The organism is Candidatus Poriferisodalis sp., from assembly GCF_965208555.1.
Taxonomy (GTDB): Bacteria; Actinomycetota; Acidimicrobiia; order Acidimicrobiales; family Poriferisodalaceae; genus Poriferisodalis.
This window is the reverse complement of sequence record NZ_OZ242342.1, coordinates 2,857,703-2,973,045: the sequence shown is the minus strand read 5'-3', so window position 1 is coordinate 2,973,045 and position 115,343 is coordinate 2,857,703. Positions and strand designations below refer to the sequence as shown.

At 67.4% G+C, this 115,343-nt stretch carries 95 protein-coding genes, 3 tRNA genes and 1 riboswitch (2 of these 99 running past the window's edge); of the genes, 43 read left to right on the top strand and 55 right to left on the bottom strand.

From position 1 onward, the window contains the following. The 6 genes in view from ACOGXE_RS13660 to ACOGXE_RS13635 are tightly spaced (at most 49 nt apart) and all read left to right on the top strand, a layout consistent with a single transcriptional unit that may run on beyond the window. A protein-coding gene (locus tag ACOGXE_RS13660; RefSeq protein WP_419931453.1) for a hypothetical protein crosses the window boundary here: on the top strand, positions 1-1,167 show its final stretch. Its footprint begins 2,181 nt before the window's first position; the window shows 1,167 of its 3,348 coding nt (coding positions 2,182-3,348); its start codon lies off the left edge, out of view; its stop codon occupies positions 1,165-1,167. After that, a complete protein-coding gene (locus tag ACOGXE_RS13655) occupies positions 1,164-2,768 on the top strand; it encodes a hypothetical protein (RefSeq protein ID WP_419931452.1) in 1,605 nt (534 codons plus the stop codon). The genes ACOGXE_RS13660 and ACOGXE_RS13655 overlap by 4 nt, the downstream gene beginning before the upstream one ends. Next, a complete protein-coding gene (locus ACOGXE_RS13650; RefSeq protein ID WP_419931451.1) occupies positions 2,765-3,859 on the top strand; it encodes a hypothetical protein in 1,095 nt (364 codons plus the stop codon). The genes ACOGXE_RS13655 and ACOGXE_RS13650 overlap by 4 nt, the downstream gene beginning before the upstream one ends. Positions 3,860-3,861: 2 nt before the next feature. Continuing rightward, complete coding sequence (locus ACOGXE_RS13645; RefSeq protein ID WP_419931450.1) at positions 3,862-4,716, top strand: ABC transporter permease; 855 nt, start codon at positions 3,862-3,864, stop codon at positions 4,714-4,716. After that, positions 4,713-5,600, top strand: a complete 888-nt coding sequence (locus ACOGXE_RS13640; protein WP_419864279.1) for an ABC transporter permease — start codon at positions 4,713-4,715, stop codon at positions 5,598-5,600. The genes ACOGXE_RS13645 and ACOGXE_RS13640 overlap by 4 nt, the downstream gene beginning before the upstream one ends. A 49-nt stretch (positions 5,601-5,649) precedes the next feature. Next, positions 5,650-6,417, top strand: a complete 768-nt coding sequence (locus tag ACOGXE_RS13635) for an ABC transporter ATP-binding protein (RefSeq protein WP_419864278.1) — start codon at positions 5,650-5,652, stop codon at positions 6,415-6,417. Between the two features lie 23 nt (positions 6,418-6,440). On the opposite strand, the gene ACOGXE_RS13630 is transcribed toward ACOGXE_RS13635, so the two are convergent. From ACOGXE_RS13630 to ACOGXE_RS13615, 4 genes are all read right to left on the bottom strand, one after another. Then, positions 6,441-8,993: a hypothetical protein gene (locus ACOGXE_RS13630; RefSeq protein ID WP_419931449.1), complete on the bottom strand. Its 2,553-nt coding sequence runs from the start codon at positions 8,991-8,993 to the stop codon at positions 6,441-6,443. Between the two features lie 77 nt (positions 8,994-9,070). Beyond that, positions 9,071-9,976, bottom strand: a complete 906-nt coding sequence (locus ACOGXE_RS13625; protein ID WP_419931448.1) for a hypothetical protein — start codon at positions 9,974-9,976, stop codon at positions 9,071-9,073. Between the two features lie 313 nt (positions 9,977-10,289). Then, entirely contained in the window at positions 10,290-10,820 is a 531-nt protein-coding gene (locus ACOGXE_RS13620) for a hypothetical protein (protein WP_419864276.1), read from the bottom strand. Positions 10,821-10,993: 173 nt separating this feature from the next. Next, positions 10,994-11,590: a hypothetical protein gene (locus ACOGXE_RS13615; protein ID WP_419864275.1), complete on the bottom strand. Its 597-nt coding sequence runs from the start codon at positions 11,588-11,590 to the stop codon at positions 10,994-10,996. Between the two features lie 276 nt (positions 11,591-11,866). Here ACOGXE_RS13615 and ACOGXE_RS13610 point away from each other — a divergent pair, with 276 nt between their 5' ends. The 3 genes from ACOGXE_RS13610 to ACOGXE_RS13600 all read left to right on the top strand — a co-directional run bounded on the left by ACOGXE_RS13610 (position 11,867) and on the right by ACOGXE_RS13600 (position 13,529). After that, a complete protein-coding gene (locus tag ACOGXE_RS13610) occupies positions 11,867-12,202 on the top strand; it encodes an antitoxin Xre/MbcA/ParS toxin-binding domain-containing protein (protein ID WP_419931447.1) in 336 nt (111 codons plus the stop codon). Between the two features lies 1 nt (position 12,203). After that, positions 12,204-12,731, top strand: a complete 528-nt coding sequence (locus ACOGXE_RS13605; RefSeq protein ID WP_419864272.1) for an RES family NAD+ phosphorylase — start codon at positions 12,204-12,206, stop codon at positions 12,729-12,731. 150 nt (positions 12,732-12,881) lie between these two features. Continuing rightward, positions 12,882-13,529 carry a TetR/AcrR family transcriptional regulator gene (locus tag ACOGXE_RS13600; RefSeq protein WP_419931446.1) on the top strand — a complete coding sequence of 216 codons (648 nt, stop codon included), beginning with the start codon at positions 12,882-12,884 and terminating at the stop codon, positions 13,527-13,529. Positions 13,530-13,661: 132 nt separating this feature from the next. Here the strand turns inward: ACOGXE_RS13600 and ACOGXE_RS13595 are convergent, their stop codons facing one another. Continuing rightward, on the bottom strand, positions 13,662-13,898 hold the full coding sequence (locus ACOGXE_RS13595; protein ID WP_419931445.1) for a hypothetical protein: 237 nt from the start codon (positions 13,896-13,898) through the stop codon (positions 13,662-13,664). A gap of 154 nt (positions 13,899-14,052) precedes the next feature. On the opposite strand from ACOGXE_RS13595, the gene ACOGXE_RS13590 reads away from it, so the two are divergent. Beyond that, positions 14,053-14,394: a hypothetical protein gene (locus tag ACOGXE_RS13590; protein ID WP_419931444.1), complete on the top strand. Its 342-nt coding sequence runs from the start codon at positions 14,053-14,055 to the stop codon at positions 14,392-14,394. Between the two features lie 33 nt (positions 14,395-14,427). On the opposite strand, the gene ACOGXE_RS13585 is transcribed toward ACOGXE_RS13590, so the two are convergent. The 11 genes from ACOGXE_RS13585 to npdG all read right to left on the bottom strand — a co-directional run bounded on the left by ACOGXE_RS13585 (position 14,428) and on the right by npdG (position 23,300). Further along, positions 14,428-14,946, bottom strand: a complete 519-nt coding sequence (locus tag ACOGXE_RS13585; RefSeq protein ID WP_419931443.1) for a GNAT family N-acetyltransferase — start codon at positions 14,944-14,946, stop codon at positions 14,428-14,430. Continuing rightward, positions 14,943-15,230 (bottom strand): DUF1778 domain-containing protein, encoded by a 288-nt coding sequence (locus tag ACOGXE_RS13580; protein WP_419931442.1) that lies wholly within the window; start codon positions 15,228-15,230, stop codon positions 14,943-14,945. Before ACOGXE_RS13580 ends, ACOGXE_RS13585 begins: the two co-directional genes overlap by 4 nt. Positions 15,231-15,360: 130 nt before the next feature. Beyond that, on the bottom strand, positions 15,361-15,996 hold the full coding sequence (gene pdxT, locus ACOGXE_RS13575) for a pyridoxal 5'-phosphate synthase glutaminase subunit PdxT (protein ID WP_419933525.1): 636 nt from the start codon (positions 15,994-15,996) through the stop codon (positions 15,361-15,363). Positions 15,997-16,035: 39 nt separating this feature from the next. Further along, a complete protein-coding gene (pdxS, locus tag ACOGXE_RS13570) occupies positions 16,036-16,998 on the bottom strand; it encodes a pyridoxal 5'-phosphate synthase lyase subunit PdxS (RefSeq protein WP_419931441.1) in 963 nt (320 codons plus the stop codon). Between the two features lie 34 nt (positions 16,999-17,032). Continuing rightward, on the bottom strand, positions 17,033-17,839 hold the full coding sequence (locus ACOGXE_RS13565; protein ID WP_419931440.1) for a hypothetical protein: 807 nt from the start codon (positions 17,837-17,839) through the stop codon (positions 17,033-17,035). A 60-nt stretch (positions 17,840-17,899) separates the two neighbouring features. Further along, complete coding sequence (locus ACOGXE_RS13560; RefSeq protein ID WP_419931439.1) at positions 17,900-18,985, bottom strand: glycosyltransferase family 4 protein; 1,086 nt, start codon at positions 18,983-18,985, stop codon at positions 17,900-17,902. Positions 18,986-19,094: 109 nt separating this feature from the next. Then, a complete protein-coding gene (locus ACOGXE_RS13555) occupies positions 19,095-20,015 on the bottom strand; it encodes a phosphatidylinositol mannoside acyltransferase (RefSeq protein WP_419931438.1) in 921 nt (306 codons plus the stop codon). 41 nt (positions 20,016-20,056) lie between these two features. Then, the gene (locus ACOGXE_RS13550) at positions 20,057-20,650 is read right to left on the bottom strand and encodes a CDP-alcohol phosphatidyltransferase family protein (protein ID WP_419931437.1); all 594 of its coding nucleotides are present in this window, start codon (positions 20,648-20,650) and stop codon (positions 20,057-20,059) included. Positions 20,651-20,652: 2 nt separating this feature from the next. Next, entirely contained in the window at positions 20,653-21,168 is a 516-nt protein-coding gene (locus ACOGXE_RS13545) for a hypothetical protein (RefSeq protein ID WP_419931436.1), read from the bottom strand. Between the two features lie 162 nt (positions 21,169-21,330). Then, the gene (locus tag ACOGXE_RS13540) at positions 21,331-22,449 is read right to left on the bottom strand and encodes a cysteine--tRNA ligase (RefSeq protein ID WP_419931435.1); all 1,119 of its coding nucleotides are present in this window, start codon (positions 22,447-22,449) and stop codon (positions 21,331-21,333) included. 44 nt (positions 22,450-22,493) lie between these two features. Further along, a complete protein-coding gene (gene npdG, locus ACOGXE_RS13535) occupies positions 22,494-23,300 on the bottom strand; it encodes an NADPH-dependent F420 reductase (protein ID WP_419931434.1) in 807 nt (268 codons plus the stop codon). Between the two features lie 125 nt (positions 23,301-23,425). Between npdG and fabI the strand changes: the two genes are divergently transcribed. After that, entirely contained in the window at positions 23,426-24,205 is a 780-nt protein-coding gene (fabI, locus tag ACOGXE_RS13530) for an enoyl-ACP reductase FabI (protein ID WP_419931433.1), read from the top strand. Positions 24,206-24,211: 6 nt separating this feature from the next. On the opposite strand, the gene lysS is transcribed toward fabI, so the two are convergent. Genes lysS through ACOGXE_RS13515 form a run of 3 tightly spaced genes read right to left on the bottom strand, consistent with a single transcriptional unit; the run spans position 24,212 to position 28,374 of the window. Continuing rightward, entirely contained in the window at positions 24,212-25,822 is a 1,611-nt protein-coding gene (gene lysS, locus ACOGXE_RS13525; RefSeq protein ID WP_419931432.1) for a lysine--tRNA ligase, read from the bottom strand. 60 nt (positions 25,823-25,882) lie between these two features. Continuing rightward, the gene (locus ACOGXE_RS13520; RefSeq protein ID WP_419931431.1) at positions 25,883-27,001 is read right to left on the bottom strand and encodes a hemolysin family protein; all 1,119 of its coding nucleotides are present in this window, start codon (positions 26,999-27,001) and stop codon (positions 25,883-25,885) included. Continuing rightward, the gene (locus ACOGXE_RS13515) at positions 26,998-28,374 is read right to left on the bottom strand and encodes a hemolysin family protein (RefSeq protein WP_419931430.1); all 1,377 of its coding nucleotides are present in this window, start codon (positions 28,372-28,374) and stop codon (positions 26,998-27,000) included. The genes ACOGXE_RS13520 and ACOGXE_RS13515 overlap by 4 nt, the downstream gene beginning before the upstream one ends. A gap of 80 nt (positions 28,375-28,454) precedes the next feature. On the opposite strand from ACOGXE_RS13515, the gene ACOGXE_RS13510 reads away from it, so the two are divergent. Genes ACOGXE_RS13510 through ACOGXE_RS13490 form a run of 5 tightly spaced genes read left to right on the top strand, consistent with a single transcriptional unit; the run spans position 28,455 to position 34,661 of the window. Further along, complete coding sequence (locus ACOGXE_RS13510; RefSeq protein ID WP_419931429.1) at positions 28,455-30,395, top strand: ABC transporter ATP-binding protein; 1,941 nt, start codon at positions 28,455-28,457, stop codon at positions 30,393-30,395. Further along, the gene (locus tag ACOGXE_RS13505) at positions 30,389-32,593 is read left to right on the top strand and encodes an ABC transporter ATP-binding protein (RefSeq protein ID WP_419931428.1); all 2,205 of its coding nucleotides are present in this window, start codon (positions 30,389-30,391) and stop codon (positions 32,591-32,593) included. The genes ACOGXE_RS13510 and ACOGXE_RS13505 overlap by 7 nt, the downstream gene beginning before the upstream one ends. A 6-nt stretch (positions 32,594-32,599) precedes the next feature. After that, positions 32,600-33,400: an ABC transporter ATP-binding protein gene (locus tag ACOGXE_RS13500; protein WP_419931427.1), complete on the top strand. Its 801-nt coding sequence runs from the start codon at positions 32,600-32,602 to the stop codon at positions 33,398-33,400. Positions 33,401-33,431: 31 nt separating this feature from the next. Beyond that, entirely contained in the window at positions 33,432-33,962 is a 531-nt protein-coding gene (locus ACOGXE_RS13495; RefSeq protein ID WP_419931426.1) for a nuclear transport factor 2 family protein, read from the top strand. Positions 33,963-33,980: 18 nt separating this feature from the next. Beyond that, on the top strand, positions 33,981-34,661 hold the full coding sequence (locus ACOGXE_RS13490; RefSeq protein ID WP_419931425.1) for a PaaI family thioesterase: 681 nt from the start codon (positions 33,981-33,983) through the stop codon (positions 34,659-34,661). Between the two features lie 3 nt (positions 34,662-34,664). Here ACOGXE_RS13490 and ACOGXE_RS13485 read toward each other — a convergent pair whose 3' ends face one another. The 7 genes from ACOGXE_RS13485 to ACOGXE_RS13455 form a co-directional block, all read right to left on the bottom strand. Next, entirely contained in the window at positions 34,665-36,059 is a 1,395-nt protein-coding gene (locus ACOGXE_RS13485; protein WP_419931424.1) for a hypothetical protein, read from the bottom strand. Positions 36,060-36,117: 58 nt separating this feature from the next. Then, the gene (locus tag ACOGXE_RS13480) at positions 36,118-37,374 is read right to left on the bottom strand and encodes an acyl-CoA dehydrogenase family protein (RefSeq protein WP_419931423.1); all 1,257 of its coding nucleotides are present in this window, start codon (positions 37,372-37,374) and stop codon (positions 36,118-36,120) included. Positions 37,375-37,507: 133 nt separating this feature from the next. After that, positions 37,508-38,014, bottom strand: a complete 507-nt coding sequence (locus tag ACOGXE_RS13475; RefSeq protein WP_419931422.1) for a hypothetical protein — start codon at positions 38,012-38,014, stop codon at positions 37,508-37,510. Beyond that, positions 38,011-38,865 carry an HAD family hydrolase gene (locus ACOGXE_RS13470; protein WP_419931421.1) on the bottom strand — a complete coding sequence of 285 codons (855 nt, stop codon included), beginning with the start codon at positions 38,863-38,865 and terminating at the stop codon, positions 38,011-38,013. The genes ACOGXE_RS13475 and ACOGXE_RS13470 overlap by 4 nt, the downstream gene beginning before the upstream one ends. Positions 38,866-38,965: 100 nt before the next feature. After that, on the bottom strand, positions 38,966-39,835 hold the full coding sequence (locus tag ACOGXE_RS13465) for a PaaI family thioesterase (protein WP_419931420.1): 870 nt from the start codon (positions 39,833-39,835) through the stop codon (positions 38,966-38,968). Next, complete coding sequence (gene coaE, locus ACOGXE_RS13460) at positions 39,832-40,458, bottom strand: dephospho-CoA kinase (RefSeq protein ID WP_419931419.1); 627 nt, start codon at positions 40,456-40,458, stop codon at positions 39,832-39,834. The genes ACOGXE_RS13465 and coaE overlap by 4 nt, the downstream gene beginning before the upstream one ends. A gap of 31 nt (positions 40,459-40,489) precedes the next feature. Continuing rightward, a complete protein-coding gene (locus ACOGXE_RS13455) occupies positions 40,490-41,269 on the bottom strand; it encodes a TIGR03084 family metal-binding protein (protein ID WP_419931418.1) in 780 nt (259 codons plus the stop codon). A 98-nt stretch (positions 41,270-41,367) separates the two neighbouring features. Between ACOGXE_RS13455 and ACOGXE_RS13450 the strand changes: the two genes are divergently transcribed. Continuing rightward, positions 41,368-43,458 (top strand): acetoacetate--CoA ligase, encoded by a 2,091-nt coding sequence (locus tag ACOGXE_RS13450; RefSeq protein WP_419931417.1) that lies wholly within the window; start codon positions 41,368-41,370, stop codon positions 43,456-43,458. A 53-nt stretch (positions 43,459-43,511) separates the two neighbouring features. Further along, entirely contained in the window at positions 43,512-43,901 is a 390-nt protein-coding gene (locus ACOGXE_RS13445; RefSeq protein WP_419931416.1) for a hypothetical protein, read from the top strand. Between the two features lie 127 nt (positions 43,902-44,028). On the opposite strand, the gene ACOGXE_RS13440 is transcribed toward ACOGXE_RS13445, so the two are convergent. The 7 genes from ACOGXE_RS13440 to ACOGXE_RS13410 all read right to left on the bottom strand — a co-directional run bounded on the left by ACOGXE_RS13440 (position 44,029) and on the right by ACOGXE_RS13410 (position 61,049). Beyond that, entirely contained in the window at positions 44,029-45,651 is a 1,623-nt protein-coding gene (locus tag ACOGXE_RS13440; protein ID WP_419931415.1) for a hypothetical protein, read from the bottom strand. 258 nt (positions 45,652-45,909) lie between these two features. Continuing rightward, a complete protein-coding gene (locus tag ACOGXE_RS13435) occupies positions 45,910-47,523 on the bottom strand; it encodes an ABC transporter permease (protein WP_419933524.1) in 1,614 nt (537 codons plus the stop codon). Positions 47,524-47,602: 79 nt separating this feature from the next. Next, positions 47,603-48,733, bottom strand: a complete 1,131-nt coding sequence (locus ACOGXE_RS13430) for a thiamine ABC transporter substrate-binding protein (RefSeq protein ID WP_419931414.1) — start codon at positions 48,731-48,733, stop codon at positions 47,603-47,605. After that, a riboswitch (TPP riboswitch) is annotated at positions 48,719-48,829 on the bottom strand. Its footprint overlaps the gene before it by 15 nt. A 50-nt stretch (positions 48,830-48,879) precedes the next feature. Beyond that, entirely contained in the window at positions 48,880-49,947 is a 1,068-nt protein-coding gene (locus tag ACOGXE_RS13425) for a 6-phosphofructokinase (RefSeq protein ID WP_419931412.1), read from the bottom strand. A gap of 73 nt (positions 49,948-50,020) precedes the next feature. Further along, the gene (locus ACOGXE_RS13420; protein ID WP_419931411.1) at positions 50,021-51,223 is read right to left on the bottom strand and encodes a CaiB/BaiF CoA transferase family protein; all 1,203 of its coding nucleotides are present in this window, start codon (positions 51,221-51,223) and stop codon (positions 50,021-50,023) included. Positions 51,224-51,310: 87 nt separating this feature from the next. Beyond that, positions 51,311-57,979: a cadherin-like beta sandwich domain-containing protein gene (locus ACOGXE_RS13415; RefSeq protein ID WP_419931410.1), complete on the bottom strand. Its 6,669-nt coding sequence runs from the start codon at positions 57,977-57,979 to the stop codon at positions 51,311-51,313. 415 nt (positions 57,980-58,394) lie between these two features. Continuing rightward, positions 58,395-61,049, bottom strand: a complete 2,655-nt coding sequence (locus ACOGXE_RS13410; RefSeq protein ID WP_419931409.1) for a M48 family metalloprotease — start codon at positions 61,047-61,049, stop codon at positions 58,395-58,397. A 385-nt stretch (positions 61,050-61,434) separates the two neighbouring features. Here ACOGXE_RS13410 and ACOGXE_RS13405 point away from each other — a divergent pair, with 385 nt between their 5' ends. Further along, positions 61,435-63,387, top strand: coding sequence for a hypothetical protein (locus ACOGXE_RS13405; RefSeq protein ID WP_419931407.1), 1,953 nt, complete (start codon positions 61,435-61,437; stop codon positions 63,385-63,387). A 228-nt stretch (positions 63,388-63,615) separates the two neighbouring features. On the opposite strand, the gene ACOGXE_RS13400 is transcribed toward ACOGXE_RS13405, so the two are convergent. Both ACOGXE_RS13400 and ACOGXE_RS13395 read right to left on the bottom strand, forming a co-directional pair. Continuing rightward, a tRNA-Val gene (locus tag ACOGXE_RS13400) sits at positions 63,616-63,689 on the bottom strand. A gap of 79 nt (positions 63,690-63,768) precedes the next feature. Further along, positions 63,769-63,839, bottom strand: a tRNA-Cys gene (locus tag ACOGXE_RS13395). A 204-nt stretch (positions 63,840-64,043) separates the two neighbouring features. On the opposite strand from ACOGXE_RS13395, the gene ACOGXE_RS13390 reads away from it, so the two are divergent. From ACOGXE_RS13390 to hflX, 8 genes are all read left to right on the top strand, one after another. Continuing rightward, complete coding sequence (locus ACOGXE_RS13390; protein WP_419931406.1) at positions 64,044-65,228, top strand: DEAD/DEAH box helicase; 1,185 nt, start codon at positions 64,044-64,046, stop codon at positions 65,226-65,228. Between the two features lie 108 nt (positions 65,229-65,336). Then, positions 65,337-66,575, top strand: coding sequence for a homoserine O-acetyltransferase MetX (gene metX / locus ACOGXE_RS13385; protein WP_419931405.1), 1,239 nt, complete (start codon positions 65,337-65,339; stop codon positions 66,573-66,575). Next, positions 66,572-66,781, top strand: coding sequence for a hypothetical protein (locus ACOGXE_RS13380; RefSeq protein ID WP_419931404.1), 210 nt, complete (start codon positions 66,572-66,574; stop codon positions 66,779-66,781). The genes metX and ACOGXE_RS13380 overlap by 4 nt, the downstream gene beginning before the upstream one ends. 13 nt (positions 66,782-66,794) lie before the next feature. Next, positions 66,795-67,019: a hypothetical protein gene (locus ACOGXE_RS13375; RefSeq protein WP_419931403.1), complete on the top strand. Its 225-nt coding sequence runs from the start codon at positions 66,795-66,797 to the stop codon at positions 67,017-67,019. 86 nt (positions 67,020-67,105) lie between these two features. Further along, positions 67,106-67,182 (top strand) — tRNA-Gly (locus tag ACOGXE_RS13370). 25 nt (positions 67,183-67,207) lie between these two features. After that, positions 67,208-68,167 carry an SDR family oxidoreductase gene (locus ACOGXE_RS13365; protein WP_419931402.1) on the top strand — a complete coding sequence of 320 codons (960 nt, stop codon included), beginning with the start codon at positions 67,208-67,210 and terminating at the stop codon, positions 68,165-68,167. A gap of 218 nt (positions 68,168-68,385) precedes the next feature. After that, a complete protein-coding gene (gene dapF / locus ACOGXE_RS13360; protein ID WP_419931401.1) occupies positions 68,386-69,393 on the top strand; it encodes a diaminopimelate epimerase in 1,008 nt (335 codons plus the stop codon). Then, positions 69,393-70,811, top strand: a complete 1,419-nt coding sequence (gene hflX, locus ACOGXE_RS13355; protein ID WP_419931400.1) for a GTPase HflX — start codon at positions 69,393-69,395, stop codon at positions 70,809-70,811. The genes dapF and hflX overlap by 1 nt, the downstream gene beginning before the upstream one ends. Here hflX and ACOGXE_RS13350 read toward each other — a convergent pair. Then, complete coding sequence (locus ACOGXE_RS13350) at positions 70,808-71,506, bottom strand: DUF4328 domain-containing protein (RefSeq protein WP_419931399.1); 699 nt, start codon at positions 71,504-71,506, stop codon at positions 70,808-70,810. The two genes, hflX and ACOGXE_RS13350, sit on opposite strands and share 4 nt — an antisense overlap. A gap of 91 nt (positions 71,507-71,597) precedes the next feature. On the opposite strand from ACOGXE_RS13350, the gene ACOGXE_RS13345 reads away from it, so the two are divergent. Then, the gene (locus ACOGXE_RS13345) at positions 71,598-72,758 is read left to right on the top strand and encodes an aminotransferase class I/II-fold pyridoxal phosphate-dependent enzyme (RefSeq protein WP_419931398.1); all 1,161 of its coding nucleotides are present in this window, start codon (positions 71,598-71,600) and stop codon (positions 72,756-72,758) included. Between the two features lie 41 nt (positions 72,759-72,799). On the opposite strand, the gene miaA is transcribed toward ACOGXE_RS13345, so the two are convergent. From miaA to recA, 4 genes are all read right to left on the bottom strand, one after another. Further along, positions 72,800-73,762 carry a tRNA (adenosine(37)-N6)-dimethylallyltransferase MiaA gene (gene miaA, locus ACOGXE_RS13340; protein ID WP_419931397.1) on the bottom strand — a complete coding sequence of 321 codons (963 nt, stop codon included), beginning with the start codon at positions 73,760-73,762 and terminating at the stop codon, positions 72,800-72,802. Between the two features lie 22 nt (positions 73,763-73,784). Beyond that, entirely contained in the window at positions 73,785-75,269 is a 1,485-nt protein-coding gene (locus tag ACOGXE_RS13335; protein ID WP_419931396.1) for a MiaB/RimO family radical SAM methylthiotransferase, read from the bottom strand. Between the two features lie 41 nt (positions 75,270-75,310). Beyond that, complete coding sequence (locus ACOGXE_RS13330; RefSeq protein ID WP_419931395.1) at positions 75,311-77,083, bottom strand: flavin-containing monooxygenase; 1,773 nt, start codon at positions 77,081-77,083, stop codon at positions 75,311-75,313. A 76-nt stretch (positions 77,084-77,159) separates the two neighbouring features. Then, positions 77,160-78,245, bottom strand: coding sequence for a recombinase RecA (gene recA, locus ACOGXE_RS13325; RefSeq protein ID WP_419931394.1), 1,086 nt, complete (start codon positions 78,243-78,245; stop codon positions 77,160-77,162). Positions 78,246-78,436: 191 nt separating this feature from the next. Between recA and ACOGXE_RS13320 the strand changes: the two genes are divergently transcribed. Genes ACOGXE_RS13320 through ACOGXE_RS13310 form a run of 3 tightly spaced genes read left to right on the top strand, consistent with a single transcriptional unit; the run spans position 78,437 to position 81,926 of the window. Further along, the gene (locus tag ACOGXE_RS13320; protein ID WP_419931393.1) at positions 78,437-79,324 is read left to right on the top strand and encodes an enoyl-CoA hydratase/isomerase family protein; all 888 of its coding nucleotides are present in this window, start codon (positions 78,437-78,439) and stop codon (positions 79,322-79,324) included. Positions 79,325-79,335: 11 nt separating this feature from the next. Further along, positions 79,336-80,640 carry an MFS transporter gene (locus ACOGXE_RS13315; protein WP_419931392.1) on the top strand — a complete coding sequence of 435 codons (1,305 nt, stop codon included), beginning with the start codon at positions 79,336-79,338 and terminating at the stop codon, positions 80,638-80,640. 41 nt (positions 80,641-80,681) lie between these two features. Next, positions 80,682-81,926 (top strand): CaiB/BaiF CoA transferase family protein, encoded by a 1,245-nt coding sequence (locus ACOGXE_RS13310; protein WP_419931391.1) that lies wholly within the window; start codon positions 80,682-80,684, stop codon positions 81,924-81,926. A gap of 42 nt (positions 81,927-81,968) precedes the next feature. Here ACOGXE_RS13310 and ACOGXE_RS13305 read toward each other — a convergent pair whose 3' ends face one another. The 4 genes from ACOGXE_RS13305 to pgsA all read right to left on the bottom strand — a co-directional run bounded on the left by ACOGXE_RS13305 (position 81,969) and on the right by pgsA (position 85,980). Continuing rightward, entirely contained in the window at positions 81,969-82,820 is an 852-nt protein-coding gene (locus tag ACOGXE_RS13305) for a TIGR03619 family F420-dependent LLM class oxidoreductase (RefSeq protein WP_419931390.1), read from the bottom strand. 59 nt (positions 82,821-82,879) lie between these two features. Then, on the bottom strand, positions 82,880-83,782 hold the full coding sequence (locus tag ACOGXE_RS13300) for a TIGR03560 family F420-dependent LLM class oxidoreductase (RefSeq protein WP_419931389.1): 903 nt from the start codon (positions 83,780-83,782) through the stop codon (positions 82,880-82,882). Between the two features lie 86 nt (positions 83,783-83,868). Then, positions 83,869-85,347, bottom strand: coding sequence for a molybdopterin-binding protein (locus ACOGXE_RS13295; RefSeq protein ID WP_419931388.1), 1,479 nt, complete (start codon positions 85,345-85,347; stop codon positions 83,869-83,871). A gap of 33 nt (positions 85,348-85,380) precedes the next feature. Next, positions 85,381-85,980: a CDP-diacylglycerol--glycerol-3-phosphate 3-phosphatidyltransferase gene (pgsA, locus tag ACOGXE_RS13290; RefSeq protein WP_419931387.1), complete on the bottom strand. Its 600-nt coding sequence runs from the start codon at positions 85,978-85,980 to the stop codon at positions 85,381-85,383. Positions 85,981-86,102: 122 nt separating this feature from the next. Here pgsA and ACOGXE_RS13285 point away from each other — a divergent pair, with 122 nt between their 5' ends. Further along, positions 86,103-87,200, top strand: coding sequence for an aminotransferase class IV (locus tag ACOGXE_RS13285; protein ID WP_419931386.1), 1,098 nt, complete (start codon positions 86,103-86,105; stop codon positions 87,198-87,200). Positions 87,201-87,255: 55 nt separating this feature from the next. On the opposite strand, the gene ACOGXE_RS13280 is transcribed toward ACOGXE_RS13285, so the two are convergent. Then, complete coding sequence (locus ACOGXE_RS13280; protein WP_419931385.1) at positions 87,256-87,567, bottom strand: HigA family addiction module antitoxin; 312 nt, start codon at positions 87,565-87,567, stop codon at positions 87,256-87,258. 121 nt (positions 87,568-87,688) lie between these two features. Here ACOGXE_RS13280 and ACOGXE_RS13275 point away from each other — a divergent pair, with 121 nt between their 5' ends. Further along, a complete protein-coding gene (locus ACOGXE_RS13275) occupies positions 87,689-90,235 on the top strand; it encodes a DNA polymerase (RefSeq protein ID WP_419931384.1) in 2,547 nt (848 codons plus the stop codon). A gap of 5 nt (positions 90,236-90,240) precedes the next feature. Here the strand turns inward: ACOGXE_RS13275 and ACOGXE_RS13270 are convergent, their stop codons facing one another. Then, the gene (locus ACOGXE_RS13270; protein WP_419931383.1) at positions 90,241-91,485 is read right to left on the bottom strand and encodes an MFS transporter; all 1,245 of its coding nucleotides are present in this window, start codon (positions 91,483-91,485) and stop codon (positions 90,241-90,243) included. Between the two features lie 74 nt (positions 91,486-91,559). On the opposite strand from ACOGXE_RS13270, the gene ACOGXE_RS13265 reads away from it, so the two are divergent. Then, positions 91,560-92,339 (top strand): SDR family NAD(P)-dependent oxidoreductase, encoded by a 780-nt coding sequence (locus tag ACOGXE_RS13265; protein ID WP_419931382.1) that lies wholly within the window; start codon positions 91,560-91,562, stop codon positions 92,337-92,339. Positions 92,340-92,369: 30 nt separating this feature from the next. Here the strand turns inward: ACOGXE_RS13265 and ACOGXE_RS13260 are convergent, their stop codons facing one another. From ACOGXE_RS13260 to ACOGXE_RS13250, 3 genes are all read right to left on the bottom strand, one after another. After that, a complete protein-coding gene (locus tag ACOGXE_RS13260; protein ID WP_419931381.1) occupies positions 92,370-93,158 on the bottom strand; it encodes an alpha/beta fold hydrolase in 789 nt (262 codons plus the stop codon). 11 nt (positions 93,159-93,169) lie between these two features. Beyond that, the gene (locus ACOGXE_RS13255) at positions 93,170-94,027 is read right to left on the bottom strand and encodes an SMP-30/gluconolactonase/LRE family protein (protein WP_419931380.1); all 858 of its coding nucleotides are present in this window, start codon (positions 94,025-94,027) and stop codon (positions 93,170-93,172) included. Between the two features lie 133 nt (positions 94,028-94,160). Continuing rightward, positions 94,161-94,796, bottom strand: coding sequence for an NUDIX hydrolase (locus ACOGXE_RS13250; protein WP_419931379.1), 636 nt, complete (start codon positions 94,794-94,796; stop codon positions 94,161-94,163). Positions 94,797-94,870: 74 nt separating this feature from the next. Here ACOGXE_RS13250 and ACOGXE_RS13245 point away from each other — a divergent pair, with 74 nt between their 5' ends. Next, positions 94,871-96,094 carry an acyl-CoA dehydrogenase family protein gene (locus ACOGXE_RS13245; RefSeq protein WP_419931378.1) on the top strand — a complete coding sequence of 408 codons (1,224 nt, stop codon included), beginning with the start codon at positions 94,871-94,873 and terminating at the stop codon, positions 96,092-96,094. Positions 96,095-96,133: 39 nt separating this feature from the next. Here ACOGXE_RS13245 and ACOGXE_RS13240 read toward each other — a convergent pair whose 3' ends face one another. Further along, the gene (locus ACOGXE_RS13240; RefSeq protein WP_419931377.1) at positions 96,134-97,321 is read right to left on the bottom strand and encodes a CaiB/BaiF CoA transferase family protein; all 1,188 of its coding nucleotides are present in this window, start codon (positions 97,319-97,321) and stop codon (positions 96,134-96,136) included. Between the two features lie 89 nt (positions 97,322-97,410). Here ACOGXE_RS13240 and ACOGXE_RS13235 point away from each other — a divergent pair, with 89 nt between their 5' ends. The 4 genes from ACOGXE_RS13235 to ACOGXE_RS13220 all read left to right on the top strand — a co-directional run bounded on the left by ACOGXE_RS13235 (position 97,411) and on the right by ACOGXE_RS13220 (position 102,136). Beyond that, entirely contained in the window at positions 97,411-98,634 is a 1,224-nt protein-coding gene (locus ACOGXE_RS13235) for an aminotransferase class III-fold pyridoxal phosphate-dependent enzyme (RefSeq protein WP_419931376.1), read from the top strand. A 410-nt stretch (positions 98,635-99,044) separates the two neighbouring features. Further along, positions 99,045-100,025, top strand: coding sequence for a hypothetical protein (locus ACOGXE_RS13230; protein ID WP_419931375.1), 981 nt, complete (start codon positions 99,045-99,047; stop codon positions 100,023-100,025). A gap of 37 nt (positions 100,026-100,062) precedes the next feature. Further along, positions 100,063-101,217: a DNA methyltransferase gene (locus tag ACOGXE_RS13225; RefSeq protein WP_419931374.1), complete on the top strand. Its 1,155-nt coding sequence runs from the start codon at positions 100,063-100,065 to the stop codon at positions 101,215-101,217. 52 nt (positions 101,218-101,269) lie between these two features. Beyond that, positions 101,270-102,136: an LLM class F420-dependent oxidoreductase gene (locus ACOGXE_RS13220; protein ID WP_419931373.1), complete on the top strand. Its 867-nt coding sequence runs from the start codon at positions 101,270-101,272 to the stop codon at positions 102,134-102,136. Between the two features lie 45 nt (positions 102,137-102,181). On the opposite strand, the gene ACOGXE_RS13215 is transcribed toward ACOGXE_RS13220, so the two are convergent. From ACOGXE_RS13215 to ACOGXE_RS13205, 3 genes are all read right to left on the bottom strand, one after another. Beyond that, positions 102,182-105,847, bottom strand: coding sequence for a leucine-rich repeat domain-containing protein (locus ACOGXE_RS13215; protein ID WP_419931372.1), 3,666 nt, complete (start codon positions 105,845-105,847; stop codon positions 102,182-102,184). 672 nt (positions 105,848-106,519) lie between these two features. Continuing rightward, positions 106,520-107,350: a DUF6159 family protein gene (locus ACOGXE_RS13210; protein WP_419931371.1), complete on the bottom strand. Its 831-nt coding sequence runs from the start codon at positions 107,348-107,350 to the stop codon at positions 106,520-106,522. A 102-nt stretch (positions 107,351-107,452) separates the two neighbouring features. Beyond that, positions 107,453-108,556 (bottom strand): DMT family transporter, encoded by a 1,104-nt coding sequence (locus ACOGXE_RS13205; RefSeq protein WP_419864178.1) that lies wholly within the window; start codon positions 108,554-108,556, stop codon positions 107,453-107,455. 78 nt (positions 108,557-108,634) lie between these two features. On the opposite strand from ACOGXE_RS13205, the gene ACOGXE_RS13200 reads away from it, so the two are divergent. The 4 genes from ACOGXE_RS13200 to ACOGXE_RS13185 all read left to right on the top strand — a co-directional run bounded on the left by ACOGXE_RS13200 (position 108,635) and on the right by ACOGXE_RS13185 (position 112,558). Then, positions 108,635-109,432 (top strand): SDR family NAD(P)-dependent oxidoreductase, encoded by a 798-nt coding sequence (locus tag ACOGXE_RS13200; protein WP_419864177.1) that lies wholly within the window; start codon positions 108,635-108,637, stop codon positions 109,430-109,432. Between the two features lie 4 nt (positions 109,433-109,436). Then, a complete protein-coding gene (locus ACOGXE_RS13195) occupies positions 109,437-110,420 on the top strand; it encodes a hypothetical protein (protein WP_419931370.1) in 984 nt (327 codons plus the stop codon). Between the two features lie 61 nt (positions 110,421-110,481). Next, positions 110,482-111,405: an SMP-30/gluconolactonase/LRE family protein gene (locus tag ACOGXE_RS13190; protein WP_419931369.1), complete on the top strand. Its 924-nt coding sequence runs from the start codon at positions 110,482-110,484 to the stop codon at positions 111,403-111,405. 121 nt (positions 111,406-111,526) lie between these two features. Beyond that, a complete protein-coding gene (locus tag ACOGXE_RS13185; RefSeq protein ID WP_419931368.1) occupies positions 111,527-112,558 on the top strand; it encodes a LacI family DNA-binding transcriptional regulator in 1,032 nt (343 codons plus the stop codon). 50 nt (positions 112,559-112,608) lie between these two features. On the opposite strand, the gene iolG is transcribed toward ACOGXE_RS13185, so the two are convergent. Beyond that, complete coding sequence (gene iolG, locus ACOGXE_RS13180) at positions 112,609-113,613, bottom strand: inositol 2-dehydrogenase (protein WP_419931367.1); 1,005 nt, start codon at positions 113,611-113,613, stop codon at positions 112,609-112,611. Beyond that, on the bottom strand, positions 113,610-115,343 hold the 3' portion of the coding sequence (iolD, locus tag ACOGXE_RS13175; protein WP_419931366.1) for a 3D-(3,5/4)-trihydroxycyclohexane-1,2-dione acylhydrolase (decyclizing). It continues 204 nt past the right edge of the window; only the last 1,734 of its 1,938 coding nucleotides appear in the window; the start codon falls outside the window, past its right edge; the stop codon is at positions 113,610-113,612. Before iolD ends, iolG begins: the two co-directional genes overlap by 4 nt.

Sequence of the window (115,343 nt, the reverse complement as noted above, 5' to 3'; positions counted from 1 at the left end):
CCGCCCCCCACCTTCGAAGAGTGGGTCGACGAGCCACCGGCGATGCCCCCGCCCCTCGATCCATCGGCGCCGTACGCAGGCATGCCCGGCGCCAGCACAGCCGAGGCGCCCCCGCGGCCGCCGGAGGCAGAGGCGCCCCGGGTGCCTCACTTCCTTCCTTCGGTGACCGGCACCACTCCCGGCGGGCTCACGACTGCGGCCCAAACCTCTCCGGTGGGCCGCAGTCTCGCCGGGACCGCGGTCGGCGACGCGATGCTTCTGTGGCAGCTCGCACGCCGCCGCAGGCAGAGTCAGCGTGCCGCGGGGGCGCCCGACGCCATCGAGCAGTCGCTGCTGCAGTCCGCCGGCAGCGAATCGCTCGAGCTCATCGAGGCTGCCATGCGGCACCTGTACGCCGTCACGGTCGGCCAGCAGCGTCCCAGGCCGAACGTGCTGGCGGTGCGGTCGGGCACCTACGGCTTCGAAGTGCTGCTGGACCGGCCCATCCCCACGCCGCCGGGCTGGCGGTCGGCCTCGGGCGGCTTCGTGCTGGAGCTGCCCCAAGGGGTCACCGCACGAGACCTCGGCGCCATCGGGCAGGGGCCGTCGCTGTGCCCTGCGCTGGTGCCGGTGGGCAACACCTTCGAGGGCCCGCTGCTGCTCAACCTCGAGCAGCTCGGCTGCCTCGCCGTCTCGGGGCCCAGCGCGCCCGCGGCCAGCCTGCTCGGCGCCATCGTCGGCACGCTCGGCTCCTCGCCGATGGCAGACCACCTGCGCATCACCGCCGTGGGATTCGAGAACGCGTCCGGCATGATCGGCTGGGAGGCCGTCAGCTTCGCCAGCTACGACTCGCCCGAGCTCGAAACCCTGCTGGCCAACGCATACGGCCCGGGCGACGGCATGATCGAGCTGCTGGTCATCGGCCCCGGCAACGATCTGCTCATCCAGCGTGCCGGCCAGGTCGCCACTGCGCCCGAGTCGCGGCTCTCGCTGGTGGGCGCCACATCGGCAGTGAGCGCACGCTGGCCGTGGCGCATCCACGTCGACGACACCGGCACCGCGGTCGTGCATCCCATCTCGATCACCATGACCGCTGCCCGGGCCGTGCCGCCCGAGACGCTGGCTCAGCTCGGCGGCACCCAGTTCGGGTCCGCAGCGGGCGGCATCGATCCCGCAGGGCTCCGATGAACCTCACGCCGCTGCGCCGCCGGCACCGGCGTTGCGGCAACCAGCGCGGGCGGACACGGCGGCTGCTCGCCGGCGTGGTCGCCGTGGCACTCACCACGGCGGCGTGCGGGGGCGGCGCCGACCAGCCGGTGGCCGAGCCCGGCAGTGCTGCCGCAAACGAGCCTCAAGCGGTCACCGATGTGCTGGCGACACGGACCGGCACGGGCATCGCCTCCGCCGGCGGCGACCTCTCGGCATTCAGCCCCGACCAGTGCAGCGTCGCCAGGGCGGTGCGCATCGCCTACCTCGGTCCTGACCTGGGCGAATTCGAAGAGGTGGGTCTCGGGTCGCTCGTCATCGAGGACCCGTGGAGAGGCATCTCGGCCTACCTCACCGAGGTGAACGCCAACGGCGGCATTCACGGCCGCTGCGTGCAGGTCAGCGTCCACCAGTGGAGCTGGACCGACCCCGAGTCGTCGTTCGACAAGGTGTGCCGGGCAGTGCCCGTGGTGGAGCCGATCGTCGTGATCAACCTCTTCGGCGATGCGCGAGGCGTGGAGTGCCTCGCCGTCGAAGCCGAGCTGCCGATGCTGGGCCTGTATGCATCGGTGCCCGCCAGCCTGCAGCGGCGCAGCAGGGGCCGGCTCTTCCTCGACGACGGCACCGCCGGCTATCTGCTGGCCAACAGCATCGAGGTGGCTCGACGGTCCGCGATCTTCGCCGAAGGCGACAAGACAGGCCTGCTCTACGGCCCGCCGGTGGGGGCGCCTCCCTCATGGCAGGACAACATCGGCCGCGACTTCGACCAGGTGGAGATGGTCACGGGCAGCTCCCTGTTCATCCCGGGCACCATCACCCACGTCCCGCGCAAGTTCGGCCAACTCGATCTGCTGGGCGCCGAGGACCGTGTACGGCTGCTCGAGAGCGACCTGACGACTGCCGAGCAGGCCGCCGCGGCGAACGAGCTGTCGGGGCTCTCGGCCTCGGAGCGGTCGGTGCTGGGCGAGATCGAGCAGTTCTACCTAGACGCAGCAGTCGAGCACCGCGACAGCGGCGTCGTGGCGGTCTTCGCCACAGCGCCCTGGTTCGAGCTGCGGCGCATGATGCGCGCCGCAGAGCGCATCGGCTGGCGTCCCCGCTGGATCGCGAGCGACATCCAAGGCGCCACGCTCACGCTCACCGGCGCGCCGCCCGCGCAGGCAGACAACTTCTTCCTGGTCAGCGCCCGCCGGGCCGCCGGCGACCCGCAGACCGAGCTGGACCGCGGCTGCGTCGGGCTGCGCAATGCCGCTCCGGACGAGGAATCGTTCGAGCACCGCCACCACACCGACGCATGGAGCGTGCTGGTCGCCACGTGCGACTCGCTCGACGTGACGCTGAGCGCGCTGTCGCGCATCTCGGGCCCGCCGTCGACCGAGGCGTTCGTCACCCAGCTCGCCGCCACGAGCTACGAGGCCGGTTTCGGCGGCCGCCTGGGCTTCGGGCCCGACGACTTCTCCGGCGCGGACCGGTTCCGGGTGCTGCAGGCCGATCCCGGCTGCGTGCTCGACGAGTGGGGATGCATGCGCGCCGTGACCGACTGGCTGGAGCCTTCCGCCGACGTGCCCCGGGAGGACGGATGAAGCAGAACCTCACCTCCAAGCGCGTCGTTCGCAGCGCGGCGACGCTGCTGCTCGCCGCGTCGGCGATGGCGGCTGCGGCCTGCGGGGCCGATGCCGGCAATCAGCCCCCCGCGGGCGAGGTGCCGCCCGAAACGCAGACGCCGGCTGCCGACGCCGACACGATCCGCTTCGCGCTGCCCTCCGAGCCGCTGTGGCAGTGGCTGGTGGACTCAGGGACGCTCGCCGAGTGGGAAGCCGAGCACGGGCTGCGCATCGAGGCCAGCCACCCGTTCCGGCCGTTCACCGCACTGGTCAGCGGCCATGCCGACATCATCCTCATCGACGCGCTCGACGTGCCGGTGTTCTCCGAGGGTCTCGGCAGCGACCCGGTCATCATCGGCAAGTACGCCAGCGACCGCTCGATCGCCGCCATCAAGCGCACGTCGCAGGCCACCGACTTCGCCGGGGTGGTCGAGGGCCAGATCGCCATGGAGAGCCAGCTCGGCTCGACGCTGCTGTGGTCGCTGATCGTCGAGCAGGCCCACTCGCTCGATCTCAGCGAGGAAAGCCCCGACTTCGACTTCATCCTGGCCACCTCCGGCGTCGGCGACACCGTCGAGCGCGGCGGCGCCGACGCCTGCATCTGCCTGCCCGACGCCAGCGTCGCCAACCTCAGCAGCGGGATGCTGCGGCCTCTCTACGACGGCAAGTCGGCGTCGCAGATCTACGCCGAGCTGTCCGGGCAGCCAAACGACCGGCTGCTGGGCGAGGTCTTCCTCACCGAGCGCGAATGGTTCCGCGCCCACCCCAACGAGATCGGCGCCTTCCTGGAGCTGTGGGAGACGGCCGTGGGCCACTGGCATGCCCACTACCCCGAGCTGATCGCCGCCTATCCCGAGCTGCTGTCAGTGCAGACCCAGCAAGACGTCGACTGGCTGACGCACCACATCACCGGCCACAACTGGATCACCCCCTCGGTGTATCTCACCGGCGGCGATGCCCGGGCCTACGCCGATGCCGTCAAGCGTCTCACCGAACGCGGCCAGCTTCCCGCCGACGCCATAGCGCCGTCGGTCATCACAAACCGCCCGACTCCGGCAGGAGGTGAGTAGCCGTGGCATTCGACACCTCGGTCACGCCTGATGCCGTCACCGATCTCTCCGCTCGCGAGATGCGCCGCTCGGTCATGGGCCGATGGGGCCTGCGCCTCGGCGTGATCATCGGATGGCTGGCATTCATCGGCGTGTGGTACCTGTTCTCGCAGTTCGTGCTGGGCACCCAGCAGCTGCCGCCGCCGCACACCGTGGGGCAGGAGGCGTGGCAGGTGGTCACCGGCGCCGGCTTCGGCTCGACGCTGTGGGCGAGCCTGTTCCGGGTGATCGCCGGCTGCCTGCTGGCGCTGGTGGCCAGCATCGTGCTGGGCACGGTGATCGCCTACAGCGCCTGGTGGCGGGGCCTGCTGGGCAGCCTCACACGGTTCTTCGTCAGCATCCCCACGGTGGCGCTGGCGATCCTGGCGCTGATTCTGTTCGGGGTCTCGGGACTGGGGCCGATGCTCACCGCAGCGCTGGTGGCCACGCCCTATGTGATGTCCAGCGTCGCCCAGGGCCTCACCGGGGTGGACCGCCGGCTCATCGTGATGAGCGAGTCGTTCGCCCGCACACGGGCGCAGATCATCACCGGGGTGCTGCTGCCGTCGTCGGTGCTGGCCGTGATCGGCGGCGCACGGCAGGCATTCGCACTGGCCTGGCGCATCACGCTGCTCACCGAGGTCTTCGCATCCTCTGACGGCGTCGGCTTCCAGATCAGGCGCAGCTTCGAGAGTTACGACGTGCGCGGGATGCTGGCGTGGACGGCGCTGTTCATCGGCCTGATGTTCATCTTCGAGAACTTCGTGTTCCGCCAGCTCGAACGCCGGGCGTTCGGCGGGGCGCATGTCTCGCTCGCGACAGCGGAGCCGGCCCAATGAGCTACGCAACCGATTTCCCGGTCATGCCCGGCGGCGGCCAGTCGCCGGGCGTCCCGCCGAGGCCGTCCGACCGTGCGACCCACTGGACACGGCGGACCTGGTTCATCAACGCGCTGGCGGTGGCGATCCTGCTCGGCATCTGGCAGTACCTCACCACGATCAACGACCGGGTGCCCGGCGTCGACGAGGTGGTCCAGTTCCTCGGGGTGGAGATGGGCGGCGGCTCGCACGGCGGCATGATCCGGGGAGAGTTCTGGGCGCCGCTGGTCATCAGCCTGCAGCGCTACGGCATCGGCCTGGCCGTCGGCATTCCGCTGGGTGCCCTGCTGGGCCTGCTGATCGGCGGCTCGCGGCGGTTCCGATCGGTGCTGAACGACACCGTGCTGGTGTTGCTGGTGCTGCCGTCGGTGGTGTGGGCGTTCGCCGCCTCGCTGTGGTTCGGCTTCGGCTCGACGGCGCCGATCGTTGCGGTGGTGCTGACGGCGGTGCCGTTCATGGCGTTCAACCTCAGCTCGGGCATCCGGGCGCTCGACCCGGGCCTCAGCCTGATGTCCGACGCGTTCCGGGTGCCGCGGATGCGCCGTGCCACGCACCTGCTCGTGGGCGGGGCGCTGTCGAGCGCGGTGACCGGCGTGCGGCTCGCGTTCATGACGAGCTGGAACAGCCTGCTCATCGTCGAGTGGTTCGGCGCCACCTCGGGTGTGGGGTGGCGCGCCAGGTTCTGGTACGACGCGCTGCGCTTCCCGGGCTTCGTGGCCTGGATTCTGCTGTTCGTCGTGTTCATCACGCTGCTCGACTGGCTGGTCCTGCGGCGGCTCGAGCGCATCTCGGCTCGCTGGCAGCAGCAGCCGACGCTGACCTTCGCCGAGGGCGAGGGCACATGAGGGCTCGCACCTGCGCGCTCGCTGACGCCTCTGACGGAGGAAGGACGAGATGGCCACCATCCTGATCGAGAATCTCACCAAGGTGTACCCGCCGACGCCGACGTACCCCCAGCAGGTGCAGGCGCTGGGCGGCGTGTCCATGTCGGTCACCGGCAACGTGTTCGTGGCGGTGCTGGGCCCGTCGGGCAGCGGCAAGACGACGCTGCTCAACATCGTTGCGGGCGTGGAGGAGCCGACTGCGGGAGCGGTGCGGGTCGTGCAGGACGGCGTGCCCGCACAGGTCGGCTACGTGTTCCAAGAGCCGCGCCTGCTGCCGTGGCGCAGCGTGCTCGACAACATGCTGTACGTCCAGAACCGCAAGTCGGACCGGTCCAAACGCGAGGCCGAGTTCTACCTGTCGATGGTGGGCCTCAGCGAGGTCGCGCACCTGTACCCGGCGCAGCTCTCCGCGGGCATGCAGCAGCGTGTGGGCATTGCGCGGGCGTTCCTGGTGAACCCCGACGTGCTGCTGATGGACGAGCCGTTCAGCCACATGGACGCGCTGACGGGGCGGTCGCTGCGCGACTACCTGCAGCGCATCTGGCTGCACACCCGCAAGACGGCGCTGTTCGTGACCCACGATGTGGGCGAGGCAGTGGAGCTGGCCGACCGCATCCTCATGCTGCGCCCCGGCGGTGTGGTGTTCGACGACATCCCGGTGAACTTGCAGCGACCTCGGCGGCCTGACGACCCGGCGGTGCGAGCCGTCGAGTCGGAAGTGCTGCGCCGCTTCGACTCGATGGAAGCAGCGGTGCGCTTCGGAGACCAGCGGAACTAGGTCGACACGGTCGGAGGCGGTCGTCAGTCGCTCGGCGGCCGAGTGACCGTCCGCACCTCATACACCGCAATCCCGATCGGCGCCGACTCCGTGTAGTTGTACGCGGGAGAGTGCACGCCGCAGGTGGCGCGAGGGTCGCGAGGCGGACACGCGTAGATGTCCTCGTCGGCTGCCAGTGAGTACAGCCATTCCCTGGGTAAGCCGATCGGTTGTAGTTGGATAGTGGCCAATCTGTTCATGCTGTTGAAGCTGATATCAATGCCAATATCCGCAAAGTGCTGTTGTATGTCCACAAGCGGCTGACCGAGCACTCCCAAATGGGCAATGACACAGTCGTAATCCGTCGCGCTATTCCCTAAACAATCTCCGTCGTCGCTCCCGAGCATCGCTTGTAGCGCGGTGCCAATCGGAGTTATGCCTGCGATGCTCTGGCGCACATCGTTGCTTCCGGGACGCCATCGTCGCAGCAGCCCTTGGCGAAATGCCGCCATATTCCAAGTACCTTCTGCCGTCAAACGGAAATAACCCGCGCGCTTCGGTTCCCAACGACACCAGACATCATCACCTAGATTGCAGGGAATCTCCTCGCCGGTGCGACTGACGCGCTCATGCCGCTCCAATTCCGCGTCTGAGCTATTGGGATGCAAACCGCCCGTGACGCCGATGTACTCATAGCCTTGTGCCTCGGTGACAGACCGCCTCGCGTCGTCGTCCGGCAGCTCGTCCCACCAATTGACTGCATCCAATCCAAACAACTCAATGATGTCCGAGCGATTGTCGTCCGGCCACAGTTCTTCGATTCGGATCCAGATGCGCGGGTACGCTGTGGCAACACACTCACCCTGACCCAAGAGGTCCATAAGGCTGGTCCTCTGCATACCAGCCTGCTCATTTCGTGGCAAGAGACGCGTGCGAAGGACGGAACCGTCGGCATAACGCATTTCATTGATCGTGCTCAAGGACAGTGCTGCTGCTAGCGATCCAAGGGTGCTGGCTCTGATGTACCTCCGAGTGTCCATCACGGTCAAATCGTCGACACGAATCGTCAGCGTGGATCCCACCCGTGCCATTCCATTAGAAGTGCTCGATGTCCACGCAAGCTGCCCTCCTGGCGGGTCTTCGCAACGCCGCGTCCAATCGCAACCAGGCGCGCCCGCGTTCCCGACACATCTTCTTTCGTTTCGAAAGTTCATCCAGTCGAACTTGTGGAGGCGCGTATCTGCGTGATGCCTGTCGTCGACTGGATTGCTCGAAGGTTCAGCAAGCACTGTTCTCAGTGTCTGCGGACAATTCTCGGGAGCACCGAGGAACGGCAGCACCACGCACGGCACACATCCGGCGTCGTACACGATCTCGGCTTCAATCGCAGCCGTAGATGCGGCTGTGGCAGCTGCAGCTGCAGCTGCAGCTGCAGCCTGCTGCAAAGCGACGTTGCTACGGTCAGCCCTCGCGGCCGCCTCGGCCTCAGCCCTGGTTGCCGCGGCCGAATTGGCAGCCTGCTGGACAGGGCGGTATTGGGCCTGTAGATCTCTACAGTTCAGCGCCGCTGCGATACCGTCGCATCCCGTTCCGCTGATTTCTCTCTTGAGGCAATAGGCGTTGCTACCGGAGCGGCACCTCGTCGTGTCATCGTGGCAGTCGGCTTCGAGGTGACTTGGGTTGTATTGGCACCAGTGCGGATGACGCGCGAAGTCGCGAAACGACTGAAGTACGCCGGCCAGTTCATAGGTGAATCCGGGGCAGGACTGCGACGCAGGAGAGTCGATGAAGTTCCCGCCGACATAGTCGCGGCATGACACGAGAGGAATCGGGGGCGGATTGCCGTCGCAGGCAGCGTGAGGATCGGACGGTGACAACGAGCCGCGCTTGAGGTAGCACTTGCCGAAATGATTCGTTTGAACGCCGTCGAGTCCATCTATTCCATTGATGTTTGTGCAACTCCATGTACGACGCTGGACTGCGAGACAAGCGTCACCGGCGGATCGGTTCAACTGAGCTGAGTCCGATAGCGGACAGCGCGCGGGCACGATCATCTGGCACTCTTGGAGACTCAGATCGACGACTCTGACCCACGCTAGGAGCCTGGCCTTTACCGGGTTCAACGAACCTGGCGGCACGACGTCCAACTCTTCGTCCAGCAAGTCGCAATCTTCGTAATGGGTTCCCGGGTCGCTGTCCCTTGCAATGGCTTCGCAGAACGCCGGAAAAGTAGTCAGCGCCCTCTCGAAAGTCAACGAGTCGAAGGACATGCTCTCTCTACCATCTGGCAATCTGTAAGTGCCGATGTGACTGCCGTTCAGTGTTCGGTATTGCAACTTGATGACCAAGGGATCGGGGCAGGCAAGAGTTTCCAGCACGCAAAGGGAACCAACGTCATCAGGATCTGGGGTCGTTGCGGGATCCGTCAGGTCTTCGTTGCGCTCTGCCCAGTCGGCGCCGTAAGTCGCAGCGCAGTTTTCAGGCGTGCCGTCCACGATGCCTCGGGTCTGTGCGTATGCCGGTGGGGTACCGAGGAGGTCGTCGGCTGGTCCCGCCAGGCGGGCGGCGTCTACTGGTGCAAGCACCGCTGTGAACATCAAGAAGACGCCGACGGCCCAGCGGGTCGTGCCACGGCTGCGGGCACTCCGTCGGCGCGGCTGATGCAGCCGGCGGCTCATGCGGGCCAATCCTGAGGGCACTCGTCGGGGCCCTCGGGTGGGGGCTCTTCGCAAATGGCCGCTGCGGTGAGCACGTCACCCAGCAGCACCCATATCTGACCGGTGTCGATCCACTGGCTGACGGTCGCCGCCCACTCTTCGACCTCGGCATCGATGCCGCTGCAGTCGCTCGCGGGTTCGGAGGCCACGTCGGCGACGCGGTAGTCGACGTCGGGGACGCGATCCTCGCGGCCTGCCGCCACCACCAGCAGGTAGGCGGCGATACGGGTGGGCGCCGCCGCCACCAGCCGCGTGGTTCCCTCAGCGTCGAGTATCTCGCTGTAGCCGGGTTCGACGCAGGCCAGCGCCAGCGCACGCGTGTCGCCCACGGCGACCACGGTGACCTCGTCGGGGAAAATGCTGCCGCCGCCATGGCGCTCGCCGCTGCGCTGGTGCGACGCCAGCAGCGCCAGCGTGCTGGCCCGCACCGGATCGAGCGACGCCACCGCCACGCAGAGCTGCGACACCGCATCGGGTGCGCTGAGCGCACGCGACACCAGGTGCTCGTAGCGCATCACCGCCAGCGCCGCCGCCGTGGGCAGGTGGCCGATCACCCGCAGGTCGGCATGGCGAGCCGGCTCAGCGATGGCATCGAGCGCCCACGCGCTGCCGCACTCGCTCGGCGGGAACGCCAAGTCCAGCGCTGGCGACCACACGGGCAAGTACTGGGCCCGCAGCCAGCCCAGCTCGGTGGCGGGCTGAGCGTCAGGGTCGAGAAAGCGAGCAGTGTCGGTGGGCGGCAAGATCGTGACCACCGGGTTCCCGCTGCCGAGCGCGAGGCCCTGGGCTGCCGGCTCTATCGCCGCGGCACCCAGCGTCGGCTGTTGAGCTATGCACGCAACGCCGAGCAGGCCGAGCGCCATCAGCACGAACCCGGCCTGTCCTGCACCCGAACCGAGCCGCGTGAACTCGGGACGACACCTGCCGCGCTGGCTCGGTGGGCTACCGGGAAGTCCGTGCATTGCTGCCGCTGCACCTCGACCTGCTGCGGCCTACAGCCTAGATCAAGTCAAAGAATATGAATTACTCTTGAGTTTGCTCAACCACACGGCCCTGTCGCCTTCGCCGCTGTTTGTCCAGCCGGGGCAGCAGCGGCCTCGCTGGCCCGAAATGGGAGCAACCGCAGCGCCGATTCAGTCGCCTCCGTGGCGGCGGGACGAGCGCTGCTGCAACAGCTCAGTCTTCGACGAACAGCCCGACCGCGGTGGCGACGTCTCTCACGAACGCGAGCCCTGCGCCTTGGCTGAGATCGGCATAGATGACGCTCGACTCGAACAGTCCCTTCCCGACGCCCCCATGGTCGTACACCACCGCGACGTGGCCCGTTTGCTCCGAGACGGTCAGCAGGACACGCAGCGCGGCCTCTGCGTGATCGGCGGCGATCTCTGCCTGCCGGGAATTCCAGATGAACCCGGCGGTGGCATGGCCTCCTAGGTTCAGCCGGGAGCGTCTGAGGGCCCAAGCACGGGTACATGAGTAGTGCTCGGAGGGGGCGGCGACGATCTGTTCCCGAGTCATTCCGTAGTGCTCGAGCTGGTCGTCTCTCAGGTCGACAACGCGTACCGGCGTCCGGCACGCGACCGCTCGCAGCGACAACCCTTCCAGATCGGACCGCTGCACGCTGTTCTGTGCACCCCACGTGTCACCCACGGCACTCTCGAGCAGCGCGCCAAGGTGATTCTGTGCCAGGTACACATGCGGGATCACCTGTCCGTCACCGCGCGTCAGCGGACTGAACCGGCTGTCCCCCCGGCCCGAACTGTTGAGAGTGTCCCGATGGCGCGAGACGTTGTACCAGACCCTCCCAGCGGTGATGACGGCCGACCTCGGGTATCGGGGGCGCGACTGATCCACCGGGCACGTCCGAGGATCTGGGCAGGTCATGAAGTGGCTTGCACCATCCGGCGATGAGCAGCGGCGTACACACGCTCTGGGTCAGCATCGATCACGTCCGCTGCGACCTGCCCGGACAAACCGGCATTCGGTCGCGCAATCCATCCCCAGATCGCCCAGTCGCTCAATCTGGCTTCTTTGAGCACCGAGATGACGGGCTGCCAGGCCGGGCGCACGTCGAGCGCATCGTCGAGCAGCACCGCCGGGACGCGGACTTCGCCTGAGACGGTGACGGCAATCAGCTCGTCACGCTTGCATGCGCGCTGGATCTGCTTGTGGACAGTGTTCAGCGAGCAGTCGCGTGCTGCCGCGAGATCTTTGGTGGACAGCGAGCCCATATCGAGGAGCTCTTGCCTGGCGAGACGCACCCGCTGAGCGTTGAGAATGAGCGTCTCCGTGCTCGGGCAGCGGTAGTGGCGATCGTCGACGAGCACGTCGTCGATGCCGCCCTTGCCCGTGGCGTCGGCATCGCGGCGAACAGGTACCAACCCCCAGCCCTGAAGCCACGGTGTCAAGTCGACGAGCCGCTCAGCCACCTGCCGACCGGCTTGGGCCAGATCGTCTCTCTGCGATGGCGTTGCCACGTCAGATCATCCTGTCCGCTCTGTACATAAGATTACACTAATGGACAGACATGACATGCCTGCAGCACATCCGGCTGCACACCCGCAAATGCGGCGCTGTTCGTCCAATGGGTGCAGCGGCCTCGCTGGCCCGACGGCGCGGCAACCGCAGCGCCGGTTCAGTCGCCTTCGTAGAGACGCTCGAGGTCGACGAGTCCGACATCTAGACGACATCACATCGACATATACTGTGACATACGAACGTCATATTGTTGCCGGCTGGATCGGAGACGAACGATGTCTGCAATCGCTCCTCTGCTTGATGAACTCTGCGACAGCGAGGTCGTGGACACCGTTGACCTCGCATTCGTGAGCGATTCCAATCCGCGAAGCGTGACAAGGTGGCGAACAGATGGGACTGTGCCACAGCGCGAAGCCGAGAACAGGATTCTGGAGTTGCGCAGCGTGGTCGATCTCGCCTGCAGAGTCATCCAACGCGACGCCGTGAGGCTGTGGCTGCGCTCGCCCAACAGTGACCTCGGCTACGAGAAGCCCCTGGACCTGATCGCGCAGGGCGAGTACAAGCAGGTGATCGGACTGCTGTTGGCGCTCGCCGAAGGCGTCACCACCTGAGATGACTGGTGCAGTCCATGGCTTGGTGGAGCGCGCTCCGAGACGACTCGCGGATGTCAACGGCTTCCGCAATCAAGCACCCGGATTCGACCCGAGCAGCGGTCAGGGTGCTCTGCTTAACGGCGGGCGCTACAACGCACCGGGGAGCTTCCCAACGGTGTACTTGTGCTCAACTCGAGAATGCACCGTGGCAGAACTGACCCGTCAGGCAACTCAGCAGGGTCTGCGCATCGCAGACCTGCTGCCCCGCGAGCTGTGGGAAGTCTCGACGGTTGAACCCATCGCTGTGCTCGACCTGACTGACCCAGAAACGCTGCAACATCTGTCGCTCGCCCATAGCGACCTCATCCGCAACGATTTCCGGCCCACTCAACAGATCGGGCAAGCCGCTCATGACGCTGGCTATCGCGCCATCCGCAGTCCTTCGGCAACGGGCATCGACGTCGTCCACGCAGTCTTTTGCCACGAGCTCGAAATGCCACTGCAGTCCAGTCTCATAGAGACCTGGACTGCACCACACCAGCTCTGATCTCGGGCCTAGGCGCACTCTGGCTCGGGGCTACGTCGATGTCCTCGCGACCCGACAAGTATTGCGGGCCAAGATTGCTGCGGGACCAAATGGCGCGCCGCTGGGGGTGACCTAACTACGCAGGAGGCTGCGCGCTACCGTTGCTAGCGCATGCCTGATGGGACTGCGCCTGAGGCCAGCGAAGCGCCTGAGGTCGGCAAGAGGGCCCGCCGCACCGCCGACCTGCGCAGGCGACTGCTCGACGCGGCCGTGGCCGAGTTCAGCGAGCGCGGATTCGAGGCCGCCAAAGTCTCCGAAATCGCTCGGCGCAGCGGCCTGTCCACCGGCGCCATCTACTCCCGCTGGCGGGACAAGCGCGAGTGCTTCCTAGGCGCCGTCCAACATGCCGTGTCGCAGCGCCTGGCGGGCGACAGTGCGGGCGAATCGCCGCTCGGCCAGCTCGCGGCCTCGCTCGGGGCCGACCAGCTCACCTCCGATGACAACGACGCCCGAGCCCTGTTCCTGGAGGCGTGCGTCATCGCGAGGCGCGACTCGGCGATGAGAGCGAACATCGCGGAAGCCTTCGACACTGAGGCCGATGCGCTCTCGAGGCTGGTCACCGAAGGCAAGGCGGCCGGGATTCTCGATGAGTCCCTGAGCACCGAGCTCGTGGTGCTGTGCTGCCAGGCGCTCAGCATCGGCATGCAGCTTGCGCTCTCGATGTCGGAGGACCGCATCTCCAGCGAGGACGCCGACCAGTGGGACGAGCTGATCCGGCGCGTCGTGAACAGCTGGGCGCCGCCGGATACCGCGCGCTAGCTCGACGGCTGACCGAACGCATTATCGGGACTCGCCGATACCGTTCGCGAGCCGGCAGCGTGTTGACTGTGTGTTTTCCTCGACACAGTCGGCGTATATGAGGGAACAGCCACGCTCCAAAAGGAGTCAGGGCTATTGTTCGAGATCATGTCTCGAACACAGAACGCTGAGCATGCTGCCGGTCTCGGCGGGGTCACCACCGGTGACTTCGCACAGCGGCTGTGTGAAACAGCCATAAGTGCGAACGGATTCGATGCGGACGCTGTTGCAGCCATCGTCGACGATGCCAAGCAACAGGGCCTGATCGACCAGGCGCTCACGACGAACTCGATCGTTCTCTTCTGCCGAGCCTTCGGACTCGGCGCTCACACCTTGGAGCACTCGCGACCTAACCGGGGGGGGGGGGGGGTAGAAACGTGGCGTGCTGTCATGGAGCAGATCCTCGAAGCCCTCGGCCCTGACAGTCCGGCAGCGCCGCAACCGACCGCCTGACACGGCTGCCTGCACAGGCAGCTGAGCCCCGGTGATGCCGCTCGGCCTGCTGCTGTGGCTGTTCGCCCTGTGGGCGAACGGCGTCTCGCTTGAGCCGTCGCAGCCCGCTGCATCAGCCCCGAACAGCGCCGTCAGGGTCGCAACTGAGCTGCTGGCGACCGAGCTCGACACGCACAGGCTGGACGTGATCTTGCACAGCGTCGAGACGGTTGCCTGGAGCGACGCTTCCTTGGGGTGCCAGCAAGCGGGCTACGCGTACGCGCAGGTTGTCACGCCGGGCTGGCGCCTCGTCTTTGTCGTGGACGGCGCTGAGCACGCAGTCCACACCGACGACACCGGCCGTTCCGCAATCCGCCCCACCGGATGCCTCTGACCTCTCGTCAAGATCGCTCCTGGTCGAAGCAGCTCAGGTCGAGAGCGTTCTGTGGATGTCCTTCATCATGAGGACCAGATGGAGCCGATCAGTGGGCGACGATTCAAATTCTGGAATCAGGTGCAGGTAAAAGGCGCGGGCGTCATCTGATTCGGCGTGGATGAGCAGGCCCCTGCAGCCGATGGTGCGACCTGCGGCCGCGGCTCGCGTCATGATGTCTGCCAAGAGGCCTGAGCCGAGGCCTTGCCCTTCGTGGCTTGTCGACACGCCGAGACGAGCAAGCAAGGCGACCGGCTGGGGATAGCGACCTGCTCCGCGCCGGAGCCGGGCAGGAACGTCGCCGATGGCGATGCTCGCCATGCACCACGCGTAGTAGGCGACCACCTCGGCGCTGTCTGCCGGCGTGACGACAAACACGCGGGTCGTGCCGGCGGCGTGGGCGTGGTGCCCGAAGCGTCGGAGCCAGTGGGTCTGGGCCTCAGACTTGCAGATGAACCGTGAGACGTCGTCGGACGGTTCCAGCAGTCGCGGTGCTCGGTAGCGGGACCTCACCCGTCGACGAAGGGCGACGGCCGGGCCATGAGCGACCGAAGCCCAGCGAGCTCACGGGCAGGCCGCCGGTTCAACACGTCCCAGGCACGGACACTGTCGTCATCGAGCGCAAACTCGGTCCGGTCTGCCAGCGCGTCATGGGCCGCGAGGCGCAAGCTGGTCCGCACAAAGTCCGTCAGCGCCGTGCCGGTAACGGCAACCGCATCGTCGATCAACCGGCGTTCGTCGGGCGTCATGCGCACCTCGAGACGTGCGCTCCGAATCCGGTTCGCTGTATCAGCCATAACCCGCTCCCTGACTATGCGATGCCGAAATCACCTATGTACGGCCATAGTACGGCCAGCCGGTTACGACCTTATCGCTGCGGAGCAGCCGTGTCGCCCAGTTTTCGCGCCAGCCATCACCGCATCTGGGTCAGTTGGGATGGGGGGACCGGGCCATGTCGAGGAACATGCGGTGGATGCGGTCGTCGGCGGTCAGCTCGGGATGAAAGCTCGACACCAAGATCGGGCCCGACCGGCACAGCACCGGCACCTCCGCCCGGTGACCGTCGCCGGCTGAGGACCCGTGCGAGCCCGACGCCGGGCTCACCGTCGCCAGCACCTCGACGCCGTCGCCGGTTCGCTCCACCCACGGGGCCCTAATGAACACAGCGTGGAACGGCTCGTCGAGGCCGTCCGCATCCAGATCGGCCTCGAAGCTGGCGACCTGACGACCGAACGCATTGCGCCGCACCGAGATGTCGATGGCGCTGAAGTACCGCTGGTCCTCCCGGCCGTCCAGCACCTCGGCAGCCAGCAGGATCATGCCGGCGCAGGTGCCGAACGCCGGCATGCCGTCGGCCAGGCGTTCGGCCAGCGGATCGAACAGCCCGCTGGTGCCGAGCAGGTGCGACATCGTGGTCGACTCGCCGCCGGGGATCACCACGGCGCCGACGCCGTCGAGATCGGCCGGTACGCGCACCTCGACTGCCCGTGCGCCCAGTCGCCGCAGCGCCGCAACGTGCTCGGCCGCGGCACCCTGCAGTGCTACGACGCCGACCAGCGGCAGCCCGTCGGTCGTGTTGGACGCCTCAGGAGTGCTCAGCGTTTACCAGCCGCGTTCGGCGAGCTTGGTTTCGAGGCCTTCCATCTCCAGACCCGGCATCGCACTGCCGAGGCCCCGGCTGACCTTGGCCACCACCGACGCATCGCGGTAGTGCGTCGTGGCCTCGACGATCGCCTCGGCCCGCGGCCCCGGGTCTTCGCTCTTGAAGATGCCCGACCCGACGAACACCGCCTCGGCGCCGAGCTGCATCACCAGCGACGCATCGGCCGGTGTGGCGATGCCGCCGGCGCAGAACAGCGGCACCGGCAGGCGGCCCGTCTCGGCGATCTCCTGCACCAGCCCGAGGGGCGACTGCAGCTGCTTGGCCCAGTCGAACAGCTCGGCGGCATCGGCCTGGGTGATCTTGCGGATGTCGCCGGTGATGGCCCGCAGGTGCCGCACCGCCTCGATGATGTTGCCGGTGCCGGCTTCGCCCTTGGAGCGGATCATGCAGGCGCCCTCGGAGATGCGCCGCAGCGCCTCGCCCAGGTTGGTGGCCCCGCACACGAACGGCACGGTGAACGCCCACTTGTCGATGTGATGGGCTTCGTCGGCGGGAGTGAGCACTTCGGACTCGTCGATGTAGTCGACGTCGAGCGACTCGAGGATCTGCGCCTCCGCGAAATGGCCGATGCGGGCCTTGGCCATGACCGGGATGGTCACCGCAGCCTGGATGCCCTCGATCATCGCCGGATCGCTCATGCGTGCCACGCCGCCGTCGCGCCGGATGTCGGCCGGCACCCGCTCGAGCGCCATGACGGCCACAGCGCCGGCGTCCTCGGCGATCTTGGCGTGCTCTGGGGTGACGACGTCCATGATGACGCCGCCCCGAAGCATGTCGGCGAGGCCGCGCTTGACCCGAACGGTTCCGACCAGTTGGGTCTCTGCTGGCTGCGGATCGGAAGGTGTCGAGGCGCCGGATTGGCCCGCCGCGATGGAGCCTGAATTCGTGGGCCCAGAGTTCATGAACCCAGTGTAGGGAGCGGCCCTCGCGCTGTCCTCAGAATTCCCGCAGAACGGCGACCCGGGTCTCGAGATCGGCCCGGTAGTCGGGCAGCTCGCCGGGCTGGCGGGCGTCGGCAGCCCGAGGGTCGGCCAGCCACAGCGGCCATGTCGCCTTCGGTGCGGGCGTGCCCACCCCCACACCCGCCATCGTCGCGAGCCCATCGGCGAGGCCCGGCGGATAACGGGTGAGCTTCACGGCCTCTGCGTCGTCTTCGAAATCGCTGCCGGTGCTGGCCTCGCGTTCGAGACGCACCTGCACCAGCGGCCACAGCGACCGCCACATCAGCGCCGGCAGTCCCACCGTGGTCACCGCAGTGGTCAGGTACGCGATGCGGCCGTCACGGACCTGCGTCAGCAGCCGCGCGACCACGGCCTCGAGCTCGATGCGGCCCAGCCCGTCGAGCAACCCCTGGGTCACCACGACCGTCGTGCGGTCCGGGCGACGGCCGAATGCCGCCGCGTTCGCCTCCGCTGCCGGGTGGATGACGAGCGTCGGGCGCTCCACGCCGACGAGCAGGCAGATGCCGTCGACGACGTTCGCCAGCCGCGGCTCGTCAGCGGGGCTGCACACTGCGGAACCGGCGGGAACCATCGCCGACCGCAAGCGGCGCTCGCCGATGCCCAGCCAGAACATGGCCAGCCCGCAGGCGACGACCAGCGCAATCGGCATCGCCCACCAACTCAGCGACGTGAACCAAGCGCACAGCAGACCTGCGACGGCTCCGGCTGCGAGATGGACCGCCCACAGCTCGGCGAGCAGCTTGTCGGCTCGGCTGCGGTAGATGGCGAACAGCGGGTCCACCGCTGCATTCAACCGTCCCCGCCCGCCCGCAACACCACGTGCGCCGCGATCGGGCGACGATCAGGCCAGTCCGGCGGCGCGTTGTGCGATGGCGCGCTCGTACATGTCCACGTAGATGTCCGCCAGGCGGGCCATGGAGAACTGTTCGGCGCGCTGACGGCCGGCGGCGACGAGGTCGGCCGCCCGGTCGGGACGGCTGAGCACACCGGCGAGCGCCGTCGCCAGTGCTGCCGGGTCACCGGGCGGGACGAGCACGGCTTCGTCGCCGACGCGGGCCACATTGCGATAGCCGGGAAGATCGCTGGCGACGACCGGCGTGCGAGCTGCCATGGCCTCCAGCAGCACCACGCCGAAGCTCTCGCCGTGCAGCGACGGCGCGCAGACCACGTCGGCGCCCTTCATGCGCGCCAGCTTCTCGGTCTCGCTGACCCTGCCCAGCCATTCGATGCGTGTGTCGCGCTGGTGGCGGCGCTGCAGCTCCTCGGTTTGCGGACCGCGTGACATCACCCACAGCCGGACGCCTTCGGGCAGCCGTGACATGGACTCGAGCAGCACTGTGAGCCCTTTGCGCGGCTCGTGGCGGCCGATGTAGGCGATGGTCGGCGCTTCGCTGCGCTTCGGGGCCGCGTCGTCGAAGTGATCGAGCTCGACACCGTTGAAGACCAGCTCGTACTCGCCGCCGACGCCGTTGCGGGCCATCTCGGCGGCATCGGCCGAGACCGCGGCTCGGACGTCGATCCGCGACGCCAGCCAGCGGGTACCGGGCACGAGATACGCAAGGCTGCCCCCCGCTGCGTGCCAGGTGCCGACCATGGGCGCCGAATTCAGGAACAGCGCCGTCTGCGTCGGCCCAGGACACAGCGGCTCGTGCAGGTGCAAGACGTCGAACTCCTCGTCACGCAGCGCTCGCACCGTGCGCAGCGTGCAGGCGAAATCGGGGGCAATCGGGGCGATCGAGCCGTTCGCGAAGGTGGGGATGCTGGCACCGAGCGGCGTGACGCCCGTCTGGGGTGGCGCACCGTCGCAGGGTGCCAGCACCCGGGTCTCGTGGCCGTTCGCGGACAATGCGCGAGCCAAGCCCAGCACCTGCACCTGCACGCCGCCGGCGCTGGTCAGGCTGTACGGCGAGATGATCCCGATTCTCACGGGCCGTGCCTCATGGGCCGAACCTCACAGGCGATCCACGCAGGGAGTCCCTCTGCGGACATGACGCTAGGCGCGCCGATGCGTCAGGGGAAAGGGCAATCGAAACGGGCTATCGATCCGACGGCCAGTTGGGGCCGAACAGGTGCCACTGGTGCGGTTCTGCTGCGATCAGCGCCGCCAGCTCGTCCGCGAGCCTCTGGGTAACGGCCGTCACGTCCTCGCGCAGGCGGCCGTGCCGCGTGATGTCGATGGGCGGGCGGACCGTGCCCAGGTGCCTGCCTCGGGGGCGGAAGTACACCGCCGTCGGCAGCAGGGCTGCGCCTGATCGCAGCGCCAGCATCGCTGGACCCGCCGGCAGGGTCGTCCGCTCGTCTCCGAAGGTCACGTCGATGCCGTCGCTGGTGAGATCACGGTCGCACAGCAGGCAGACGATCTCGTTTCGCCGCAGCGCGCCGAGCACCTCGCGCCCGGCGTCGGGCCCCAGCGGCACGACACGCATGCCCAGGCGCTCACGGAAGTCAGCGAACCACTGGAACAGCTCCGGCGGGTCGAGCGGCTCCACCACCACGGTGATCGGCAGCCGATTGACGGTCGCCATCCAGAAACCGGCCCACTCCCAGCCCCCCAGGTGCGGCAGGGCCAGAATGACGCCGTTGCCGCGTTCGAGGGCCTCCTCGACGTGGTGGTATGCCGGCACGTCGATGCCTCGATCCAGCGTGGACTCGCTCAGCGCCGGCAGGCGGAACGATTCCAGCCAGTAGCGGGCATAGGAACTGAACGCAGCCGCTGTGGCCCGGCCGAGATCGTCATCGGAGCCCGTGGCCGGTGCGGGAGCGTCTGCCAGGGCCGTTCCAGGGCTCCCCGCACGCTTGGCCGCCCAGCGCTGCGCTCGTTCCTGATGCCGCCGGACCATCGCTGCCTTGGCGGGCATCAGCCGGGCGAGTGCCGGGCCGGCCAGCTCGGCCACGCGCTCAGTGAGCCACAGCGGTGCCAGGCGGGCAACTGACGCTCCGGTCTTGTACCCGATCACGATGGCCCTATCCCGTACTCGCTGCGGGAATGGCCCTGCTTTCACTGCGACATGCGTGCGCTGGCCTGGCGCCACACCTTCACGAAGCGCATCACCGCAGTGATCACCGACAGTGCCAGCAGCAGCCAGAGCAGCGGAATGAGCAGCACTTCGAACGCGACCGCGACGGCGAGCACCACCGTCCGCTCGGCGCGCTCCATCAGTCCGCCCTTGGCCTCGAATCCCAGCAGCTCGGCCTTGGCCCGCTCGTAGGAGATCACAGCGCTGACGCCGAGCACCGCCATCGGCAGCACGGCCCACTGGGCGCCGTGCTCGCCGGCGAGATACCAGGCGATGCCGCCGAGCAGCAATCCGTCGGTGACCCGGTCCGCCGTCGAATCGAAGAATGCGCCCCGGCTCGACGAGGTTCCCCGTGCTGCTGCAACCGGGCCGTCGAGCAGGTCGGACAGCGCGGTGATGACCAGCAGCACCGTGCCCAGCACGAGCCGCCCGGCGCCGATGGCCACTGCACTGGCGGCGGACATGACGAGGCCGAGTCCCGTGAGCACATCTGCGCTCAGGCCGATTGCTGCGAGGCCGCGCCCGATCGGCGCCGTGACGCTGTCGACGCCCTTGCGAAACTTGCCGTCGAACATCGTCAGCTCCCGTCGTCGGGCGACGTGGAGATCCAGGTCTCGGGATTGTCCTCCAGCCACTTCTCGAGCACTGCGCCGTTCAAGGCGTCCACCAGCACCAAGCCCCGCCGCTTGGGCGGATCCTCCGCCGAGTAGACGAGCACCCGCCAGGTCGGGCGGCTCATCCAGCCGCGCCAGCCGAGCTGGGCGCTGGCATGACCGACCGCGAAGCCCACGTCAGCGACGGCGGCCACCAGCGCCTCGTTCTCGTTGACCGCGAATCGGCGGCCCGCAGCGAATTGGTAGAGCCCGAAGAGCGCGAGCAGCACGCCTCCCACGACGACGCCCCGGTTGAGCAGCACGGCATCGGAATCGGCGGCGAGCGCCGCTGTGGCGGCCCAGACGCCTGCTGCGAAGCACAGCGCGCCCGTGATGCGCCTGCGGGAATTGTCGGGGAACTTGTAGGCGCCGACGAAGCCCCGATCCAGATCGGCTGGCAGCTCGTCGCGCACCTCACCGAGTTCTTCGGGCTCGGCCATCGGGGCCAACGCTACCGGCGCTCTCACAGCGAGCCTGCTGCCGTCTGGCCAGCAAAGCAAAATCGACAGGGGCCGACTACGGCGCGAATCGTAGGGTGCCGGAGGGACTGGCCCGCTGGCTCTGCCAAGCGACACAGCGGGCCGGTCCTCCTGTGCAGAAGCCTACAGCGCGACGCCCAGCAGGGCCGCTGCGTCACTCACCGGCTCGCCCGCGTCTGCGGCAGCGTCAATCGCGGCCAGGGCGCCCGGAGCGTCCAGATCGTCGTCGAGGCGCTCACGCACGCGTGCCAAAGCGCCATCCCCGCGGCCCGCCGCCCGCCAGCGTTCGAGGCGCCGGGCCGCATCTACCAGCCGACGCTCGGTCCAGTCCCAGTCGGCGCGGTAGTGCGCGTCCAGAAGCGCCAGCCGCACCGCCATGGGCTCCCAGCGCTGCCGCAGATCAGCCACGAATGCCAGGTTGCCGGCCGACTTGGACATCTTGACGCCGCCGTGGCGCACCATCGACGTGTGCATCCAATGGCGCACGAACGGTCGCCCGGTCGCGGCCTCGGACTGCGCCCGCGAGCACTCGTGGTGCGGGAACACCAGGTCGCTGCCCCCGCCGTGCACGTCGATCGTCTCGCCCAGGTGCGCCAGCGCCAGCGCAGAGCACTCCACGTGCCATCCCGGGCGGCCCAGGCCCCACGCCGAGGACCATTCGGGCTCGCCGGGCGCCGAGCGCTGCCACAGCACGAAGTCCAGCGGGTTGCGCTTGTTCGGATCGTCGGGGCGCCCGCCGCGGCGGCGCGCCAGCTCCACCATCGCGGCGACATCGAGGCCGCACAGCTCGCCGAAGCCACGCGCCGCGGAGACGTCGAAGTACACGCCGTCGCCCGCTCGGTATGCGTGACCGCTGCTGAGCACACGCCCGATCAGCCGCCGGATGTCGGCCATCGCCGATGTCGCTCGGGGTTCGGCGTCGGCCGGCAGCAGGCCCAGTGCAGCCATGTCCGCGTCGAACGCCGCCAGCGAGTCCGCCGCCAGGTCCAGGTAGTGCACGCCCATGGCACGCGCCCGCGCCAGCAGGTCGTCGTCCACGTCGGTGATGTTGCGCACGCAGCGGGTCCGGCAGCCCAGGTCCTGCAGGCGCCGCTGGAGCACGTCGTAGGCCAGGAAAGTGGCGGCGTGACCGACGTGCGTGGCGTCGTAGGGCGTGATGCCGCACACGTACATCCGCACGGTGCTACCCGGGGTCGCGTCGAGCGGTACGACGCTCCGCTGCTGGGTCTCGTACAGCCTCATCGCCCAGCGCAGGCGGCTCGGCTCATCGGATCAGTCGGGCCGGCTCAGTCGGGAACCGTCTCAGCGGCCGGCTGGGCGATATCGACGCCGCTGGGCCCGCCGCCGAGCACGCTGATCGGCACGTGATCCAGCCCGACGAGGCGGAGCGCAACGCGGGTGCGGTACCGGGTGTTGAGCTGCATCAGCACAGCGGTGAACGCCTCGATGGCGGTGGCGTTGGACAGGTTGCCGCAGTCGAGTGCACGTGCGCCGGGCATGCGGTCGACGATCTCGGCGATGTGCCAGGTGGCCTCGCGGTGATCGCTGCAGATCAGGATGTCGCCGTGCACCGGCTCGTCGAGATTGCCGAGCTCGGTCGCTGGCACGTGCTGGAGGGCCGCGGCCACCCGGGAGTCGGGCAGAGAGGCCTGCACCGACGCTGCCACCGAGCCCCTCGGCGGGATGAGCGGCACGAACTCGTCGTCCACCCGGGCCAGGGCATTGGACATGGTCGCCACCACCTTGCCGCGCAGGTGCTCGGCCACGCCCCTCGCAGTGATGGCGGCTGCATCCCAGGGGGTGGCGATCACCACCGTCGGCTCTTCCGCGGCGAGGTCGTTGGCACCGGGCTGAATGCGCAGCCGGCGGTCCGGCCAGCGATCCAGGATGTTGTCCACCACCTCCATCGACCGGTACTTCGAACGCGAGCCCAGCGTCACCTCACAGCCGATGTCGGCCAGCCTGGCTGCCAGTGCGGCGCCGGCCGGGCCCGTGCCGCCGATGATGCCGATCCGGGTGGGTTCGGCACCGTCTGCCGGATCGGCTGCTGCGACGCCGTCCGCGGTCCCGTTGGAGGTCGCATCTGCTGGCACGGCAGTCACGGTACGGCCACGCTCGCTGGACGGCAATGGCGAGGCGATCCACAGCGCGGCGGTAGCGTCCCGCGAAGAGCGGCCCCGCAGGCTGCGGGATCGATGACGACAGCGGAGGCGAGAGCGTGGCGGGCAGCGGCATCGTGGACGGCAAGAAGTTCCTCATCACCGGCGTGCTGACCGACGCCTCGCTGGCATTCAACGTGGCACGACTGGCTCAGGAACACGGTGCCGAGATCGTGCTGACCGGCGCGGGCCGGGGCATCCGCCTCACCGAGCGGGCCGCCCGCAGGCTGCCCGACCCGCCCGATGTGCTGCCCTGCGACGTGACGGTGCCGGACGAGATCGAGGCGGTTCGTGCGGACTTGGAGCAGCGGTGGGGCCGGCTCGACGGCCTGCTGCACGCCATCGGCTTCGCGCCCGCAAGCTGCCTCGGCGGCAACTTCCTCCACGCCCCATGGGAGGACGTCGCCACGGCGCTGAACATCTCCGCCTACAGCCTCGCTTCGCTGACGTCGCCGATGGCGCCATTGCTGGCGGAAGCCAAAGGCGCAGTGGTCGGGCTCACCTTCGATGCGAGCGTCGCGTGGCCGGTCTATGACTGGATGGGCGTGGCCAAGGCGGCCTTCGAGTCGGCGGCTCGCTACCTCGCGAAGTCGCTGGGACCGCAGGGCATCCGGGTGAACCTGATTTCGGCAGGACCGATCCGCACCATGGCCGCCAAGTCGATACCCGGATTTGCCGAGTTCGAAGATGCGTGGACCGAGCGTGCCCCGCTGGGCTGGGACATCACCGACAGCGAAGCAGTGGCACGCAGCACGCTGGCGCTGATGTCGGACTGGTTCGGCGGCACCACCGGCGAGATCGTGCACGTGGACGGCGGCTACCACGCCATGGGCGCCTAACGCCGATCAGCCCAAGCGTTGCAGCGTCTCGTGACGGCCGAGGAATTCGAGATAGCTGCCGGCTCGCGGTCCGGTCTCGGAACCGAAGAGCACCTTGTAGAGCGCCTCGAAGACCAACGCTGCATCAGCCTTGGGGTCGATCTCGACGCCGCGTGCTGACTCGAATATCTCGTCCTGTATGGCCCGGGCGCTCCATGGCTCCAACGCTTCGAGACGGCGCGCGAGCTCACCGAGGAAGGCGATCTGACGGTCGCTCAGCTCATCACGCTGCCGAATCGCTTCGGCCGTATCAAGCATGGCAAGCCTGTCAGCGAGATCGGGGCGGTTCTCCATCAGCTGTTTCGCCACTTCAGCCTTGTCATCCAGCCACGCCGACTCCACCTCGCTGAGCTGGACGCCGAGCGATGCAATGTGGTCGTCGAGCTGCATGTGCGGCTGTTGGGACAAACTCAGCACGGAGTCGAAGGGCGGGCTGAACTCGGGCGCCGGCGGCACATGCTCGCCCGGCAATGAGCGTGAGACCGAGTAGAGCTGGACGTCGTTGGGTTGCGGTTCCACACCCGCTGCGGAACGCCAGAGGCGCTCGTACTCGACGAACGCTTTGGTGAGGCCGGGCACGTCAAGGGCGAAGTCGATGGCTCGGCGCGGCTGGGTTCGCAGCACGACATAACGCAGCAGCTCGGGCGGCAGCAACTCGACCAATTCCGACGAGGTCATGCCGATGCCACGTGACGAGCTCATCTTGGCGCCGCCGAGCGTGAAGAACTCGTACGGCACCGGCACGGGCACCGGGCATTGGAGCACTTGGCGGGCCAGCGCGGAGGACACCTCGTGCGATCCGCTGGCAGCCATGTGATCCTTGCCGGCGCCTTCGATCGACACGCCGAAGAGCTTCCACTTGGCGGCCCACTCCAGCTTCCACGGCAGCTTGCCGTTGCCGCCGAACGGGCTGATGCGGCCCCGGTGCCCGCAGCCGGTCGCCCAGGCCACGAGGTCGGCCCGGCACTCATACGCCACGGTCTCGCCGTCGTAGTCGGTGGCATACGTGGTGCCGATGCGGCCGCACCGCTCGCAGATGGGCTGGAACGGCAGCCAGTCGTCGGCACGCTCGGCTCCGCTGAGCCTGAGGTAGATCTGCCTCACGTCTGCCGCGGCGCGCAGGAACGTGTCGATGACCGCGTCGAGCCGGCCAGACCGGTAGATGTCGCTCATGCGGTAGAACTCGGCGTTCACGCCGAGCTTGTCGAACGGCCCGGGTGTGTCATCGGCCGGCGAGTCGGCGGCATCGAACCACTTTCCGGTGAATTCGCCGAAGTAGGCCTCGGCCATCGAATCGCCACGAAGGCCCTCAGGCGCCGGGGCTGCCCACAGGGGTTTGCCGAGGTGCTCCACGAAGTGCTCGCCGGTGCCGAATGGGATCTCGTCGACTGCGTCCATGTCGTCGCAGCCGTACATGAACGTCGCATCCAAGCCACGCTCGCGGGCCACCCGGGCCAAGGCGTCGTGGATCAGCACGCCGCGCAGCGAACCCACGTGCGCTCGGCCGCTGGGCGTCTTGGAATCGTTGACCACGACTTGCCGGGGGCAGCCGTCGAGCGCTTTGTCGATCCAAGTCATGATGTGGGGTCTCGGCCGCACGGGGCCTCGCAACGAGCGCGGGAGCCTAACCAGCAGGGCCTAACCAGAAGCGAGTGTGCCACCCTCAGCGCCGCCCGTCGCGGCGGTTTTCTCGCCAGCACTGCCGGGATCGCCGATCAGGCTGCGCAGCAGGTCGTCGAGGGCCACGACCCCGAGCGTGCGCCGCTCAGCATCGGCGACGACGGCAAGGTGGATCCGTGTGCGCTGCATGCGGCGCAGCGCCCTGTCGAGCGCCACGTCGGGGCCCAGCCGCAGCATCCGGCGCACGAGGCCGCGGCCGGCAGACTGCGCGGCAGCGAGACGGTCAGCTTCGGCGAGGTCGCTGGCGTCGCGCACCGCAGAGATCGCCAGATCATTGCTGTGCAGCATTCCTCGCACATCGTCGGGTCCGTCGCCGAGCACGACCAGCCGTGAATGGCCGGTGCGGGCGAATTGCTGCTCGACCTCGGTGAGCGGGTCGGCCAGCCGCACGGCCGCAACCGCGCCCGCGGGCGCCATGATCTCGCTCACCTTCGTTGCCTCGAACCGCATGGCTCGCTCCAGCAGTGCCACGTCGGTCGGCGCGATATGGCCCTCGGCCAGCGAATCTTGCGCCATCAGCGTCAGCTCGGCGGGCGTCGCCACGTCGGCAAGCTCGGTCGTCGGCTCGACGCGCAGCATCCGGGTCAAGCCGTTCGCGACCCACTGCAGCGCCCGGGCGACCGGACGGAAGACGGCAAGGTACGCAGCCATGGGCCGGGCCAGCACCAGCAGCGTGCGCTCGGGCCCGATGAGCGCCAGGTTCTTGGGCACCATCTCGCCGAACACCATGTGCAGCACCGTCACGATGCCCAGCCCGATGCCGAAGCCGATGGCGTGCAGCGCAGCGTCGGGGATCTCGATGATGCCGTGCACCGCCCGCTCGATGAGGCCGGCGATTGCCGGCTCGGTGAGGCGTCCGACTGCCAGCGAGCACAGGGTGATGCCCAACTGCGCTCCCCCGAGCGTGGTCAGCACGTCGGACTGCATGCGCTGCGCTGCCAATGCCGAGCGCTTGCCGGTCGCTGCCTGACGGTCCACCGCGGCGCGCTTCGCGCCGATGAGGCCGAACTCGATCGCGACGAATGCCCCGTTGAACACGATGAGCACCAGGCCCACGGCAATGGCCAGCGTGGTCATGATGGGTCGTCCACCCGATCGTCAACTCCGTCCACCCCGTCGTCGCCGTCGCTGTCACCGGCGGCCGCGGGCGGCGGGCTGACTCTGACCTCGGCCACCCGGAGCCCATCGGTCTGGGTGACGTCGAGCTGCCAGCCGTCCCAGGTCACGACGGCGCCCACCGAGGGGATCTCGCCGAGGCGTTCCAGCACGAAACCCGCCAGCGTCTCGTACGGACCTGGCGGCACCGCCAGGCCTGCGTCGGTCTCCACTTCGTCCAGCGTCGCTGTGCCCGCAAGCGCCACCGGCTGGCCCGGCCGGCGCAACGTGAGCGCGGCAGGCTCATCGAACTCGTCAGCGATATCGCCCACGAGTTGCTCGGCGATGTCCTCTCGCGTGAGAATCCCGGCGGTGCCGCCGTGCTCGTCGACCACCACGCACAGCCGGCAGTCCGACGCGGCCATGTCGGCGAGGACGCCGTCGAGCTTGCGGCTCTCGGCGACGGCCACGACCGGTCGCATGATGGCTTCGACTCGGGTGCCGTCACGCTCGGTCGCCTCGACGCTGAACACGTCGCGGACCTCGGCGATGCCGAGCACATCGTCAGAGCTCGCGCCCAGAACCGGGAAGCGCGAATGCCCTCTGACACGGGCCAGCTCCACCAGCTCGGTGAGCGTCGCTTCAGTGCCGATGGCCGACATCGACGTGCGCGGCGTCAGCGCATCGGCGGCGTCCTTGCGGCCCAGGCGCAGCGTCCGCACCAGCAGATCGGCCTGGCCGTCGCTGAGCGTCCGCTGGCGCGACGAGCGCACCACGTACTCCAGCTCGTCGCGGGTGCGCACGATGCGAAGCTCCTCGGTGGGCTCAAGACCGAGGCCTCTCACTGTGGCGTTGGCGATGCCGTTGAAGAGCAGCGTGATCGGCGCAGCGATCGTCCCGTAGAGCCGCAGGATCGGCGCCAGCGCCAAGCTCGTCCCGAGTGGGCGCGAGACCGCCAGATTCTTCGGGAGCAGCTCGCCGAAGATCATCTGGATGACGGCAGCCAGTGCGATCGCCACGACGGCGACTACCCCGGCCGATGACAACGTCTCTCCCCAGCCGCCGAGTGCCCATTCGATCAGGCTGCCGACGGTGTCCTCGGCGATGATGCCGAGCACCAGCGACGTGAGCGTGATGCCGAGCTGGGCGCCGGCCAGATGGAAGTTGAGCCGCCGCAGCAGGGCCCTGACCCCGCGCGCCCGACGCTGCCCCTGACCGGCCAGAACGTCGACCTGCGAGGTGTCAACGGCGAGCAAGCAGAATTCACCGGCCACGTACACGCCGTTCAAGACGATGAGCGCGACGACGATTCCGAGTCCTGCGATGAGTCCCAGCGTCATGCCGGTGCCGTGCACCCCCGAGCGCCCCAGTGGCAGCGTTTACGGTACCGGCAACCCCCGGCCTGCCGAACAGGGTCGCCGGTAGCCTCGCCGGGATGCGGGTAGCCCCCAGCACTGCGCCCGCGGAGTCCGCTGCGCAGCCCGAGCACCATGGGGATTGGATCCGCGCCGACCCGTCGCTGAGCTGGATCCGCCGGCTCGGACCGCTGCTGCGACGCCAGCGGGCGCGCATCATCGTGGCGCTGATCGCCGCCATCGTGGCGACGGGCGCGGGGGCCGTTGCGCCGTGGATCGCCGGCATGGCTGTCGATGCGGCAGTGCCTCGCCCCGATGGAACCAGAACGGGCTCGCTCTGGACGCTGGTCATCGTCCTGGTAGGGCTCGGACTCGCTCGCGGCATCTCCACCTACACCTACCGCTACGGGCTCTTCTCCATGGGCCATCGGGTCGAGTTCCAGCTGCGTACGCTGCTGTTCGCCCACCTCAGCCGGCTGTCGTTCGCGTTCTACGACCGGGTGCACACCGGCGAGATCATCTCCCGCTCCAACTCCGATATCCGCTCGGTGCAGATGTACCTGGCCTTCGCTCCGATCGTGTCGAGCCAGTTGCTGAACTTCGTGGTGGCCATCGCAGTCATGGCATGGATCAGCCTGCCGCTGACTGCCATCACGATGCTGATCATGCCCGCCGTCTATGTGCTGGGCCAGCGGCTGCGGCACATCATGTTCCCGCTGTCGTGGATCATCCAGTCGCGCAACGCCGAGGTCGCCACCGTGACCCACGAGAGCGTGAACGGTGTACGGGTCGTCAAGGCCTTCGCCGCCGAGGCCCGGCAGGTCACCGAGATGGCCCGGGCGACCCAACGGCTGCGCTGGGCCAACATGCTGCAGCACAACACCAGGGCGCACTACACGCCGGTCATCGAGAACCTCCCGCGTCTCGCCATGGCGATGGTGCTGCTGGTCGGCGGGCACTTCATCATCGGCGGCTCGCTCTCGGTGGGCAACCTGGCCACCTTCTACCTGTACATCCTGCTCTTGCAGGCGCCGTTCCGGTTCATCGGGATGCTGTTCATCTTCGGCCAGCGGGCCAAAGCGTCAGCAGAACGCGTCTTCCAAGTGCTGGATGAGCCGGTGCTGGTGGCAGACCGTCCCGGCGCCGTCGATCTGCCCCTGCGCCAGGGCCCGACAGGCGGGCCCGGTGGCATGGAAGTGCGGTTCGACGACGTCCGTTTCGCCTATGGCACCGAGACGATCGGGGGCGTAGCGGGCACCGCGAGTGCCGGGCGCGACGCGCCGCTGGTGTTCGACGGTCTGGATCTGCGCATCAACCCCGGTGAGCGGGTTGCGATCGTCGGTCGGACCGGCTGCGGCAAGTCGACGCTCGCCCGGCTGCTGATGCGCTTCTACAGCCTCAGTGACGGTGCCATCTCCGTCGACGGCCACGATGTGAACGACCTCACCGGCGACAGCCTGCGCCGGGCTGTCGGCCTCGTTCCCGACGAGCCGTTCCTGTTCTCGGCCACCATTCACGACAACATCGCCTACGCCCGACCCGACGCTGATCGGTCCGAAGTGATTGCCGCCGCCACCGCGGCGCAGGCCCATGAGTTCATCAGCGAGCTCGAGGAGGGGTACGACACTGTGGTCGGCGAGCGCGGGTACGACCTCTCGGGCGGCCAGCGGCAGCGCATCGCCATTGCGCGGGCCATCCTCGCCGATCCGGCTGTGCTGATCCTGGACGACGCCACAAGTTCCATCGACGTGGCGCACGAGGCGAAGATCCACGACGCGCTCATCGCGCTGCTCGCCGAGCGAACAACCATCGTCATCGCCCACCGGCTGTCCACGATCAGCCTGGCCGATCGGGTGATCCTGCTGGACGGCGGGCGGGTGGCGGCCGACGGGACCCATGCAGAGCTGCTGGCCACCGAACCCCGCTATGTCGAGGTGCTGGCGGCGGCGGGCGACACAGACAGGCTCGACCCCAGTGCCGTCGCCGGTGACGGCCCGCACGGAAGCGTCGCATCATGGTGATGGTCGGCGGCCCGGGCCACATGGGGCCCACTGCGACGCAGGCGAGCGCCGCGGCGGGGCTGCCCTTCGCCGGCGTCCCGACCGAGATGCAGCAAGGCGCCGACAGGCTGCTCGAGCACGAGCCCGAACACCCCGAACCGGAGATCAATTTCGACCACGTGGCGGAGCGCGCCGATCGGGAGCCGGCGCGTACGTTCGGCCTCCGGGACATGCTGATCCCGCACAGCTGGGGCGTCTCGGGAGCACTGCTGCTTCTCTGCGGGGAGACCGCGGCGATGCAGACGGTGCCGGTGCTCTTTCAACAGGGCATCGATCGCGGCATCAGCGCGGGCGACCGCTTCGCGCTCAACATGGTCGTGCTGGTCTTCGTGGGCGTCGTCGCGGTCAGCATCCTGCTCAGCCGGCTGCGTCAACGCCTGAACGGGCGTATTGCCGAACAGGTCATGTTCGACTTGCGGTTGCGGCTGTTCAGCCACTACCAGCGACTCTCGCTGGACTGGTACACGACGTCCAAGTCCGGGGTGCTGCTGAGCCGGATGACCTCCGACATGGAGTACGTAGCGCTGCTCATCAACGAGGGCATCGTGAACCTGCTGATCCAGGTGCTCACGGTGGGCGTCGTGACCGCGGTGCTGTTCAACTACAGCCCGTTCTTGGCGGTGATCCTGCTCGGGGGCATCATCCCGCCGCTAGCGGCATTGACTCTGTGGTTCCGGGCGCGCAGCGAGCAGGGCTATGCCGAGATCCGCGACCGCATCGCGGACGTGCTGGCCGACCTGTCGGAGAATCTGGCAGGGATCCGGGTGATTGCAGCCACAGGCCGTCGCCTGGAGAACGCAGTGCGGCACCGGAAGGTGACTGCTCGTTTCCGCGACGCCAACCTGTCGATGTCCAGGGTTCAAGCAATCTATGGACCCAGCACCGAGGCCATCGGCATCGCAGCGCAAGGGCTCGTGCTGGCCATCGGCGGGCGGATGGTGCTGGATGGCAGCCTCACCATCGGCGAGCTGGGCGCGTTCGTGCTGTACGTCACGACGCTCTTTGCCCCGATCCAGCAGCTCGCGCAGCTCTACAGCACCTACCAGCAGGGCCAGTCCGGGCTCCGCAAGATCAGCCAGGTCCTGGCGACGCAGCCGACTGTGCGCCAGCATCCAGACGCTGCCGAACTTCCGCCGGTTGCCGGTCACATCCGGCTCGAGAACGTCTCATTCGCCTACGACGACGAGGCGGCGATGAGTGAGGGCAATGGCGACGGGACGAGCGGCAACGGCGCCGCCAATGGCGCAGCGAAGATGCCCGTGAGCCAACTCAACGCATCATTTGATCCAGTGGCGATGCCTGCGCTTGGAAACGGAACGGAGTCTTCTCACGGCAAAGGCACCGGCAGCGACTTCGCTGACGGCGACGTTCTGGACGGCGCCATTGGCGAGGGCGGCGAGCCGCTTGACGACGAACCTCCTGAAGTGCTGAGCGATGTCAGCCTGGAGATCCGCCCGGGCGAGACCTTCGCCCTGGTCGGGCCGACGGGCGCAGGCAAGAGCACGATCGCGAAGCTGATCATCCGGTTCTACGACCCGACTGAGGGTCGGATCACGATCGACGGCTGGGACCTGCGTGACGTGACGCTGTCGTCGCTGCGCAACCAGCTGGGCGTCGTCCCGCAGGAGCCGTTCCTGTTCCACGGCACCATCCGGGACAATGTGGCGTTCGGCCTGCGCGACCGTGCCGGACGATCCGCGGGCGACGGTGACGCACAGCTCGATGCCGACATCGACGCTGCGCTCGACCTGGTCGGTCTGCGTCGCCTGATCGACGGCCTGCCCGAGGGTGCCGACACCCAGGTGCACGAGCGCGGCGTGTCGCTGTCGGCCGGCGAGCGGCAGCTGCTCGCGCTGGCCCGGGCATTCGTGGCGCGGCCCCGGGTGATCGTGCTGGACGAGGCCACTTCCAGCGTGGACCTCAGCACCGAAGCCGAGATCGAAGGGGCGCTGGACCTGCTGCTCGAGGGCCGGACTGCGGTGCTGATCGCGCACCGGCTGGCGACCGCCATGCGGGCCGACCGCATCGCCGTGATCGACGAGGGGGGTGTGGTGGAGCTGGGCACCCACGATGAGCTGGTGGCGCTGGGCGGGCAGTACGCCGGGATGTACGCGACGTGGATGGCGCACGCCGGCGAAGCTCGCCCCGACGGGACGTGAGCGCTCGTGCGTGACGCCGAGCATCGGCCGACCGTCGCGCTGCGAGATGTGTCGGTCGTCTACGACGGCACCACCGTGCTGGGGCCGCTCGACTGGGACATCGCACCGCACGAGCGGTGGATCGTGCTGGGACCGAACGGGTCGGGCAAGACGAGCCTCATCAAGGTGCTGTCGCTGTACCGCTTTCCCACCACCGGCACAGTGGAGGTGCTCGGCGAGCGGTGGGGTGCGGTGGATGTGCGCGAGCACCGGCGGCGCATCGGTCTTGCCAGCTCGTCGCTGCGAGACCAGTTCCGGCCCAACATCAGCGCTCTCGACATCGTGATGACGGCGCGCTACGCGGCGCTGGAGACCTGGTGGCACAGCTACACCGACGCCGACCGGTCCAGCGCTCGGGCATGCCTGGAGCGCGTGGGCGCTGCCCGGCTGGCCGACCGGGCGTTCGCCACCCTGTCGTCGGGCGAGCAGCAGCGCGTGCAGCTCGCCCGCACGCTCATGGGCCGTCCCGAGCTGCTGCTGCTGGACGAGCCGACCGCCGGCCTAGACCTGGCCGGCCGCGAACAGCTCGTGGCCAGCCTGGAATCGCTGGCCGCGGATCCACAGACGCCGGCAACAGTGCTGGTGACGCACCACACCGACGAGATCCCCCCATCGTTCACCCATGGGCTGCTGCTGCGCGACGGCGTGCCGTTGGCGAGCGGTCCGCTGGGCGAGGTGCTCACCGCCCAGTCGCTGTCGGAGTGCTTCTCGCACAAGCTGCGGTTGGAGCGGCGCGACGGCCGCTGGCTGTCGTGGGCGGTCAGCTAGCGCTGCGGGCCCGGGCTGCGAGACTGGCGCCATGAGCGAACACCCCATCACTGGCGCCGGCGGCGCCAGCAGTGAGGACAGTGCCGGCAACGACGACAGTGCCGACGGCGCCGCAACCGAGATCGCGGCGTGCATCGAGGGCTACTTCGATGCCTGTACTTCAGGTGACGCCGATGCCGTGGCCCGACATTTCACCGATGACGCCGTCGTGTATGACACCAACCACGCGCCGGTACGGAGGGCAGAGGTGATCGGGCGCTTCTGGTCACGCATCGCTGCCAAATGGCAGGGCGCGTCATGGCGCTGCGAGCGGCTCGTGACCGACGGCGAGACGGCGGCGATCGAGTGGATCATGAGCGGCACGATGGCGGCGCATCGCAGCACCGAGGCCGGTGAGCCGTTCGCCGTGCGCGGCAGCGAGCACTACGACTTCGGCACCGACGGAGCTACCGGCGGGCGGCTGATCGCCGAGATCCGCCAGTACTGGACGTTCGATCTCGATCACCCGTCCAGTGAGCTGGTCGACTACCCGTACGGCGAGACCGGCCGTCTCGGCGGCTGAGCCAACCTGGACGAACCCTTGCCTCACGACGATGCCGGGGCAGGCACCGACCTGCACCTGATCTATCCCGACCCGCAGCTCGATCAGCGCAGTGCTGCCGCTGGTTCGCTGCGGCGGTTGGCCCACGCGTTCGTGCGGCATCGCACCGACCCCGAGACGCTGGCCGAGATCGCCGCGTGGGCTGAGGGCACCGCAGAACAGCTGGAGGCAGGCTCAGCGCCGGTCGCCCGACCGGCGGACTACTTCGCGCGGCGCTACACCGATCCTCGGCCTGCAGACGGTGCCGAGGTGATGGCCTTCAGCGATCGGGCCTTCAGCGGGCCGGCCAATCCGACCGCGATGGAGGTGGACATGCGCCGGCACGGCGACGGCGTGAGGGCGGTGGTCACCTTCGGCGCTGCCTTCGAGAGCGCCCCTGGACGCGCGCACGGCGGCTCGGTGTGCGCTGTGGTCGATGACGTCCTGGGCTACCTGATGGTGTGCTTGGGCATCGCCGCCTACACCGCGCGTCTCGAGATCGACTATCGGGGCGGCGTTCCCATCGACGAGCCGGTGAGCTTTGAGGGTCGCGAGACCCGGCGTGAGGGGCGCAAGTCCCACGTCGAGCTGACCGTGCGGGCCGGCGACGCACCCGACGCTCCCCCGCTCATCGAGGCCAGCGGCCTGTTCGTGATCGTGACTGCAGACCAGCTCGCCTGAGCCCTACGGCACAGCCCGCAAAAGGATGTGCTCGAGCGGCTCGCCGACATGGGCCCGGCCCGACGGCAGCTGACCCTCGGCGGCCTCGACGTCCCACACCATGACGTCATGGTCGAGCGTGTACAGCAGGAATCGGCTGTCGGGGGACCACGCCATGTGTCCGAGGTCGATGCCGATCTCTGGCGAGTGACGGCCCCAGTCCTCGGCCAGGTCCACCACCACGACGCCCGCCGGAGTGCCGTTGCCGTGCAGGAGCCGCACCGCGACACGATTGGCGTCCGGCGACATCAGCCCCTGATCGCTCCAGCGATCCGGCGACGCCGCCCGCAGTTCTGCGGGCAGGTCAACCCGCCGCTCCGAGATCGCCCCGATGGCGATCGGATAGCCCTCGCAAAGCGACGAGCAGTCTTCCGCCAGCTCGGCCTGGTCGTCACGTTCCCCAAAACTGCCGGACGCTTCCTCGCAGATCTCCTCGCACCATTCGTCTCGACGGTCAGGGCCCACGGTGGCGCTGAACGAGATGTCGGTGATCTGGCAGCCATAGTCCTCGCACTGCAGCCGCACGACGTGACTGTCGCCGACGGCAAGCACGCGGCCGGTGCCGAGCTGCAGCGGCGAGTTCCGCCCGTCGAGCGCCATGACCCGGCCTGCCATCGACACCACGACGTGGTCGCCGAGCGCGCCATGCACAACCGCCTCATTGGGCATCTGCACCGCCGAGCGGAACACGCCGTCGGGGCCGACCACCCGGGCGAAGAGATGCTCGGTGCCGCGCACGATCGCGACGATTCCCGGCGGGCTGTACGCGGGCAGCACCTCGGTGACGTCTTCGGCGATGACGACGGTGTCGCCGCTGCTGGTGTCGACGCGCATCACGTCGCGCCCGATGCCCACCACGATCGACCCCCCGAGGTCCACCAGCGTGTGGGGCAGGCCCGGCAATGGCACGTACTGCGCCGCTCCGGTCAGCAGATCGAGCTGGTACAGGTAGCCCCGGACGTTGCCCGTCGGATCGCCGGCGAGCGTGGCGATCATCTCGGCCGCAGGACGCACCGGGGGCAGCTCGCCGACGGCGGCGTCGAGCGCAGTCGGCGGTGGCAGCGTCGTGCGCGGCGGTTTCGGCGGTGCGGTGGTGGTCGTCGTGGCCGGGAGTTCGGTGGTGGTGGTCGTCGCTGCGAGCGAGGCATCGGGGCCGTCGTCGCTGCGCACCCACGCCACCACCAGCGCCGCGACGGCCAGTGCCGCTGCGAGGGCGGCGAACACGGTCAGGCGCGGCGCCCCGGACGGCCGCCGCTCCACCACCGTCTCCTGCACGCTGGCGAAATCGGCGCCGCTCTCGGGCAGTATCTCGAGGCCCTGCGGCGCGTCGGGGCCCTGCGGCGGTTCGGGGATGCTCACCGCTTCACATTCTGCGCCGATTGATGAGCCCGCGCGGCTTCCGGCTCAGTACAGCCCGCTACCAAGACGTGGCGTTCTGGGCAAGCTCCCGGAACGGCGTCGCCGGGTCGGGACCGGGTTCGCGGGGCAGTCCGAGCACCCGCTCGCCCAGGATGTTGCGCTGGATCTCGTCGGTGCCGCCATAGATGGACGGTGCAGGCGAGAACACCGCCATCTCCTGCAGCACCCCGTCGGTTGCTGAAGCGTCGCCCCACAGCGTCATGTCGGCACCGAGGATGGTGCTGGCGAGCGACCGGGCGCGTCGCAACGCAGCCGTCATGCGCAGCTTCGCCAGATTGCCCTCGCCGCCGGTGCGCTGAGACTTCTGCCGCCCGCGCACGGCGGAGAGCCGCATCAGCTCGATGTCGATATGCATCGCAGCGAGCTCCTGGCGGACGAGTGCGTCGCGGTCACGACCGCGGGCACGAGCCTCGGCGCTGAGCTGATTGAACGTGCCCGGGCCCACTCCCCCAGCCGCCAGCGCAAGCCGCTTGCCGCGGAACGTGCCAGCCGGCCGGTCGAGGTGTCCAGCGATCGATCCGGGGTGCGCAGCGGCGAAAGCGAGTCCGTGGCTGCCGCCGATGCCCGCACGTTCGACCATGAGCGTCGTGTTGGTCACGCGCCATCCGTCGTTGAGCTCCCCGATGATGTTCGCGTGGGGCACCCGCGCCCCGTCGATGAACACCTCGTTGAACAGCGACCGCCCGGTCATCTCCCGCAACGGCCGAACCTCCACGCCGTCCTGGTCCATCTCGAACGCGAACCAGGTGAGGCCGCGATGCTTCGGCGCCTCGGGGTCCGTACGCGCCACGAGCATGCCCAGATCGGCATGCGAGCCTTCGGATGTCCAGACCTTCTGACCGGTGATGATCCACTCGTCGCCGTCGCGGATGGCTTTGGTCTGCAGGCCGGCGAGGTCGCTGCCTGCGCCAGGCTCAGAGAACAACTGGCACCACGATTCGGCACCGTTGAGAATGGTCGGCACGAAGCGCTCAATCTGTTCGGGCGTGCCGTGCTCGAGGACGGTGGGGGCGGCGAGCAGCATGCCGAGCCCGGCGGGCGAGCCGATGGCTTCGGCAGCGCGGATCGCGTCAACGAGCACGCGCGTCTCGGCGCGGCCCCATCCCCTGCCGAACGGCTCAGGCAGCGTCGGGTTGGACAGCCCTGCGGCGGCCAGCCGCTGCCACCATTCCCGCACGCTGGCGTCGGGATCCCAGTTCTCCGCCAGCCAAGCATCGAGCTCGGATTTGAGCTCGGGACCCGACGTCGCGCTCACAGCAGGAACCCAGCAATGATCCAGATGATCCCACCGACCAAACACGCGCCGATGACCACGCTCCTCCTCGTCGCCGACAGGCGTGGCTCATCCGGCTCCGCTTCGTCCACGGCTCGAAGGCTATAGGTGCGACTCAGTCCGCAAAGCGGAGGAAGATCGCGGTGGTGGGGGCGAAGAAGAGCCGCCACGCCTGCAGGATGCCGCCGTTGGGACCGCAGATCATGCGCGTCTCGGTGCCGGCGGGCAACTCGACAACCACCCTCGGGCTGAAGATCCACAGCAACTGCAGACGCAGCGTGTAGCTGCCCGGCCGCAGCACGAAGTGCTCGGTTTGATCGTCGCGGATCTGCCCGACGCGTTCGTTCTCGATGAGGACCTGGTAGCTGCGAATGGTGTCCCGGTAGTGATGGATGCGTTCGAGCACCAGTTCGGCGGTGGCCCCGTCTGCAGCCTCGCTCGCTGCGTCGGCAGCGTCGTCGTCGTCGACCACCTCGGGCATTCCCAACGGTGTGCGCGGGGCCTTGGCGTTGTGATCGGCCATGCCGCGCCGCATTCGCTCCCAGATCGACGGCTTGGGCGTCGCCGCCTCGCCCTGCGATTCAGCCGGTTCGGGTGTTTCGCTGCCGGATTCCGACGTCATATGGCGCTCTCCAGCAGCTGCTCGACGACGACGGCGACGCCGTCTTCTTCGTTGCTCGGCGCAATGCGGTCGGCCGCATCGCGCACCGTGTCCGAGGCGTTGGACATGGCCACGCCATGGCCGGCCCATTGGAGCATTTCGACATCGTTGAGGCCGTCGCCGAAGGCCACCACGTCGGTCGCCGCAATGCCGTAGCGCTGGCAGACGATCTCCAGCCCCGCCGATTTGCTGACGCCGGCAGCAGCGATTTCTGCCATGTCCAGTCCCGAGGGGCGGATTTCGGTGCCGAGCGGCATGTGCGGCGCGAGCTCGTCGACCATCGCCAGCGTGTCCATGCCAGGCGCATGAACGAGCCACGTCAGCACTGCGCCGTCGACTGCTGCGACGGCGTCGTCAACGTGCAGGACGCTCAGATCAGCGATCAAGTCGGTCGGCATCTCCGGAGCGAATCGGTGCTCCCACAGGTGCCGGCCATCAGCCATGTCGAGTCCGAGGCTCACGTCGGGCAGGAGTTTCCGTGCCATCTCGGCTGCCTCGATGGCCTCGAAGTGCGTCATGGACCTGTCAGCGATCCGTTCGCCGGCAACGGCATCCATCACCACCGCTCCGTTCAGGCACACCGCATAGGAGAGCACCGGAGCTCGGCGCAACACCGACTCGGTCTGGGGCCAGGGCCGGCCAGTGGCGAGCGCAGTGACGACGCCGGCATCGGCAAGCGACTCGAGCGCCGCCGCTGTTCGCTCGCTGAGCGCACCCTGACGGGTGATGAGCGTGCCGTCGATATCGAACGCTGCCAGTCGTGGCAGGCCGGCTCGAGGTCGAGCCAGAGTGCTGCGGGGCGGCGTGGTCATGCCCTGCACGGTAGAGGCACGGTGTGACACAGCGGAGGCGAATTCGGCTCGATGCGCCGCTCGATGCGCCGCGGCCGGCCGCACTCGGTCGCCAGCTCGGTCAATCCAGGTACGCAGCCGTCGCAGTGGCCGTCTGCAACAGGCGGTCGGTGCCCCCGGCAGTCTCGAAGATCCGGGTGCGACTGGTCACGATGTGATCGGTGCGGGCCAGCATCTCGCCATCGACACGGAACGGGCCGCCCCGTCCCGGCGCCAGGTAGTGCACGTCGGCGAACACGCACCGCGACCTGCGCTCGGGGCCTGCCGCCAGCCCGGCAAGGTGGTTCGCCATCACCTCGGCCACCACGATGGAGGCGCCGCCTTGCAGCGAGCCGAACGAGTTGCGGATGCGGTTGTGCATCGGCAGCTCGATGCGCGGCTCGCCCGGCACCGGTGTGATGCGCAGATACTCGTCGAGCGGCGGGCGCGGATCCAGCTCGTGGTCCTCCCGGTAGTCGACCGTGTTGTCGCGTGCAGTGGCATCCACCACTGGGGTGTCGTCCCGCCGCGGCAGCCGGGCATAGGTGCAGGTGGAGCGGGCGATCTCGGTTCCCGCCCCGTCGACGACCGAAGTCTCGGTCACCACCTGGTTCCGGCCGACCCGCAACGGCGTGCAACGGGCCGTCACCTCGGTGCCCTCCGCACGCGCTGCCAGCACCGTCGACAGATGCAGGGTTGCCGACCAGTCGGGTGTCACCTGCAGCACGGCATGGTGGCCCGCGACGGAGTCCACCAAGGTGGCGACCGCGCCCAGGCGCAACCAGCCGCCTTCCGCCAGCGGACCGTCCGCCAGATCGTCCAGCACCGGCATCGTCGCCGTCAGCGTCCCGTCGGCGGACATCTGGTGACCCAGTCGCAGGTGCCGCAGGATGTGGTTCTGGGGCGGGTAGCGGACCGGCTGGTCCGGGTCTGCGCTGTCGTCGGCGCTCATGTCGCGCGCTCGCGCGCCAGCCGCCGCAGGGCATCCCACAGCTGCGCTGTCGCGTCCGCCAGATCATCAGTGCCGCCGCCGTTGTGGATGACGAAGTTCGACACCTCCCGCCGCTGCTCGTCGGTCGCCTGGGAGGCCAGCCGCGACTTGGCGTCGTCGGCACTCATGCCACGCTCGACCAGCCGCTCCATCCGAATGTCGGGCGGCGCTTCGACGGTCACCACCACCTCGTAGGGATACCTGGTGTCGCGGCCGAGCGTGCTCTCGGTGAGCACCGCCATGTCCAGCACGACCACGTCGGCGCCCTCAGCCGTGCAGATCGATTCGATGCGCTCATCGAGGAGCTCGTTGATCGCCGGATGGCTGATCTCGTTGAGGGCTGCAAGCTCATCAGGGTCGTTGAACACGATCGCAGCCAGCGCAGGTCGGTCGACGCCGCCATCAGATCCGCGCAGATGGTCGCCGAATCGCTCGAGCACCGACTCGACCGCCATGCCTGCCGGGGCGATGATCTCGCGCCCGAGCGCGTCGACATCCACGATCGCCGCTCCGTGGGAGGCCAGCAGCCTCGCCACGGTGCTCTTGCCGGCCCCGATGCCTCCCGTCAGGCCGACGATCAGCACCGCGCCCCCGGCGCTTCCGGCAGCACAGCGCTCAAGCGGCGCGGCGACCCTCGGCGTCGGTCGGCGGTCCCGCGAACGCCTGGGCGATGTCCATCCACCCAGTCGCCAGCGGCCCGGTGACCGACAGCCCGGTCTCGGTGTGATGGCGACGCTGCGTCACCGCCAGGCAGAACTCGTACGCGTCGCCGCTCACCCTGTCAGCGGCATCTTCTGGACCCCACGTCCACACGTCCCCGCTGGGGGCATCCAATTCGACTCGAACTGGGCCCTCGGGCACCTCGAGGCCCCGGTTCGCATAGCTCCAGCCACGCGTGCCCACGCCGATGTGAGCGACATGGCGCAGCCGGTCGGTGCGAGGCAGTTCCCGGCCGTGGGTGTCGGCGACGTCATGCCCATGCGACCACGTCTCCATGAGCCGAGCGGTCACGAACGACAGGGCCCCCATGGACGGGCCGAACCACGGAATGCGGTCCTTGCGGTCGAGCGGGCGCACGGCGGCCAGCATCTTGGACCGCTCGTCGCAGAGCCAATCCCAGATCTCGGACCCCGACATGGAGGCGAAGTCGAATCCCGCCGCCGTGTGCAGGTCCATCTCGCCGCGTGCCGCTGCAGAAGTGAAGTCCCCGAAGCGCTCCGGATCGACCACGGCGATCGTCGCCACCCAGTCGGTCATGCCCAGATGCACCATCGTCTCGCGACTGTCCCAGCCCTCCGCGGGCGTGGGCAGTCGCCATTGCTCCTCGCTGATGTCGCTGACCACGTCGCCGAGCGCGTCGGTCTCGGCTTGAAGGTCGTCGCAGATGCCGTCCATGGGTGGGGACACTACCCGCACGCCTCGGGGCGATTCCGTGGTTGCCAGCTCGCCCATCGAAGCGGAGGACGTGACAGCGGCTGACTATCTTGCGCTCGATGAGCAGCTCAGCAGACAGCGAGAACTCCGCGGTCGCCGATGCACGCGTGCTGTGGCAGCCCGATGCCCGGCGACGTGCGTCGACCCAGCTCTGGCAGTTCGCCGAGCAGGTGGGAATCGGATTCGACGAGCATGCCTACGCGGATCTGCACGCATGGTCTGTGCAGCATCCGGGAGCGTTCTGGCGCGCCGTGTGGGACTTCTGTGACGGCATCGGCGAGCTCGGCCCGGAGTTCGTCCCGCCTCCGTCGGGCGATGCTGCCTCAACGGCTGGAGGCGGCGCGACGCCAGGTCCGGCGTTGGAGTTCTTCGCAGGCTCCAGCCTGAACATCGCCGAGAACTACCTGCGGCCCGTCGCCGCCGGCGGACCGCAAGCCGGCGACACGGCCCTGGTCTTCATCGGCGAGGACGCAGCGCAGCTGACCATGACGCACGGCGAGCTGCGGGCAGAAGTGGCGGCGTGCCAGCGAGCGCTGGCTGCTGACGGTGTCGGCGTGGGCGACCGGGTCGCCACGATGCTCCCCAACGGCCCCGAGGCGCTCATCGTTTTTCTGGCCACGGCGTCACTGGGCGCCGTGTACTCGTCGGTCAGCCCGGACTTCGGCATCGACGGTGTCCTCGACCGTTTCGGCCAGATCTCCCCGACCGTCATGGTCGCCGTGGACGGCTACTACTACAACGGCCTGCGCCATCACACGGCCGGCAAGGCGGCCGAGGTGGCCGCCAGCCTGGCAAGTTCGGGCGCCTCGCTTCGGCGACTGGTCGTCGCTCCGTACGACCGCAGCGCACCCGCCGCCACCGGTGACGTGCCGGGGTCGTCGACGTCGTGGGCCGACTGGCTGGCGCCTCACCGCACCGCAACCGGCGACGACCTGACATTCGAACGGCTCGGCTTCGACCAGCCGGTATACATCCTGTATTCGTCAGGCACCACGGGCAAGCCGAAGTGCATCGTTCACCGGGCCGGCGGCGCGCTGCTGAAGCTCTGGTGCGAGCAGCGCCTGCACTTCGACGTCCGTCCCGGTGATCGCGTCATGTACTTCACCACCACGGGCTGGATGATGTGGAATTGGCTCGTCGCCGGGCTGGCCAGCAGCGCATCGCTGGTGCTGTACGACGGCTCGCCGTTCCATCCCGGTCCCGCGCAGCTTTTCGACGTGGCCGACCGCTGGGGCGTCACGCTGTTCGGTGTCAGCGCCAAGTTCATCGAAGGTGCCATGAAGGCGGGCCTGCAGCCCGCGCAGACCCATGCGCTCGACACCGTGCGCACCATTTCCTCGACGGGTTCACCCTTGGCACCCGAGGGCTTCGACTGGGTGTACGAGCAGGTGAAGACCGATGTTCACCTGGCCTCGTTCTCGGGCGGCACCGACATCTGCGGCGGCTTCGTGATCGGCGATCCGACGGGACCGGTCCGCCGCGGCGAGATCCAGGCGCCCGCGCTGGGCCTCGACGTCGACGTGGCCGGCTCGAGTGGCGACTCGCTGGGTGCCGGCACGCAGGGCGAGCTGGTGTGCCGCAACGCGTTCGTGTCCATGCCGCTGCAGTTCTGGGACGACCCGGGCGACGCCCGCTATCGGTCCGCATACTTCGAGCGTTTCGAGGGCGTGTGGCATCACGGCGACTTCGCCGAGTGGACGCCGAGCGGCGGCATGATCATCAGCGGGCGATCCGACGCCACGCTGAATCCCGGCGGGGTCCGCATCGGCACTGCAGAGATCTACCGCCAGGTCGACCGCATCGACGAGGTGCTCGAGAGCGTGGTCATCGGCCAGCGGGTGCCTGCAGGCGGCCAAGCTCCGGCCAGCACCGACACCCGGGTCGTGCTGTTCGTGAAGCTGCGTGACGGCTTGTCGCTCGATGACGAGCTCACCGGCAGGATCCGCTCGCAGATCCGCTCAGGAGCGTCGCCCCGGCATGTGCCCTCAGTGATCGCTCAAGTGCCGGCGATTCCCCGCACCCGTTCGGGAAAGCTCGTGGAGCTGGCGGTTCGAGATGTCGTCGAGGGCCGTCCGGTGGCCAACGTCGAAGCCATCGACGATCCCGCCGCGCTCGCCCACTTCGCCGACCATCCCGCACTGGAGGCGTGACGGCGTCCAGCATGGCGGTGGACCCGCATGCCCCGCCGAAGGAGAGCCGACACATGATCTTCGCAAAGCCCGTAGCGGTATATCTCAAGCTGGTTGCCGCCGCCGTCGTGGTCAACTTCTTTGCCTTCCCCTTCTATGGCCCCGGCGACGGCCCGGACGATCCTGCGAACCTCGATGTCTGGACTGTCTTGGACTGGTTCATGGCGGCCGCTCTGGCGCTGGTGCTGATCACCACGTGGCAGCGGCGGGCGGCGGCCGGCCCCAACGATCGCAGCGCGAAGGCCATGTTCATCTTCGCTGTCGCTGTGACGATCGCTTTCGTCCCGAATTGGTTTCGCGCCATGGTGGACGGCGGTGACAACTTCACGATCTGGCACCTGATCGACACCGCGTTGCCGATCCTGCTGTGGACCGAGGGACACCGGCTCTGGAAGCAGGCCTAGCACTTGGCAATGGTCATCTCAGGCCAGTGCCGCTCTGGCGAAGGGCCCCAACCACTGAGGTTCGTCTCCGTCAGCTGCTGACGCGAGCGACCGTCGACGCGCGCTGACGATCTCCCGCAGAAATCAGCTATTCGAGCAGTGAGCTCAGGGGCCGGCCGCCTGCCGATCCAGCGAGGTTCAGTTCATTCTCCGCCCTCGCGACAAGCTGCAGCGGAGTCGCCGTTTCGCCTCGGCTCAACTGCTCGTGGACGACACGATCGAGTCCTGCGCCGACTAATGAGAACGCTGTTCGGGTGGTCGCCTCCAACGCCGCAGACCTGAATGATCCTGAGTGCGCGACGATGTTCCGCTGGTTGTACAGGCGACGAAGCGACTCAGCGACGAAGCGTCGCAGCTTTCCGAGCTGTGCAGCTGGATCCCGGATGATCGCAAGAATTCGCTCCTGGGCTGCAACGTCCGCATGATGCTCCAGTACCAGGCGGCGTCCCGACCTGAGGTGCTTCTCCACAATTTGCACCTTTGCGAAATTGGTTGAGACTCCATCAAGCTCTCGGGCGAGGTCGTCTTCCGTTGACTCGATGTGTCGATAGGCAAGCGTTGTCATCTCGGCTCGCGGCAACGAGCATGCGACCAGAGACGCCATTCGATCGGCGGCTCGGTAGCGCCCGCTCTCACCGGGTCGCAGCAGCAAACTCTCAACGGCCGACCAGCCACCTGTGATGGCGGCACCAGAGCCGGGCGACGCCATGTACGACGCCAGCTCCAGTGCGTCGTCAACTTCTGGTGCTATTGCGCCGTCAAATCGATAAACGGCGTCCTGACGGTCGAGACTGCCGATCTCGAGCGGACGGTACAAGGGACGCATCCCGAACTCTTGCCTGCTGCCCGCCACGCAGGCCCACCCCTCAACCTTCACGTCCTGCCCGTGCATTCGAGCAACTCTCGCCCGGGAGGCGGCGCGAGCAACCGTCGCTCGCGCCGCAGCGACCGCGGACCAAGGATCTCGCGTGGTGACGCTCACGACGAATCCGCCGTTGTGCCGACGGCGTTCTTGGTATGGGATTTGGTTCTGTAGCCATTCGGCAGCCCTGCTGCTGTCGAGCCACGTGACGTGACTGGCCGAAGTCTGCGGTTTCCTGAAGGGAGCGGAGCTTGGAACGAATACGTCAAAGCGCCTCTCAGGCATCTCGACGGACATCTCCTCTACCGCCTGAAGAAGTTCCGCGACAGACTTGAATTCTGCGGCGCGCCGACGCAGCCAGCGGTGGAGATGGTCTGCACTGAGACCGCTGTCGAGCAAGTGCGCTGCAACTGCTCGCGACATGAACTCGACCGCAGGCCGCCGTTGGGTACCGCTCCACGCCGCGCAGTATTCGGACTCTGCGCGTCGAACGAGCTCCCGAAGTCGTTGAGCCGGTGCCGGCTTCACCTCTTTGGTCGACTTCTTGTCGAGTTCCACGAAGCTGCGCTCGACTTGTGCGGCCAAGTGGGCAACTCCTGGATCCCGCTTGACCTCACGCCGCCCTGCTTCAATCACATAGCGGAGGCCCTCAGTGTTGGGCGACCTGCCGTCGATGCACGATTCGGCATACTCAACGACTTCGCGGAGACAGAGCACGGTTCCGACGTTCCACAGGCGACGGTGCCACAGTGCCTTGTGATTGCAGAATTCACGAATGCGGTCAGCGACCAGTCGAACCTTCTCGAGTTCAGAGACTTGGTTCCCGGCGCCACTCGATGTATGGTTCATGCAGACCTCGATGCATCCCGCGTCGGTCAAGGGCTAGACGGGGAGGAGCCGCCTTCGGGCCGCTCCTCCCCTTTGACGTATACGAGTCTTGGAGCCGCTGGCAGGCACAGCCGACGTTGATGATCCGCACAACCTGCGACTGACTGCATGGGATCAAGGTATTGCGACTCGCTGTACGTCGCCACGGCGTTTGTTTCTCGCCTTCCCGAACGGACTCGATCATCCTGCCGACAAACAGCGTTCCCAGCGCCAGGCGATCTAGAAGAGCGATTCGTCGGTGCGGCGCAGCCCCTCGATGACCAGCACCGAGGCGGCCGTCGCGGCCATGAGCACCACGGCGAGCGCCATCGCCTGACCCCGCAGGGTCTCCCCCGGCGTGCCGAGCAGGCGGAACAGCGCCAGCGGCGCGGTCAGCGTGTCGGGTCGCCGGGGCAGGAACGCCGTGGCGCCGAACTCGCCGAGCGAGACGGCGAAGGCGAATGCAGCGCCCACGACGACCGCCCGTGATGCGATCGGCATGTCGACCTCGCGGCGGGTGCGCAGCGGCCCCGCACCGAGCACCGACGCTGCCTCACGCAGCCGGTCGTCGATCGAACGAAGCGTCGGCACCAGCGTCCGGACGACGAACGGCATCCCGACCAGGGCGTGGGCGACGGGGATGATCCACCACGCGGTGCGGAATGCCAGCGGCGGCGTGTCCAGCGCCAGCAGCATGCCGAGCCCCACGGTCACCGCGGACACGCCAAGCGGCAGCGTCAACCCGATGTCCATGAGCCGCCGGAGCCAGCCGGTCCGGGCCGGTGCGGCGATGGGGGCCCGGCCTCCCACCACGACAAATGAGGCCAATGCACCGACCGCCGTGGCAATCAGGGTCGCGAGCGCGGCGTACTCCAGCGAGTGCCGCAGCGCGGCAAGCGCCGTGGTCGGCAGCAGCTGCACTCGATCGGCGAGTGCGGCGAAGTTGGCCACGCCATAGCCGTCGCCGGTCGCGAACGCCCGCTCCACCAGCGTGATGATCGGCACTCCCAGCAAGATCGACGCCACTGCCGCGTTGACCGCGATCAAGCCGCGGCGAGGGCGCGGCGCCGCCCGACCGGGCGAACGCCGGGCGACCGCCCGCCAGCGCTCGGCCACGCCCGCCAGCGCGACCAGCGCCGCCACGGCCACAAGCTGGCACAGCGCCAGCGCCGAGGCCGTCGCGAAGTCGAGCCGCGTGATGGCGTAGCGGTAGATCTCGGTTTCGACCGTCGCCCGTGTCGGGCCGCCGAGAATCAGGATCACCCCGAACGAGGTGAACGAGAACAGGAACGTGACCGCCGCCGAGGCTGCGATCGCTGGACGCAACAGGGGCCAGGTCACATGCCGGAAGGCACGCAGCGGCGTCGCGCCGAGCACGGCTGCTGCGTCCGCGTTGCGGCCGTCGAGACCGGCCCACCACGAGCCCACCGTCCGCACGACCACGGCGTAGTTGAAGAAGACGTGTGCCAGCAGGATCGCCCACACCGTGTGGTGCAGGGACAGGGTTCCGCCATCGAGGCCGAATCGATCGAAGACCGCTTCGAAGGCACCGGCCACGACCACTGTCGGCAGCACAAAAGGAACCGTGATGACCGCACGGACGACCCGCCGCGTCCTCGGCCGCAGCCGCGCCAGCGCTGCCGCAGCGGGAATGCCGACGGCAAGCGTGAGCGCCGTGGAGGCCACGGCCTGCCAGACCGTGAACCACAGCACACCGCGAATCGCCGAGCGACCCAGCACATCGCCGAGACTGCGGAGGCCATCGGCCACCACAGTGAGCACCGGGTAGGCGAAGAACACCGCCACGAAGGCGAGCGGCCCCGCGGCGGCGAGCGCCCAGCCGACCGGCGCCATCGCCGGATGCCGCCGCAGCGGCCGGCTCACTCCCCGGGTCACATCGCCCATCGGCTCGGCCTGTGGGCGCGCAGTGCGCTCAGCGCAGCACGATCTCCACCCAGCGCTCGGTCCACGCATCGCGGTTCGCTTCGATCTCGGCTGGGTCGAGCATCAGCGGATCCTGGGGCACTGCAGTGTGCTCGACAAACTCGGGTGGGAGCGTCGCACTCTCGATGACGGGGTACACGAACATGTTGAGCGGAACATCGTTCTGCCATGTCTCGCTCAGCATGAAATCGATGAGCGCCTGCGCACCGGCCTCGTTGTCGGTGCCTGACAGAATCCCAGCGAATTCGATCTGGCGGTAGCACGACTCGGTGATGACGCCAGTGGGCGCTGTATCGGTCGGCGGGTCTGCGTAGATCACCTCGGCGGGCGGGCTCGAGGCGTACGACACGACCATTGAACGGTCGCCGCCGCCCGAGATGAACTCGCCGTAGTAGGCGTCCTCCCAGCCGGCGGTGACGGTCACGCCGTTGTTTCGCAGATCCTCCCAGTACAGCTCCCAGCCGTCGCCGAAGGCGGCAATGGTGGCGAGCAGGAAAGCCAGTCCCGGCGAGGAGGTCTCGGGATGCTGCACCACCAACTGGTCGGCGAACTCGGGGAACGTCAGCTCGTCGAGGGTCACGGGCTCCCACGGCACCGCGTCCTTCCAGTAGTTCACGCACACATCGCCGTAGTCCACGGGGGTGACCCGATGGCGCGCATCGATCTGCAGATCTTCGGGCACGCCGGCGAGCGCAGGCGATTCATAGCGCTCGAAGATGCCGGCGTCGAGGCCGCGCTGCAGGAACGTGTTGTCGATGCCGAACAGCACATCGCCCAGCGGCGCATCCTTGGTGAGGATGGCTTCGGCCACGAGCGTGCCGGCGTCACCGACTTCGAGCAGCTCGACGGTGACGCCGGTCTGGGCCGTGAACTCGGCCAGCGTCCCTTCGGACAGGTTGAACGAGTCGTGGGTGATCAGCGTGACCGTGGTGCCCTCGATCGACGGCTCGGTCGTGGCAGGAGCGGCTGCTGCGTCCCGTGATGGGGTCTCCGTTTCGGGTGGCGGCGCCGGGATGTCGGTCTCGGGAACGTCGCCGTCGCCGCACGCTGCGACGAGCAGCATCGCTGCGGCGACGGCGGCAGCGAGACGGTACGGCCTGCGCACTCGGTGGGTGGTCATGAGCTTCCTCCGCTGGCATTACCCAGATCAGGTTCTCGGGTCGGCGACAGCGCTGCTGCCGCCCTCTCAGCCCCACGGGCTCCCCGGTATGTGTTGTCGTCGTCACCCTACCGTGCGGCGCCGGACGGCCAGTCTTCAGGCCGGCCTCAGAACCAGCGCCGTGATGTATGCAGGGGTGTCAGCACCGGCGCGGTGGAGATGAGGTCCAGCAGCTCCAGCTGGTCCTCGCTGAGATAGCGGGTGCGGCCTGCGACCTCGGCGAGGGGCGGCACCGCGATGCCCGTCGAGTGGACGCCCACCATGCACCCCGAAGTGCCCTCCATGAGCACCTCGACGGCGCGAGCCCCGAGCCGGCTGCCCAGCAGCCGGTCGGCCGGTGTCGGCGGGCCGCCACGCTGGATGTAGCCGAGCACGGTCGTGCGTGTCTCGAAGCCGGTGCGCTCGGCAAGCAGGTCGCCGACGAACTGCCCCATGCCATCGAGGATCCGGTTGCCCCATTCGTCGGTGCCTGTGTCGGGCGCCTCGACGCTGCCGTCGGGAATGGCGCCCTCCGCGACCACCACGATGGACGCGTTGCGGTCGCGGTGATGCCGTGCGATGAGGCGCTCGGCAATCGCGTCGATGTTGAACGGTGCCTCGGGAACCAGGATCGCCGCAGCGCCCCCGGCGATGCCCGCACCGGCCGCGATGTGGCCGGCTTGGCGACCCATCACCTCGAGCACCATGATCCGGTTGTGTGACTCGGCGGTGGTATGAAGCCGGTCGACCGCCTCGGTGGCGACTCCCAGCGCGGTGTCGAAGCCGATGCAGACATCGGTTCCATGCACGTCGTTGTCGATCGTCTTGGGGACTGCGATCACCGGAAACCCGGCGTCCGAGAGCCGCCCAGCCGCAATCAGCGTGCCGTCGCCGCCGATCGTCACCAGTGCATCTACGCCGTCTCGCTCGAGCTGCGCTACCAGCGGCGCCGCACCCTCGGTCTCCAGCCGGCGGCTGCTGCGAGACGTTCCGAGCATCGTGCCCCCGCGCGGCAGTGCGCCTCGCATCGCCTCGGAATCGAGCTTTACGCTGTCTCCGTCGAGTACGCCGTTCCAGCCGCGCCGGTAGCCAATGACGCTGCGGTCCAACTCGTGGCCGGCCGCTCGCACGACTCCCCGGATCGCCGCGTTCAGTCCCGCGCAGTCGCCGCCGCCGGTGAGCACTCCGATTCGCACGCGCTCAAGCTACGCGAGCGAGAGGCCCGGTCCGGTGAGCACCCTCACACGGCGTGCACAAAGCCGAGAGAGCTCAGGCGGTGACGAGCACCCCACCGGCTTCTAGCTGATCAAGCTGCCGGTCGTCGTAGCCGAGCAGCCGGCCGATGACGTCACGGTTGTCCGCACCGCGGGCCGCGACGTGGCCGTCGGTGCCGATGCCCGAGCCGAGCGCCGGGCGGGCGGGGACCGCGAAGCCCGAGGAGGTCTCGGCCAGCAGCCCGCGGTGTGCGGCCCAGTCGGTCTCGGCCAGCTCGGTGATGGAGCGCATCTCCGCCACGCTGAACGGCGTGCCGGCTTCGATCGCCTGCCGGAACTCATCCACGTCGGCGAACCCCGCTGCCCACCGGGTCATCTCGTCGTACAGCTCGTAGCGGTTGGCCATTCGCCCCGCAGGCGTGGAGAAGCGGGGGTCGTCAGCCAGCTCGGACCGGCCCATGACCTTGAGCAAATCGTCGAACCATGCTCCGGGGTTGCCGGCGATGGCCCATATCCGCCCGTCGGGCAGCACCAGAATCGGGCATTCGTGGGCGAGGCCTGCGTTGGGCTCGTCCCAGCCGCCCGCCAGCTCGAGCGCAGACCACTCCTGGATGTACACCATCGCCTCGACCATGCACACGTCGATGTGACCGCCCCGGCCCGTCCTGGCCGCCTTGACGAGCATGGCGTTGACGGTGGCGGCTGCCGACATGGCCGTCACGATGTCGCCCACCACCAGCGGCGGGTTCTCGGGTTCGGCACTGGTCTTGCGCAGGCTGTAGTCGATGTAGCCCGATTCCATGTGACCCACGGGTGCATACGCACGCTTGCCTGCCCACGGGCCGGTCTGGCCGAATCCGGTGACCGAGCAGTACACGAGCTTGGGGTGCAGTGCGCACATCTCGTCGGCACCGAGGCCGAACTTGGCCATCACGCCGGGCCGGTAGTTCTCGACCACCGCATCACAGCGGCCGATGAGCTCCCTGACCAGATCAGGGGCTCCGGGCGCTCGCAGATCGATCGAGCAGAAGCGCTTGCCGGCGTTCTGTTGGGAGAAGTAGGGGTTGACGTCGCCCGGCACGTAGGGCGGGAAGGTGCGGCTGAGGTCGCCGTCGACCGGCTCGATCTTGATGACCTCGGCCCCGAGGTCGGCCATCATCCGCGTGGCCAGCGGCCCCGCCACCACCCGCGTGAAGTCCAGCACCCGGATGCCCTCGAGCGGCCGCTCCCCCGCGCCATTCCCGCTGCCGTCCGTCATAGCGCCGCGAAGTCTGTCACGAAGACCATGCGGAACGCAGAGCCGCACGCGGGTGCGGCTGACTCGTTGCCCGCTGTGACGCGCGCCTTAGGACAGCTCTGGTCGAACGATTCTCACGTTGACAACTTGGCCGGCCGTCCAGGACAGGTCGACGTTTCTGAAGACGAAGTTCGAGTTCCCGCTCGGAAAATCAAGCGCCACATCGTCTATGTGCAGTGTCCAGTTTCCTGTGCCGGAGACCGGTGCCCGAAATGCCAGATATAGCTTCCGCTCCGACTCCAGGTACCAGAGCCACTTGATTTGCAGCCCGATGCTGCTGGTCACGTTCGAGAACAGGGTGTCGTCGTTGTAGGCGCCCAGGCTGCTGCTGCCATAGTCGGCCACCGTCATCTCCCCCGACCACAGCGTCTCGACCGCATGCGCCACCGCAGCCGTCGCGTCGCTGGTCAGTGTCTCGGAGAACCCGTGGTCATCGGTGAAGCTGACCTGCACTTTGACGGCCTTGCCCACGTCGTCGTCGGTCAAGGCGTATGTCTGTGCGGTGGCGCCGACAATGTTCGTGTCCGAGCTGCCGTCGCTGCGTATCCACTGGTAGCTGAACTGCACGTTGGTGAGCCCATTGGCGTCGCTGATCCCTGAGGTGTCAGCGCTGAGCGTCTCACCCTCCTGCGCTGTGCCCGTGATGGTCGGCAGGCCGCTGGCGGGCTGATTGGTCGGGCTGAAGACCCAGGGACGGGCTTGCTTGATGGCGAGGATGTCGTCGCTGGTGATCTTGAATTCGATCTCCATGGCGAAGGGCTCGCCGGGTGCGGGGTCGTACAGCGTCTTGAAGTGGTCGTGGATCACTTCGAGGTGCTCGCCGAGCTGGCGGAGCTGGGCGTCGTCGAGGAGGAGTTCTCCGGGTTCCACCTGGTTGGAGGTCGCCAGGATCGCGATGTCGTTGCCGCTGGGGTGCAGCAGGATCTCCTCGGGCTCGGAGTAGGCGTCGGGGTTCGTGACGAGGTCCTCGCCGAGCTGGGTGTTGACGTAGTAGTAGCCGTCGAAGCCGCTGACGGGGTCGAAGCTGACTGCGACGCCGTTGGCGAGCTCGTCGGTGTAGTTGGGGTGCACCAGCACCCCCATCGCGGTTGCGAGGTGGTCGATGCGGTGGAACTCGCGTTCGGCGAAGGCTCGGAAGTTCCACAGGCTGGCATAGACCCCTTTGAGGGACTTGTCGATGCCGTCTTCTTCGGTCTCGTCGGGATCCTGGGTCTTGGAGTCGTACAGCCCCGCCCCGCTGAACCCGGGAAGGTCTTCGTTGTTGGTGCTCGACCGGTAGCGAAGCGACTGCCCCACGGGGTAGGTGGCGTGCATCGCGGTGAGCGCGTCCAGGATCCAGGCGGGCGTCTGGCCCTTCTTGATGGCTTTGCGCAGATCCTTGAGCATGTCCTCTTGGACGTCGAAGTCGGTCTGGAAGCTCTCGTCGGCCAGCATCTCTTCGATGTCGTCATAGAACCCGTTGTGCTTCATGAACTCGTCGTAGAAGTGGAACGGCACCGCGAATCCTTCGGGCACGGTCCCGGGCGGGAAGCCCAGCGTCCCCAGCACGGCCACATTGGCGGCCTTGACCCCGAAGGTGTCCCAGTCCTCGAAGCCGACGGCGTCGAGCGGGGTGATCTCGGTGATCGACAGATCGCGTTGGGGTACTTGAGCCGTAGCGGGACGCAACGCGGCGTAATGGGCGTCGACCTCGCCTGGGGTGGCTGCCCTCACGCTCCATCCGCTCTCGGTCACCTCGTAGCGGACGTAGCTGTCGAGGAGCCCGTCGATGATGTCGCCGTCGATGGTGCTGTCGTCGAGGGCGTCGCGGATGAAGGCGTTGGGGACGGCGTCCTGCACGGCTCTCAGGTTCACGTGCGACAGCGGCGTCTGGGGCACGGTGGTGATGATCCCTGCGACGCGGGGCAGCTCGTTGGGCAGTGCCTCGTAGATCGCGATGTCGCGGGCATGGGGCCGGTCCCCCTCCTCCATGACCCGCAGCCGGCCGTATCCCAATGCGGGATTCATGGGCAGGAAGCTGGATCCGGGGTGGATGTCCTCGTCGAACATGAGCGGGATGCGCGACTGCCTCAACAGCGGCAGCTCGGACTGGTAGCTCGCGAGGCGGTAGTTCGGTATGTGCAGGGCCAGGTTGTCGTCGAGGAGCGGCATCCCGGCCGCGAGCATGGTGTGGATGCGCTCGAGCAGGTCGGTGCTGTAGCGGTTGTCGTAGCGGTTCAGCCACCAGTAGTAGACGCCGGTGCTGCCGCCGGGGGCCTCGAGTGCGGGGTCGTAGACGATCTCGCCCGGCACGGCCCAGGGCAGGTCGGCCTCCAGGTGACCGATCGCATTGAGGAACAACGCGATGGGGTGGCGGAGGTGCGTCTTGGAGTTGATGAAGAACAGGGTCGGCGAGTCGGTGTCCGTGCCCAGCAGAACGAACTTGAGATACTGCTCGTTGTAGGCCAGCGTCTCGAAGGTGGGCTGATCGGGAACGGCTGCGGCGCCGTCGGTGAGCCCGATGGCCGGGGCGGGGTTCACCGGGCTCATGGTCCCGAGGCTGTCGAGTTCGGTGAGGTCGTCGACGCAGTCGCCGTCGACGTCGGCGGGGTCGGTGACGAGGTACTTCTCCACCCGGTAGCGCTCCGGCGGCAGCGCGGCCACGTTCTCCGCCAGCATCGTCGTGGACGCCTCGCCCCTGATCACCGCGACCGGTGTCTCGGACACCACGCCGTCCTCTTCGTGGTTGACATACAGCACGAAGTACTCGCCGATGTTGGATGCCACCACGATGGGGACCGCCGTCACCGCCACCGCCGTGGGCGTCGGGTCGAAGACCGGCGAGCACAAGCCGCTGGTGCCCTCGTCGTTGTCGGCGATGGTGATGGTCTGCGGGACCCCGATCACCGCACCGTCGAGCATCGCAGTGACCTCGATGGTCTCGTCGCTGTCCTCGACGGTGTCGTCCACCGCGGTCACGGTGGCGTGTGCCGAGGTCGCGCCGGCGGCGAGCGTCAGCGTCTTGGCGGTGACTGTGTAGTCGGCGACCTCGGTCGCGGTGCCCGCCAGGACCAGCGTGACCGTCTTCGCCTCGGTGAACGTCACGCCTCCGGTGCTCACGGTCACCGCCGTCGACGTCTCGCCCTCCTCGGCGATGGATTCCGAGCCGACCGATACCGCCCAGATCGCGGCGTCGTCGACGGCGCCACGGTGGACCGTCAGCGTGTAGACGCGGGTGGTGACGAGGTCCGAGGCGGTGACTTGGACCTTGATCGTGTTGTCGCCCAACGCGAGGTCCACCTGCTGGCCGTCGGCGTGGTCGTCGGCGTCGGGGAGTTCCACGTCGTTGCCGTCGAGGAACACGACCGTGGCGTTGCCCGCGTCGGCTGCTTGGGCGGTCACCGTCACCTGCGACACCGAGTCGCCCACCGATACCGTGTAGGACGTCGTGGCGGTGCCGAAGGCGGGGGTCAACGTCCCGGCGCTGAGGCTCAGAGCGCTCAGGTCGGCGTTGCCCGGCATGTTGTAGGCGAACAGCTTGTCGCTGTAGGTGGTCCCCACCCACATGGTCGCGCCGTCGGACCAGATCGCCCGGGGAAGGTCCTGGACGTGCCAGAACAGGGTGTCGAAGTCCCGGTCGGGGTCCCGCTGCTTGGTGGCCAGCGTGTAGGCGAAGATCTTCTCGTCATACCAGCTGTTGGCCACCCACATGGTCGTGCCGTCGGACCACAGGCCGGCGGGACGGGCGTTGGCCGGGTCGAGGGTGTCGAAGTCCTTGCCGGGGTCCCGCTGCCCGTCGGCCAGCGTGTAGGCGAAGATCTTCTGTTTGTGAACGTCGGACACCCACATGGTCGTGCCGTCGGACCACAGGCCATAGGGGTACTGGTCGCCGATGTCGATGTCCTTGCCGGGGTCCCGCTGCCCGTCGGCCAGCGTGAAGGCGTAGAGCTTGTTGTCGAAACTCTCGCCCATCCACATGGTGGTGCCGTCTGACCAGATGGACCGGACATGGGTGTCTCTGGAGGGCTTGCGGAGGTCGATGTCCTTGCCGGGATCCCGCTGCTTGGTGGCCAGCGTGTAGGCGTAGGCCCTCTCACTGCCGTCGGCGTCGTCGGCCACCCACATGGTGGTGCCGTCGGACCACAGGCCGGTGACTGACCTGTTGTCCGCCGCGGCCAAGGTGTCGAAGTCGTCCTCGGCGCTCCATCCGTAGGGGGCCTCCGACCCCCGGTTGATGCTGACGGTGTAGCCCTTTCTCGTTCTGCCGTCGGCGGCGGTGACGGTCATCCTCACGTTGTTGCGGCCCTCGCTCAGGTCCACTTGGTGGCCGTCGGTGACGCTGTCGGCGTCGGTTCCGCTGTAGACCACCGCCGCGTCCCCGTCCGCGACGCCCAACACCGTCACCCGCGCCACCGAGGCGCCCACACCGAACTGGTACGCGGTGTCGCTGGCGCTGAATCCGGCAACACCGACGCCGTCCACCGTGAGCGCACTCAGGTCGGCATTGCCCGGGTCGGCGTCACCCGGCATGTTGTAGGCGAAGATCTTGTCGTTGAGGAAGCCCGACACCCACATCGTCGCGCCGTCGGACCAGATCGCCCAAGGAAGGGTGTGGCCGTGCCCCGACAGGGTGTCGAAATCCCGGTCGGGGTCGCGCTGCCCGGTGGCCAGCGTGAAGGCGTAGAGCTTGGCGTCGAAACTGTCGGCTACCCACATGGTTGTGCCGTCGGACCACAGGCCGACGGGTCCCGTGTTGGCCGTGCCGTCGGTGTCGATGTCCTTGCTGGGGTCCCGCTGCTTGGTGGCCAGCGTGTAGGCGAAGATCTTCTTGCTGGAAAGGTCGGACACCCACATGGTCGTGCCATCGGACCACAAGCCCAGAGGGGATTCGTTCCCGGCCGCGCCGTCGGTGTTCAAGTCCCTGGCGGGGTCCCGCTGCCCGCCGGCCAGCGTGTAGGCGAAGAGCTTGGCCTCGAAGTGGTTGGCCACCCACATGGTTGTGCCGTCGGACCATATGTCTCGGACATGGGCGTCTCCGAACGCCCCGGGCTGCCGGACGCGGATGTCCTTGCTGGGGTCCCGCTGCTTGGTGGCCAGCGTGTAGGCGAAGATCTTCTCATTGCCGTAGGAGTCGTCGGACACCCACATGGTGGTGCCGTCGGACCACAGGCCATCGGCTGACTTGTTCCCGGCCGCCGCCAGGGTGTCGAAGTCGTCCCCGGCGCTCCATCCAAAGGGGTCCTCCGACCCCCGGTTGATGCTGACGGTGTATTCCTTGGTCGTGTTGCCGTCGGCGGCAGTGACGGTGACCGTCGCGACGTTGCGGCCCTCGCTCAGGCCCAGTTGGTGGCCGTCGGTGAGTCTGTCGGCGTCGGTTCCGCTGTAGGCCACCGTCGCCGCCCCGTCCGCGACGCCCGACACCGTCACCTGCGCCACCGAGGCGTCGACACCGAATTGGTACTCCGTGGTGCTGGCGCTGAATCCGGCGACACTGACGCCGTCCACCGTGAGCGCACTCAAGTCGGCATTGCTGGCGGGCGGATCGTCGTCGTCGACAGTTCCCTGCACTACGGCTTGGGCGGTGTTGCGCAGTATTCGTCCGTCGGGCGCGCAGATCGAGTTCACCGACACGCAATCGGCGGCAGCGTCGAGCGCGACCGTGACGGCGGCGTCCGAATCAGGCTGCAGCCTGACCGTCCAGTACTGGGGCGTGCGGTTGGCCGACACCACCGACACCAGCGTCGCGCCCGAAACGTCCAGCGCATCAGCCAGCACCTCAGCAGTGACCCCCAGACCGCTTTCGTCGAAATTCAGCTGCAGATCGAACTCCGCCGAGCCGTCATGGCCCGCTGGCACCTCGCTGAACCACGCACCCGGCGCCACCGCCGGCCGCCCCGCGAGCGAAGCGGAGCCCTCGAAGGTCAGCGACACGTCCACTGAACCGCCCGAAGCGCCGATCGCCGACCCCGCCAACGGCCACCAGAACGACCGCGACGCTGGCTCGGCCGACCACACCAGGCTCTGTGAACCGCGGAACAGCGTCCCGTTCACATCGAGCACGAAGTCGTTCTCCAGCGGCCGGCGCATCACCAGATACAGACCCCCAGCCGTCTCCAGCAGCAGCATCACCTGATTGCTGCCCGAAGGCGCCACGAACGTCAACGGCGACAACGACCCGAACCCCGCCCAACGCGAATAGCCCACAACCCCGTCCGCGCCCTTCTCAACCTCCGCGTCCAGCACCGCCGTCCATGCCTCGGCGACATCCGCGGGGGCGCCCGGGTCTGTCTTGGTGCCCGGGTCCGTGCGGGTGCCGACGGGCTCCCCCACCGGCTCGGTGACCTTGAGCTTGAGCCGGTACCGCACCGGTCCCGCGGACTCCAGCCGCACCACATAGCTGCCCGCCGCCAACGTCAGGGTGAACCGCTCATCCGAACGCCCCAGCTCGGTGCCCGAGCCCAGCACCTCGCCCCAGGCGTCCTCCAAGAACACATCCAGGTTCGCGCTCAGCAGCCGCAGCACCACCTCCACTGACTGCGGCGAGGACAGCTCGAACCCGTACCGCACCACACCCCCGGCCGCGTCGTCAATCGTGCTGTTGACCACGGTCTTGGGTTCATCCGCGATATCGCCCAGCTCCACCGCCTCAGGAACGTCGCGCAGCTGCAGCTCCGGCGACGCCCCCATCGCCGACGCCAACGGCCCCAACACCGCCGCCGCACCCACCAACACCGCCACGGTGACCCTCAAGCACCGCGACCCACCACGCCGGCGTCTCACGCGTGCTCGCACTCAATAGATAGTAATGAGCACTATCCACAAAAACGAACTCTCGCGGCGCGAGAGTTGGCCCAGTCCTGGCGAGCGATCCTGACGGTGTGGGTGTCGCCGTCATCGGCGGTGACGGTGATGGTCCCGCCGAGCAACGTGACGGATTCACCGGCTTGCAGCTGCGTCGAGATGGCACGCGTGCGCGCTTGTGTGGGGATTGCAGCGACCAGTGCGTCAGGTCGTTGCCCTCCGCCGTCACCCACGGCGAGGCGTCACCGCCGACTGCTTAGCCCTCGCCGCGCACAATGCCCACCACCAAAGAGCAACCCGGTCATGGTCCTCAATTCAGATCGACAGCAAAGCCGTCAGGTCGGTTGGCCGCTCAGCGCACATACGGGCGCAGGCGGCGGATGCGCTCTGCGCTCGGCGGGTGCGTGCTGGTGATGATCTCGGTGAGGGACCGGCGTTCGCTCTCTCCGTCGTGGGGGTGGTAGCCAGTGGGGGTCTCAAGGAACGCTGAGAGTTCGCGCGCGAAGCCGATCTGCGCGGCGTAGCGGTCCGCGCGGTACTCGGCTTGTCGCCCGACGAGTCGCAAGGTCGCGATCGCGATCCAGGTCACGGCGTGCAGCGCCCATGCGAGCGCTCGGATCGCGAGGGTGACGAGGCCGATGACGATTCCGAGGATTCCGGTGCCGATGGTCGCTGCGGTGATCGCGGCGCACATGTTGTGCAGCATGATTGCGACGGTGTGCGCCCAGACGACTGGCCGCAGGAGCCACAGTTCCAGGCCAAGTGCGACGGGGTGCAGCCCGACGTGATGGCCGAGTTCGTGCGCGAGCACTCCGGGCAGGTAGTCATCGGGCATGACTTCGAGCGCGGCAGTGGTCACGAATACCTGGTGGCCGCCGCCGGCCATGGCGTTGATCTCGTCAGTCTCGATGATCCGCAGCCGATAGCGCGCGCCGTCGGTTCGGCCAGAGCGTTCGAGCACCTTGTCCCATGCCGGCTGGAGTCGTGCGCGTTCGTGAGGGCGGGGCTCTCTTGAGTCGCTGAAGATCACACCCCACAGCAGGTCCTCTACGCCAGGAATCAGGATCAGCAAGCCGAGCGCGAAATAGACGGCGACAGCCCAGTAGATCTGAGGCCAGACCAGCCCCAGCGGCAGCAGCAACATCAATGAGCTGGCGATGCTGGCGGGCAGCAGCAACAGCAGCACCCCCGCGGCGCTCCACGAGGTCCAGTCCCCAACTCTGCGGTCCGGGCTGGGATTGCGAGGACCATCGGGAATCTGCGCCAAGCGGTACTCGCGCAGGACGGCGTCGGTTGCTGCTTCCTCTCCGCGGCGCGGGTCGTCGACTGGAGCGGGGTCCCGCAGCCGGTGGTTCATCATCGGCTCTTCAGCAAGCAGCGAACGCGCCCGCTCCACGACTTTGGGATCGCAGCCGGTCGCTTCGCACACTGCGTCGTCGATCTCGATGCGCATCGGGTCATCGGGTGCCTGCGCGAACGGCTTGAGCGCTCCGAACTCGAGCCGATCATGTGCTGCCGCGAGCGCCACCTGACGACGGCGGGCCAGCGTCGGGACCGGCGTCTGGCGCAGCCACAGCTGATCGACGCTCCACTCTTCGCCGCTGCGGGGCACCGCCGCACCTAGGACACTCAGCAGGCCCAATGTCGAGTTGAACCACATCGACATCGCCCTGTCCCAACTCGGAGCGGCTCCAATAGGCGCTGATCGTGTGTCGTGTGGCGACGAGGCGAGTGCCGTTCGGTCAGTCAACGGCGCGACCGCAGCGAGCTGCGAGTCCCCCACACGAATGCCGGTGTTGAGCTGGAGCCTCCAATCGGGATTCTGGGAGGCTCCTGAGACCGCGGAACGGGTGCGTGTGCCTGACCTAGGACCGTCGCGGACCTCTTTGCCAGCAGGGGTGCATATCTCGACCATCCCGCGCTCCGCCTGTCGGGCCATCGACCTCACATGCGAGTCGGCGGGCCAAAAGGATCCTCTGCTGCGCAGCGGCTCAACCGCGAACAGCGAACCCGAGCCCAGCCGCCGACCGATATCGGCCAGCTCGGCGGACTCGACGCACAATGCAGGCCACAGTCCCGCCGTCATCCGCTCTGTCGGCCAGACCTGCTCCGATATCGTCCCCTTGACGCTGCCAGCGGGCGCACCGTCGACAAGCTCGGAGGCGAGTCGCCGCAGCCTCGCCGATGTGGCAGGCAGCTGCTCGACACGCACGAACCGTGTCGGTGGCCGCTCGTTGGGCCGATCCCGGTGCGCTCGGGCGATCACCACCACTGTCGCCTCCTTTGGATGCACCATCGAGGCCGGGTAGAGCACCGCGACCACATGCAACCAGCGCGCCAAGCACTTGCGCAATGCCAGCGGACGAATCAGTGCTGGACGCGGATCGCCATGATCGGCTGCCATGTGCCGCGGCATTCGCAGAACCACGACCTCGTCGCCGACTCGCAGAACGTCCGCCGGACTCAGCGTGCGCAGGTTGGCACCGCGCACGACGTTCTCATGCGTCTGCGACAAGGCCCCGGCGACTGACCGCGCACGCCAAGCAGCCCGCTCATCCCAGCTCGGCACCAACCCCTCCGGCGCCGCCGACAGCAGAGCCTGATGCCACTGAGCAGCATCGGCCGCACGCCTCGCCGTGACGCGGCGCCAGGTCGTCGTCGCCTGTGCGCCCGAAGCGACGCGCAGATCGCGATCCTCATCCAACCCGTCGTACTGCGCCGCAACCAGCATCGACTTCACGAAGCCCTCATCAGACCGCTGTACCTCGGCCCGCCAGCCCACCTCGTCCAACGCAGACCCGCTCACAGGATCGACGCCATCTAGGACCGACTCCCGACAGCGGCGCATCTCGGCATCAGGGAACAACGAACCGCTGCCCTCGGGGTTCCGCACAAACGCCACGCACACCGACAGATGATCCAGCACCTGCCCGCACGTGCACCCCGAGTCGAACACGTCATAGCGATCGGCCAAAGCCTCAAACCGCATCAGGATGCCCTCCGTCATAGGCCGACAGCTCGGCAGCAGTCGACCCATCGCCGGGTTCCACCAATAACACAGCGTGCGCGCAGATCAGAGCGGCCGAACGGACCATGCAGACCGATCTCCTCTGGCAGCAGCCCACAACCATGCATCCATCATGCACGAGGGGTGTGATGCGGCAGATCAACGACATGCCCTATGTGATTCTGCGAATCTGCTCCTCGCTGCCCTACCATCCGCTAGCCGATTCCGATGCTCGTGATCGCGAGATTGCCAGATGACGGCGGCGGGTTCCCGATGGCAGTCTGGTGACTCCGTCAAATGTGCCTTCGCTTATGCTCTTCAATAATCTATGAACACACAAACCATCGACCGAATTCACCCATTGGCGCGGATGATCGCGGGCGTCATGGCAGATGCGGCAATTCCCGTAGTCTTTGCGTTGACGCTCAGTCAAGGTCGCACAAATGCTATCGCCGGCTTCTTGACTCTAGGTCTCGGTATCGGCACGTTTTCGTATCTGCGCCGAAACTACCCTGAATATTCATCACTGGGATTCTTGCGTTCGCACGTACTTACAAGACATCAACTCCTACATTGGTCATCCTTAGCAGCGGTTCTTGGCCACTTGAATTACTTCCTATTTGCGTGGTCTGCTAACCATATTGGAATGGCGGCAGCGACCGTCCTGTTTAATGCCTGGGCACTCCCGTGGGCATTCTCTCTCTACCTAACCACACGCTCTGTCGAAATGAAAGAATACGGGGCGACAGAACACAAGTGGGATCGTCCGACCAGCAGAACAGTATCTCTCATACTTCTTGCGATCACCGGCGTAGGTATCGTCACTCTCGGTCAGCGGCAGCCTGATGACGTTTCGGCATTGTCGTGGTCAGATACCGTACTCGGCGGATTGCTCGGCATTGGCGCCGCTCTCGCAGTTGCATTGACGGCGACAAATTTTGCTTGGGCTCGACGCCTCAAGTTGAGAGTTTCAATAAACGGCGATGTTGAGTCATCACGATTCGATGTTGCCGGGGCCATTCTGGCACAGTCAATCAGCGCGATCGTCTTCGGTATTGTCCTCATCGCGCTCGACTGGAGTTTTGAGTGGAGTTCGCACGGCCTCATACCACTTGTATCGGCTCTCGCCGGCGGAATAGTGTTTCGAACAGTCACGAGCACACAAGTGCGGATCGCAAATCGGCAAAGCAGCAACCCGGGGATCAACGCTGTCGCTTATCTTTCACCGATAGTGGCGTTATTGGCCCTACAGTTGGTCAAGTTCATTGGCGATGCCGGAAGCATCGCATGGTTGAGTGACGCGCCAGGCATATTTGACTTAAGGTCTCTTGTGGTTGGTACAGCAGCCGTAGTTGCTGTAGGCGTACTAATCAATTTTGATCCCGAACCACCATTGGCCATTAGCCTCGTTTCCGGGCGAGAGTTGGCTGTTAATCGTTGGGGCTACGCCACATTGGTGATTGCTCTCTGGTCTTGCGGCACATTTGTGCTATACCGGGATGAAATTGTGATGCAATCAGGCATCGATGGATTCGTATGGTCGACCTCAGATGTGTGGGGCATCCTGGCATTGTCTGCTACTGTCTTTGCACTGTTGCTGTCGTTTCGAGTGTCGAGAGTAGGCGAACGTGCACTCTATGAAGAGGACGCGCTAGTGCAGATCGCCCGAACACTAGAGAGCGCTGAACGACGATCGCTTGCAGACGCTGAGGGTCGACGCACCCTGTGGGAACTAGATCATTCCCGTGGTCTAGCGGAGGTCGTCGAACGATATCGAACTTTGCGTGGACAACTGAGTTCTCTCAGAACGAATCTGGAGTCTCACGCGAAGCGAGATTTCAATTCAGGTGATGAGAGTCCCGAGCTGATCGACGAGCGACAGGATGCACATTCTGAGCCTGAATGGATGGGGAGTCAGGAGATATCACAGAAACTTGGCGACGCAGAGATTGCACTTGATGGCTACTTTAGGAGCAAGCAAAGGGGCAGAGATTTTCCGGAGCTTATTGCCTTGATGAATCTCGGAGGGCTAGTAGTGGCGCTAGGACTACTCGCACGTCCTGTTACGGTTGGCCTTGGTGCCATCCTAGTCGACGTCTTTGCAATTCTATTCTCAGCAACAACTCTATTCATTATGACTAACTTGATTGACATGAGGCGCGAGCGCGATAGCGCCATTTTCGACGGTCAAGTTGACGACATCCGTCCAAACATGGCATTGGAGCTCAAGGCAGACAGGCGCTTTGAGCGCGCTCGCGAGCAATGGCTCTGTCTATTCGTCGCGGTCGGGATTTTTGTCGCATTCTGTGCACTTGTTGTCGACAAGTGGTCAGGTTAGTTCTCTCTAGCCAATGTGAACACTGGTGGTCTGGTGTGCCATCCCCGGATCACGGACGGCTAGCGATGCACAGGGTGTTCGCCCATTTATCGTCGAGCGCTTTGACATGGGCAACCTGCAAGCGGTCTTCGACGGCGATGTGCAGATATGCGTGGCCCCATCGTCAGCGCCGTCCTGGCGGGGGTAGCTCACAGCGCGCTACGAGCCAACTCGCGAACAGCCCCGGTGTGGGCGATACAGGAGTCGAACCTGTGACCTCTTGCGTGTCATGCAAGCGCGCTAACCAACTGCGCCAATCGCCCGGAGGGTGATTCAAGCTAGCACCCTGCCCGCATCGCCCGGCCTGCGCCCGGATCCCGTTCGAGGCCCAGGCGGCCAGCGAGGCGGAGACCGGATTCGAACCGGCGTACACGGCTTTGCAGGCCGCTGCCTAACCACTCGGCCACTCCGCCTAGGCCTTCGCAGGGTAGTGGCCTGCTCCCCGACTGGCGGCGGCATTTGCCGACGTCAGCGGCCCTGCCTCCGCCGTCGGGCTCCGCTTCTCCCATACACTCGGCAGCCAAGGCAGTTCGCCGTGTGGCCCCACTGCCCAGCGTTGCCGCAGCCGAGCTCGCGGCGCCGCAACCTTCTGGGCCACATCCTTCGAAGAGACCCCCGTGACAACATTCACTGACCTAGGCGTACCTGCGCCCCTGTGCGACACCCTGGCTGACCAAGGCATCACCGAGCCGTTCGCCATACAGGAACTGACCATCGGCGAGGCGCTCGCCGGCCGGGACGTCTGCGGCAAGGCCAAGACCGGCTCCGGCAAGACGCTGGCGTTCAGCCTGCCGATGCTGGCGCTGACGCCGCGTGCCGCCGACGGCCACCCCACCACGCTCATGCTCACGCCGACCCGCGAGCTCGCGAACCAGATCGCCGCGGTGGTCGAGCCGCTGGCCAAGGCCGCCGACCTGCGGTCGATCGCCACCTACGGCGGCACCAACCTCGACCGGCAGATCGAGATTCTGGCGGGCGGCATGGACGTCGTCATCGCCACGCCCGGCCGGCTGATCGACCTCATCGACCGCGGCGCCGTCAACGTGTCGGGCATCCAGCGTGTGGTGGTGGACGAAGCCGACCGCATGGCCGACATGGGGTTCCTGCCCCAGGTCGAGTGGGTGCTGCGCCACATCGACGGCCAGCACCAGACGCTGCTGTTCTCGGCGACGCTCGACGGCGTCGTGGACACGCTGGTGAAACGGCACCTGCGAGACCCGGTCTTCCACGAGGTGACCGAGCGCGAGGTGACGGTCTCGGAGATGGGCCACCTGTTCCTCTCGGTGCACAAGATGGACCGGGTGCGGGTCGCGGCACGCATCATCGAGGCGAACGGCCGCACACTGCTGTTCACCCGTACGAAGCGGGGTGCCGACCAGCTCACCCGTGAGCTGCGCGAGGCCGGTGTGCAAGCGGGCGCCATCCACGGCGACCTCCCCCAGGTCAAGCGTGAACGTGCGCTGGCCAACTTCGCCAAAGGCAAGCTGGCCGCACTGGTCGCCACCGACGTCGCTGCCCGCGGGCTGCACATCGACGAGGTCGACGTGGTGGTGCACTACAACGTGCCGCCCGAGCACAAGACCTACCTGCATCGCTCCGGGCGGACCGCCCGAGCGGGTCGCAGCGGCACCGCCGTCACGATGTTCCTGTGGGACGAAGAGCTTGAAGTCCGCCAGCTCCAACGCCGGCTCGGCCTGCGGCTGCGCCTGCACGACGTGTTCTCCAACGACGAGCGGCTCGACGATCTCGCAGCGTTCGCAGCCGGTCCGGACAACATCAACACCGCCAACGCCAGCCGCTGAAATCCGCTTTAGACAGGCCAGAGAGGGCCGGTACCCTTGCCTATCCAGCGGCAATCTGGCCGCTGGAACCCGGCCCCGGAATCGAAGGCCCAGGACGAAGGCTCAGCTGTGGACAGTGCGAGGCGCTCAGGTGCCCCGAACGACGATGCGGCAGCCTGGCCGCTGCCCGCCTCGGGTGCATGGCACCCGGGCCTCGGCGCGGCTGAGCGGCAGTTCTTCGAGCTGTCGCCGGATCGGCCCTTCACGCTCGAGGGCGGCGGCGTGCTGCACCAGCCAGTGCTGGCCTACGAGACCTGGGGCGCGCTCGACGCCGATGCCGCCAACGCCGTGCTCGTGTGCCACGCACTGACCGGCGACGCGCATGCACATGGCCTGGCACATCCGCCGTCGCAGCCCACCGAAGGCTGGTGGAACGACTTCATCGGCCCCGGCCGGCCGCTGGACACCAACCGGTACTTCGTGGTGTGCGCCAACGTGCTCGGCGGCTGCCAAGGCAGCACCGGCCCCTCGTCGGTGAACCCGGCTACGGGCGAGCGCTACGGGCCCGACTTCCCCGTCGTCACCAACCGCGACATCGTGCGGTCCCAGTGGGCCCTGGGCCGGCACCTGGGCATCGACCGCTGGCTCTCGGTAGTGGGCGGATCCATGGGCGGCATGACCGTGCTGGAGTGGGGCATCACCTACCCCCAGCGGGTCGGCTCGCTGGTCGTGATCGCGTCCGCGGCCGAGGCATCGGCACAGCAGATCGCCTGGAGCAAGGTGGGCCGCCAGGCGATCTGGGACGATCCCAAGTTCCGTGGCGGCCGCTACTACGACGCTGCTGACGGCGACGGGCCGCATCTGGGCCTGGCCAATGCACGACGGATCGCGATGATCCACTACCGCTCGGGCGACGAGTTCGATCGTCGATTCTCCCGCCACAGCGAAGACCCGGTGCTGCCGCTGCGGCTCGAACAGCGCTTCGACGTGGAGAGCTATCTCGACTACCAGGGCGCCAAGTTCGTGCCCCGCTTCGACGCCAACACCTACCTGGTGCTGAACAAGCTCATGGACCTGCACGACGTCGGCCGCGGCCGGGGCGGCATTGACGCGGCCCTCGGGCGCATCGTCGCGCCGACCATGGTGATGAGCGTCCGCACCGACTTCCTGTACCCGCGGCCTCAGCAGCTGCGCATCGTGGAGACCCTGACACGCCGCACCACGATGCGAGTCGAGCACGTCGACATCGACAGCGACAACGGCCACGACGGCTTCCTCACCGAGCCTGACCAGACCGGCCCGCCGATGGGCGAATTCATCGATGACATCTACAAGAGCGACGCGGGAACCACGGGAGCCACCCGTTGATCGGCAGCGGCGTGGCGCTGCTGGCCGACGGGCATGCGACGGTGCCGTCGGAGGCCGTCGGATCGGGCTTGGGCGTGTGGTGGCTGGTGGTGACAGTGCTGGGCCTGCTCACCATGGCGTGCGGAACCGGGTTCGTCGTGTACCTGCGGCGAACGGCCCCGCGACGGTGGCAAGGTGACGTGAGCACCGCGGCCGAGCCATCATGAGAGCCAGAACGACATGAGCGAATCCTTCGATCCCCAAGAAATGATCACCCGCTTCGCTGAGCGTGCCGAGGCGGTGCGCAAGCGCAATCTGCCCGCCATCGGCGGCGAGGAGCGACGCCACTTCATCCGCCAGGCCGAGCTGGACTTCATGGACTACGCCATGATCGGCGACGCCACCGCCACGCTCGACGACGGGATCCTGACGCTGCGCATCGACCTGCGGCCGCCTGCCGAATAGCCGAGGCGGGCGGCAGCGGCACGCCGAATCCAAGCGCCGCTGCGGCTGACGCCTGCCGACGGGCGCTTGCTACAGTGATCCGCCGCGCGGATGTAGCTCAGTTGGTTAGAGCGCAACCTTGCCAAGGTTGAGGTCGCCGGTTCGACCCCGGTCATCCGCTCCAGAGTTGCGCGAGACCGGAGAACAACATGGGTGCACTTGACGGAAGGGTCGTGCTGATCACCGGCGCCGGCCGGGGCATCGGCCGTGAGCATGCGCTGCTGATGGCGTCGGAGGGGGCGAAGATCGTCGTCAACGACCTCGGCGGATCCGCCGACGGCACAGGCGCCGATCAAGGACCGGCCCAAGAGGTGGTGTCTGAGATCGAGGCCATGGGCGGCGCGGCCGTGGCGAACGGCGACAGCGTCACCGACTGGGAGGGCGCCCAGCGCATGGTGAACGAGGCCGTCGAGGCATTCGGCGACCTGCACGTGCTGGTCAACAATGCCGGCATCCTGCGCGACCGCGTCGTGGTCAACATGACCGAGCCGGAGTGGGACGCCGTCGTCGAAGTGCACATGAAGGGCCATTTCTGTCCCACTCGCTGGGCCGCCGCGTACTGGCGAGAGCAGTCCAAGGCGGGCAAGGAAGTCAGCGGCTCGATCATCAACACCGCGTCGGGGGCCATGCTGGGCAACCTGGGCCAGTTCAACTACTCAGGCGCCAAGGCGGGCATCGCCGCCATGACACTGGTGGCTGCCGGCGAGCTGGCTCGCTATGGGGTGCGGGTCAACTGCCTGGCGCCGGTTGCGCGCACCCGCCTGACGTTGCAGACGCCGGGGCTCGGCGACGTGGTGAAGGCACCGGACGACCCCGCGCAGTTCGACGTGTACGACCCGGCCAACGTCAGCCCGCTGGTGGCGTACCTGTCCACGGCTGAGTGCCCGTTCACCGGTGGCGTCTTCCACGTGGGAGCCAACGAGGTGGGCCTGTACCAGGGCTGGTCGCTGTCGGACGACGACATCATCGTCACCGAGGGCCGCTGGACGGTCGAGGGTCTGACGGCGATGGCGCCCCGGCTGAACGAGGGACGCTCGAAGCTGGCGTCGGTTGCGACGGCCATCGGCGACACCTTCAAGGGCTACGGCCAGCGCGAACCTACGAAGTAACTCGCTGGGTGTTTGCTGCCTGTCGCCCCGGGGTGGACGGGGGCAGGCGCACCCATGCTCAGACATGCGCAGCGCCGCCCGTTGCAGGGTGGATGGGTTGTGGCGCTGCGAACTGCGCGTGGGCACCCCTGCCCCCGCCCACCCCTGGTTGACTCGGTTCCTCGCCGTGCGCAGCAATTCGCTCGTGGATTTCGGGGTCTAGGTGTGACAATGGAGCCGTGGACACGCTCCATGTTGCAAAGCACCAGGCTCTCGGCAATGACTTCCTGATTGCGCTCCTGCAGCCGGACCAGCAGGATGCACTTGCCGCGAGCGGGCTCGCGTGGCCAATTCTGGCGTCGCAGCTCTGCGATCGAGGCTCTGGTATCGGTGCAGACGGCTTGATCCTGGCCACCGACCTGAGTGCCGCACGGCCGAACTCGGCGCCGCAGGCAGTCAAGTCGGATTCCGGCGCACAAGCCAGGCAGGTCCGGATGAAGCTGTTGAATTCGGACGGGTCGTCAGCGGAGGTGAGTGGAAACGGACTCGCCTGTTTGGCCCATGAGGTAGCTCGCGGGCTTCTTTCGGCCATGCAATTGGATGAGAGCGTTGAGGTTCCCGGCCGCATTCTTGAACTCACCGTCGACACGGTGGACGGAACGAGGCAAGTGACGTTGGATGCCGAGTTGGCCACCGCATCGAGCGGTTCGCCGACGCTTGTGCGTCCATTCGCCGAGGTCCACATGCCCAATGTCGGCCCTGGACCAGTCATTAGGGCCGAGCTTGACGAGCAGATCCGTGCGTCCTTCGGAAGCACCCAGCGGGACACTGGAAATGTCGGCAATCCGCACCTGGTCATCAACACTGGCCGGCGAATGAACCCACGCGAGACCGCCCGCCTAGGCGCTGGATTCGAATCGCATTTTCCTGAAGGCATAAACGTCGAGTTCATCTGGTGCGCCGAGGACGAAGACCCAGTTTCGGCACGCCCGTCGTCGATTGGCATGTCTGTATGGGAGCGCGGCGCGGGCTTGACGCAAGCGTGTGGCACAGGCGCTGTGACTGCCGCTGTGCTGGCAAGGTGCTGGAATCTCGTCGAACCAAGCTCCCCTACGGTCGTTGAAATGCCCGGTGGCGAGGCGACCATCTCGATTGATGGCGATGACGACCATCCAGTCCTCAGCGTCCCGGTTGAGCACCTCAGTGACCACGAGTGGCCGCTGGGCGCGACATCACTGGGTGCGTGATGGCTGAGGCTGACGACGTGGGCCGAACGGCGGACGAGTCGCATCGCGGGGCGTTCGGGGAGTTCGGTGGGGCTGAGTCGGGGCTGATCGACCGGGCGTTCCGGGAGCAGATCGTGCTGGTCGGGGTGCAGCTGGCGGAACGGACTGCTGACGAGGTTGACGCCAACCTCGACGAGCTGGAGCGGTTGGTGGACACCGCTGGGGCGGATCCGGTGGAGCGGATCGTTCAGCGGCGGGATGCGCCTGACCCTGCGACGTTTGTGGGGCGGGGGAAGGCTGACGAGATCCTGGATGCCTCGCTCGAACACGATGCGGACACGGTGGTGTTCGACGACGAGCTGTCGCCGGCGCAGCAGTTCAACCTGGAGCGGATTCTGAAGCGCACAGCGCTCGACCGCACAGCAGTCATCCTCGACATCTTTGCCCAGAACGCCACGACGCTTGAGGGCAAGGCGCAGGTGGAGCTGGCACAGCTTCGCTACCGGCTCCCCCGCCTGCGGGGCCGTGGCCAGCAGCTGTCCCAGCAGGCCGGCGGCATCGGCACCCGGGGACCGGGCGAGACCCAGCTCGAAGTGGATCGCAGGCGGATCCAGCGACGGCTGGCGCGACTGGAGAAAGACCTGCGCGGGCTGCGTCGCACCCGACTGAACCAGCGCAAGTCGCGGCGGCGCTCCCGCTATCACACAGTGGCAATCGTCGGCTACACCAACGCCGGCAAGTCGACCCTGCTGCGGCAACTCACCGGAGCGAACGTGCTCGTGGAAGACCGGCTGTTCGCGACGCTCGACGCCACCACCCGACGCCTGCAACTGCCCGGTGGCGAGACGGTGCTGGTCACCGACACCGTCGGCTTCATCAAGAAGCTGCCCACCTCGCTGGTCGAGGCGTTCATGTCAACACTCGAGGAGGTGGCCGAAGCCGACCTGCTGGTCCACTTGGTCGACGCCTCCGCGGCGGAGCCGGAGATGCACATCGACGTCGTGCGTTCGGTGCTGCGTGAGATCGGCGCCGGGGAGGTCGACGAACTCATCGCGTTCAACAAGTGCGATATGGCCGACGACGGCACCGTGAGGCATCTGCTCGAACGGCACGAGGGATCCCAGGCGATCTCGGCCAGCAGCGGCGACGGCATCGAGGGTCTTCTGCTCGCAGTCGGCGACCGCCTCCGGCACCTCACCGAGGTGACCGAGCTGCGCATCCCCTACTCCCGCGGCGACGCCCTCGCAGCGGTGCACCGCGAGGGCGAGGTGCTGTCGGAAACCCACGACGATGACGGGACCGTCGTACGCGCACGGCTCGACGATGCCTCCCGCAGCTTGTTCGCTGAATTCGCAACTGGCACCGCTGACGATGACGTCGAACACGTGATGAGCGAATCGCCGTCATTGCCAAGCGGGCCGGCCAGCGCAGCGAACTAGCCGCTCGCCGGATTCTGCAGCCGACGGCCGAGCTGGGCAATGAACACAGCTGCCATCACCGCCGATGCGGCAGCGACGACGTTGGCGCTGATGGACCACCCGAGGGCCGACTCGACCCTCGCGACGCGATAGCTCCCCGCCGTGACGGACGACAGCTCGATGACTGCTGTGCTGACACCGCCGGCCACGGAGGCATACGCGAACGCGATCCACCAGGCAACCAGAAGGGGCGGCGTGCGGACGTCTGCCCAACTGCTGTCGACAGTGCCGTCGGTTCGCTCGGCGTTCGCGATCCGGTAGATCTCGGCCAACACCTTCGGCGGGATGACGAACCACAGGACCGGCACGAAGTAGCCGCCGACCGCCCACGCTGATCGCCAGCGTCGGTCGTAGGCCCACAGCTGCCGTGACACTCGATGCGCGTTGAGCGTCCAGACCACGAAGAGCACGAAGATCGGCAGGTACACGGCTTCGAACAGCTCGACCACGTCGGCTTCGCGCGCGATGGTCGCCAGCTCGTCCTCGGTGGTCGATTCGTTGAACCGGAAGTAGGCCATCGCGACCGTGACGGACTTCACCACGACAACGACGGCGTAGAACGCCAGCAGCCCGACCAGCCAGTGCGTCAGGTCACGCGACAGGCCCCTGTCCTCGTCCGAGACGGCGCCGCTGGAGGCAACTCGAGGCCTAGTCATGAGCGCCCTTCACGATAGGCATCCGAGTCGACAGGCTGTCCGCACATGCCAGGATCGACTCGACACACTCTGCATGGGCGATGATGTCGGCGTGAGTTCGCACGCCTCGGAGGGGTACGTCCCGCCTGCGTACCCCTATGACCGGCTGGACGAGCTGAAGCCCTTGGCAGATCGGCACGACGGCGGGTTGGTGGACCTCTCGATCGGCACACCGGTGGATCCCCCCACGCCTGCCGTGCTGGCTGCTCTCGGCGGTTCGGATACCGAGCGCGGCTACCCGCCGTCGATCGGCACCCCCGAGCTGCGCGAGGCAGCTGCGCGTTGGTGCGAAGGACGGCTCGGCGTGCAGGTGGACGCCGCGACAGAGGTGGCGGCCACCATCGGCTCGAAAGAGTTCGTGGCTGGGCTGCCGCACTGGCTGCGCCTGCGCAGCCCCGGACGCGACACCGTGCTGTTTCCCGAGATCAGCTACCCCAGCTACGCCATGGGGGCTGAGCTGGCCGGGTGCCGGGCGGTGCCGGTGCCCGCGGACGAACACTGGTCGATCCGGCTCGACGCGATCTCCGAGTCCGATGCCGAGCGGGCCTTGGTGCTGTGGGTCAACACACCGGGCAACCCCGCCGGCGGCCTCGATGATCTCGCCGAGGCCGCGAGGTGGGGCCGGGAGCGAGGCGTGCCGGTGTTCAGCGATGAGTGCTACGCCGAGTTCACCTGGGACGGTTCGCCCCGGACGATCCTGTCGCCGACCGACGCTGGCACCGCTGCCGGCCGCTCTCCGCGCGCAGAAACGGCCGGCGTGGTGGCCGTTCACTCGCTGTCCAAGCGATCCAACCTGGCCGGCGTGAGAGTGGGCTTCTACGCAGGCGATCCCGAGCTCGTGCACTACCTGCGGGAGGTTCGCAAGCACGCCGGCTTCATGGTCCCAGGCCCGGCCCAGGCAGCGGCCGTCGCAGCACTCGCCGACCAGACCCATGTCGCTGAGCAACGAGAGCGATACCGCAGCCGCCTGGAGCGCCTGGCGCGCATCGTCGGCCGCTTCGGCCCCGAGCCCCCGCTTCCGCGAGGGGGGTTCTACCTGTGGGCCGCTGCTCCCGGCGGCGACGCCTGGACGTTCACTCGCACGCTGCTCGCCGAGGCGGGCATTCTGGTCTCGCCAGGCGAATTCTACGGAGCCGCTGCTGCGGGCTACGTCAGGATTGCGGCGGTGCTGACCGAAGACGCGCTCAAACTGGTCGAAGCCCGCCTCGACTGAAGCTTCAATCTCGACTTGAGGCTTTGGCGTGGCCGCGGCGGTCAAGTCTCAAGCTGGGCCACCTCGTCAGCCATCTCCGAGGCGCTCCCGTGCGGAATCCACGTGATCCGGGGGTCTCGGGCAAACCAACGCGCCTGCCGGCGAGCGAATCGCCGGGTGCGTGCGATGGCCGTCTCGAGTGCCTCGTGCAGCGTGCACTCCCCCGCCAGATGGGCGCGCAGTTCCTTGTAGCCCAGGGCCTGCGCTGCTGTGCGAGACAACGCTCCCTCTGCCAAGTTGCGAACCTCTTCCAGAAAGCCGTGCTTTAGCTGCTGCCGGTATCGCTCGGCGATGCGCTCATCGAGCCGGTCACGGTCCAGGTTGATGCCCACGAGCCGGAAGGGCACCTCGGGGTAGGTCTGCAGGCCCGGCCCGAACGACGAGAACGGCCGGCCGGTTCCGAGGCACACCGACAGTGCGCGCACGATCCGGCGCAGGTTCGTCGGTTCCATGCGTGATGCGGCCAGCGGGTCCAGCTCGGTAAGGCGCTGGTGCAGCGCGGCCGTGCCCACGTCGAGTGCGGCTGCCGGTTCGGAGATCACAGCGGCTTCGGCTTCGAGCTCGGCGGCGATGTCGGCGAACTCGGGCGGCGGCCGGAGGCCGTCGATGACGGCACGCAGGTACAGGCCGGTGCCGCCGACCAGCAGCGGGACCGCGCCGCGGCCGGCGATGTCGGCTATGGCCGTCTCGAAGGCCGTCGCATAGTCGACGACGGTGAAGCGCTCCGCTGGATCGACGAGATCGATGAGGTGGTGCCGAACCTCCGCCTGCTCGGTGGCGTTGGGCTTGGCGGTGCCGATGTCCATCCCCCGGTACACCTGCATCGAGTCGACCGACACGAGTTCGATCGGGCTCGCCGAGCCTGACGCCACGGCACGTCGCGCCAACTCCAGCGCCAGCGCCGACTTGCCCGTCGCTGTCGGGCCGACGATCACCAGCGGCGGCTCGATGGGGTCGCCGCCCATGGCATGCCTCGCAGCGAACGGCTCAGCGAGCGGCGACCGGAATGCGGGTGCGGTGCCGTGCCGGCGCCGTCACCTCCACCAGCTCGCCGCTCAGGTGGAAGGTGGCCGCCTCTCGCACGCGCACCCGTGCGTAGGTGCCGGTGCGCAGCGGTTCGGAGGCTGAGAAGTGGACCAGGCGGTTCTGTCGGGTCCGGCCCGTGAGGATGGCCGGATCCCGCTTGGACGGTCCCTCGACGAGGACTTCTTCGATGCGTCCGATGCGGGATTCGTTGCCGAGGCGTGCGGAGCGCTCGATCACGGTTCGCAGCCGCTCCATGCGCTCTGTTGCCACCGCAGGGGCGACGAACCGGTCGGCCAGCTCTGCGGCCTCGGTTCCGGGCCGCGGCGAGAAGACGAACGTGAAGGCGCTGTCGAAGCGGGCCGCCGCGACCACCTCCAGAGTCTCGGCGAAGTCCCGCTCTGACTCGTCCGGGAAGCCCACGATGATGTCGGTGCTGACGGCCAGATCGTCGACGGCTGCGCGGGCTGCGCCTAACCGGTCAAGGAATCGCTGTGCGGTGTAGCCGCGGTGCATCGCCCTCAGCACCGCATCGCTGCCGGACTGCAGCGGCAGATGCAGGTGCTCGCACACGGCAGGCGTCTCGGCCATGGCCGAGATCACATCGGCTCGCAAGTCTTTCGGGTGCGGGCTGGTGAATCGCACCCGCTCGATGCCCTCGACCTCACCCACGGCACGCAACAGGGCTCCGAAGAGCGGCCGGGCCGTGCGCCGACCGGATGCCCACGCTCCGCCGGCTCGCCACACCGCATCCGCGGGAACATGGCCATTGGCCCCGCGCAGCGCGAGCGTGATGTCGCGGCCGTAGCTGTTGACGTTCTGACCCAGCAGGGTCACCTCGCTGACGCCGTCGGCTGCGAGGCGGTGCACCTCGTCGATGAGCTCGCCGAAGGGCCGGGAGATCTCCCGGCCCCGCACCGAAGGCACGATGCAGAAGGCGCAGGTGTTGTCGCAGCCGATCTGGATCGTGACCCATGCGGCGTGCTGGGCATCTCGCCGCACGGGCAGCGCCGAGGGAAACTCATCGGACTCGGCCAGGATCTCCGTCACCGGTCCCGAAACGCGTGCCTCGGTCAGCAAGTCGGCGGCACGAGCCACGTTGTGCGTGCCGAACACCACGTCGACGTGGGGTGCCCGCTGGCGCACGAGGTCCTGGTCCTTCTGCGCCAGGCAGCCGGCGACGGCTATCTGCACCTCGGGCCGTTCCTCCTTGAGGCGCTTGAGGTGCCCGAGTTGGCCGTAGAGCTTGTTGTCCGCGTTCTCACGGATGCAGCAGGTGTTGAGCACGATGACATCGGCGTCGGCCATCGTGGGCGCCGCGACCAAGTCGTCGGCTTCGAGCAAGCCGGCGATGCGCTCGGAGTCGTGCTCGTTCATCTGGCACCCGTAGGTGCGCACGAAGTAGCTGCGCCGGCCGTCGCCGTGCCCGAATTCGGTCCCTGCAGCCACGGCGCCAAGGCTAGGGGCGGGTGCGTGGGCCGCTGGCGGGCTCAGCGATTGGTGAACGCGAAGTTCTCCGACATGTTCTCGCGGGCGTGGGACATGAAGCCCAGGTACTGCTTGATGTTGCCGTTGAAGTTGCCGTCCTGGCGGCGGTTCTCGGCGCCCTCGAAATTGTAGTAGCCGGGGGTGCAGTCGCGGTTGCGGGTGGTCTTGCCGCGGTTGGCGATGACCTGCTGCACCCACCATTCCTCAGCCTCGGGCAGGCAGTCCATGGTCTGCAGGCCGCCCCGGCGCACGAAGTCGATGCACTCGGCGATGTGCTCGCCCTGGCTGTTGAGCACGTCGGTGAGGTTGAACGCGAAGAACGCCTGATAGCCGCCCATGATGAACAGGTTCGGGTAGCCGGCAGTGTGGATGCCCAGCAGCGTGCGGATGCCGTCTGCGTACTTGTCGTTCAGCTCCAAACCGTTCTCGCCGACGATGCGGTTGTAGATGCCGGTGCGCTGCACTTCGAAGCCGGTGGCGTAGATCAGCAGGTCCAGCTCGTATTGCACGCCCTCGAACAGCGGACCCTGCTCGGTGATCTGGGTGATGCCCTTGCCCTGGGTGTCGACGAGGTGCACGTTCGGCCGGTTGAACGTGGGCAGGTAGTCGTTGTGGAAGCACGGCCGCTTGCACATGAGCATGTACCAGGGCTTGAGCGCTTCGGCGGTGCCGGGGTCCTCGACGACCTCGTCGATGCGCCGGTGGATGCGCATCATGGCGTCGATATTGGCGTTCTCCTGCCGACGGATCTTCTCCTCGCGCGACATTGCCGCTCGGCGAGCCTTCTGCTCGTCGCTGAGGCGAGGCCCGGCCATCGCTCGCTCGCGGCGGCGAGCCTGCCAGCCCGGCTTGAGCTTCGCGGCCCACTCCGGATTGGTCTCCCAGTCGTCCCGGATGTCGATCGAGGACGGCGTGCGCTGGAAGACATAGAGCTCTTTGGCCATCTCGCCGAGCTGCGGGATGGCCTGCACCGCCGTGGCGCCGGTGCCGATGATGCCGACCCGCTTGCCGGCGAGGTTCTCGAGATCTGCGCCGGTGTAGTCGTAGTCCCACCGCGATGTGTGGAAGGAGTGCCCGGCGAACCGCTCCATGCCTTCGATGACGGCCAGTTTCGGTTTGGCCAGGGTCCCATTGGCGCAGATGACGAATTGGGCCGTGATCTCATCGCCGCGGTCGGTGCCGACGCGCCATACCTCGGCGTCGCCGTCCCAGACGGTCGACGTCACCGTGGTCTGGAACATCGCCAGGTCGTAGAGGTCGTACTTGCGGGCGATGAGCTGGCAGTACTCGTAGATCTCGTCGCCGGTGGCGTAGTGCCGGGTCGGCACATAGCCGGTCTCGTCCAGCAGCGGCAGGTAGTCGTACGAGACGACGTCGCAGGCCACCCCCGGGTACCGGTTCCAGTACCACGTGCCGCCGACATCGGCGCCACGCTCCACGATGCGGATGCTCTCGACACCCTTCTGGCGCAGCCGGGCTGAGGTCAGCAGCGCCGAGAACCCGCCCCCGATGAACAGCACCTCCACCTCATCGCGTACGGGCGGGCGCTCGATGCGCTCGGTCGCGTACGGATCCTCCTCGTAGCGGGCGAACTCGCCAACGAGGTCCGACGTGTAGATCTGCGTGCCGGGAGGCCGGTAGTTCAGCCGCAGGTCGCGTTCTTCGGCGAACCGCTGCTTGATGTCGTCGTAGTACGACTGCGGCGGACGGCCGTCGACCTCACGGGAGTAGTCGAAGTTGAAGACATTCTGCGGCTTGCCGCTCTTCTGCGCCACGTGTCACTCCCCGGTCGAGACCGACTCGTCCCGTACACCGGGACCGGATCAGGCTAGGGCAACACCGTGGTGCGGGTCAGTCGACGCTGGCGCCCTCATTGCGCGACGACTGCGCATCGTCGAGGCGGTCGAGCACGTCGGCATCGCCGTCAGCGTCACCGTCGGCGCCGATGCCGAGCGCCGAACGGATCCGGCCGTCGATCTCGACGGTGACCTCGGGATTGGCGATCAGGAACTTCTTGGCGTTCTCGCGGCCTTGGCCCAGCTGCTCGCCCTCGTAGGTGTACCAAGCGCCAGATTTCTTGACGATGCCGTGCTCGACGCCTACATCGAGCAGCGAGCCCTCACGGCTGATGCCCTGCCCGTACATGATGTCGAACTCGGCCTGGCGGAAGGGCGGCGCCACCTTGTTCTTGACGACCTTGACGCGTGTGCGACCGCCCACCACCTCGCCCTCGACCTTGATGGCCTCGATGCGGCGGATGTCGATGCGTACGGACGAGTAGAACTTCAGCGCCCGGCCGCCCGAGGTGGTCTCGGGGCTGCCGAACATCACGCCGATCTTCTCGCGCAGCTGGTTGATGAACACGCAGATCGTCTTGGTCTTGTTCAGATTGGCGGTGAGCTTGCGCAGCGCCTGGGACATGAGGCGCGCCTGCAGGCCGACATGGGTGTCGCCCATCTCGCCTTCGATCTCGGCCCGTGGCGTGAGCGCCGCCACCGAGTCGACGACCACGACGTCGATGGCACCCGAGCGGATGAGCATGTCGGTGATCTCGAGCGCCTGCTCGCCGGTGTCGGGCTGGGAGATCAGCAGCTCGTCGACATCGACGCCGATGTTCTTCGCATACACCGGATCCATCGCGTGCTCGGCGTCGACATAGGCGCACACGCCGCCGGTGCGCTGCGCCTCGGCCACCAGATGCATGGCGAGCGTGGACTTGCCCGATGCCTCCGGGCCGTACACCTCCACCACCCGGCCGCGGGGAAAGCCCCCGATGCCGAGCGCCAAGTCGATCGCCAGGCTGCCCGAGGAGATCGCCTCGACCGCCATGTGGTGCTTCTCGCCCATCTTCATCACGGAGCCGTCGCCGAACTGGCGCCGGATCTGCGTGAGCGTCATATCCAGTGCTCGGTCCCGTTCTGTGTCCTGCTGGCTCATGTCGTCCTCCTCGGACTCCCGTTCGGCCGCACCCGGTGTGCGATGCCGTCTTGGGGCACCGTAGGAGCGGGGTGTGACAACTCACGGGTGAATTTCTGCCGACCCGTAATGACAGCAATGTAGTTCCGAACATCAGTTCGTGTCAAGGCAAGGCAGGCACAGTGACCCAGCCATGTGGCACGCTGCGCTCCATGAGCCCCCTTGCTGAGAATTCCACTGCGATGACCGACAGCGACTTCGAGCTGCTGCACATCGAGCGCGACGCGGGTGTCGTGTTCGCCACCATCGACGCCCCGCCGATCAACGTGATGACACCTGCGCTGTTCCGTGAGCTGGCCAAGTTCAGTGTCCATGTCGCCGATGACGACTCGGTCCGGGTGGTAGTGCTGCGCAGCGACAACCCGGATTTCTTCATCGCCCACTTCGACGTGACAGCGATTTTGGGCTACCCCACCGACGGTCCCGCCGAGCGGCCCACCGAACATGTCGGCTTCCACGCCATGTGCGAGACGTACCGCACGATGCCCAAGGCCACCATCGTCGAGATCGGCGGACGGGTCGGCGGCGGCGGCAGCGAGCTGTCGATGTCGTGCGACATGCGCTTCGGTGCGCTCGACCGCACCGTCATCAACCAGATGGAGGTGCCGATCGGCATCCTGCCCGGCGGCACCGGCACCCAGCGCCTCCCCCGTCTGGTGGGCCGCGGCCGTGCCATGGAGGTGATCCTCGGCGGCGTCGACGTCGATGCTCGCACGGCCGAGCAGTGGGGTTACCTGAACCGGGCGCTGCCCGCGGACGAGCTGCGGCCCTTCGTGACCGATCTGGCACACCGCATCGCAAAGTTCCCGCCCCAAGCCGTGGCCCTGGCCAAGCAAGCCGTCAATGCGGCCGACGAACTCCCTCTCAATGAGGGCCTGTTCGAAGAGCGGTACCTCTTCCAGCGGCTTCTGCGCACCCCTCAGGCGCAACCCGCCATGGAACAGTTCCTGCAGCTGGGCGGACAGACGCGCGACGGCGAGATGCGGGTCGGCGACCTCGTCGCCGGCATCAGTACCGACTGCGACGACACAGGCGACTGAATCCCGCTCCTGTGGACGATGCCGCTCCCCCGCTTGCGAGCCAGCCTGAGCTGATCGACTCGTGGCGCGCCTGGCTGGTGGCGGTCGGCGCCGGCCTGTCGTGCGGCGTGGCCTTCGGCACCATCTACACGTTCGGCGCGTTCATCGAGTCGATGTCTGCCGAATTCGGGACTGGCCAGGGCGGCACCTCGGTCATGATCGGGATCGCCACGCTGCTGTTCTTCAGCACCGGGATCATCTCGGGCCCGCTGCTGCACCGGCTGGGGCCACGGCCGCTGCTCGCGGTCGGAGGTGCCATGTTCGTGGCCGGCCTGGTCTTGACGTCGTCGGTCTCGCAGCTCTGGCACGGCTACGTCGTGTACGGCATCGGCTGCGGATTCGGGGCAGGCCTGTTCGTCTCGCCGCTGTTCGCGACTGCGGCGTCGTGGTTCCTGCGGAACCGGGCAGTGTCCCAAGGGCTCGTCGCGACCGGGCCCGGTTTGGGCACCTTGTTCCTGGTGCCGCTCGCCGAGCGCATGATCGAGCACCTCGGCTGGCGCGAGGCCTACCGGTGGCTCGCCGTCATCGGAGCGATCACCTTCGTCGTGTGCTTCGTGCTGGTGCGGCGCACGCCGATCGTCGCAACTGCTCATCCACGCGAGCACGTACGCCGCGTCTTCCGGACGAAGGCGTTCTGGCTGTTGACCATCGGCTCCGCGCTGTTCGCCGTGCCGGTGATCGGATCGCTGGCAGCCATCATCCCCTTCGCCCGCTCGGTGGACATCAGCCCCAGCGCAGCGGCGTGGCTGCTCTCGATTGTCGGCGGCTCGAGCATCGTCGGCCGCCTGCTGCTGACCAGCTTCGCCCGGGCACTCGGATCGGTGCGCTTGCTGACGATCTCGTTCGGGATGCTGCCAGTCGCGTATGTCATCTGGTTCTTCGCCTCGGACCGCTACCTGCAGATCGCAGCGTTCGCCGTGCTGCTCGGCGTCGGCTACGGCGGCTTCGTGGCACTGCAGGGCGATGTCACGCCGCACCTGTTCGGTGTGGCGGGCATCGGGTCGGTGCTAGGCCGCCTGTTCTTCTGCTACGGCATCGGCAGCATGGTGGGCCCGATCCTGATGCTCAACTTGCACGAGCAGACCGGCGGGACGCTCGTGCCCATCGCTGCCGCGGCGGTGTTCGCCCTGGCCGGAACGCTGGTCATCTCTCGACTGACCCGCGACCCGGTGCCGCTCGAACCCACCGACCGTGCGCCAGCACGTCGATTGCCCTCGCAGCTGTCCCCTCCCAGCGTCTGGATGCCGGTGCTGGCCGGCGGCGAGAGCGGTAGCTGATCGCGGGCAGCGGGCGCCGCGCGGCTCTATCGTCATGCGCCGTGGACGGACCGCTCGAAGACGTGCTCGTGCTGGATCTGACCCGCGCCGTGGCGGGGCCGATCACCGGTCGCCTGCTCGCCGACCTGGGCGCCCGCGTGGTGAAGATCGAGCCTCCTGATGCCGACCTGACCAGGTTCATCGTTCCCAACGTCGACGGGTTCTCGCCCTACTTCGCCCAATTCAACGTCGGCAAGGAGTGCGTCTCGCTGGACCTGACCCGGCCCGCAGGCCGCGACGTGCTGCTGTCGATGGTGCCCAAGGCCGACATCGTGCTGGAGAATTACCGACCGGGAGTGCTCGACAAGCTGGGCCTCGGCTACGACGTGCTCAGCGAGATCAACCCCGGCATCATCGTGGCGTCGGTGTCGGGCTGGGGGCACGGCAACAGTCGCAGCGGGCGGGGGGCGTTCGCGTCGGTGCTGCACGCCGAAGCCGGGGTGACCGAGATGGTCTCCAGGCGGCGGGGCGGGGACGCCTACCGCAACGACCCGATGTCGCACGCCGACACCTACACGGGGCTGCATGCATTAGGAGCCGTTTTGGCGGCGCTGCACATGCGCGTGCGGACCGGGCGCGGCCAGACCGTCGAGGTGTCGATGGCCGAGAGCACGCTCATGTGCAACGACCAGGCCGCGACCGACCTGACCGGCCAGGATCCGATGATCGGTTTCAAGGGCGGCCAGAACTGGGCGGCGGTGTACCCGCTGTCGAGCGGCCGGCACGTCACGGTGACGCTCGATCTGACCGCCAACTTCGGTTTCAAGGTGATAGCGGCTGCGATGAACCGGCCAGACCTGCGCGACGACCCGCGTTTTGCACGCATCGAGGACCGTGTTCTGCATCGAGACGAGATCGAAGCCATCTTCGGCGAGTGGGTGAGCCAATTCGACAGTGCCGAAGCGGTCGAGTCGGCGATCGGTGTGAAGTCGGTGATGGCAGCCGAAGTACGCACGGTGGCCGAGCTTGCAGCGACCGACTGGGCAGCTGAGCGTGGTGCATTCGTCGACATCGTGGGGGGCGAGGCCGCCGCGCCGCTGACCGTCCCGCAATCGCCGTGGCGCTTCAGGGAGGCCGATGCCGGTCTGGCGCCCGGAGCTGTTGCCGGTGACCGGGGTCAGCACAATCGCGAGGTGCTACGCGACCTCGCGGGACTTGACGATGGGGCCATCGATGCGCTCGAGGACGAGGGCATCGTCTCAGCTGGCGCCCCAATTCGCCGCCCGAACGCTTCGGGACGGCGGTAGGCCAGTCTTCAACCCCGGCCTCGGCGGGGTTCAGTTCCAGGTTCAGCTGAGCATCGTCGAGCCGATGTGGTCGACAAACGCGGCGATCTCGTCGACGGTTTGACCATTGGGCAGCAGCACCAGGCGGTCGACGCCCATCTCGGCGAAGCGCTCGACCATCTCGGGCGTCGGGCGCACCCGTGGCGTGACGGTGATCTCGAGCCGGCCGAGCTCGGCGGGCCGGTCGTAGCGGGCCCCGGCTTCGGACAGGCCCTCGATGCAGCGCTGGGTGCCGTCGTAGTCGAGCGCGAACCCGTACCAGCCCTCGCTCATGGTCACCGAACGGCGATATGCGGGTGCGGTGTGGCCGCCCATCACCACTGGCGGACCCGGCTGCTGAACCGGCCGGGGCCGAGCCTGCACATCTGAGAAGCTGACGAACTCACCGTCATAGGCGGGCGAGTCCATCGACCAGATGGCCCGCATGGCCTCGATGTACTCCTCGGTGCGGCGAGCACGGTCTTCCATCGGGATGCCCAGCGCCTCGAACTCGGGACCGAGGTAGCCGACGCCTACGCCGAACAGCAATCGGCCGCCCGACAGTACATCCACGCTGGCGAGCTCCTTGGCCAGCACCAGCGGGTTGCGCTGGGGAACGATGATGATGCCGGTGCCCAGCTTGATCTCGCTGGTGAGCGCAGCGACATATGCAAGCGCGACCGCCGGGTCGAGCATCGGGTGCAGCGGCGGCAGCGGAGACGGCGGCGCCTGCGGGTCAGGCAGCACCACATGCTCCCCGGTCCACACCGACTCGAAGCCGGCTTGCTCGGCGGCCACGGCAATGCGGCCGGCGCCCTCAGCGCCCGCTGCATCGCCCAGCACCCCCATGTTGATCTGGAACAGACCGATCTTCATTGCTCCCTTTCTTGTCTGATCTCGCACAGAAATCGGCGCATCGCCTCGATCCCTGCCAGCTAGCGGAAATTGGGCGCCACGTCGTTGATGAACAGATCCATGGAGTGTTTCTTGGACTCCATCGGGCCGAACGTGAAGTCGGGGATGATCAGCTCGTCCACACCCACTTGCCGGTACTGCTCGACCACCTCACTTACTTCGTCGGGCGTGCCGACGATGGTGGCGCGTCCCAGGTCCATCGAGCGGAAGCGATCCAGCTTGGCCGAGTCCTCATTGATGAACAGCAATGCGCACGCCGAGCGGCTGATCTCGCTGGGATCGCGGCCGATCGCCTCGCAGTGCCCGTCGAGCACGCCGCACAGGTCGGCGATGTCGTCGGGCATGCCCCAGTAGTTCCACTCGGTGGCCCAGCGGGCGGTGGTGCGCAGCGTGCGCTTCCGACCGCCGCCGCCGATGAGCAGCGGGACCGGCGACTGCACCGGCTTGGGATCCAGCGGCGCCTCGGTCACCGTGTAGTGATCGCCGGCCAGGTTGGTGCGAGGGTTGCCCAGCAGCGAGCAGATGATCTCGACAGCCTCGTCGAAGCGGTCCATGCGGCTGCGCAGCGTGCCGAAGTCGAAGCCGTAGGCCTCGTGCTCGTTCTCCTGCCACCCGGCACCGATGCCCAGCACCACCCGGCCGCCGGAGATGTGATCGATGGTGGTGGCGATCTTGGCCGTCAATGCCGGGTTGCGGTAGGTGTTGCCGGCCACCAGCGGGCCCAGGCGCACCCGGGGCACCGCGACCGCAAGCGCTGCAAGCACTGACCAGGCCTCGTGGACCGGCTGATCGACGTTCTCCTCATTGGGCATGAAGTGATCTGCGAACCACAGGCCGTCCCAACCGGTGGCTTCCGCGTGCTGGCAGCACTCGATGATCGCCGAGATCTCTTGGTCGTTCTTCGTCCAGAATCCGAAACGCATCGGGACAGCCTGCCACCCGGCTGCCCGGACGCGCAGGATGAGTCGGCAGATCGGAAGCAGATGGGAATCCGGGGGCTGCGAAGCTGCTAGCGGCGGTCTTGGAGGATCAGGCGCAGCAGGTTGAGCGCCGAGATGGCGCTGTAGTCGGCAAGCCGCTCGCGGTCGCCGGGCAGGCGGATCTCGTCGGCGTGATCCCGGTGTTCGACGGCGGGCAGATCGCCGCGGGCGGGCTGCGCCGAAATCGACACGGCCAGGAATGCCGTGCCGAACGGGTGCTCCGGCGTGGCCGCTGCCCGATCCTCGATTGCAGTGACCGCAAGGCCGACGCTGGCGCCGGTGCGCAGGCGGGCAGCACGGGCAAGCGCTTCGGCGCCGGCAGCCGAGGCCAGCGGCGGCACGAGATCATCGCCCAGCGGGGACACCTCCGATGAGCCGGCGTGCAGCAGGTAGTCAGCCAAGTGCTCTGAGCGGGCGACGATGCCGCCCGCAAACGTCCCGGGTCCACCGCCGTCGGATGCTGTGCCATCGGACTCGGCGTCGTCAGAACCGGACGCTAGGCCAGGATCGCCCAGCTTGGCCCCACCCGGCGCAGTGCCTGATCGCATCGCGGCCTCCGCGGAGGACAACCGGTTGGCCATGCGGCCGCCGGTGATGGTCTCCGCGACACCCATAGTCAGCCCGAGCCGGCCCAACTCGGCGAGCACGGCCGTCTCCATGTTGTCGTCGTCGTAGGCGAAGACCAGGTCGCCCAGCAGCGGCTCCAGCACCGCCTGCTCGGCATCGATGAGCTGCCACGCCTCGGCCGAGTCGGCACCCTTCGCTGTGATCCGCAGCTTGATGCCCTCGATGCCGCTGGCCAGGAACGCCAGCGTCGGGTTGCCGGATTCGTCCAGCTCGTCGATGCGACCGGCCAGCATCTCCGCCAGACCCGATTCGCTCTGGCCCCACGTGCGCAGCACGCGGCTCTCGATGGTCGCGCTGACGCCGGCGCGCCGCTGCAGGTCGCCCAGCACGGTGCCGTTCATCATCTCGCGCATCTCATACGGCACGCCGGGCACCACGTACACCACCCGGTCAAGGAGCTCAGCCCCTTCCGCCGGCTCAGCGCCAGGCGCGACGGCACCCACGCCTCGCACCCAGCGGATGGGCGCCACCAGACCGGGCGCGGTGCCCGGCTGCTGCGGGATCGGCGACGCGCCGACGGGCACCATGGCCTGGCGCAGGTTGTTCTCGGGCATCGGGCGGCTGCGGCTGGCGAACATGGCCCGGATCCGCTCGGCAATGCGCTCGTCGAGCACCAGCTCGACCCCCATCACCGACGCCAGCACCTCGCGGGTGATGTCGTCCTGGGTGGGCCCCAAGCCGCCGCACACGATGACGGCATCGCTGCGGTCAAGCGCCAGCCGGAATGCGTCCTCGATGCGGTCCCAGTTGTCGCCCACCTTCGTCTGGTAGTGGCTGTCGATGCCGGCCAGGGCGAGCTGCTCGCCCATCCACGAGGAGTTCGTGTCGACGATCTGGCCCAGCAGCAGCTCGGTGCCCACGGCGACGATCTCGGTCTTCACGAGCGCTGACCCTAGGCGCAGGGGCCGCGCAGTTCAGTCGGATGCCCCGTCGCCGAGCTGGTCGGCGGCCACGCCGCGAGCCGACCGCAGGTACGACCAGCCGGTCCAGACGGTCAGCGCCACCGCCAGCCACAGCGTCAGCGTGGCCACCCAGTGGGCGTTCGTGGCCAACGGGGGCATGACAGCGAAGCCGATGGCCCAGAGCTGCACGAACGTCTTCCACTTGGCGAGCTTGGTGGCGGGCACCGTGATGCCCTGGCGGCCGGCGCGCGACCGGTAGGCGCTGATCAACAGCTCCCGCGCCGCAATGACGATGACCGGGACAGCGTGGAATTGGCCGTTCCACACGAGCGCCGCCATGCCGCCGAGCACCAGCACCTTGTCCGCCAGCGGATCCAGGAAAGCGCCGGCGCGCGTCGTGCCGTGACGGCGGGCGAGCCAGCCGTCGAGGTAGTCGGTCATGGCGATGGCAAAGCCGACGACGAACGTGGCCCATCGTGCCCCCCACGACACGATCATCACGATGAACACCGGAGAGGCTGCGATCCGGGCGACCGTGACCAGGTTGGCCGGCGTCGCCAGTGCCGTCGGCCCGAATACCGGGGGCGCGTCCTCCCCATCCGGATCGGCCATTGCCCTGCGAGGCTACGCGAGCGGAATGCTGGTCGGCCGCCGCTCTGCCATCTGCACGAGGCCGCCGTGAGATCAGCGGAGCCTCCCTGGGCCGACCGACGCCATCCACGTAGTATCGGCACGTGGCGCTGCGGACGGTCCCAACCGCCGACCAGAACGCGGACGGCAACGCCGCACCGCTCAACCGGGCAGCCGATGGCCTGCGCCCCGCTCAACAGGTCCTGAGTGCCGCCGAAGCCGTGGAGCGCATGGCCGCGCGACGCCGGGGCAAGCGCGGTTGCCACGCCATGTTCAGCTCCTACCTCGGCGGCGTCGTCACCGATCCCACCGTCATGACCGTGCCCCTCGACGATCACATGGTGCACCGGGGCCACGGCATTTTCGATACCTGCTCGCTGGTGAACGGGCGCCTCTACCGGCTCGGCATCCACATCGACCGTCTGCTCGCCAGCGCAGAAGGCGCCCGTCTGGCGGTCCCGTGGTCCCGTGACGAGCTCATTCAGATGGTGGCCGACACGGCGGCCTCGTCGGGTGTCCGCGACGGCCTCATGCGGTACTGGCTGACGGCGGGCCCAGGCGGGTTCTCGTTCATGCCCGCCGAGTGCGAGGAGCCGTGCTTCTACTGCGTCGTGCTCGACCCGATGGGCTTCGGCTCAGGCGGTTTCGATCCAATGGTGGACGGCTTCCGTGAGGCCACCGTGCGCAACACGCCCATGAAACCGCCGCTGCTGGCCCAGATCAAGTCGAACAACTACCTGCTGAACGTCCTGACCCATCTGGAGGCCGCTGACGGGGGCGGCACGTTCGGCATCATCGTCGACGACGACGGCTTCATCGCCGAGGCCTGCGTGCTGAACGTGTGCAGCATCAGCCACGACGGCGTCTTCGTCACTCCCCCGTTCGAGGGCATCCTGCACGGCACCACCATGCGGCGCCTGCTGGATCTGGCTCGCGGACCCCTGCGCGACGAGGGCTTGCTGCGTGACGTGCAGCAGCGACCGCTGCGAGCCGACGAGGCTCGCGCCGGCGCTGAGCTCATCATGTCCGGCGGCGACACCCATGTCTTTCCGGTCGTGGAGTGGGACGGCGCCCCGATCGGCAACGGCAGCGTGGGTCCCGTTGCCAAGCAACTGCACGAGCTCATCACTGCGGAAACCGAGGCCGGCGACGGCTCGCCGGAAGACTTCATCGAAGTCCAGTACCCGGCGGCTGCGCCCTGAAGTGGCTCGGCCCTGTCTGAGTGGAGCCGCCCGGCCCCACCCGCCGGCCAAGCGATCACGCAGCGGGTGCTGCCAGCGCGGAAGCGTCCGAGAACCGCTCTACCTCGACTGACGCGAGCTGTTCACGTGCCTCCCAGAGGTCATAAGCCATCTGCACACGCAGCCATGTCTCTGGCGTCGAGCCGAATGCAGCAGACAGCCGGCAGGCCATTTCAATGGACAGGCCACTGCGACCATTGACGAGACTCGACAGGGCCTGCCGTGTCACGCCCAGGCCTTGTGCAGCCCGCTTCACGGTGAGTCCCAACGGCTCCAAGCACTCCCACTTGACGATCTCGCCGGGATGAGGCGGATTCTGCATCGGCATAGCTGGCTCCTCAGTGGCAGTCGGCGCAGTCCTCGTCGTTCACATGCACCTACCAGTCTCGCCGAACGGCTGCGTCAGCCGGCGGCCGGTGGGCATTACAGGCTCGTCGTAGGGTGCGCTCGTGGACGCTGCCGCCGATGTTGCCCGCACCCCAGCGGACCTCCGGCGGCTCGACCCGCGTCCCGAGGCGTCGCGAGACCCAGCTCAGGTTCCCATCACGGTCGTGAGCCGCGACCAGCTCGGCGACTTCGTCGATGCACTTTCTGCGTCCGCAGCCCGCGCGGTGGACACCGAGACGGATTTTGAGCCGCGTGACGCCGAGACGCGCGGCCTTGTGCCGAAGCTGCGGGTGATCTCCGCAGCAACGCGCTCTCCCGATGGTGTCGAACGCGCGTGGGTCGTCGACGTCGGCAGGCACGACCTGGTGGAGCTGGCAACAGCGCTGCACGAGGGTCTCCGGGTGCCGGATCTAGCATCGGATGCCTGGAACGCGACGTTTGACGACCGGGTCATCGACACTCATCTGATGGAGCCGGCCGCAGCGGCAGGCGCTGCCGTCGGGTCGTTGCGCTGGTGGGACGCGCAACTGGCCGATGCCCTGCTGCATCAAGGGCTAACCGGGTTCAGCTTCTTTCACGGACTGGCTTGGGCCGCCGAGCGCTACCTCGGCCTGAGCGTCGAAGGCAAGGCCACGACGCAGTTCTCCTTTGGGGCCAACGGCCCGCTGAGTGATCGACAGATTGCCTACGCCGCAGCCGACGCCGTCGAGACCCTGTGGGTGTCGGGCGTGCTGCGTGAGGGGCTGCGAGATGCCGGGCTGGAGGAGGTCTGCCGTCTGGAGCAGGCGGCCCGGCCGTTTCTCGACCGCATGGAGCGCGCCGGTCTGCCCTTCGACGTGCAGGGTTGGGAAGCCGAGCTGGCGGAGCTGGCGTCACGGCGCGTCGAGGTGCTCACCCATTTGGCCGAGCTGACCGGCGGCGGTCAAGGCGATCTCTTCGGCGCCGGCCTCGAGCCCAGCTGGAACCCCGACAGCGAACAGCAGGCACGCGACGTGCTGAACCGTTTTGCGTCCGACGAGGTGGAGGCATGGACGACCAAGACCGACGGCCGAACCCGGCCGCTGGCGCCGACTGATTCGCTCGGCGCATCGGTGCTGGCGGGCATCGGCGGCGAACTCTGCAGCGCGCTGCTGGCCTACCGCGACCTGTCCAAGACCTTGAGCACCTATGGGCACACGATGGCCGAGCACTTGTGGGCCGACGGCCGGCTGCACCCGGAGTACCTGCAGGTGGTGGGCACCAACACGGGTCGGCTGGCCAGCCGCAACCCGAATGCGCAGAACTTCACACCTCGGCTGAAGCCCTACATGAAGCCCTCGTCCGGGCGGGTCTTCGTCTATTCCGACTTGAGCCAGGCCGAATTGCGCTTCGCCACCCAGCTCGCAGGCGACGACGGCCTGCGGTCGGCGTTCGAGCAAGGTCTCGACATCCACACCGCCACCGCCGAGCGGATGTTCGGCGTGCGTCTCGACGGACCGGCAGGGCTGGCAGCACTCGACCGGCCTCGCTACGAGGAGTTCCGCACCAAGGCCAAGCGGATCAACTTCGGGATCCTGTACGGGCAGCGTGGCGCGGGGTTATCGCGCGGTCTTACCGATGCCGGGGTGCCGACCAGCCGCGGCGAGGCCGACGCGCTCATCGAGGCCTACCTGAGCGCGTATCCCGGCATCGCCCACTGGGTGGACGAGCGGGACCGCTTCATCGGGCACTTCGCCGCCACCTCGCTGGATGCCGACTGGCCGCTGACGCTGCGGCTGGGGGCGCTGTGGCCCCGCACCGATGACGCCCGCCGGACGCTGCGCAGCCAGCAGCGCCGGCATCACAGCGCCGAGGAGGTTCACGAGGCCCTGCTCGCAGCCGAACGGGCGGGCGCAATGGACCCAGGCCGGTTTGCCGGCGGCCCAGCGATCGGCTTGAGCGAGATCGGGGTTGCAGAGGTGGCTTGGGCGCTGTCGTTCGCCGCACCGGTTGTCGTCCGTTCCGATGGCTCGCCGCTGTCGTTCAGCTCGCACACACCAGCGGGCCGCCGCCAGCAGTTCACGTTTTCCGTGGACTGGGTGCTGGGCGAAGCCGCTGCTGTGGTCGGCTGCTCGGCCAAGCCTCGCCCGGCCGAAGTGTGGCAACGGGTGCTGGCCCGCTTCGATCTTGCGCCGCCGTCAGGCGCGGCGGGAGGCGCTCTGCGGCCGGCCGTGGACAAGGTGCTGGAACAACGGCATCTGCGGCGCGCCGTGATCGACGAGGTGGGTGTCGCAATGGGCGATGCCGACCAACAGTTCCTGCTGCGACGCGCGTTGCACACCCGGGTCGGCCAGATGGCCAACGCCTATCGCAACGCTCCAATTCAGGGCGGCGTGGCCGACGTGATGCTGGACGCCTACGGCCGGCTCAGCGAGGTGTTGACGCGCTACCCCACAGCCGACGCGGTGCAGACCGTCCATGACAGCGTCGTCATCGAATGCGATGAAGCCGAGGCGCTGGCGATCGCCGCAGACGTCAAGGCAGCGCTGGAGACTGCGATGTCGCGCTGGTGCCCCGATGTGCCCACGAGAGCCGACACCGACATCCGGTCGAGCCTGTCCGAGACCTCGATCATCGAACACATCGGCTGAGGAGGTCAGCCGCCGTCGGCGCTGGCCATCGAGTAGATCACCATGCTGAGCGTCACGGCGATTCCCATGGTCAGGAACATGGTCCGGACGCCCGTCCACTCCGCCAGCACGCCGAGGGGCGCGGCAGCGATGGCGAATGCTGCGAACGGCAGCTGCACCAACGACTGGACACGGCCTTGGTACGCCTCGTCGGTGGCACGCATGACAATCGCCTGGGTGAGCGATATGAACCCGACCGATGCCGCGCCGATGACCGCTGTGACCACCATCGCAATCTCATAGTTCGGGGCCCAGGCCAGGGCCATGATCGAAGCACCGAAGGCAAAGCCCAGGCCAACCAGGATCGAGCCGGCGCCCGGAGAGTCGGCACGCGAGGCGAGCACGATCGACGCGACGACGGCACCAATCGATGACGCCCCGGCGATGAAGCCGACCTGCCGGTCACCAAGGCTGAAGACGCCTTCGACGAGCGCAGGCTGAAAGGCGACGTAGCTGAAGCCGAACATGATCACGATGATCGACGTCACGATCGGCCGGCGAAGGTCGGGGCGGTTCATGACGTAGCGGATTCCCTGGCGCATCTCGGCCAGCGGGTTGCCGATGGCCAGCCGAACGGCGCGCTCAGCACCGACCGGCGCATCGTCCCGCTTGCTCGTCTCCGGCAACGGCACCAGCAGCACATAGCTCAGCGTCGCAATGGCTGCCGAGACGAAATATGCCCCGGCAAGACCGAACAGCGCCCAACCAGCCAGCAGCCCGGCGCCGGTCGGGGCGATGACACGGCTGCCGCTGAGCGACAGCGACGACAGCGTGATCGCATTGCCCAGCCGCTCACGGCCGACCAGCTCGGTCGTCATCGAGATGCGGGCCGGTCCGATCAAGCCGAACACGAGGCCCTGCAAAGCGCTGGAGACGATCAGCATCCAGAACGCGATGACATCAGTCGCTAGCGCCACACCCATGGCGATCGAACCGAGCAGCAGCACCATCTGCCCGTTCAGCATCAGCCGTCGTTTCGACAGTCGATCAGCCGCCACGCCGCCGAACAGCGTGGAGATCCCCAATGCCGCACCGAAGGCGAACATGACGATGCCAAGCGCCTCCTCGCTCTCGGTGAGATCCCACGCAAGCAGCGAGCGCAGCAGGAACTGCATCTGGATGCTCATGAAGGAGAACACGCCGCTGAGCCACAGCAGCCGGAACGCCGGCACCCCCAGCGCGGCGAATGTCGCGACCCGCTCGCTCTTCATCGCGGTGGACCCTCCGACATGCCGAGTGCCGACGCTAGCTTCGATCCGGCATCCACGACATGGAGGAAAGCCACATGCCGCGTCTCGATCTCAGCGGAGCTTCAGCAATCGTCACCGGCGGAGCGTCTGGCATCGGCGAGGCCAGCGCCCGCCAGCTCGCCGACGCCGGCGCCCATGTGGTCGTCGCAGACTTGCAGGAAGATCTCGGCAGCGAGGTGGCCTCGTCGATTGGCGGTCTGTTCGTTCGCTGCAACGTCACCGACATCGACGACGCCCGCGATGCGGTGGACGCAGCTTCCGAGATGGGTCCGCTGCGAGCACTGGTCAACTCGGCCGGGCTGGGCCGTGCCGGTCGCACCATCGACCGCAACAACGTTCCGATGGACCTCGAGCAGTTCCGATTCGTGATCAACGTGAACCTGATCGGCTCGTTCAACATGCTCGCCCAGGCCGCATCCGCTATGGCCAAGACCGAGCCGGTCGATGCGGACGGTTCCCGTGGGGCGGTAGTCAACATGGCCTCGGTCGCGGCCTTCGACGGCCAGATCGGTCAGGCGGCGTATTCGGCTTCCAAGGGCGGCGTCGTGGGCATGACCCTGCCGATTGCCCGGGATCTGTCCGCCACCGGCATCCGCGTCAACACGATTGCACCGGGCCTCATCGACACGCCGATCTACGGCGAGGGCGAGCAATCAGATCAGTTCAAGGCGCATCTAGGCCAGAGCGTGCTGTTCCCCAAGCGGCTCGGCTCTGGCGAGGAGCTGGCCTTCATGGTGATGGAGTGCATCACCAACCCGTACATGAACGGCGAGGTGATCCGGGTGGACGGCGGCATCCGGATGCCGCCCCGCTGATCGGCGCCAGAACAGGCGGCGAACGGCGCTTCAGCTCGCCAGCGACTCCAGGAACTCGGCGACCACGTCGTTGAAGGCCTCCGGCCGCTCCTGGTTGGCGAGGTGGCCGGCGCCGGCAATCTCTACGTAACGAGCGCCCGCGATTCCCTCTGCCAGCCGTTGTGAGGTGCGGGGCGGGGTGACCTCGTCGTGCTCTCCCACCACCACCAGCGTCGGCGCCGTGATGCGCCCCAAGTCGGGGTAGTGATTCGACTCGGCCATGGAGTCGCAGGCCCACTGGTAGCAGGGCATGCGAATCGAAGGCACCATCATCTCGGCCACATGCGCACGCAGCTCGTCGCTGGCATCTGGGCCTACAAGCCGTTGCGCACGGGCAGCGGCGAAGCCTTCGGGCCCCAGATCGACGAAATCCGTTGCTCGCGCCCGCATAGCCTCCGCTTGCTCGGGCTTGGTACCGGCGCCGGCACTGGAATCGGCCAGGATCAACGCCGAGACCAGCTCGGGATGCCGCAGGACCAGCCTGGTCGCCGTGACGCCGCCCCACGAGACACCCAGCACCGCGGCAGGGCCATCTGACTCGGCGGCAATCAGGGCCGCCGCCGCATCAGCCCAACCATCGATTCCCGGCGCTGCGGCGGGGTCTGCCGAATGCCGGTATCCGGGGGCATCCCACGCCACCAGCCGCACGCCCAAGCGTTCGGCGAGCGGGCGCTGGCCCAAGAACGCATCGGCGCATGATCCGATGCCGTGCAGGCACAGCAGCACCGGCGCGCCATGGCGGCCATAGGACCAGGAGAAAACGGAACTCGAGGCGTTCATGGAACCGGCGCTCAGGATGCAGGGCGCACCCGTGCGAGCGGGGTCGGCACGCCGGCCACCGGCGCACGGGTGCGGAAGATGCACCCGCCGCCGGCCGCGCCGAGGGCATCGGCCGTACTGCCGCCGGTCACGATGTACAGGTCGCGCATGTCGGCGCCGCCGAAGCAGACGCTGGTGACAAATTGGTCGGGCACCGGCACGGCGAGATCGGGCTCGCCGTCTGGCGTGTAGCGCTGCACCCGGCCGCCTTCGGCCAGCGCAACCCACACGCCGCCGTCGACATCCACCGCGAGTCCGTCGGGCACCTTGCGCTCGGCCACGAACTCGCGTCGATTCGATACGACATCGCCGTCGACATCGGACACCCACACCCGGCCTGGAATGCTGTCGGAGTGATAGAGCCGGGTGCCATCGGGTGAGAAGCCGATGCCGTTGGTGAGCTGGACGTCGCCATACACCTCGTCGGTCGAGCCGTCCAGGTTGATGCGGTACAGCTCGCCCGCCTCGTCGGGGGATGACTCGTCGAACGGGTTGCGCCGCAGCGAGCCAACGTAAACGCGTCCCAACGAGTCAGTGTGCATGTCGTTGAAGCCGGCGACATCGGGAGCGAACAGCACTTCCGAGCCGGCGTCGGTGACGTGCTGGATGTTGCGACCGCTCACCACAACACCGCCGTCGGCGTGCAGCACCATGCCGCCGACGCCCCGACGCTTTGGGACCACGATCTCGATCTCGCCGTCGGGCCTCAGCCGGCGCACGCCGCCGTTGGGCACGTCGGAGAAATAGAAGTTGTCGTGCTCGTCCACCCGCGGACCTTCGATGAGGCCCCATCCCGAACTCAGCAACTCCAACTCGAAGTCAGCGCTCATCGACGTCTCCCCTGCTCCGCTTCTTGATACCCGGCCATCGGCCTGAACCCACGAGCCCACGGTGTGCGGACCCTAACGAACATGGCATGCGCAGGCGCAGCAAGCACCCGCTCCCAGCGCCCGCTGCTCGAGCTCAGCTCGACGGGCTGAACTGAATGGGCAGCGGGTGGCCTGCGCGGGTGAACATGTCCTGCAGCATCCGCAGGGTCATGCCCCAGATCACGCGTCCGTGTCCCACTTCGATTCCCGGGAAGCGTTCGTCGGGCCTCGGCGGGTAGTGGTAATCGATGTGGCGCCCCGGATCAGCCAACTCCAGCACCGACACCCAGAACGCGTCGGCGACTTCGTAGTTGAGGGTCAATTCGGGCCGGCCGCCCTCGAGCCAGCAGACATGCGGGGTCACCCGCAGCGCGGCGCCGCGCCAGCGCGGATTGCCTTCCAGGTCATCGAGCCGGCCGAGCCAGCGAACCCCCGCGTCCGCGGTGATGTCGAATCCGATTTCCTCGCGGCTCTCGCGCACCGCCGTGTCGAACGTGTCGTCGTCGTCAGGTTCCGTCCGGCCGCCGGGAAACGCCATGTGGCCCGACCAGGGGTCCCCGTTTCGGATCGCGCGCTCGATGAACAGCATCTCGGGCCCGCGATCGCCCCATCGCACCACAGCCGCTACGGCCGCAGTCGGACCCTGATGCGGCGTGTCTAAGTCTTGGCTGAGCACGTCGGACAAGCGCACATCTGTGAACGCTTGGGTGACAGCGGGCGGCCCAACCACAATGTCGCAGCGTAGGTGGCCGAACCGTGTCTGCTCCCGGCTGGCCTCGGGTCACCGCTGCTACCGTCGCCGCGGTGACTGCCGCCGACGCTGACGCTGCCGACCCCGACAGCACGGACGCTGCTGACGATCCCATCGCCGCTATGGAGGCTGCGACGTTCGAGGCCTTTGTGGGCGAAGTTGCACAGTTCCGCGACACCGTCGTGGCTCCCAATGTGAGCCGTTGGGAATCCGAGAAGCGCATGGCGCCCGAAGCCCTGCGTGAGGCATCCGAAATCGGCCTGCTGGCGATGGAGGTGCCCACCGCACTGGGCGGGCTCGGGATGAGCTTCGCCCAGAAGTGCCGAATCACCGAGGTGCTCAGCGCTGTCTCGATGCCGTTCGCGTTCAGCCTCGTCAATACCGGCAACGTTGCAGCACGAGTGGCGCAGCGCGGCACCGAACGCCACCGTGAGCTGTACCTGGCCGACCTGATGGCCGGTCGCCGCTTCGGTTCCACCGCGCTGACCGAGCCCGGCGCCGGCAGCGACTTCGCCAACATCGCCACTACGGCGACGCCCGTCGACGGCAGATGGCGGCTCGATGGCGCCAAGGCCTGGATCACCAATGCCGCGCACTCCGACGTCATCTTCTGCTACGCGCAGACCGAACCAGGCTCTCGGGGTCGTGGCATCGCGCTGTTCCTCATCGACGGCACCCGGCCCGGCTTCGAACGGCTGCCGCCCTACGAGCTGGCCGGCGGCCATCTCATCGGGACGGGCGGCTTCCGGCTGGACGGCTACGTTGCCGAAGCCGATGACCTCCTCAGCCCCGCGGGAGAAGCCTTCATCGCCGCCCTGTCGAGCGTGAACGGCGCCCGCACCTATGTCGCGGCCATGTGCTGCGCCATGGTGGAAGCCACGCTGGCGAGCGCAGTGCGCTACGGCGCCGAGCGCGAGGCGTTCGGCAAGCCCGTCATCGCCCACCAGGGACTCGCCTGGAAGCTGGCCGGCGTGCAGAACCGCCTAGAGGCCGCACGCCTGCTCACCGGGCGGGCGATCGAGGCCGTCACCGAGTCGCTGCGCACCGGTGACGCGACGGGAGCGATCCTGCCCGCCGCCCACGCCAAGAAGTTCGCCACCGAGACGGCCGAGGCCGACATCGCCACGTGCATCCAGGCCATGGGCGCCGAGGGCCTGCGCAGCGATCACCCAGGCGGCCACCACCTGGTCGGGGCGCGCATCGCCAACTACGTGGACGGCAGCACCGAGATCCAGACTGATCGAATCGCCCGGTCGCTGCGGCAGCTGTACGCCTGAGCCCATTCGCTGCAGCGGCAACACGCCGAGACGCAGCCCTCAGCCGAAGGCGCCCCCGGCGCGCAGCGCGCCGATGTCCTCCCACGAGTAGCCGTGCTCGAGCAGCACCTCCTCAGTGTGCTGACCGAGCTCCGGCGCGACAGCGCCGGGCTCGAGCGGCGTCTCCGACATGCGGATCGGGGTGCCGATCACCGCACGGCTGCCATCGGGGTGCTCCACCCGTCGCAGGTAGCCGTTCTCGTACATCGATTCGTCGGCCACGATCGTCTCGTAGTCGCGTACCAGCCCGTAGCGGACGCCGGCCCCCTCCAGCGTCGCCTCCCACTCGGCGATGGTCCTGGTGGGGAATACCTCGTCGATGATGGCGACCAGTTCAGCTCGGGCCTCGGCGCTCAGCATCAGGGCCATGAACCGCTCGTCGTCGGCGAGGTCGGGCCGGTCGAGCACCCGGGCGAACTCGGGCCATCCCGGTCCGGTGCCGCTGAGCAGGTGGATCCAGCCGTCGGCCGCCTCGACGGTGTGGAGCAGGGTGGGGATGATGGCGTGTCCCGAGTGGGTCCGCTCGGGGTTGCGGCCGGTCAGCAGGGTGTAGGTGATCTCGGACGCCTGCGCGTAGATGGTGCTGCCGACGAGCGACACGTCGACCCGTTGGCCCCTGCCGGTCTTCTCACGATGCAGCAGCGCCGCGAGGATGCCGGCGACCATGTTTTGGCAGCCGACGTGGTCGGAGACGACCGCCCCGTTGATGATGGGAGGACCGCCGTCGATGCGGGTGCCGAACATGAGCCCGCCTTCGGCCTGCCCGGTCATGTCGGCCCCTTCGCGGGTCGACTTGGGCCCGATGGGCCCGAAGCTCGAACCGGTGGCGTACACGAGCTGGGGGTTGATCGCCGACAGGTGCTCATAGGACAGGCCCCAGGCCTCCATCGTCCCGGGCACGAAGTTGTGGATCAGCACATCGGTGCTCTGCACCAGCCGCTCGAGGGTGCTCTTGCCGCCCGGGGTGCGCAGGTCGAGGGTGACCGACCGCTTCCCCCGGTTGCAGGCCTCGTAGTACGGGCTTCGCAGATCGTCAGGCGAATTGGGGATGACCCGTCCCAGGTCTCCCATGCCCGGCAGCTCGATCTTGATGACCGACGCTCCCATGTCGTGCAGCGTTGCCGCTGCCTGCGGGCCCTGCACCAGCACGGCCAGATCAAGCACGCGGTAACCGTCAAGCGCTCCCATCGCCGGATGGTAACCCCCGCCCGGGGGTGGCAGCCCTTCGATGTGTCAGGATTCAGCCCAACAAGAAGCTCTCGTCGAGAGGCACAGCCATGAGCGAGCCGATGCCAACCCAGAAGTCCCAGGAGCTGTACGAGCGAGCCAAGGCCGTCGTTCCCAAGGGCGTCTACGGCCACTACGGCCCGGCGGTCATCGAGGACGGCCCGGTCTTCTTCTCGTCGGCAGAAGGCGCCCGCTTCACCGACGTGGACGGCAACTCCTATATCGACTGGATGTGCGCGTACGGCCCGAACATCCTGGGCTACAACCACCCGACAGTGGAAGAGGCGGCCGCCAAACAGGCAGCCGACGGCAGCACGGTGAGCCTCGCTGCGCCGGTCATGGTCGAACTGGCCGAAGAGCTCGTCGACATGGTGGACGGGGCCGACTGGGCGCTGTTCGGCAAGAACGGCGCCGACGCGACCGGGCTGGCCGTGATGGTTGCGCGCGCCGCGACGGGCCGGCGCTGCATCCTGAAGATCGAGGGCGGCTACCACGGCTCGACGCCGTGGATGCAGGCGCCGGGCAACAAGGGCACGATTGCGGAAGATCAGGCCTTCGTCATCGAGGTGCCGTGGAACGACGTCGCAGCAGTGCAGGCGGCCATCGCTGCCCACCCGGGCGACATCGCCTGCTTCATCTCCTCGCCGTACCACCACCCGGTGTTCGCCGACAACGAGCTGCCAGCGGAGGGCTACTGGGCAGCGGTGGAGTCGGCCTGCCGCGACGCCGGAATCGTGGTGATCTTGGACGAAGTCCGCAGCGGGTTCCGGATCGACCTGGCGGGCGCGCATGTCGCATACGGGTTCACACCCGATCTGATGTGCTTCGGCAAGGCGATCGGCAACGGGCATCCCCTCGCCGCGCTCGCCGGCAGTGACGCCCTGAAGGAAGCCGCCGCTGAGACCTTCTTCACCGGCACGCAGTTCTTCAATGCTGCGCCGATGGCGGCTGGGCTTGCCACGCTGCGGGAACTGCGCGCTGCGGATGCCGCCAATGCGGCAACCGAGATCGGCACCCGTCTCGGCGAGGCGTTGGGAGATGTGGCAGCAGCTCATGGGCACGAACTGCGGGTGAGCGGTGTGCCCGCCATGCCGTACCTGCGTGTCGTCAGCGAGGGCGGCTCGAAGTTCCACGCCCGCTGGGTGGCCGAGTGCATCCGCCGAGGCGCCTACCTGCTCAGCTACCACAACAACTTCGTGTGCACGGCCCACACCGACGACGACATCAACCGCACCTGCGACATCGCCGACGCCGCCTTCACTGCGCTGTCCTAAAGCCGAAATCGCGCTGTTCCTGAACGACCGGAACGGCGGCTCCAGCAGGCAAACGACACAGCTCACCGACCTTTCGCGGCCGGGTGAGTGGTTGCGGCCATTGCATGGTTGCGCCGATCTAATCGTTACAACTATCATGTGTATGCTGCAGCAAAACATGAGCCAAAGTGACCATGTGAGCAGCGTGAATCGGGGGGGTTCCGATGTCGATGCGCAGTTTGTTGGACGTGGGTTTGAGGGTTGCCCGGCCCGCCCGGTCGCAGGGGGCGGAGGGGTCCCGAGCGGCATGGCCGCGGCGGTTGGCCGCTTCAGCGGCTGTGCTCGCGGTGTTCGCGGCCGGCGTAGCGCCAGTTGCGGCCAGCAGCGGTTCTGTTCCGGCAATCCCGCCGCGCCCGAGCGCGGTTGCGTCGGTGGTGGACGGAGCGTTCGAGGTGACCCTGTCGTGGTCTGATCCGGGCGACCCGTCGATCACCGGCTATCAGATTCTGCGCCGAGACCCGAGCGTGGATGCGGCCGGGCAGTTCCACATCATCGAGGACGACACCGCCCGCGCCGACACCAGCTACGTCGACGACACCGTGGTGGCAGAGCGCACCTATGTGTACCGGATACAGGCACGCAACGACCACGGACTGAGCGTCCGGTCGCGTTACCGGCGCATCGATGTGCCCGCCCTGCCGCCTCAGGCCGAGCCCACCCCGACGACGCCCCCGGAGCTCAAAGCCACATTGCGACAACTCCCGCCGAGCTCGTCGTCGGCGACCGATCAGGAGTGCCGAGACAAGATGGACACCGGCGTGGCCGTCAAGTGCAGCAGTGGGTCGTACTCGGTCACCACCTACGGCCACGACGGCGTCGTGTGGGTGGACTTCGAGGAATGGGTCAACACCCAAACCGGCATCTTGAACTGGTCGGTGGTCATCAACACCTACACCTTCCGCAACAACTGGCGAGACGCCGTCACCGGCATCGAAGTGCCGACCGAAGGCGAGCACGAGAACAGCCTCTCGACCAGGTACACGTACCCGGGGCAGGACAGCTGCGCCCCAGTCGTTGGTGCTGTGAACAATCAGGGAGAGGTCACGCGTTGGGATTGGCGGTGCGTCCAGCCATCGGGCGTGGTGCTCGACAGCACAGAATCCGTCAACGCCTATCCCTCCGCTTCGGCGCCCGTCGGCCCGCCCCCGGCGGCCCGCGACATCCAAGCGACGCTGATGCAGGCACCCACTGGATCGCCCAGCGGTCCAGGCGACACGCTCACCCAAGCGCAGCTCGACAACACCGTCGAGGCCACCGCCACCGAGCACACGATCAAGATCGTGTTCCTCCAGTACCTGCGCGACGACAACACTTTCGGAGTCATCGGCCTCACCACCATCAGCCACTACTAACCCGCACAGGGGCCCCAGAGCCTGCTCAGATGACTCCATGACCCTCACCATCACGAGCGAGGCGGACACCTGGCGTCGAAACACCGCAGCGGGGCGCTGGTACGGGTTGGGTCGGTATTACGCGATGTTCCCGCGTGGCTTCCTCCACGACGTCATCAGCCACCTCACCAGCCCGAATGATCTGGTACTCGATCCCTTCTGCGGGCGAGGAAACGCTCCCTTTGTTGCGACTGTCCTGGGTCGTCGGGCTCTCGCGGTCGACATCAATCCCATCGCGTGGCTGTACACGGCTGCCAAACAAGAACCCGCGCCCGACGTCGACGACGTAACGGCGCGCCTCGACGAACTTGCCAGGAGCCAGCGCCCCACCGATCAGCGCTCGCGGCATCGCTTCGAGACGATGGCATGGGCACCTCAGGTGCGGGGCCTGCTTCGGGCGGCCCGCCGCGACTTGCAATGGAGGACCTCCGTTGTCGACCGCACGCTCATGGCCTTCGTCGCCCTCCACATGCAGGACAAACTCGGCAGCGGATTGTCAAACTCCCTCTCGCCGACCATCGCGCTCTCTCCCGAATACTCCGTCGAATGGTGGACTGAAGCCGACATGGCACGGCCGCCCGATGTCGACCCTGTCGCGGTGCTCAAGGACAAGATCCGCCGCCGCTACAAGTACGGCATCCCTGCCCAAGCAACCAGCGAGGTACTCCTCGGCGATTCGCGCGCCGAACTCCCACGACAGCCTGCCGGCGAGGCCATGCTCCTGGTCACGTCACCTCCCTACTGCGGCGTCACCGACTACTGGAATGACCACTGGCTGCGTCTCTGGCTCCTCGGGCACCAATTTGGCCAGGATTGGAAGAGAACCTCGAAGTTCTCCCACCAGATGGCCTACAGGGAACTCATCACATCTGTCTTTCGGGAGTCCGACAGGATCCTCCGCGACGAAGCCACGATCTTGGTTCGCAGCGACCAGCGACGCAGGACTGCTGATCTCTGCATAGCCGCAATCAGAGACGTCTGGCCCGATCGGCAGCTGCTCCAGTTGCCGACAAGTGCCGCCCTCGCTGGCACCTCCAACGGCCACGGCCGGGGCGGCACCAAGTCCAGAGAGATTGACTTCCTTCTCCCTGGCGCAGGCGCAGACAGCTGGGCGCGCAGCAGAGGATTCCGTCGCGTAGAGGCATCAGGCTGATTGCTCTGCCCTATCTGCGATGCTGGTTCGCCGATGCTCAGCAAGGAGTCTCATGAAGTTCGGTTTCACCGTGCCCAACAATTTTGGTGTCGACGACCCTGCTGACGTCGTCGGCTTGGCGGTCCGAGCCGAGGAACTCGGCTTCGACTCGGTGTGGGTCAACCATCACGTCCTCAACGTCGGCTACGTGTGGGACCGTCTCGGCGAGCGTCCATATCACGATGCGCTCGTGACGCTGACGTGGATGGCCGCCCGCACCTCCCGGGTGCGGCTGGGCACGAGCGTGCTGGTGATGCCGTACCTGCACCCGATGGTGCTGGCCAAAGAACTGGCGACGCTCGACCGCCTGAGCGGCGGTCGTCTGGTAGTCGGCTTAGGCGTCGGCAGCCTGCCCGAGGAGAACGAGCTGCTGGGCGTGGGCTACGACGACCGGGGTGCGCTCAGCAACGAGTTCATCGAGGTGCTGAACCTGCTCTGGACTCAATCGAGCGCCGATTTCGCCGGTGAGCACTATTCGTTCACCGGCGCGGTCAGTTCTCCCAAGCCGCTGCAGCAGCCCCGCCCGCCGATCCTCATCGGCGGCAACCGCCCGCCGGCGCTGCGCCGGGTGGGCCAGCTCGGCGACGGCTGGCATCCGATGATGCTGACTCCCGAGAGCGTCGCGAAACGCCTGCCGGTCATCCGCGAGGCCGCTGAAGCCGCAGGCCGGCCCGGCGTTCCCTCTGAGGTCTCGGTACGTCTCGGTGCCGACACGCTCACGCCGGCGCTGGCCGCCGAGTACGCGGCAGTCGGTGTCGACGAGCTGGTGATCTCGTGGAACAGCGGCGACGTCGCTGTGATCAGCGATGGGCTCGCTGCTTTCGCCGCAGAGCACGGCATCGGCACCCCGCGCCAGCGCCGCACAGCAGCAGCCACCTGACCTGTCGCTTCTCCCACAGCGCTTGCGGGCGACTCAGGGGTCGAGCTAAGTGCCCTCTCTGAGAGTCAGGCCAAACGGATGCCCGGGATTGCCGGCCAGGTACAGCCACCGCAGCTTGGGAAGGCTGTTGAACATCTCCTCCGACGCCGAGGTGAGTTTGTTGTCTCGTAGATCGAGCTGGCCGAGGTTGATCAAATCAGCGAATGCGCCCTCAGGTAGGTCCGTGAGGTCGTTCCCTCGCAACTTAAGAGTGGCCAGTCCGATCATGCCGGCGAACAGATCCTCGGGCAGCTCGGTCAGGCTGTTGTGGTCCAGCTTCAGCCAGTTCAACCAGATCTTCCCGTCGGTCCAGGCCATGCCGTCGAACAGGTCTTCGGGCAGCTCCGTCAAACTGTTGTGGCTCAGGTCCAGCTCGCGCAGGTACGACAGTCCGTCGAACAGATCCTCGGGCAACTCAGCCAGTTCATTGCCGTGTACATCGAGCGAATACAACTTGGACAAGCCGTCGAACAAGTCCTCGGGCAGCGCTGTCAGGCTGTTGTAGCTCATTCCCAGCGAATACAAGCTGGAGAGTCCCTCGAACAGATCTTCGGGCAACTCAGTCAGCTCATTGCTGCCTATGCGCAGCTTCTCAAGCCTGGACAATCCGGCGAACAGATCCTCGGGTAACTCAGTCAGCTCATTGCCGCTGATGCGCAATTCCTCAAGTCTGGACAAGCCGGCGAACAGATCCTCGGGCAGGTCCGTGAGGTCGTTGCCCTCCAGTCTCAGCTCTTGCAGGTTCGAGAGACCGTTGAACACGTCGACGGGCAGCGCGATCAAGCTGTGTCCGGACAGGTTGAGCTTTTCCAGATTGGTATAGCCACTGAACGTGTCCGGCGGCAGTTCGGTCAGGCTGTACCCGTGCGCGAAGCGATGTTGCTTGGAGAGGTTGAGCTCGCGAACGCTCGACTTGTTGCTGATCTCAGTGACGGCCAGCAGGGGCGACACGGGAGTGTCGCCCAGCAGGAGACGTACGAGGCTGGACAAGCCGGCGAACGTGCCTTCGGGCACGTTGGTCAAGACGCAATTGTGAGACAGGTCCAGCGCGTGAAGGCTGGTAAGCCCGTCGAACACGTCCGCCGGCAACGTGGTCATGCGGTTGCCTTTCAGGCTGAGCTCTTCCAGGTTGGACAGCCCGTCGAAGATGTCCGCTGGCAATGCCGTCAAGCCAGGGTGCAACGGCTCTTCCAGATCGGGCAACCGCTCTTCAAGCTCGGGCAGCCTGCGGACGATGCCCGCTCGCATTGCTCTCAGCCGGGCATCCAAGCTGCAGGTGGACCACGACGGGTACACCCACAGCTCCAAGAATCGCAGGTTGGCCAAGCCTTCGAATACGGCTTCGGGCAGTGTGGTGAATCTGTTCTCGTGCAGGTCGAGTTCTTCCAGGCTGGACAGCCCGTCGAAGACCTCCTCCGGCAATGCGGTCAAGCCGTTGCCGAACAGCTCCAGCTTCTTCAAGCTTGACAAGCCGTCAAAGACATCTGCTGGCAATGTGGTCAAGGAACGATTGTCCCCAACTGTGAACCCATCATTGGATCGTTGTTCACTCAAGTACAGAACCTGCAAGCTGGACAGACCGTCGAACACGTCCTCGGGCAGTGCCACCAGACCGTTGAGACCTAGCTCGAGGCGCTGCAGCTGTGTCAGGCCGTCGAACACATCCTCGGGCAGATCGGTGAGGAGGTTGCCGTCCAAATCCAATACTTCCAAGTTGGACAACCCGCTGAACACATCTTCGCTGAGTTCGGTCAGGCTGTTGTCGTGCAACTCCAGACTTGTCAGGCTGGTAAGGCCATCGAATATGCCCGACGGCAGTGCAGTCAGCCCACGGCCCCTAGAGAACCAGTTTCGAGCATTGGCGGATAGGTCCAGCTTCTCCAGGTTGGTCAAACTGTCGAAAGCGCCAGCGGGCAAGGTAGACAGGTTCTCGAGTTCCAAGTCCAGCTTGCGCAGGTTCTGCAGACGGTCAAAGATGCCCTCGGGCAGTGCGGAAATGCGATAGTTACCGCTGAGATCCAGTTCCCGCAGACTGGACAGGTCGTCGAAGATGCCTGCCGGCAGTGAAGCCAACCCATAGCTCTTACCGATGTACCCGGGGTGACTCGGGCTGGGCACACTCAGGTTCAGCCGCACCAGTCTTGACAAGCCCTCGAAATCACCGGACTTCAAGTTCATGGTCGCCACTGCTCCACCAGCTCCGCTGATGCTGATGGATCTCACGTTGGACAAATCTTCTGCGGAAATCTCACCGCACTCTTTGTCGCCGCCGACCTTTTCCACCAAGATGTCACGCACCGTCGGCGTGCGGTCGCACACCGAGACCGAGAGTTCGGGCAGGGACACCGTGACCGCGCGACCGGTGAAGCTGGGCAGGTGGTCGCCGCCGCTGGCCCGCTGCAGCGACGCGTCGGCCCGGTGGGCGTAGTCGACAGTGAGGGCTTGTCCAAGCCTGAGTTCTGATGCCATCTCCAGCGTGACCACCGCTCCGCTGACCGACACGCCGCTGACGGTTGCGGCAGTCTCGGACATCGCGGCCGCCTGAGGACCGTCGTCACCGCCGCTGACGGCGTTGACCGAGAACTGATCCGCCGCAGGGGTGCCCTTCACCGCTTGGTCGAACGTCAACTCGATGGCCTGCGGGCTTGCGACGGCACTCTTCAAGACCGGTTGGCTATCCCAGTCGGTGACGAAGTACCCATACACCGAGGCCGAAAGCCCGCCCGGGTCAGTCGCGGTCAGGGTCACGGTGGTGATCAGCGGGTCCGCAAGCGTCGCGGCGGCTTTCCAGACCTCACTCGTGTCGGGCTGGGCCCGGAACCACACGCGGTCAAATAGCCCTGTCTGCCAGCGGGGATCGGGGTGGGCTCGTCGACGCTCTTCGTCGACGGTGAGCTCGAACAACTCAGCCATCTGGCTGTCGCCGCCGGTAATGGAGGCGGTGTAGGTCAGCTTGTCGCCGTCAGGGTCGGAGAACACGCCGTGGAACGGCTTGCTGACCAATACTCCTAGGGGGGCGTTGTTCCACCCCCAGTGAGTCTGGGGGTTACTCAGCGACGGCGCTGTGGTGGGCATCGCTGCATAGGGCGCGTCGTGCTGCTCGGCCAACCAGGGTTGGGAGAAGCTCTGGGTGTCGACCACCACCGGGGCCTGGTTGCCCGCTAGCTGCCAGTCGACCTTGTGATTGGGGTCGTGGCTGAGGCCTGTATGCGTCAGGTCGGCGTCGGTCTGCGATGCGGCTGAGCGGATGGTGCCGTTGTTGAGTTCGAGAGTGTCAGCGAGCACGGCGATGCCCCGGGAGGAGAAGTTGGGCTCCACCACCGTGTGGGTGAACGTGATCTCCGTGCTGCCGCTGCCGTTCTCATAGACCGCCCATTTCTCGCCCCACGCAGCCGGATCCATGTCGATTTCCAGCCGCGGCGCGCCAGTCACCGTGACCGCCTCGCTGAAGAACATCGATACCCGGATCGACTCGTCCAATGCATACGTGGCGTCAGCGCCCGCATCCGAGGAAATCGCCACACCGGTCACCGACGGCGCCTGCGGCGACAGCCGCCAGTCCACCTTGTGGGCCGCGTCATGACCGAGCCCTGCGTGTGACAGCACCGCGCCAGCCAGCGACGACTGCGAGAGGACCTCGCCGTTGTTGAGTTCCAGGCTGTCAGCGAGCACGGCGATGCCTTGGGAGGAGAAGTTGGGCTCCACCACCGTGTGGGTGAAGGTGATCTCCGCTGTGCCGCTGCCGCTCCCATAGAACGCCCACTTCTCGCCCCACGCCGCGGGATCCATGTCGATCTTCAGCCGCACCGGGCCAGCCACCCTGACTGCTTCGCTGAAGGTCACTGTCACATGGATTGTCTCGCCCAATGCGTAGGTGTCATCGCCGCCGGCATCGGAAGTGACCGCCACCGATGCCACCTCGGGACGGGTGCTTTGCGCCTGTGCCGGCGAGGCCGCCAGCGGCAGCGCCGCGAGGCCAGTCAGCGCTGCGACAAGCGCCGACCCCGCCCTGCGGATCAGTGCGAGCGAGGGTCTCGTCGACCGATCAGGGGGGGGGGGGGGGTCGAAGACGCGCAGCGGTGAATCCGCTGAACCGGGCGTGAGCGCATGAGCAGTCTCCTCGAGGGGTGGCTGAAGCCCCAGCATGCCACACGACCTCAGCTGTTACATGCTGAAAAGAGCCATCGTCAGCTCGCACGTGAGCGAATGCTCATATCCCGTCCGGGGTCGGGATCGCCGATGAGATGGACACCGCCTCGTTCACCAAGCTCGGGGGCACTGAATCTCAGCTGCTGGCTGTCGAGTTCGGCGCGGACTCCCGCCCAGCGGTGCCGCTCGACGTGGCTACTTGGTGCGGAACGAGTCGCGCATCTGGTTCACGTCGTAGCCGCCGTGCGCCACACCGTCGGTCGCGTACTCATAGAGCGCTGTCTTGAAGTAGAGCCCCAAGGCACTGACGACCACGGTGACGGCGAGCACGCCTGCCACGCCCACCACGATGCCGATGACGGTGCCCACGCCAGGCACCAGGGTGGCGATCAGGACGGCAACAATGACGATCGGCAGCGACAACACAAAGCTGAGCAACCCGAACCCGGCTTGAGAGATCAGATTCTCGCCCCATGTGCGCCGCACCAAGGACATGGACTGCTTGACACCGGCGAATGACCGGTAGTCGTCGATGATGATGGCTGGCACCACGAGGTAGGTGGCGACGCCCCACGCGGCTTCTGCGAGGAACGTGAGCATCTGGCCCAGCCAGCCCATGCGCTCCCGCAGGAAGCGCAGCAGCAGGCCGACCGTCATGGTGATCAGCGCCCAGCCGAGCAGGCTGGGCAGCCGCGTCGCAGCCTTGCTCATAGCACTGCGCACGGTGGGGTCGCCGCCGGTCATGCGCTCGTGTGCTCCGGCTACCAGCGCACCCTCGAAGAAGATCACCGATGCTGTTACCACGAACGCGAACACAAGCCCGAGCACCGCTGCGCTGCCGCCGAGGCCCTCGGTACCCCCATCGGCGTCGAAGCTGCCGGTCACGAAGCCGACCACGGCCGCCGCAGCCACGATGGCGAGGATCGTCAGCATGCTGAGGACCGGCAGCCACAGCAGCTCGCGGTCCTGCTTCAGCAGCGACCACGAGGTCTTCGTCAGCCGCCAAGTGTTGGCGAATCGACCCATCTCGATACTCCTCGCTCGTCAGTTCCCAGTGTGCGCTGAGCGTACCGAAGCGCTGTGACAGCGACGGCCGGCCTCGGGCGCCCGCAGGGCGGATAGACGACTTCAGCGAGCCCCACTCGCCGGCTCTGGTGCGCGCCCGGCACCGGCCGGCGTGCGAATCACCATCGCCACCGAGAACAGCACGACGGCACCGCCCAGGAACTGCATGGGCGTGACCGGCTCAGCATGGATAAGCCACGCAGTTCCCACCGCCACGATGTGCATTGCGAGGACGTACAGCGAGGATCGGGCCACCTCGATGTGACCGTGGCACCAAGTCATCAGCACATGGCCGAACACCCCGGTGACGAAGGCCACGATCACAATCCACAGCCAATCCAGCCCGCCGAACTCGAAGAACTGCCTCGGCGTCACCATCAGCAGCGTCGGCGGGATGGCCGCCACGAACGACCAGAAGTTGATTCCTGCCATCCACTCGATCGGATCCACATCGGTCGCCGCTCTGGCCATCCGGGTCAGGACGAAATAGACGGTAAAGGTGAGCACCGACATTGCGGTGAGGAACAGCCCGAACCCGCTTGCACGGAACTCGCCGCCAGCACCCATGATCACGCCTACAGCGCCCGCCACTCCGATCAGCGTGAAGACGATCTGGCGAACGCTCACCCGGTCGCCGAAGATCGGACCCACGAGCGCCAGCAGCATGGCCGGCTGCAAGGCCATCATCACCGACATCACCGAGATCGTGACTTCCTGCACCGCAGCGAAGACAAAGACCATGTTGATGCCGAAGGACAGGCCCGGCAGCGCCGTCTGGGTGAACACCCGCCGCGACAGCCAGCGACCTCGCAGCGCCAGCACCAAGAGCAGGAACGGCGTGGACATGCCGAATCGGATGAAGGCGCTCACCATTGCCGGCGCAGTGAGCAGCTTGGAGATCGGCGGCCCGAGACCCCACGAGACGACCACGAGGCCCATGACCAGCAGCGGCAGGGCACCGCCGGCGGTCCGCACCGTTGTGGCGCCCGTTGCGGAGCTCGCCGTCGAGCCTTTGGCCGGTGCGCGCCCCACAACCCCCGCAGCGCCGTTGAGCGGCGCTTCGACGCCGCCCGCCCGGTCGATGGCCGGGGCGACATGAAAGACGGCGCCGGACGGCACGGCCGGTCCGCTGTCGCTCGCCGCAGCCGGCTGGCCCGCACCCCTCACTAGAGCGAGGCTACGACGATCGGGCGGGGCAATACCCTGCCAGCCTGAGAACGCCCCGCTCGGGCGGAGGGAGAAACCATGAACGACGACAGCAGCGCCGGAGCCGAGGTCAGCCTGCCGCCCCAGTGGTCATCGGACCTCAGTGGGCAGACGGCATTCGTGACCGGCACCACATCGGGCTTGGGCCGCCGTTTCGCCACCGTGCTGGCTGCGTGCGGGGCCAGCGTGGCCATCTGCGGGCGGCGCGTGGAGCGGCTGAATGCGCTGGCCGCCGAGCTCGAATCTGACGGCGCCACCGTGCTGCCCATCCCACTCGACGTGACCGACACCGAAGCGCTGTTCGAGGCCGTCGCCACCGCCGAATCCCAACTCGGGACCGTGCAGATCCTGGTGAACAACGCCGGCAAGCCCGACGCCCGCCTGGCACTCAAGATGGACCCGGCCTTCGTCGACGAGATGATCGCCACCAATCTCACGTCGCTATTCCACCTGTCATGCGAGGTCGCACGCCGCCTGATCGCCGCCGAGCTGCCCGGCCGGATCGTCAACATCTCCTCCGGAGCCGCGTTCAGGGCACCGCTGGGCACCTCGATGTATGCCATCACCAAGAGCTCTGTCGTGCGGATGAGCGAGGTGCTAGCCCAGGAGTTCGCCCGCTACCACATCAACGTCAACACCATCGCCCCGGGGGCTTTCGAGAGCGAGATGATGGACGGAATGCTCGAGCGCATGGGTGACTTCACCCAGATGTTCCCCCGCCGCCGCCTCGGCAAGCCCTCACAGCTCGACTCGACGCTGCTGTACCTCGTGTCGCCGCTGTCGGACTTCGTGTCGGGCACCTGCATCACCGTGGACGACGCACAGGGAGCCGACTGACGTTGTGAACGCCTCCGGCGGCGCCACGAGCGCCAGCGACTGCACCGACGCCGACGCCACGAGCGCCGGCGTTGCCGACCTCGATGCGGCGGTCGAGCACTGGCAGGAGCACGGCTGGGTGCTGGTGGACGGGCTGGTTCCGACCGCCGACATCGACCATGCGGTCGAAGAGCTCTGGGATCTCTACCCGCGTCCCGAGGAGTTCCACGGCGGCGACCCGGCTCATCGCGAGCGGTTTGTCGGCACCAGCTTCAATCAAGGACACAGATTCCCCAAGGCCGACGACGAGGGTCCCGCGTTCCGCTCGAAGCAGTTTCTGGGGCACATCCTGTTCCCGTACAAGTCGCCACGGCTGAACCGGCTGCAGGTTCACCCCAGCGTCATCGGCTTCGCCCGCCGGGCGATGGGAACGGCCGACATACGCATCTACCAGGCCCGCATCTGGGGCAAGTACACCGGCGTCACCAACTACGAGCAGCCCTTCCACCAGGACCGCAACCACAACGTGGTGCCCGACCGCCTCGAGCCCGGCTGGTGGAACCTGGAGGGATTCCTGTATCTCAGCGACGTCGAGGACGATGTGGCGCCGACCGAGATCGCCGGCGGCCCAGGCGATCCCACGCTGCCCTATGAGGGGCCGCCCGACGGCGAGCGGATCTCGGCTGCCGGAAGGCGCGGCAGCTACCTGGCGTACCGGCCCGACGTGTGGCACCGCGGTGTCAACCTGACCCGGCCGGGCGGCAGCCGGTTCCTCATGAGCGCCTCGTTCAAGCCCGGCGGCGCCGACTGGATCGGCTACGACAACGTGCAGCCAGTCTCGACGGCCCGGCCGTGGTCGTCATTCGCTGCGACCTGCACACCCGACGAGCTGGCGCTGTTCGGTGCCCCACTCCCCGGTCACCCCTACTGGACCGCTGAGCTGGTGGACGCCCTCGAGCGCCGCTACCCCGGCATCGACGCCGCCCCCTGGCGCGACGCGCTGAGCTGACAGCCCTGCCGCACTGGTGAGGCAGGAAGGCGAGCACGGCCGCGCAGTAGCGTCGGCGGCCATGAGCTTTTTCGGACCTGATCACTTCGAGACCATCACCGACGGTCTGATTTTCCCCGAGGGCCCGGTGGTGCTGCCTGACGGTTCGGTCGCCGTCGTCGAGATCGGGCGGGGCACCATCACCCGCGTCGACGTGAGCGACGGCCGCAAGGACATCTTGGCCACCCCGGGCGGCGGGCCGAACGGCGCCGCTCTGGGCCCCGACGGGGCGCTGTACGTGTGCAACAACGGCGGCTTCGAGTGGATCACCGTGCGGGGACGCACCGTTCCCGGCGAGGTGGCATCCGACTACACCACCGGCCGCATCGAGCGCATCGACCTCGAGACAGGCGAGGTGGACATCTTGTACGCCGATGTGAACGGCGTGTCGCTCAAGGGACCGAACGACATCATGTTCGACTCCACCGGCGGCTTCTGGTTCACCGATCATGGCAAGACCCGCACCCGGGACCGGGACCGCGGCGGCCTCTACTACGCCAAAGCCGACGGCAGCCACATCGAAGAGATCGCCTTCCCGATGGACGGGCCGAACGGCGTCGGCATCTCGCCGGAGGAAGACCGGGTGTACGTGGCTGAGACGTTCCAGGGCGCCATGTTTGCTTTCGACCTCGAAGCGCCCGGCAAGGTGGCCGCCGGGGTGCCGGCCCGGGGCTGGTTCCTGGCCCGGCCGGCCGGCCGCAAGTACTTCGACTCGCTGGCGATGGACGCCGAGGGCAACGTGAGCGTGGCCACCATTCTCACTGGGGGCATCAGCACGTTCACCCGCGACGGCGAGGAGCTGGAGTTCGCTCCCACCGACGACTCGGCCACCACCAACATCTGCTTCGGCGGCGACGACATGCGCACGGCGTATGTCACCCTGTCGGGCACCGGCCGCCTCGCCGTCGGCGAGTGGCCCCGCCCCGGCCTGAGGCTGCCCTTCTAGCGCCGAGCCTCTCCCTGGCTGAACACGGTTCATCCAAGCAGGACATCCCCGCTGATCGTCCCGAATCGGCCGTTCAGTACCATCGAATTGACAGCCTTCGCAGCAGCCCTCGAAGGGACTCATGCCCGTCAATAAGCAGAGCGGCAAACGACAGGGTGGCTACCCCACCATCAAGGACATCTCGGAGCACGCCGGTGTCTCGAAATCGCTGGTGTCGCGCGCCCTGCGCGGCGAGGGTCACGTTCGCGACAGCACACGTCAGCGCATTCTGGAGTCGGCCGCTGAACTGGGCTACCGGGCGCACGCCGGCGCTCGGTCGCTCGCGGGCTTGAGCAGCGGGACCATCGGGTTTGTCATCACCGGGCTCTTCGATGCGTTCTGGGGCGAGGTCATGTTCGCCGTGGACCAGGAAGTCAGCCGGCGCGGCATGCGAACGCTGTACCTGTCGAGCCCGCCCGACGTGCGCGGCGAGCGCGAGGTGATCGAACGGATGCTCGAGTACCGGGTGGACGGCCTCGCACTGGGGCTGCTAGGTCAGCGTGATGCAGCCGAACTCGAGGAATACGCGGATGTCCTGCCGGTCTTGGCGTTGATGTACGACCTTCGTTCCGATCGATTCGACACGCTCGTCACCGATGATGAAGCGGCCATGGCGTCGGTGGTCCATCACCTGGCCGAGCTGGGTCACAGCGACATCGCCCTCATCGGCGATGCCGAGATGCCGAACGTGGCCGCACGCACCCGCGGCTACACGAATGAAATGGAGCGGCGGGGATGCTCCCAGCACGTCTCGTTCGAGCCGGCCGGTTTCCTGCAATCGGACGGGTACGAGGCGGCGGACAAGCTGTTGCGGCGTTCGAGGCGACCGACGGCCATCGCCTGCGTCAACGATGCCCAAGCGCGTGGCGCTGTGCTCGCTGCGGTCGACGCCGGCCTGGACGTGCCCGGTGACATCAGCATCACGGGCTTCGATGACTCGCTGTATGCCGTCGCAGGCGTGCCCAGATTGACCACGGTGAGGCTGCCTCGTGCCGACATCGGCCAGACGGCGGTCAGCATGCTCGCCGATCGCATGAACGGGCGGGACACCGCGCTGGTGTCGGTGATGCACGCTGAGCTGGTCGTGCGGGACTCGAGCGGCCCTGTCCGCTAGGCCCTGCGAGCGCCGTCTGCGGCATGATCAGGCAACTGCAGGTCGCCCGCTCACGACGAGAACTCCGACACGCTGACTGGGTGTCCCTCGCAGGCGGAACGGGTGGCCGCCAGCGCGATTGCCAAGCATGCCCGGCCGTCTTCCAGCGTCACGGGCGGCGGCTCGCCCGCGAGCACCTCGACGAAGGCGGCCCACTCCGCACGGTACGACTCGGCATACCGCTCAGTGAAGAACCACGGCATCGGCGCAGAGGCTGTTCCTGCTGGGCCGGAACGAACGGCGCCATGGACGGTCAAGTTCTGCGATGCCATCGCACCGGTGCTGCCGAAGGCCTCGACCCGCTGGTCGTAGCCGTAGACCGCCTGCCGGCTGTTGTCTATGGTCGTGATGGTTCCGTCGGCGTGAGTCAGCACCGCCACAGCGGTGTCCCAATCGCCCAGCTCGCCGATCGCCGGATCGATGCGCACCGCACCGGCGGCGTACACCTCCGCGACCTCAGCGCCGGTCACGAAGCGCGCCATGTCGAAATCGTGGATCATCATGTCGGCGAAGATGCCGCCCGAGCCGGCGACATAGTCGTGCGGTGGGGGTGCCGGATCGCGGCTCGTGATCCGAACTATGTGGAGCTCGCCGAGCTCGCCCCCGTGCGCGGCGGCGGCCACGGCGCGGTGCGATGGATCGAAGCGACGATTGAAGCCCAGTTGCACGGAGGTGCCGGCGGCAGCGACCGCCGAGATGGCGCGTTCGGCCTCGGCCAGATCCAGCGAGACGGGCTTCTCGCAGAAGGCAGGCAGCCCGGATGCTGCTGCTTCGGTGATCAAGTCGACATGCGTAGCCGTCGGTGAGCAGATGGCGACGGCATCGATGTCGGATCGGGCCATCAGCGCCGTCGGGCTGTCGGCAACCGGCACCTCCAGCTCTGCGGCAAGCGACGCCGATGCTGCCGGAACGGCATCGCAGACGGCGGCAAGGCGGAGGCCGTCAATGCCGGCCACGTGGCGCGCATGCAGTCGGCCGATCCGGCCGCAGCCGATGAGCCCGATGCCCGCAGTCACCGGCCTCGCCGTTGAGCAGCCATTGCCTCGGCCATGGCGGCGGCCGCCTCGCTGATCTCCGCTCGGTCGCTGGTTTCGGGCACGCCCACTTGCCACGCCGCGCCGCCTTCGGTCCACGAGGTGGGGTGCGTGGCGAGCACGATCACATACGTGCGCTCGGAGGCGTTCGCCCGCTGCAGGGCCGCCTCGAGCTCTGCAATGGTGGCAACGACTTCCGACGCGCAGCCCATCGATGCTGCGTGCGCAGCGAAGTCGACGTGGAGCGGCTCTGAACTGCCTCGGTCTGTGGCTCCCGATGAGGTCTGGGTCATCGTGTCGGCGAGGAAGTTGTTGAACGACTCGCCGCCTTGAGCTCGCTGCAGCCGATTGATGACCGCGAAGCCGCCGTTGTCGCACACCACGACGGTGATCGGGTGACCGCTCAGCACCGAGCTGTACAGGTCGGAGTTCATCATCAGGTACGAACCGTCTCCCACGAGAGCGACAACATCCCGTTCGGGCAGTGCCTGCTTCGCGCCCCACGCGCCGGAGATCTCGTATCCCATCGTCGAGTAGCCGTACTCGCAGTCGAAGGAGTGCTCGACGTCGCTGCGCCAGCCGTTCACGGTCTCGCCGGGCAGACCGCCGGCCGCCGTGACGACGTAGGTCCGCTCATCAGCCGCTCGTGACACCGCCCCTACTACCTGCGCATAGGTCGGCAGTGCTGCCCGCGAGTCGTCGGCCTCCGGTGCGGCGAGCTTGTCGATGTAGGCGTGATACTGCGCTGTCTCTGTCTCGGCACGCGCCGTCCAGTCGTCGGGCGCCCGGTAGTCGCCGATGGCTGCTCCCAGTTCGGCGAGCCCTTCTCGTGCATCGGCGACCAGGGGCAGGCTGCTGTGCTTGGTCGCATCGAATCGTGCCGTGTTCAGCCCGATGAACGCAGAGGCGTGGTCGAATACCGTCCACGAGCCGGTGGCGAAATCGCCCAGGCGCGTGCCGACCGCAACGATCACATCGGCAGCTCCGGCCATCGCGTTCGCGGAGACGCAGCCCGTCACGCCGATCGGACCGCAAGCAAGGGGATGGCTGGACGGGAAGCTGGTGCGGCCGGCCACAGTCTCGACGACCGGGATGCCGTGACGCTCGGCGAAGCCGCGCAGCTCAGCCTCGGCCATCGACCAGCGCACACCGCCGCCGCTGATGACCAGCGGACGCTTCGCTGCCGCCAGCGCCGCTGCCGCCGTGGCCAGTTCGCGCCGGTCGGGGCGCGGGCGCCGTACCCGGTGCACGACCGGTTCGAAGAAGCGTTCCGGGAAGGAATAGGTCTGTGCCTGGGTGTCCTGCGGCAAGCCGATGAACGCCGGACCGCAGTCAGCCGGATCGAGCATCGTCGCGACGGCGTTCGGCAGGCTCTGCAGAACCTGCTGCGGCGTGGTGAGCCTGTCCCAGAAGCGGACCACGGGACGGAACGCATCGTTGACCGTCGTGGACGGATCCCCGAAGTGCTCCACCTGCTGCAGCACAGGGTCAGGAAGGCGATGGCTGAACGTGTCTCCCGACAGCAGCAGCAGCGGCATCCGGTTCGCATGCGCCACCGCTGCGGCAGTGACCATGTTGGTGGCACCAGGGCCGATCGAGCTGGTGGCCGCCATGATCCGGCGTCGGCGCATGGCCCGTGCAAAGCCGACGCCTGCCAGCGCCATGCCCTGCTCGTTCTGCCCGCGCCAAGTCGGCAGTTCATGGCGGGCGCG

Coding starts and splice junctions, on each gene's coding strand:
- ACOGXE_RS13655 (WP_419931452.1), top strand. CDS start 1,164: ATGAACCTCACGCCGCTGCGCCGCCGGCACCGGCGTTGCGGCAACCAG.
- ACOGXE_RS13650 (WP_419931451.1), top strand. CDS start 2,765: ATGAAGCAGAACCTCACCTCCAAGCGCGTCGTTCGCAGCGCGGCGACG.
- ACOGXE_RS13640 (WP_419864279.1), top strand. CDS start 4,713: ATGAGCTACGCAACCGATTTCCCGGTCATGCCCGGCGGCGGCCAGTCG.
- ACOGXE_RS13635 (WP_419864278.1), top strand. CDS start 5,650: ATGGCCACCATCCTGATCGAGAATCTCACCAAGGTGTACCCGCCGACG.
- ACOGXE_RS13630 (WP_419931449.1), bottom strand. CDS start 8,993: ATGTTCACAGCGGTGCTTGCACCAGTAGACGCCGCCCGCCTGGCGGGA.
- ACOGXE_RS13625 (WP_419931448.1), bottom strand. CDS start 9,976: ATGGCGCTCGGCCTGCTCGGCGTTGCGTGCATAGCTCAACAGCCGACG.
- ACOGXE_RS13610 (WP_419931447.1), top strand. CDS start 11,867: ATGTCTGCAATCGCTCCTCTGCTTGATGAACTCTGCGACAGCGAGGTC.
- ACOGXE_RS13605 (WP_419864272.1), top strand. CDS start 12,204: ATGACTGGTGCAGTCCATGGCTTGGTGGAGCGCGCTCCGAGACGACTC.
- ACOGXE_RS13600 (WP_419931446.1), top strand. CDS start 12,882: ATGCCTGATGGGACTGCGCCTGAGGCCAGCGAAGCGCCTGAGGTCGGC.
- ACOGXE_RS13580 (WP_419931442.1), bottom strand. CDS start 15,230: ATGGCTGATACAGCGAACCGGATTCGGAGCGCACGTCTCGAGGTGCGC.
- pdxS (WP_419931441.1), bottom strand. CDS start 16,998: ATGAACTCTGGGCCCACGAATTCAGGCTCCATCGCGGCGGGCCAATCC.
- ACOGXE_RS13550 (WP_419931437.1), bottom strand. CDS start 20,650: ATGTTCGACGGCAAGTTTCGCAAGGGCGTCGACAGCGTCACGGCGCCG.
- ACOGXE_RS13545 (WP_419931436.1), bottom strand. CDS start 21,168: ATGGCCGAGCCCGAAGAACTCGGTGAGGTGCGCGACGAGCTGCCAGCC.
- ACOGXE_RS13540 (WP_419931435.1), bottom strand. CDS start 22,449: ATGAGGCTGTACGAGACCCAGCAGCGGAGCGTCGTACCGCTCGACGCG.
- lysS (WP_419931432.1), bottom strand. CDS start 25,822: ATGACTTGGATCGACAAAGCGCTCGACGGCTGCCCCCGGCAAGTCGTG.
- ACOGXE_RS13520 (WP_419931431.1), bottom strand. CDS start 27,001: ATGACCACGCTGGCCATTGCCGTGGGCCTGGTGCTCATCGTGTTCAAC.
- ACOGXE_RS13510 (WP_419931429.1), top strand. CDS start 28,455: ATGCGGGTAGCCCCCAGCACTGCGCCCGCGGAGTCCGCTGCGCAGCCC.
- ACOGXE_RS13505 (WP_419931428.1), top strand. CDS start 30,389: ATGGTGATGGTCGGCGGCCCGGGCCACATGGGGCCCACTGCGACGCAG.
- ACOGXE_RS13495 (WP_419931426.1), top strand. CDS start 33,432: ATGAGCGAACACCCCATCACTGGCGCCGGCGGCGCCAGCAGTGAGGAC.
- ACOGXE_RS13475 (WP_419931422.1), bottom strand. CDS start 38,014: ATGACGTCGGAATCCGGCAGCGAAACACCCGAACCGGCTGAATCGCAG.
- ACOGXE_RS13470 (WP_419931421.1), bottom strand. CDS start 38,865: ATGACCACGCCGCCCCGCAGCACTCTGGCTCGACCTCGAGCCGGCCTG.
- ACOGXE_RS13465 (WP_419931420.1), bottom strand. CDS start 39,835: ATGAGCGCCGACGACAGCGCAGACCCGGACCAGCCGGTCCGCTACCCG.
- ACOGXE_RS13455 (WP_419931418.1), bottom strand. CDS start 41,269: ATGGACGGCATCTGCGACGACCTTCAAGCCGAGACCGACGCGCTCGGC.
- ACOGXE_RS13450 (WP_419931417.1), top strand. CDS start 41,368: ATGAGCAGCTCAGCAGACAGCGAGAACTCCGCGGTCGCCGATGCACGC.
- ACOGXE_RS13445 (WP_419931416.1), top strand. CDS start 43,512: ATGATCTTCGCAAAGCCCGTAGCGGTATATCTCAAGCTGGTTGCCGCC.
- ACOGXE_RS13440 (WP_419931415.1), bottom strand. CDS start 45,651: ATGAACCATACATCGAGTGGCGCCGGGAACCAAGTCTCTGAACTCGAG.
- ACOGXE_RS13435 (WP_419933524.1), bottom strand. CDS start 47,523: ATGGCGCCGGTCGGCTGGGCGCTCGCCGCCGCGGGGCCGCTCGCCTTC.
- ACOGXE_RS13430 (WP_419931414.1), bottom strand. CDS start 48,733: ATGACCACCCACCGAGTGCGCAGGCCGTACCGTCTCGCTGCCGCCGTC.
- ACOGXE_RS13420 (WP_419931411.1), bottom strand. CDS start 51,223: ATGACGGACGGCAGCGGGAATGGCGCGGGGGAGCGGCCGCTCGAGGGC.
- ACOGXE_RS13410 (WP_419931409.1), bottom strand. CDS start 61,049: ATGACGGAGGGCATCCTGATGCGGTTTGAGGCTTTGGCCGATCGCTAT.
- ACOGXE_RS13405 (WP_419931407.1), top strand. CDS start 61,435: ATGGCAGATGCGGCAATTCCCGTAGTCTTTGCGTTGACGCTCAGTCAA.
- ACOGXE_RS13375 (WP_419931403.1), top strand. CDS start 66,795: ATGAGCGAATCCTTCGATCCCCAAGAAATGATCACCCGCTTCGCTGAG.
- ACOGXE_RS13365 (WP_419931402.1), top strand. CDS start 67,208: ATGGGTGCACTTGACGGAAGGGTCGTGCTGATCACCGGCGCCGGCCGG.
- hflX (WP_419931400.1), top strand. CDS start 69,393: ATGGCTGAGGCTGACGACGTGGGCCGAACGGCGGACGAGTCGCATCGC.
- ACOGXE_RS13350 (WP_419931399.1), bottom strand. CDS start 71,506: ATGACTAGGCCTCGAGTTGCCTCCAGCGGCGCCGTCTCGGACGAGGAC.
- miaA (WP_419931397.1), bottom strand. CDS start 73,762: ATGGGCGGCGACCCCATCGAGCCGCCGCTGGTGATCGTCGGCCCGACA.
- recA (WP_419931394.1), bottom strand. CDS start 78,245: ATGAGCCAGCAGGACACAGAACGGGACCGAGCACTGGATATGACGCTC.
- ACOGXE_RS13320 (WP_419931393.1), top strand. CDS start 78,437: ATGAGCCCCCTTGCTGAGAATTCCACTGCGATGACCGACAGCGACTTC.
- ACOGXE_RS13305 (WP_419931390.1), bottom strand. CDS start 82,820: ATGAAGATCGGTCTGTTCCAGATCAACATGGGGGTGCTGGGCGATGCA.
- ACOGXE_RS13300 (WP_419931389.1), bottom strand. CDS start 83,782: ATGCGTTTCGGATTCTGGACGAAGAACGACCAAGAGATCTCGGCGATC.
- pgsA (WP_419931387.1), bottom strand. CDS start 85,980: ATGGCCGATCCGGATGGGGAGGACGCGCCCCCGGTATTCGGGCCGACG.
- ACOGXE_RS13280 (WP_419931385.1), bottom strand. CDS start 87,567: ATGCCGATGCAGAATCCGCCTCATCCCGGCGAGATCGTCAAGTGGGAG.
- ACOGXE_RS13270 (WP_419931383.1), bottom strand. CDS start 91,485: ATGAAGAGCGAGCGGGTCGCGACATTCGCCGCGCTGGGGGTGCCGGCG.
- ACOGXE_RS13265 (WP_419931382.1), top strand. CDS start 91,560: ATGCCGCGTCTCGATCTCAGCGGAGCTTCAGCAATCGTCACCGGCGGA.
- ACOGXE_RS13260 (WP_419931381.1), bottom strand. CDS start 93,158: ATGAACGCCTCGAGTTCCGTTTTCTCCTGGTCCTATGGCCGCCATGGC.
- ACOGXE_RS13255 (WP_419931380.1), bottom strand. CDS start 94,027: ATGAGCGCTGACTTCGAGTTGGAGTTGCTGAGTTCGGGATGGGGCCTC.
- ACOGXE_RS13240 (WP_419931377.1), bottom strand. CDS start 97,321: ATGGGAGCGCTTGACGGTTACCGCGTGCTTGATCTGGCCGTGCTGGTG.
- ACOGXE_RS13235 (WP_419931376.1), top strand. CDS start 97,411: ATGAGCGAGCCGATGCCAACCCAGAAGTCCCAGGAGCTGTACGAGCGA.
- ACOGXE_RS13225 (WP_419931374.1), top strand. CDS start 100,063: ATGACCCTCACCATCACGAGCGAGGCGGACACCTGGCGTCGAAACACC.
- ACOGXE_RS13220 (WP_419931373.1), top strand. CDS start 101,270: ATGAAGTTCGGTTTCACCGTGCCCAACAATTTTGGTGTCGACGACCCT.
- ACOGXE_RS13210 (WP_419931371.1), bottom strand. CDS start 107,350: ATGGGTCGATTCGCCAACACTTGGCGGCTGACGAAGACCTCGTGGTCG.
- ACOGXE_RS13200 (WP_419864177.1), top strand. CDS start 108,635: ATGAACGACGACAGCAGCGCCGGAGCCGAGGTCAGCCTGCCGCCCCAG.
- ACOGXE_RS13190 (WP_419931369.1), top strand. CDS start 110,482: ATGAGCTTTTTCGGACCTGATCACTTCGAGACCATCACCGACGGTCTG.
- ACOGXE_RS13185 (WP_419931368.1), top strand. CDS start 111,527: ATGCCCGTCAATAAGCAGAGCGGCAAACGACAGGGTGGCTACCCCACC.